At 62.6% G+C, this 115,343-nt stretch carries 104 protein-coding genes, 1 tRNA gene and 1 riboswitch (1 of these 106 running past the window's edge); of the genes, 43 read left to right on the plus strand and 62 right to left on the minus strand.

Annotated elements, in window-relative coordinates; translation table 11 throughout:
• Positions 1-799: Synerg-CTERM sorting domain-containing protein (locus tag ACO41U_RS00005; RefSeq protein ID WP_485940965.1), on the plus strand; the 799-nt coding region annotated here is incomplete at its 5' end.
• Between the two features lie 325 nt (positions 800-1,124).
• On the opposite strand, the gene ACO41U_RS00010 is transcribed toward ACO41U_RS00005, so the two are convergent.
• The 11 genes from ACO41U_RS00010 to aroF all read right to left on the minus strand — a co-directional run bounded on the left by ACO41U_RS00010 (position 1,125) and on the right by aroF (position 11,347).
• Positions 1,125-1,994, minus strand: a complete 870-nt coding sequence (locus ACO41U_RS00010) for an Rpn family recombination-promoting nuclease/putative transposase (RefSeq protein WP_485940966.1) — start codon at positions 1,992-1,994, stop codon at positions 1,125-1,127.
• 216 nt (positions 1,995-2,210) lie between these two features.
• Positions 2,211-2,474 (minus strand): Txe/YoeB family addiction module toxin, encoded by a 264-nt coding sequence (locus ACO41U_RS00015; RefSeq protein WP_485940967.1) that lies wholly within the window; start codon positions 2,472-2,474, stop codon positions 2,211-2,213.
• On the minus strand, positions 2,474-2,722 hold the full coding sequence (locus ACO41U_RS00020; protein WP_298781678.1) for a type II toxin-antitoxin system Phd/YefM family antitoxin: 249 nt from the start codon (positions 2,720-2,722) through the stop codon (positions 2,474-2,476). The genes ACO41U_RS00015 and ACO41U_RS00020 overlap by 1 nt, the downstream gene beginning before the upstream one ends.
• A 463-nt stretch (positions 2,723-3,185) precedes the next feature.
• The gene (gene aroQ, locus ACO41U_RS00025; RefSeq protein WP_485940968.1) at positions 3,186-3,629 is read right to left on the minus strand and encodes a type II 3-dehydroquinate dehydratase; all 444 of its coding nucleotides are present in this window, start codon (positions 3,627-3,629) and stop codon (positions 3,186-3,188) included.
• Positions 3,610-4,848 (minus strand): shikimate kinase, encoded by a 1,239-nt coding sequence (locus tag ACO41U_RS00030; protein ID WP_485940969.1) that lies wholly within the window; start codon positions 4,846-4,848, stop codon positions 3,610-3,612. Before ACO41U_RS00030 ends, aroQ begins: the two co-directional genes overlap by 20 nt.
• A gap of 2 nt (positions 4,849-4,850) precedes the next feature.
• A complete protein-coding gene (locus tag ACO41U_RS00035) occupies positions 4,851-5,987 on the minus strand; it encodes a bifunctional chorismate mutase/prephenate dehydratase (protein ID WP_485940970.1) in 1,137 nt (378 codons plus the stop codon).
• A 27-nt stretch (positions 5,988-6,014) separates the two neighbouring features.
• Positions 6,015-7,142: a chorismate synthase gene (aroC, locus tag ACO41U_RS00040; RefSeq protein ID WP_485940971.1), complete on the minus strand. Its 1,128-nt coding sequence runs from the start codon at positions 7,140-7,142 to the stop codon at positions 6,015-6,017.
• The gene (gene aroA, locus ACO41U_RS00045; RefSeq protein ID WP_485940972.1) at positions 7,132-8,418 is read right to left on the minus strand and encodes a 3-phosphoshikimate 1-carboxyvinyltransferase; all 1,287 of its coding nucleotides are present in this window, start codon (positions 8,416-8,418) and stop codon (positions 7,132-7,134) included. The genes aroC and aroA overlap by 11 nt, the downstream gene beginning before the upstream one ends.
• Positions 8,415-9,494, minus strand: a complete 1,080-nt coding sequence (gene aroB / locus ACO41U_RS00050) for a 3-dehydroquinate synthase (protein ID WP_485940973.1) — start codon at positions 9,492-9,494, stop codon at positions 8,415-8,417. Before aroB ends, aroA begins: the two co-directional genes overlap by 4 nt.
• The gene (locus ACO41U_RS00055; protein ID WP_485940974.1) at positions 9,495-10,331 is read right to left on the minus strand and encodes a prephenate dehydrogenase; all 837 of its coding nucleotides are present in this window, start codon (positions 10,329-10,331) and stop codon (positions 9,495-9,497) included. It abuts the gene before it with no gap.
• Positions 10,328-11,347, minus strand: a complete 1,020-nt coding sequence (aroF, locus tag ACO41U_RS00060; RefSeq protein ID WP_298781656.1) for a 3-deoxy-7-phosphoheptulonate synthase — start codon at positions 11,345-11,347, stop codon at positions 10,328-10,330. Before aroF ends, ACO41U_RS00055 begins: the two co-directional genes overlap by 4 nt.
• A 528-nt stretch (positions 11,348-11,875) precedes the next feature.
• Between aroF and ACO41U_RS00065 the strand changes: the two genes are divergently transcribed.
• The 5 genes from ACO41U_RS00065 (at position 11,876) to fusA (ending at position 18,505) form a co-directional block, all read left to right on the plus strand.
• On the plus strand, positions 11,876-12,787 hold the full coding sequence (locus ACO41U_RS00065) for a DUF4198 domain-containing protein (RefSeq protein ID WP_485940975.1): 912 nt from the start codon (positions 11,876-11,878) through the stop codon (positions 12,785-12,787).
• 285 nt (positions 12,788-13,072) lie between these two features.
• Complete coding sequence (gene gatC / locus ACO41U_RS00070) at positions 13,073-13,363, plus strand: Asp-tRNA(Asn)/Glu-tRNA(Gln) amidotransferase subunit GatC (protein ID WP_485940976.1); 291 nt, start codon at positions 13,073-13,075, stop codon at positions 13,361-13,363.
• 2 nt (positions 13,364-13,365) lie between these two features.
• The gene (gatA, locus tag ACO41U_RS00075) at positions 13,366-14,829 is read left to right on the plus strand and encodes an Asp-tRNA(Asn)/Glu-tRNA(Gln) amidotransferase subunit GatA (protein WP_485940977.1); all 1,464 of its coding nucleotides are present in this window, start codon (positions 13,366-13,368) and stop codon (positions 14,827-14,829) included.
• Position 14,830: 1 nt separating this feature from the next.
• Complete coding sequence (gene gatB, locus ACO41U_RS00080) at positions 14,831-16,321, plus strand: Asp-tRNA(Asn)/Glu-tRNA(Gln) amidotransferase subunit GatB (RefSeq protein WP_485940978.1); 1,491 nt, start codon at positions 14,831-14,833, stop codon at positions 16,319-16,321.
• An 87-nt stretch (positions 16,322-16,408) separates the two neighbouring features.
• A complete protein-coding gene (gene fusA, locus ACO41U_RS00085; protein WP_485940979.1) occupies positions 16,409-18,505 on the plus strand; it encodes an elongation factor G in 2,097 nt (698 codons plus the stop codon).
• 91 nt (positions 18,506-18,596) lie between these two features.
• Here fusA and ACO41U_RS00090 read toward each other — a convergent pair whose 3' ends face one another.
• From ACO41U_RS00090 to cobS, 3 genes are all read right to left on the minus strand, one after another.
• Positions 18,597-19,385, minus strand: coding sequence for an HAD hydrolase family protein (locus ACO41U_RS00090; RefSeq protein WP_485940980.1), 789 nt, complete (start codon positions 19,383-19,385; stop codon positions 18,597-18,599).
• Between the two features lie 184 nt (positions 19,386-19,569).
• Positions 19,570-19,965 (minus strand): bifunctional adenosylcobinamide kinase/adenosylcobinamide-phosphate guanylyltransferase, encoded by a 396-nt coding sequence (locus ACO41U_RS00095; protein WP_298781644.1) that lies wholly within the window; start codon positions 19,963-19,965, stop codon positions 19,570-19,572.
• The gene (gene cobS, locus ACO41U_RS00100; protein WP_485940981.1) at positions 19,962-20,726 is read right to left on the minus strand and encodes an adenosylcobinamide-GDP ribazoletransferase; all 765 of its coding nucleotides are present in this window, start codon (positions 20,724-20,726) and stop codon (positions 19,962-19,964) included. Before cobS ends, ACO41U_RS00095 begins: the two co-directional genes overlap by 4 nt.
• A 117-nt stretch (positions 20,727-20,843) precedes the next feature.
• Here cobS and ACO41U_RS00105 point away from each other — a divergent pair, with 117 nt between their 5' ends.
• The 5 genes from ACO41U_RS00105 (at position 20,844) to ACO41U_RS00125 (ending at position 25,704) form a co-directional block, all read left to right on the plus strand.
• Complete coding sequence (locus ACO41U_RS00105) at positions 20,844-21,440, plus strand: bifunctional adenosylcobinamide kinase/adenosylcobinamide-phosphate guanylyltransferase (protein ID WP_485940982.1); 597 nt, start codon at positions 20,844-20,846, stop codon at positions 21,438-21,440.
• A 246-nt stretch (positions 21,441-21,686) separates the two neighbouring features.
• Positions 21,687-22,379, plus strand: a complete 693-nt coding sequence (locus ACO41U_RS00110; protein WP_485940983.1) for a ComEA family DNA-binding protein — start codon at positions 21,687-21,689, stop codon at positions 22,377-22,379.
• Between the two features lie 11 nt (positions 22,380-22,390).
• Complete coding sequence (locus ACO41U_RS00115) at positions 22,391-23,809, plus strand: ComEC/Rec2 family competence protein (protein WP_485940984.1); 1,419 nt, start codon at positions 22,391-22,393, stop codon at positions 23,807-23,809.
• An 87-nt stretch (positions 23,810-23,896) separates the two neighbouring features.
• Positions 23,897-24,670, plus strand: a complete 774-nt coding sequence (locus tag ACO41U_RS00120) for a type III pantothenate kinase (protein WP_485940985.1) — start codon at positions 23,897-23,899, stop codon at positions 24,668-24,670.
• The gene (locus ACO41U_RS00125; protein WP_485940986.1) at positions 24,670-25,704 is read left to right on the plus strand and encodes a tRNA dihydrouridine synthase; all 1,035 of its coding nucleotides are present in this window, start codon (positions 24,670-24,672) and stop codon (positions 25,702-25,704) included. Before ACO41U_RS00120 ends, ACO41U_RS00125 begins: the two co-directional genes overlap by 1 nt.
• Before the next feature lie 57 nt (positions 25,705-25,761).
• Here the strand turns inward: ACO41U_RS00125 and ACO41U_RS00130 are convergent, their stop codons facing one another.
• Together ACO41U_RS00130 and ACO41U_RS00135 are read right to left on the minus strand one after the other, a co-directional pair.
• On the minus strand, positions 25,762-28,008 hold the full coding sequence (locus ACO41U_RS00130; RefSeq protein ID WP_485940987.1) for an FAD-dependent oxidoreductase: 2,247 nt from the start codon (positions 28,006-28,008) through the stop codon (positions 25,762-25,764).
• A 38-nt stretch (positions 28,009-28,046) separates the two neighbouring features.
• Positions 28,047-28,577 carry a hypothetical protein gene (locus ACO41U_RS00135; protein WP_485940988.1) on the minus strand — a complete coding sequence of 177 codons (531 nt, stop codon included), beginning with the start codon at positions 28,575-28,577 and terminating at the stop codon, positions 28,047-28,049.
• Positions 28,578-28,782: 205 nt separating this feature from the next.
• Here ACO41U_RS00135 and ribD point away from each other — a divergent pair, with 205 nt between their 5' ends.
• From ribD to ACO41U_RS00170, 7 genes are all read left to right on the plus strand, one after another.
• Positions 28,783-29,898: a bifunctional diaminohydroxyphosphoribosylaminopyrimidine deaminase/5-amino-6-(5-phosphoribosylamino)uracil reductase RibD gene (ribD, locus tag ACO41U_RS00140; RefSeq protein ID WP_485940989.1), complete on the plus strand. Its 1,116-nt coding sequence runs from the start codon at positions 28,783-28,785 to the stop codon at positions 29,896-29,898.
• The gene (locus tag ACO41U_RS00145; protein ID WP_485940990.1) at positions 29,880-30,518 is read left to right on the plus strand and encodes a riboflavin synthase; all 639 of its coding nucleotides are present in this window, start codon (positions 29,880-29,882) and stop codon (positions 30,516-30,518) included. Before ribD ends, ACO41U_RS00145 begins: the two co-directional genes overlap by 19 nt.
• A complete protein-coding gene (gene ribA, locus ACO41U_RS00150) occupies positions 30,508-31,758 on the plus strand; it encodes a GTP cyclohydrolase II (RefSeq protein ID WP_485940991.1) in 1,251 nt (416 codons plus the stop codon). The genes ACO41U_RS00145 and ribA overlap by 11 nt, the downstream gene beginning before the upstream one ends.
• Before the next feature lie 66 nt (positions 31,759-31,824).
• Positions 31,825-32,325: a 6,7-dimethyl-8-ribityllumazine synthase gene (ribH, locus tag ACO41U_RS00155; protein WP_298781511.1), complete on the plus strand. Its 501-nt coding sequence runs from the start codon at positions 31,825-31,827 to the stop codon at positions 32,323-32,325.
• A complete protein-coding gene (gene serS, locus ACO41U_RS00160; RefSeq protein WP_485940992.1) occupies positions 32,318-33,595 on the plus strand; it encodes a serine--tRNA ligase in 1,278 nt (425 codons plus the stop codon). The genes ribH and serS overlap by 8 nt, the downstream gene beginning before the upstream one ends.
• 10 nt (positions 33,596-33,605) lie before the next feature.
• Entirely contained in the window at positions 33,606-35,342 is a 1,737-nt protein-coding gene (locus ACO41U_RS00165; protein ID WP_485940993.1) for a WecB/TagA/CpsF family glycosyltransferase, read from the plus strand.
• A gap of 8 nt (positions 35,343-35,350) precedes the next feature.
• A complete protein-coding gene (locus ACO41U_RS00170; RefSeq protein WP_485940994.1) occupies positions 35,351-35,812 on the plus strand; it encodes a 23S rRNA (pseudouridine(1915)-N(3))-methyltransferase RlmH in 462 nt (153 codons plus the stop codon).
• 25 nt (positions 35,813-35,837) lie between these two features.
• On the opposite strand, the gene ACO41U_RS00175 is transcribed toward ACO41U_RS00170, so the two are convergent.
• Both ACO41U_RS00175 and ACO41U_RS00180 read right to left on the minus strand, forming a co-directional pair.
• Positions 35,838-37,934 (minus strand): CDC48 family AAA ATPase, encoded by a 2,097-nt coding sequence (locus ACO41U_RS00175; RefSeq protein WP_485940995.1) that lies wholly within the window; start codon positions 37,932-37,934, stop codon positions 35,838-35,840.
• 37 nt (positions 37,935-37,971) lie between these two features.
• A complete protein-coding gene (locus ACO41U_RS00180; protein WP_485940996.1) occupies positions 37,972-38,652 on the minus strand; it encodes a polysaccharide deacetylase family protein in 681 nt (226 codons plus the stop codon).
• A gap of 239 nt (positions 38,653-38,891) precedes the next feature.
• Here ACO41U_RS00180 and ACO41U_RS00185 point away from each other — a divergent pair, with 239 nt between their 5' ends.
• The 16 genes from ACO41U_RS00185 to ACO41U_RS00260 all read left to right on the plus strand — a co-directional run bounded on the left by ACO41U_RS00185 (position 38,892) and on the right by ACO41U_RS00260 (position 54,625).
• Positions 38,892-39,458 carry an HDIG domain-containing metalloprotein gene (locus tag ACO41U_RS00185; RefSeq protein WP_485940997.1) on the plus strand — a complete coding sequence of 189 codons (567 nt, stop codon included), beginning with the start codon at positions 38,892-38,894 and terminating at the stop codon, positions 39,456-39,458.
• A gap of 78 nt (positions 39,459-39,536) precedes the next feature.
• On the plus strand, positions 39,537-40,184 hold the full coding sequence (locus ACO41U_RS00190; RefSeq protein ID WP_298781498.1) for a response regulator: 648 nt from the start codon (positions 39,537-39,539) through the stop codon (positions 40,182-40,184).
• Positions 40,185-40,202: 18 nt separating this feature from the next.
• The gene (locus tag ACO41U_RS00195; protein ID WP_485940998.1) at positions 40,203-41,675 is read left to right on the plus strand and encodes a sensor histidine kinase; all 1,473 of its coding nucleotides are present in this window, start codon (positions 40,203-40,205) and stop codon (positions 41,673-41,675) included.
• Positions 41,672-43,261: an MBL fold metallo-hydrolase RNA specificity domain-containing protein gene (locus ACO41U_RS00200; RefSeq protein ID WP_485940999.1), complete on the plus strand. Its 1,590-nt coding sequence runs from the start codon at positions 41,672-41,674 to the stop codon at positions 43,259-43,261. Before ACO41U_RS00195 ends, ACO41U_RS00200 begins: the two co-directional genes overlap by 4 nt.
• A 182-nt stretch (positions 43,262-43,443) precedes the next feature.
• A complete protein-coding gene (gene tyrS / locus ACO41U_RS00205; protein ID WP_485941000.1) occupies positions 43,444-44,727 on the plus strand; it encodes a tyrosine--tRNA ligase in 1,284 nt (427 codons plus the stop codon).
• Between the two features lie 142 nt (positions 44,728-44,869).
• A complete protein-coding gene (locus ACO41U_RS00210; RefSeq protein ID WP_298781488.1) occupies positions 44,870-45,715 on the plus strand; it encodes a hypothetical protein in 846 nt (281 codons plus the stop codon).
• Entirely contained in the window at positions 45,712-46,578 is an 867-nt protein-coding gene (locus ACO41U_RS00215; protein ID WP_298781486.1) for a lysophospholipid acyltransferase family protein, read from the plus strand. The genes ACO41U_RS00210 and ACO41U_RS00215 overlap by 4 nt, the downstream gene beginning before the upstream one ends.
• A gap of 172 nt (positions 46,579-46,750) precedes the next feature.
• Positions 46,751-47,149 (plus strand): 6-carboxytetrahydropterin synthase QueD, encoded by a 399-nt coding sequence (gene queD / locus ACO41U_RS00220; RefSeq protein ID WP_298781483.1) that lies wholly within the window; start codon positions 46,751-46,753, stop codon positions 47,147-47,149.
• Positions 47,146-47,955, plus strand: a complete 810-nt coding sequence (gene folE2 / locus ACO41U_RS00225; RefSeq protein ID WP_485941001.1) for a GTP cyclohydrolase FolE2 — start codon at positions 47,146-47,148, stop codon at positions 47,953-47,955. Before queD ends, folE2 begins: the two co-directional genes overlap by 4 nt.
• Positions 47,952-48,875 (plus strand): efflux RND transporter periplasmic adaptor subunit, encoded by a 924-nt coding sequence (locus tag ACO41U_RS00230; protein ID WP_298778735.1) that lies wholly within the window; start codon positions 47,952-47,954, stop codon positions 48,873-48,875. Before folE2 ends, ACO41U_RS00230 begins: the two co-directional genes overlap by 4 nt.
• 14 nt (positions 48,876-48,889) lie before the next feature.
• Positions 48,890-49,585, plus strand: a complete 696-nt coding sequence (locus ACO41U_RS00235) for a YggS family pyridoxal phosphate-dependent enzyme (RefSeq protein ID WP_485941002.1) — start codon at positions 48,890-48,892, stop codon at positions 49,583-49,585.
• Between the two features lie 56 nt (positions 49,586-49,641).
• Complete coding sequence (gene sepF, locus ACO41U_RS00240; RefSeq protein WP_485941003.1) at positions 49,642-50,085, plus strand: cell division protein SepF; 444 nt, start codon at positions 49,642-49,644, stop codon at positions 50,083-50,085.
• Positions 50,054-51,025: a DivIVA domain-containing protein gene (locus ACO41U_RS00245; RefSeq protein ID WP_298778729.1), complete on the plus strand. Its 972-nt coding sequence runs from the start codon at positions 50,054-50,056 to the stop codon at positions 51,023-51,025. Before sepF ends, ACO41U_RS00245 begins: the two co-directional genes overlap by 32 nt.
• A 156-nt stretch (positions 51,026-51,181) precedes the next feature.
• Positions 51,182-53,260 (plus strand): ATP-dependent DNA helicase RecG, encoded by a 2,079-nt coding sequence (recG, locus tag ACO41U_RS00250; RefSeq protein ID WP_485941004.1) that lies wholly within the window; start codon positions 51,182-51,184, stop codon positions 53,258-53,260.
• A gap of 26 nt (positions 53,261-53,286) precedes the next feature.
• A complete protein-coding gene (locus ACO41U_RS00255; protein ID WP_485941005.1) occupies positions 53,287-53,733 on the plus strand; it encodes a regulatory protein RecX in 447 nt (148 codons plus the stop codon).
• 43 nt (positions 53,734-53,776) lie between these two features.
• Entirely contained in the window at positions 53,777-54,625 is an 849-nt protein-coding gene (locus ACO41U_RS00260; RefSeq protein WP_485941006.1) for an amidohydrolase family protein, read from the plus strand.
• Between the two features lie 103 nt (positions 54,626-54,728).
• On the opposite strand, the gene ACO41U_RS00265 is transcribed toward ACO41U_RS00260, so the two are convergent.
• The 10 genes from ACO41U_RS00265 to rapZ all read right to left on the minus strand — a co-directional run bounded on the left by ACO41U_RS00265 (position 54,729) and on the right by rapZ (position 67,327).
• Positions 54,729-55,574: a methyl-accepting chemotaxis protein gene (locus ACO41U_RS00265; protein ID WP_485941007.1), complete on the minus strand. Its 846-nt coding sequence runs from the start codon at positions 55,572-55,574 to the stop codon at positions 54,729-54,731.
• A 21-nt stretch (positions 55,575-55,595) separates the two neighbouring features.
• Positions 55,596-56,369 (minus strand): oxygen-binding di-iron domain-containing protein, encoded by a 774-nt coding sequence (locus ACO41U_RS00270; RefSeq protein ID WP_485941008.1) that lies wholly within the window; start codon positions 56,367-56,369, stop codon positions 55,596-55,598.
• A 72-nt stretch (positions 56,370-56,441) separates the two neighbouring features.
• The gene (locus ACO41U_RS00275) at positions 56,442-57,524 is read right to left on the minus strand and encodes an NAD(P)H-dependent flavin oxidoreductase (protein ID WP_485941009.1); all 1,083 of its coding nucleotides are present in this window, start codon (positions 57,522-57,524) and stop codon (positions 56,442-56,444) included.
• Positions 57,525-57,633: 109 nt separating this feature from the next.
• A complete protein-coding gene (locus ACO41U_RS00280; protein WP_485941010.1) occupies positions 57,634-60,219 on the minus strand; it encodes an adenosylcobalamin-dependent ribonucleoside-diphosphate reductase in 2,586 nt (861 codons plus the stop codon).
• A 142-nt stretch (positions 60,220-60,361) separates the two neighbouring features.
• A complete protein-coding gene (locus ACO41U_RS00285) occupies positions 60,362-62,332 on the minus strand; it encodes a hypothetical protein (RefSeq protein ID WP_298777484.1) in 1,971 nt (656 codons plus the stop codon).
• Positions 62,333-62,375: 43 nt separating this feature from the next.
• Complete coding sequence (gene tpiA / locus ACO41U_RS00290; protein ID WP_485941011.1) at positions 62,376-63,155, minus strand: triose-phosphate isomerase; 780 nt, start codon at positions 63,153-63,155, stop codon at positions 62,376-62,378.
• 36 nt (positions 63,156-63,191) lie between these two features.
• Positions 63,192-64,376, minus strand: a complete 1,185-nt coding sequence (locus ACO41U_RS00295; protein ID WP_298777488.1) for a phosphoglycerate kinase — start codon at positions 64,374-64,376, stop codon at positions 63,192-63,194.
• A gap of 8 nt (positions 64,377-64,384) precedes the next feature.
• Complete coding sequence (gene whiA / locus ACO41U_RS00300) at positions 64,385-65,326, minus strand: DNA-binding protein WhiA (RefSeq protein WP_485941056.1); 942 nt, start codon at positions 65,324-65,326, stop codon at positions 64,385-64,387.
• 13 nt (positions 65,327-65,339) lie between these two features.
• Positions 65,340-66,443: a gluconeogenesis factor YvcK family protein gene (locus ACO41U_RS00305; RefSeq protein WP_485941012.1), complete on the minus strand. Its 1,104-nt coding sequence runs from the start codon at positions 66,441-66,443 to the stop codon at positions 65,340-65,342.
• Entirely contained in the window at positions 66,440-67,327 is an 888-nt protein-coding gene (gene rapZ / locus ACO41U_RS00310) for an RNase adapter RapZ (RefSeq protein WP_485941013.1), read from the minus strand. Before rapZ ends, ACO41U_RS00305 begins: the two co-directional genes overlap by 4 nt.
• Positions 67,328-67,595: 268 nt before the next feature.
• Between rapZ and ACO41U_RS00315 the strand changes: the two genes are divergently transcribed.
• A complete protein-coding gene (locus tag ACO41U_RS00315; protein WP_485941014.1) occupies positions 67,596-72,935 on the plus strand; it encodes an alpha-2-macroglobulin family protein in 5,340 nt (1,779 codons plus the stop codon).
• A 296-nt stretch (positions 72,936-73,231) separates the two neighbouring features.
• Here ACO41U_RS00315 and ACO41U_RS00320 read toward each other — a convergent pair whose 3' ends face one another.
• From ACO41U_RS00320 to ACO41U_RS00435, 24 genes are all read right to left on the minus strand, one after another.
• On the minus strand, positions 73,232-74,179 hold the full coding sequence (locus ACO41U_RS00320; RefSeq protein WP_485941015.1) for a GDP-L-fucose synthase family protein: 948 nt from the start codon (positions 74,177-74,179) through the stop codon (positions 73,232-73,234).
• Positions 74,179-75,270: a GDP-mannose 4,6-dehydratase gene (gene gmd / locus ACO41U_RS00325; protein ID WP_298781684.1), complete on the minus strand. Its 1,092-nt coding sequence runs from the start codon at positions 75,268-75,270 to the stop codon at positions 74,179-74,181. The genes ACO41U_RS00320 and gmd overlap by 1 nt, the downstream gene beginning before the upstream one ends.
• Before the next feature lie 17 nt (positions 75,271-75,287).
• Positions 75,288-76,253, minus strand: coding sequence for a glycosyltransferase family 2 protein (locus ACO41U_RS00330; protein ID WP_485941016.1), 966 nt, complete (start codon positions 76,251-76,253; stop codon positions 75,288-75,290).
• A gap of 35 nt (positions 76,254-76,288) precedes the next feature.
• The gene (locus ACO41U_RS00335; protein WP_485941017.1) at positions 76,289-77,017 is read right to left on the minus strand and encodes an FkbM family methyltransferase; all 729 of its coding nucleotides are present in this window, start codon (positions 77,015-77,017) and stop codon (positions 76,289-76,291) included.
• Positions 77,018-77,180: 163 nt separating this feature from the next.
• Positions 77,181-78,140: an alpha-1,2-fucosyltransferase gene (locus ACO41U_RS00340; RefSeq protein WP_485941018.1), complete on the minus strand. Its 960-nt coding sequence runs from the start codon at positions 78,138-78,140 to the stop codon at positions 77,181-77,183.
• Positions 78,137-79,243: a glycosyltransferase family protein gene (locus ACO41U_RS00345; RefSeq protein WP_485941019.1), complete on the minus strand. Its 1,107-nt coding sequence runs from the start codon at positions 79,241-79,243 to the stop codon at positions 78,137-78,139. Before ACO41U_RS00345 ends, ACO41U_RS00340 begins: the two co-directional genes overlap by 4 nt.
• Positions 79,240-79,989, minus strand: coding sequence for a class I SAM-dependent DNA methyltransferase (locus ACO41U_RS00350; protein WP_485941020.1), 750 nt, complete (start codon positions 79,987-79,989; stop codon positions 79,240-79,242). The genes ACO41U_RS00345 and ACO41U_RS00350 overlap by 4 nt, the downstream gene beginning before the upstream one ends.
• Positions 79,990-79,991: 2 nt before the next feature.
• Positions 79,992-81,116 (minus strand): DegT/DnrJ/EryC1/StrS family aminotransferase, encoded by a 1,125-nt coding sequence (locus ACO41U_RS00355; protein ID WP_485941021.1) that lies wholly within the window; start codon positions 81,114-81,116, stop codon positions 79,992-79,994.
• A complete protein-coding gene (locus ACO41U_RS00360; protein WP_485941022.1) occupies positions 81,116-81,574 on the minus strand; it encodes a cupin domain-containing protein in 459 nt (152 codons plus the stop codon). Before ACO41U_RS00360 ends, ACO41U_RS00355 begins: the two co-directional genes overlap by 1 nt.
• Before the next feature lie 28 nt (positions 81,575-81,602).
• On the minus strand, positions 81,603-82,556 hold the full coding sequence (locus ACO41U_RS00365; protein ID WP_485941057.1) for a glycosyltransferase: 954 nt from the start codon (positions 82,554-82,556) through the stop codon (positions 81,603-81,605).
• A 15-nt stretch (positions 82,557-82,571) separates the two neighbouring features.
• Positions 82,572-83,435, minus strand: coding sequence for an SDR family oxidoreductase (locus ACO41U_RS00370; RefSeq protein WP_485941023.1), 864 nt, complete (start codon positions 83,433-83,435; stop codon positions 82,572-82,574).
• Positions 83,428-84,828, minus strand: a complete 1,401-nt coding sequence (locus tag ACO41U_RS00375) for a B12-binding domain-containing radical SAM protein (RefSeq protein ID WP_485941024.1) — start codon at positions 84,826-84,828, stop codon at positions 83,428-83,430. Before ACO41U_RS00375 ends, ACO41U_RS00370 begins: the two co-directional genes overlap by 8 nt.
• Entirely contained in the window at positions 84,815-85,801 is a 987-nt protein-coding gene (locus ACO41U_RS00380) for a CgeB family protein (RefSeq protein WP_485941025.1), read from the minus strand. The genes ACO41U_RS00375 and ACO41U_RS00380 overlap by 14 nt, the downstream gene beginning before the upstream one ends.
• A 20-nt stretch (positions 85,802-85,821) precedes the next feature.
• Complete coding sequence (locus ACO41U_RS00385) at positions 85,822-86,745, minus strand: class I SAM-dependent methyltransferase (RefSeq protein ID WP_485941026.1); 924 nt, start codon at positions 86,743-86,745, stop codon at positions 85,822-85,824.
• A gap of 48 nt (positions 86,746-86,793) precedes the next feature.
• A complete protein-coding gene (locus ACO41U_RS00390; RefSeq protein ID WP_485941027.1) occupies positions 86,794-88,101 on the minus strand; it encodes an ABC transporter ATP-binding protein in 1,308 nt (435 codons plus the stop codon).
• Positions 88,102-88,194: 93 nt separating this feature from the next.
• Complete coding sequence (locus ACO41U_RS00395) at positions 88,195-89,049, minus strand: ABC transporter permease (RefSeq protein WP_485941028.1); 855 nt, start codon at positions 89,047-89,049, stop codon at positions 88,195-88,197.
• A complete protein-coding gene (locus ACO41U_RS00400; protein ID WP_485941029.1) occupies positions 89,039-89,566 on the minus strand; it encodes an ArsR family transcriptional regulator in 528 nt (175 codons plus the stop codon). The genes ACO41U_RS00395 and ACO41U_RS00400 overlap by 11 nt, the downstream gene beginning before the upstream one ends.
• 156 nt (positions 89,567-89,722) lie before the next feature.
• Complete coding sequence (gene metK / locus ACO41U_RS00405; RefSeq protein WP_485941030.1) at positions 89,723-90,925, minus strand: methionine adenosyltransferase; 1,203 nt, start codon at positions 90,923-90,925, stop codon at positions 89,723-89,725.
• Between the two features lie 100 nt (positions 90,926-91,025).
• Positions 91,026-91,123, minus strand: a riboswitch (SAM riboswitch).
• A 121-nt stretch (positions 91,124-91,244) separates the two neighbouring features.
• Complete coding sequence (gene rpsD, locus ACO41U_RS00410) at positions 91,245-91,841, minus strand: 30S ribosomal protein S4 (RefSeq protein ID WP_015557023.1); 597 nt, start codon at positions 91,839-91,841, stop codon at positions 91,245-91,247.
• A 176-nt stretch (positions 91,842-92,017) separates the two neighbouring features.
• Complete coding sequence (locus tag ACO41U_RS00415) at positions 92,018-92,209, minus strand: hypothetical protein (protein ID WP_485941031.1); 192 nt, start codon at positions 92,207-92,209, stop codon at positions 92,018-92,020.
• Between the two features lie 42 nt (positions 92,210-92,251).
• Positions 92,252-93,631 (minus strand): glutamate--tRNA ligase, encoded by a 1,380-nt coding sequence (gene gltX / locus ACO41U_RS00420; RefSeq protein ID WP_485941032.1) that lies wholly within the window; start codon positions 93,629-93,631, stop codon positions 92,252-92,254.
• Positions 93,628-94,785, minus strand: coding sequence for a 2-C-methyl-D-erythritol 2,4-cyclodiphosphate synthase (gene ispF / locus ACO41U_RS00425; protein WP_298779156.1), 1,158 nt, complete (start codon positions 94,783-94,785; stop codon positions 93,628-93,630). The genes gltX and ispF overlap by 4 nt, the downstream gene beginning before the upstream one ends.
• On the minus strand, positions 94,782-95,414 hold the full coding sequence (gene recR, locus ACO41U_RS00430) for a recombination mediator RecR (RefSeq protein WP_298779153.1): 633 nt from the start codon (positions 95,412-95,414) through the stop codon (positions 94,782-94,784). The genes ispF and recR overlap by 4 nt, the downstream gene beginning before the upstream one ends.
• Before the next feature lie 9 nt (positions 95,415-95,423).
• Entirely contained in the window at positions 95,424-95,735 is a 312-nt protein-coding gene (locus tag ACO41U_RS00435) for a YbaB/EbfC family nucleoid-associated protein (RefSeq protein WP_015557021.1), read from the minus strand.
• Between the two features lie 195 nt (positions 95,736-95,930).
• Between ACO41U_RS00435 and nagA the strand changes: the two genes are divergently transcribed.
• On the plus strand, positions 95,931-97,067 hold the full coding sequence (nagA, locus tag ACO41U_RS00440; RefSeq protein WP_485941033.1) for an N-acetylglucosamine-6-phosphate deacetylase: 1,137 nt from the start codon (positions 95,931-95,933) through the stop codon (positions 97,065-97,067).
• Between the two features lie 63 nt (positions 97,068-97,130).
• Here nagA and ACO41U_RS00445 read toward each other — a convergent pair whose 3' ends face one another.
• The 4 genes from ACO41U_RS00445 to ACO41U_RS00460 form a co-directional block, all read right to left on the minus strand.
• Positions 97,131-97,493: a VOC family protein gene (locus ACO41U_RS00445; protein ID WP_485941034.1), complete on the minus strand. Its 363-nt coding sequence runs from the start codon at positions 97,491-97,493 to the stop codon at positions 97,131-97,133.
• 39 nt (positions 97,494-97,532) lie between these two features.
• On the minus strand, positions 97,533-99,359 hold the full coding sequence (gene aspS, locus ACO41U_RS00450) for an aspartate--tRNA ligase (protein WP_485941035.1): 1,827 nt from the start codon (positions 99,357-99,359) through the stop codon (positions 97,533-97,535).
• A gap of 84 nt (positions 99,360-99,443) precedes the next feature.
• Entirely contained in the window at positions 99,444-100,439 is a 996-nt protein-coding gene (locus ACO41U_RS00455; RefSeq protein WP_485941036.1) for an AIR synthase family protein, read from the minus strand.
• A 226-nt stretch (positions 100,440-100,665) separates the two neighbouring features.
• Positions 100,666-101,859 (minus strand): sodium ion-translocating decarboxylase subunit beta, encoded by a 1,194-nt coding sequence (locus ACO41U_RS00460; protein ID WP_485941037.1) that lies wholly within the window; start codon positions 101,857-101,859, stop codon positions 100,666-100,668.
• Between the two features lie 340 nt (positions 101,860-102,199).
• On the opposite strand from ACO41U_RS00460, the gene ACO41U_RS00465 reads away from it, so the two are divergent.
• Positions 102,200-104,851: a valine--tRNA ligase gene (locus tag ACO41U_RS00465; protein WP_485941038.1), complete on the plus strand. Its 2,652-nt coding sequence runs from the start codon at positions 102,200-102,202 to the stop codon at positions 104,849-104,851.
• A gap of 64 nt (positions 104,852-104,915) precedes the next feature.
• Here the strand turns inward: ACO41U_RS00465 and ACO41U_RS00470 are convergent, their stop codons facing one another.
• Positions 104,916-105,605, minus strand: coding sequence for a response regulator (locus ACO41U_RS00470; RefSeq protein WP_485941039.1), 690 nt, complete (start codon positions 105,603-105,605; stop codon positions 104,916-104,918).
• A 156-nt stretch (positions 105,606-105,761) separates the two neighbouring features.
• Here ACO41U_RS00470 and ACO41U_RS00475 point away from each other — a divergent pair.
• The 4 genes from ACO41U_RS00475 (at position 105,762) to ACO41U_RS00490 (ending at position 106,947) form a co-directional block, all read left to right on the plus strand.
• Positions 105,762-105,837, plus strand: a tRNA-Arg gene (locus ACO41U_RS00475).
• Between the two features lie 355 nt (positions 105,838-106,192).
• Positions 106,193-106,405, plus strand: coding sequence for a hypothetical protein (locus ACO41U_RS00480; protein ID WP_298780336.1), 213 nt, complete (start codon positions 106,193-106,195; stop codon positions 106,403-106,405).
• Positions 106,406-106,469: 64 nt separating this feature from the next.
• A complete protein-coding gene (relB, locus tag ACO41U_RS00485) occupies positions 106,470-106,700 on the plus strand; it encodes a type II toxin-antitoxin system RelB family antitoxin (RefSeq protein ID WP_298780339.1) in 231 nt (76 codons plus the stop codon).
• Entirely contained in the window at positions 106,684-106,947 is a 264-nt protein-coding gene (locus ACO41U_RS00490; protein WP_298780341.1) for a type II toxin-antitoxin system RelE family toxin, read from the plus strand. Before relB ends, ACO41U_RS00490 begins: the two co-directional genes overlap by 17 nt.
• 132 nt (positions 106,948-107,079) lie before the next feature.
• Here ACO41U_RS00490 and yihA read toward each other — a convergent pair whose 3' ends face one another.
• The 5 genes from yihA to tig all read right to left on the minus strand — a co-directional run bounded on the left by yihA (position 107,080) and on the right by tig (position 113,551).
• Positions 107,080-107,664 carry a ribosome biogenesis GTP-binding protein YihA/YsxC gene (gene yihA / locus ACO41U_RS00495; protein WP_485941040.1) on the minus strand — a complete coding sequence of 195 codons (585 nt, stop codon included), beginning with the start codon at positions 107,662-107,664 and terminating at the stop codon, positions 107,080-107,082.
• On the minus strand, positions 107,664-110,036 hold the full coding sequence (lon, locus tag ACO41U_RS00500) for an endopeptidase La (RefSeq protein ID WP_485941041.1): 2,373 nt from the start codon (positions 110,034-110,036) through the stop codon (positions 107,664-107,666). The genes yihA and lon overlap by 1 nt, the downstream gene beginning before the upstream one ends.
• A gap of 1 nt (position 110,037) precedes the next feature.
• Complete coding sequence (gene clpX / locus ACO41U_RS00505) at positions 110,038-111,336, minus strand: ATP-dependent Clp protease ATP-binding subunit ClpX (RefSeq protein ID WP_485941058.1); 1,299 nt, start codon at positions 111,334-111,336, stop codon at positions 110,038-110,040.
• 243 nt (positions 111,337-111,579) lie between these two features.
• Positions 111,580-112,167: an ATP-dependent Clp endopeptidase proteolytic subunit ClpP gene (clpP, locus tag ACO41U_RS00510; RefSeq protein ID WP_485941042.1), complete on the minus strand. Its 588-nt coding sequence runs from the start codon at positions 112,165-112,167 to the stop codon at positions 111,580-111,582.
• 10 nt (positions 112,168-112,177) lie between these two features.
• Positions 112,178-113,551, minus strand: a complete 1,374-nt coding sequence (gene tig / locus ACO41U_RS00515) for a trigger factor (protein ID WP_298780353.1) — start codon at positions 113,549-113,551, stop codon at positions 112,178-112,180.
• Positions 113,552-113,751: 200 nt separating this feature from the next.
• On the opposite strand from tig, the gene ACO41U_RS00520 reads away from it, so the two are divergent.
• The gene (locus ACO41U_RS00520; RefSeq protein ID WP_298780356.1) at positions 113,752-114,186 is read left to right on the plus strand and encodes a hypothetical protein; all 435 of its coding nucleotides are present in this window, start codon (positions 113,752-113,754) and stop codon (positions 114,184-114,186) included.
• A gap of 17 nt (positions 114,187-114,203) precedes the next feature.
• Positions 114,204-115,343, plus strand: partial view of a polysaccharide biosynthesis protein gene (locus ACO41U_RS00525; protein ID WP_485941043.1) — the 5' portion only. It continues 711 nt past the right edge of the window; only the first 1,140 of its 1,851 coding nucleotides appear in the window; its start codon is at positions 114,204-114,206; the stop codon falls past the right edge of the window.

The raw sequence follows: 115,343 nt of genomic DNA on the forward strand, positions 1-115,343 counted from the left end.
CTGGAACGCCGATATGATCCTGGGAGATAGGCCGGAGAATGATCCCGATTATAAGGACCCTAGGAATGGCTCTGAGAAGGGCGCGGTTTTTGAGGTCATGCTGCCGTCCGGCTTCACGACCGGGACCCTGAGGGTGAAAGCCACAAACAAAGAAGGAGGAAATTTCCTGGGCTTTGTCGACGTCCCGCTGGAGCGCACCACGCCGGGTGGCGGCGGCAGTGGCGGTGGTGGTGGTGGCGGTACGCCTGGTACGCCCGGTACGCCCGCGGCCCCGAGCATCGATCCGAACAGCTGGGAGACAACGGCCATCGGCGAGCCGGACGCTCAGGGGAATGTGACCGTCCAGCTCGCGGCGACGCTGAGGCTCGAGGGGACGCCGAAGTCCATGGATGTGGTCGCCTCCGGGATGAAGGAGAAGCCGAAGGCCGAGCTGCTGGATGGCAGCGGCAAGGTCGTCGTGACGTCCTCCGTCCCCACGGTCAGCGCGACCGCCAGAACCTACAGGCTGAGGCTGACGTGCAGGACCACGAAGGCCGACATCGACTCGGGCAGGGCGGCGATCGAGAAAGTGCTTTTGACGACGGACGACGGCAAGGTCCATACGATCACGGTGAACAAGAAGCTGAAGGATATCGCCAAGCCGGGCGGTAACCCCGGACAGCCCGGTAACCCCGGAACCCCCGGGCAGCCCGATAACCCCGGGGGGACCAAGAGCAGCTCCGGCGGCGGGTGCGACGCGGGCCTGGACTCGGTGGCGTTGCTGGCTCTCCTTCCCCTCTGCATCCGGCGTCGGCGCTGAGCCGCTGCGCAGGATAGACGCGACAAACGCGCGGCCCCGTATCGGGGGCCGCGCGTTTACTGCATCCTACCAATAACTATGTCGCGCTTAACATGGTCTTGCCTCCCCTGATGAAGCCCCTAAGCTCGAAAACGCAAATCAAAGATTTGCTTTCTCGCTTATGAAAGGGGAGGTGCCGAACGGAGTGAGGCGGAGGGGTTCAGCCAGACGACACGACTTACGGACGCCGATAGGCGGTCGGCGTCGTGTCGGTCGGCTGTGCCGAAAGAGGACAATTTATTGTCGTCTTTCGGCGTTGGCGGGAGATGTCAGACAGCGGCCAACCTCACGGTTGCCCGCCCCGCAGCGCCTCAACTTCGTCAGGGGAGAGGCCGGTGAAGTCGACGACCTGTTCCAGCGGGACGCCCCGCACCAGCATCCGCCGCGCCGTGGAGGCAATGCCCTTTGCTTCGCCCAATGCAACACCCTTGGCCTCACCCAATGCAATGCCCCTGGCCTCCACCTTATCCAAAACGCTCAACATCGTGACGTCCTCCCCCTTCCTGAACTCGTTCTGCGTATCCTCAAACCGACGGTCCCGCGTCAGCGCGGACATGAGCTTCAGCACCGCGTCCACGTGCTCGATCGTCTGACGCGGGGGCTCGTACTCCTCGTCCCGCCCCATCTGCACAAAGTAGTCCGCTACGATCCTGAAGTCGCTCCGAAACTGCCCCACCTGCTCCGCCGTCAGACGCGGAACCTCAAAGACGTTGACCCGGTAGTCGTTCACAAACGGCCTCAGCCCCTCGGCCACGGAAACCCGCTCGAACAGCGTCCGCGGCCCCGTCCACGGCGCCTCCCCAAAGTAGAGGACCAGCGTCACCACCGGGTACAGCCCCTTGTCCGCCGACAACTGGCCCCGGTAGTCCGCCCCCTCGTAACCCAGCACCCGAAGCGGCATGTCCCGGTCCACCGCGGTCTGGTTCTCGAACCCGATCAGGGAGATCACGGCCCCCGCGGAAACCCACAGCTTGGAAACGTCCCGCTCCTGCTCGTGGAGCTTTCCGTCCGCCTTGTAGAGCGTGCGGGCCCGTGCGTCCTGAAGGTCCTCCGGCTTCACACGCCGTTCGCCATTGAAGAGCAGAACATTCACGATGTCCGCAAAGACGTCGTTGTACCCCTCCAGATGCTTCTCCGTCATGTCCCGCTCGTGCATTTTGCGTTCCCTCCCAAGCCTGACCTCATTATAACAAACAAGCCCCTGCCCTCAAAACCGGAAGAAACAGGGGGATGCTCCGTGCTTGCCTTGCCTCCCCTGTAAGGGGAGGTGCCGAACGGAGTGAGGCGGAGGGGTTGTTCTTCACGCTCAGCAGCCCCCACGGGGCAGCCACCCTCTCGTAGACCTGCCCATTGCTCAGGAGTGTCCTTTTTCTCAAAATTCATAATGCGTCCATAGGCTGATAATCTTTACCGTCTGTTCTTCTTCCAAAACCTCATACACGAGGCGGTGCTTAATATTAATCCGCCGGGAACAGGCTCCTTGCAGATCACCTTGCAGCTTTTCATACGGCGGCGGTGTCTGATATGGATTTTCCCGGATCAGCTCTATCAAAGCCTTTGCCTTGTTCTCCAATTTCGCCGCCTTGATATTTCTTATATCATTGGTTGCTTTCTTTGTGTAAACGATTGAATACATTACCACTGCACTTCATCTTCCGGTAAGCACTCATCCAGTGGAGTTTTCAATCCTTCAATGATTTTTTCTTTCATAGCTGGAATAGACGAAAGGTACAGCGTTTCCATCAGACCGTTGTAATCCTCCTCGCTGATAACAATGGCGTTGCCGTCCTTGGTACTGATATTCACAGGCTCATTAAACTTGATCGTCTGCTCCAACATTCCAAAAATATTTTTTCTGAAATTCGTGATGTTCGTACTAAGCATACTGCTCACCTCCAGTCATGTACATTATAGCGTACATTTTTCGTTTTGTCAGTATTCCGTACACTATTGTGTACATACTTACCTGCCGCACCTCGGAACCCATGCGGTTGACAAAAAGCCGGAGAGGCTTTGCCTTTCAGTCCTGATGGTTCTCGCTGTCGTGCGACGGGGCGTTTTCTGCCCTCTTGAGGGCCTCCAACCGAAAGCAGGTACGCAACAAGACGGTGGCTGTAAAAAGCACGTTTAACAACGTGCCCTGCCTCCCCTGATGAAGCCCCTAAGCTCGATACCACCCTCTTTATTCAAACACAGAGGTGCGCAAACGTAAAGAAACGGGTAGGAAAAGCCGGGCCCTTTGTCATCGGGCCCGGGGCTTTTGTCCTGAATGGAATAGTTGATGGGTTATCTTGAAAGGCGCTTTATTATAGCACATAAAATCAAAATGCAAGGACTCTATGCGGAATTAGTCGGGTTTCCGCATAAATACTGATTGTAGGATATCGACCGCCTCGACGTAGCCTCGCAGCCCCTTGCCCTTGACCGTGGCGATGCAGGCAGCGCGGACGTAGGATATCCTCCTGAAGTCCTCCCGGAGGTCGGGGTCGGAGACGTGGACCTCGACGGCGGGGAGCCCGACGGCCTTCAAGGCGTCCAGTATGGCGACGCTCGTGTGGGTGTAGGCCGCGGGGTTGATGACGATACCGTCAAATCGGCCGGCGGCGTCCTGGATGGCATCGACGATGGCTCCCTCGTGGTTGGATTGGAAGAACTGCGTTTCGATGCCGCGCCGTGCCGCCTCCTCCTCGATCATCGCCGTCAGCTCCCCGTAGGTCGTCCGGCCGTAGATCTCAGGCTCGCGCAGGCCCAGCAGGTTCATGTTGGGACCGTTAACGATCAATATTCTCAAGGAAATCCCTCCAGACCGCCTCCGCGGCGTCACGCGGGGAGGCGTCGTTGACGACGGCTGCGTCCCGAAATCGCCGGTACATCGGCAGGCGCTCCCGGTACATGGAATCGAGGTCCGCGGAGAGCGACAGGGGGCGTCCCCGGCGCTCCAGCAGGGAAGTGTCCCGCTCCAGATGGCAGATGCGCCCGTTCTGATGCAGGGACGGGTAGTTGTTCTCAAAGTCCTTGACGACGCCGCCTCCCGTGACGATGATCCGCCCGCTCTCGCGCCCGGCCTTCGCCGCCGCCTCGCGCTCAAGGCGGCGAAATTCCCCCTCGCCTCCCTCCCTGAAGATGACCTCGATGGACCGGCCCGCCGCCCTGGCGACCTCCTCGTCGAGGTCAACCAGAGGGCGTCCCGTCAAGCGCGCCAGCTCCTGGCCCACGGTCGTCTTGCCGCAGCCCGGCATCCCGATCAGGACGACGTTCATCATCTCGCGCCTCAGCCGGGCTGTGATGCGCTGGACCTCTGCCTCATCATCCCCGCGCCCCGTAAAGAGTTCCTCCGCTGCGGCCGCCTGAGCCACGAGCATCGGCAGGCCGTCCGTAGAGGGGATTCCCAGCTCCTCCGCCCGCATCAGAAGGGCGGTTCGCCGCGGGTTGTAGATCAGGTCGATGACGCCCCGGCACCGGGGGAAGAGGGCGGGGTCCGCGACCCTGTCGCCCGTCCGGGGGTACATGCCGACGGGCGTCGCGTTGATGAGCACCTCCGCGTCCGCGTGACGGCTCAGGTTCCGATAGCTGTCCGGTCCCCTGCGGGAGATGACGGCGACCGACCGGGCGCCCTGTGCCTCCGCCGCGGCCCGTGCCGCGAGGGAGGCCCCGCCGGAGCCGAAGATCACGACCTTGCGCCCCGCCATGGAGATGCCCGCGCGCTCCGCAGCCCAGAGCAGCCCGTAGAGGTCGGTGTTGTGTCCCACCAGTCCCTTGGGGCCCCGCACGATCGTGTTCACGCTGCCGACGCGGCGGGCGCTCTCCGCCAGCTCGTCGCAGAGGGGCATCACGTCGCGCTTGTAGGGGATCGTCACGTTGAGCCCCCCCACGTCCTCCCGCCGAAGGAAGCCCTCAAGCTCCTCCGGCTCAAGCTCGAACAGCCGATACTCCTCGCAGCCAAGCGCCCTGTGGATGGGGACGGACCAGCTATGCCCCAGCGTTCGTCCGATGAGTCCAAAGGCGGGCATGCTCAGACGATCGCGTAGTTTCCCAGGAGGTCGAAGCTGGGGCAGGAGCGCTCCAGGTCCTCCAGCATCGAGAGGACGCCCGCGTCCTGCACGGAGCCGTCCATCTCCAGAAAGAAGATGAACTCGTAATTGCGCCCCACGACGGGGCAGCTCTCCAGCTTGTTCATGTTGACCCCGTGGGCGGCCAGCCTGGAGAGGACGTCGTTCAGCGCGCCGGGGGTGTTCGCACAGGCCAGGATGACGCTCAGGTGGTTCGAACCGGCGTAGATGACGGGCTCCTTCGCGATGCAGATGAAGCGGGTCTGGTTGTTGTCGTTGTCCTGAATGTCCTCCTTCAATGGGGTGAGCCCGTAGAGGGCGGCGCAGTCGGGCGCCGCGATGGCCGCGGCCGTCCGATCCCCGGACTCCGCCACCATCCTGGCTGCGGACGCCGTGTTGGGGTAGGGGATGGCCTCGACGCCCTTGAGGGAGTCCAGGAAGTCCGAGCACTGCCCCAGCGCCTGGGGGTGGGAGTAGACGTTCCTGATCTCGCTGAGCCTGACGCCGGGCTTCGCCATCAGCACGTGGCGTATGAAGAGGCGGGTGCTGCGGACGATGAAGAACTTGCGCTCCCTGAGCAGCTCGTACACCGCTCGCACGGAGCCGTTCAGGCTGTTGTCGATGGGCAGAACGCCGTACTGGCACAGCCCGGACCCCACGGCGTCGAAGACGGCCTTGAACGTCTTCATGTAGAGGATGCGACCCCGCGGCAGCAGCTTGTCGCAGGCGGCCTGGGCGTTGGAGCCCTCCACCCCCTGGCAGGCCACGCTCCCCGTCTTGGGGAACAGGTCCTCGACGCGGGCAACCGCGCGCTCCACAAGGGCGCGTACCTTGGTCGGGCTGGAGAGGAGCTCGTTCTGTCTGGCCTTGGCGAGGCTCATCAGCTTGGAGAAGAAGTAGAAGGAGTACTCCTCCATGTCGCCCGCCCTGTCCATCACCCTTGCCAGCACCTCGCGCTCCCTGGCCCGGTCCTCGATGGGCAGGTGGTGCTCCTCCTTGTACTTCGCCACCTCTCCCATCAGGCTCATGCGCTCCAGAAAGAGGTCCAGCATCCTTTGGTCAAGGTCGTCGATCTTGGTACGAACTTCAGCGATGTCCATGATTTTTCCTCCTATGGCTGTGTTTCATCAATTATGTGTCATTGTCTCGTCCGCAGCCCCCGGCCTCAGGACGGGGGGCTTGTCGTGCAGCAGGTCCAGGAGCACGCAGGCGGTTACGGCCTCGATCACCGGGACGGCTCGATGGGCGATGCAGGGGTCGTGCCGGCCCGTGATGCGGAGCTCCGCCGCCTCGCGCCGCGACAGGCTGATGGTGCGCTGCGGCTGGAAGATCGAGGGCGTGGGCTTGACGGCGACCCGGAGGATCAGGGGCATCCCCGTGGTGATGCCCCCCAGGATGCCGCCCGCGTTGTTGGAGGCGGTCCGAATCGCGCCTCTCTCGTCCACCTCAAAGGGGTCGTTGTCCTGAGAACCTCTCATGCGCGCCGCTGCGAAGCCCGCGCCGAACTCCACGCCCTTGACGGCCGGAACCCCGAACAGGGCGGCCGCCAACCGGTTCTCCACGCCCCCGAACATCGGCTCGCCCAGCCCGGCGGGCAGGCCGATGGCTGCGCACTCCACGACACCCCCTGCGGAGTCCCCCTCGTCCGCGGCCTTCAGGATGGCCTCCTTCATGCGCGCACCGGCCTCCTCGTCGAGGACAGGCATCTCCCGTCCGGCGACGACCGCAAGGAGCTCGGCCGATGGACGGAGGGGGAGGGGAGCATCCGTCTGCCCCGCGGCCTCCGCCAGGTGTGCGCCCACCCAGACGCCCCGTCGCGACAGGATCTGTTTTGCAATGCCGCCCGCGACGCACAGGGGCGCGGTGAGCCGTCCCGAAAAGTGCCCGCCGCCCCGCATGTCCGCCGCGCCGCCCCACTTCGCCCACGCCGTGTAATCGGCGTGCCCGGGGCGGGGCGTGTCCGACAACTTTCCGTAGTCCTCCGAGCGCGCGTCCGCGTTCTCGATCATGGCGCAGAGCGGGGAGCCGCAGGTCCTGCCCTCCCGAACGCCCGACAGGATGAGGGGCCGGTCCGCCTCGCTTCGCGCCGTCGACAGGCGAGACTTCCCCGGGCGCCGGCGCTCCATGAAGGCCGCCAGCTCCTCCATGTCGATGGGTTCGCCCGCCGGCAGCCCGTCGATCAGGATCCCAATGGCCCGCCCATGGGACTGTCCAAAGACGCTGAAGCGGATGTTGACGCCGAACTCAGAGGACATGGACATCGCCTCCCAACCGTGCGTAGTCTTCAAAGAAGGCCGGGTAGGACTTGGAACAGGCCTCCGCGTCCGTGACGGTCACGCCCTGAGGGCAGCGCGAGGCCGCGACGGCCGCAGCCATGACGATGCGGTGGTCGTGAAAGCCCTCCGCGGTCCCTCCGACCAGCCCGCCGCCGTGGACGATGAGCCCGTCGCCCTCCGGCGTCTCTTCCGCGCGGCCGCCAAGGGAGCGAATGAGCGAGAGCGTCGAGGCGATGCGGTCGCTCTCCTTGAGCCGGAGCCGCCCGCCGTTGACGAAGGCCGTCCTGCCGCTGGCCCACGCCGCCGTCGCAGCGAGGACCGGCAGGAGGTCGGGGGTCGCATCGACATCGAGGGGATGGTCCTCCAGTCCCCGAAGGGAGCCGGGGCCCACCGTGACCGCGCCTTTCCGCAGGCTCACCTCCGCTCCGAACGCCTTGAGGAAGTCCAGCATCCTCCGATCCCCTTGGGGGGAGGCGGGGTCGAGGCCCCGAACGGTTATGGGGCCGGTCAAGGCCCCGGCCGCCAACAAGAACGCCGCGCCGGACCAGTCGCCTTCGACCTCCAGATCACCGGGGGAGCGGAACGGCTGAGGCCCCGAAAGCTGAAAGCGCCGGGGGAGCCCCGTGCCTCCGCCCTCCTCGCTGGGCCGGACTCCGAAGCGGCGCAGCGCCGTCAGCGTGATGTCCAGGTAGGCGGCGGAGCGTAGGGGCGGGTGGACGGTTAGGAGGTTGTCGCCGTCGAGCAGAGGAAGGGTCAGGAGGAGCCCCGTGACGTACTGGGAGCTGACGTCGCCCGGCAGGTCGAAGGCGCCGCCCTGAAGGCGGCCAGAGGTCTTGAACGGCAGGTGGTCTGCGTTGAAGGACACGCCGTGCTGGGCCATGGCGGCCTGGAGCGCGCCGATGGGGCGCTCCGGCAGGCGTCCGCTGCCGGTGAAGCGCACTTCCCCGGCCAGGGCCGTCGCCACGGGCAGCAGGAACCGCAGCGTCGATCCGCTCTCCCGGCAGTCCAGTAGGGGGCTGTCGGGAACGTGCCGGATGGGAGTGACGACGAGGGCGCCCTCCTCTTGGAGGACTTCGGCGCCGAGGCTCTGCAGACAGTCCGCCGTGGCCTCGATGTCCTCTGAGGTGCCGTTGAGCCTCAGGCGCGTCGGCCGGTCGGAGAGGGCAGCGCAGATCAGGAGGCGATGGGCCTCCGACTTGGACGCCGGAGCGGTGATGGTCCCGGCTAGAGGACGCGGGCGGATGAGGACCCTCATTCCGATTCACCCGATTCGGCGAGGCCGTCGGCGATGACGCCGGGGAGCTCGTCGATCCCCACCCGGCGCAGCTCGCAGACGCCGACCTCCTTCGGGGTGATCAGAGTGATGTCACCGCCGGAGCGCTTCTTGTCGGAGAGCGCCGCGCGGGCCAGGGCCTCGGCCGAGAAGTCCGTGGTCGCGGGCAGGCGGTTCCTGATGAGCGTCCTCTCGATGCGGTGGGCCACCTGCTGAGCGCACCAGCCCCGCCTTGCCGAGGCGCGTGCGATGATCGCGAGGCCTGCGGCCACGGCCAGTCCATGAGGGATGGAAAAGTCGGAGCACCGCTCGATGGCGTGTCCCACCGTGTGCCCCAGATTCAGCAGCCTGCGCTCGCCCTGCTCGCGCTCGTCGCGCTCCACCACGGCCGCCTTGTACCGAACGCAGTGCAGAATGACGTCCGTAAGGCGGTCCCGCGGCGTGGCCTCCTCCTCGAAGAGCCGGAAAAGGGGCTCGTCGCCCAGGACCCCGACCTTGATGGCCTCGGCGGCCCCGCACCGATACTCCCGGTCCGGCAGGGAGGTCAGGCAGTCCGTGTCGCACAGCACGAGGGAAGGTTGATGAAACACCCCCGCCAGGTTCTTACCGGCGCTCAGGTCCACGGCGGTCTTGCCCCCGACGGAGGAGTCCACGGCGGCGAGCAGCGTCGTGGGGACCTGGACGAGGGGGATGCCCCGCATGTAGCACCCCGCGGCGAAGCCTGCCAGGTCGCCGATGACGCCCCCGCCCAACGCGATGACGACGTCCGTGCGGCTCATGCCCTCACGGGCCATCGCCTCGAGCAGCTCGCCGAAGGAGGAGAGGTTCTTGACGGCCTCCCCGGCGGGGAGGGCAAGGGAGGCGTGCGTGAATCCGGCGTTGGCCAGGCTGTCGAGGCAGGCTCTCAGGTAGAGGGGGCCGACGTTGGCGTCCGTCGCAACGAAGGCCCTGCGGGGTCCCAGCGCCCGCGCGATCCTCTCCCCGCAGCGCCGCAGGAGCCCCGCCCCGACCTCGACGTCGTACCCTGACCCCACGTTGACCCTGACGACGGCGGGCATTCAGTTCCCTCCCGCCTGGGCCTTTTTCTCCCGACCTTCCTTCAAGAGAGCTCTGAGGCGTGTGGCGTCGTCCGACTTCAGAGCGTCGAGGTATCCGTTTAAGTTGTCGATCAGGGTTTCGATCTGGCCGACGAGAAAGTCCCGATTGTCCATGAGGAGCTCCGTCCAGAGGGTTTCGTCGAGGCGCGCCACGCGGGTCATGTCCCGGAAGCTGCCGGCGGAGAACCCCCGGCGTTCGAGGGCCTCCGGAGAGCGGATGTAGGCGCTCGACACCACGTGGGCCAGTTGGGAGGTGTAGGCGATGATCCGGTCGTGCTCCTCCGGGGTCGTGAAGGTGAGGGAGGCGAAGCCGACGTCCGTGAAGAAGGCCTTGAGTCGGTCGAGGAGCTGGATGTCCGTGTCCGATCCCTTCATGAGGATCATCGAGCTGCCGGCGAAGAGGTCCGGCTGAGCGTTGACGAACCCGCTGCGCTCCAGGCCCGCCATGGGATGCCCTCCGACGTAGGTGAAGCCGTGCTGGCGCGCCAGTGGCGCGAGCTCCCGGCAGACGGCCCGCTTGATCCCGCACAGGTCGATCACGACGGTCTTGCGGGCGATCCCTTTCGCGTGCTCCTGCACCCAGCCGACGACGGACCGGGGCGCCAGGGCCAGCAGGAGGAGGTCGCAGTCGGCGAGGTTTTCATCCGTCAGAGGCCCGTCAATGGCCCCGCACAGGCGGGCCAGCGTCATGGTTTCACTGTCGATGTCCGCCCCCCATACGGCGTGGAGCGTGCGCGTCTTGACGCTTTTCGCCATGGAGCCGCCGATGAGCCCCAGGCCGACGATCCCGACGTTCATGCCGTCCTCTCCATGTCCTGTACGGCGGTGTGAAGGGCCTTGAGCTGTTTCGCCAGCCGGTCGAAGACCTCGGGGCGCAGGGACTGGCTTCCGTCGCAGAGGGCGTGCTGCGGGTCGTTGTGGACCTCGATGATGAGGCCGTCGGCTCCGGCTGCCACGGCGGCGAGGGCCATCGGGGGGACGAGGTTGGCCTTGCCCGTGGCGTGGCTTGGGTCCACGATGATGGGGAGGTGGCTCTGCTGCCGCAGGACGGGAATGGCGGAGAGGTCCAGCGTGTTGCGCGTTGCGGTCTCGAAGGTTCGGATGCCACGCTCGCAGAGGATCACTTTCTCGTTGCCCTCGCTCATGACGTACTCCGCACTCATCAGGAGCTCCTCGATGGTGCCGGACATGCCGCGCTTCAGCAGGATGGGCTTGTCCTGCTTGCCCAGTTCCTTCAGAAGGTTGAAGTTCTGCATGTTGCGCGCTCCGACCTGGATGACGTCCACGTCGTCGAAGTACTCGAGCTGGTGGACCTCCATCAGCTCGGTGACGATAGGCAGCCCCGTGGCCTTTTTGGCGAGGCTCAAAAGGCGAAGGCCCTCGACGCCCTTGCCCTGAAAGGAGTAGGGCGAGGTGCGCGGCTTGAAGGCGCCGCCGCGGAGCATCGTCGCGCCGCTCTCCTTCACGGCCTGGGCCACGGCCAGAATCTGCTCCTCGCTCTCGACGGAGCAGGGCCCCGCCATGATGGTTAGGGTCCCGCCGCCGATCTGGCGGCCTGCGACCTCGATGATGGTGTCCTTGGGGTGGAATTTGCGGTTAGCCTTCTTGTAGGGCTCCTGAACGCGCCGCACGCTCTCGACGATGTCGAGCGCAGCGATGAGGTCGATGTCCATCGAGGCCGTGTCGCCCACAAGCCCCAGCACGATGTGGGACTCGCCCGTGCTGGTGTGAACCTGAAGCCCCTTCTCCCGAAGCCACGCGACGAGGCTCTCAAGCTGTGCCGGATCCGGATCTTTTTTCAGAATGATGATCATGACGACTACCTCCATAGTTTGATATAAGAAACGAAAACGCCCCCGCAGCGTTTCATGGCTGCCGGGAGCGTTCTTGATGCCGCAACGAAGAGGGTGCGTTAGAGAGCTTCACTCCCAGCCAAGCGCAAATTGGGCCTGCCGTAATAATAGGCAAAGCCGAAAAAGCAATAGCTAAAGCGCTTGACCGCGGTAAGACGCATCTCAAAAGACCTCGATTCCAGGTTCCAAAAGCCCGCACGGCCTGTCGGCCGCAAACTCAGACCCTCCTCTTTAAGTAAAAGAGGCTCGCCAAACGATGCTGCAAATCATTACACAAGCATAACAGAAAGTCAAGCTAAAATTTGGGAAAAATTCCGCCGCTTGACGCAGAAATTTTTTGTTGTAAACTTTTGTACATAAATATTAACTTAGGTTACTTCGAATAAACTTTTGGAAGGGTATAATGTAATTATTGGGAAGAAAAAGGTCGTTGAATTCCCTGTGAAAAGGGGATTCTTTAATATCCAAATTGAAGGAGCAGTGAGTATCTTGAGGCGTAACTGGTTTTTAGCAGCGGTATTTTCTGTGGTTTTTTCCCTGTACGGGGCCGTGTCGGCCGAGGCGCATTTCTTCTCCATAATCCCCGACACGAGCGTTCATTCTGTAGCGGTCGGAAGATCTTATACGGCCAAGCTCTCCTTTACGGAAGAGTTTTTGAAGGTGCAGGCCGGAGCGGCGCATCTGCACTTGGGGTCCGATATCTTTTCAGCCCGGTTCCTTTACGCGGATGGGACCTCTGAGTCCTTTCCGGAGTTCAAGGACTACGACGACCCGGGGGCTGTCATTGAGAAAGGGACGGATTCTCACGTTTCGCAGGCAACGTTGAAGAAAGAGGGAACGGTGATCCTGGACGCGAGGGTGAACGACGTCACTTACGCGCCTTCTCCCCAAATGAAGATGCACTACTGGGGTTATTCGAAGCAGATTCTGAACGCAAAGGCCGATGGCCTCTCCACCCGGGCGGCAGGCGGCAATGAAGTGCTAGAGATCGTTCCCGTGAGCGAGGTGGCCGAGTTCGCGGCGGGAAAGACGGTGACCTTCAAGGCCCTGTTCAAAGGTCAGCCCCTGAGCGGAGCTAAGGTGGAGTGGGCCGACCAGGCGTCGAAGGTGGTCATCGGCGATGAAGGCCCGACGAACACCACCGAGATTGCGACGACCAGGGCGGACGGAACCTTTGATTTCACTCTGAAGAACGCTGGGTACAACTGTTTTGGGATCATGCGTGGCATGCCCCCTGCGGGAACGGATCGGAAGGCCGATTATTACGCCTCGACCCTGATCGTGGACGTCCCCGGAGCTTCGACTGACTCCGAGAATAAACGGAACAGCGGCTGCAACGCAGGGCTGGGCGGTTTTTCGCTGGTTCTGGGAGCGGCATTGTTGCTGAAGCGAAGGGCTTGAGTTTTCATCGCTCCACCACGCCCCTTATTTGACATAGGGTAAAGAGAGCCGACTGAAAGGCCTGAAGCGTAACGACGCGTAGAAAATGGGGTTGCCGATTTCGGGCAGCCCCTTTGTTTTCCCGAAGGGGGTTTGCCCTTGCCGGGGCTTGGGCCCGGTGATGTTTGTCTTGAAAGAAAGCCCCTAACTGCTATAATTTCATAATGTGTGCATAATTCGGCGGCCGAAGCGAGGGCACGGCCGCGGATTTTGAATCTTTCAGAAAGAGTGAGAGGAAGTGCGGCGATGAAGTTGAGCAGTGACGAAGTGCGCGATATCGCCCTGGAGGCCCGCCTGATTCTGACGGAGGGTGAGCTGGCCGCAGCCGTGGGCTACATCAACGACTTTCTGGACATGTTGGATCGCTTTAAGGAGCTGGACCTCAAGGACGTGGAGCCCTTCTGCTTCGCTGAAACGATGGAGTGTCCGCTGCGGGACGACGTCCTGAAGCCCTTTGGGGACCGGGATGTGATCCTGCGCGAGAGCGCGCACGTGGAGCGGGACTACTTCAAGGTCCCCCGCATTATGGAGGATTGATCATGGAGCTCTTTGAGTTGAACCTGCGGGACGCCGCCGAGGGCGTCCGCACGAAGAAGTTTTCCGCGCTGGAGCTCTTTGACGCCTGTTTTGCCCGTGCCGTTTCCTGCGAGCCGAAGCTTGCGGCCCTCATCACGTTGACGGAGGAGGAGGGCCGCAGGAGGGCAGCGGAGATCGACGCCCGGATCGCGCGCGGGGAGGACGTCGGCCCATTGGGCGGCGTTCCCTTCGTGCTGAAGGACAACCTCTGCACGAAGGGCGTGCGGACCACGGCCGCCAGCAAGATTCTGGGCGATTGGCGCCCGCCGTACGACGCGACGGTCTGGTCCCTCCTGCAGGGGGCGGGAGCGGTCCTGCTGGGCAAGGCCAACATGGACGAGTTCGCCATGGGGAACACCTGCGGCAATTCCGCCTTCGGCCCCTCGAAGAACCCCTGGGACGTGACGCACGTTCCGGGGGGCAGTTCGGGCGGCAGCGCAGCGGCCGTCGCGGCGGCCTACGTCCCCTGCGCGCTGGGCAGCGACACGGGCGGTTCCATCCGTCAACCGGCTTCCTACTGCGGCGTCTACGGGCTCAAGCCGACCTACGGCATGGTGAGCCGCTACGGCGTCATCTCCTACGGCTCCTCGTTGGACCAGGTGGGGCCCCTCGCCCGGACGGTGTCGGACCTGCAGCTCGCGATGGCGGTCCTGGCGCACTACGACCCCATGGACTCCAGCAGCGTCCCCGGAAAGTCCTTTGACTTCACGCCCCACAAAATGGACCTGAAAGGGAAGCGGGTGGCGTTGGTGAAGGAGTTTCAGGCCTTCACCCTGGAGGCCCCCATCGCGGACGCCATGGCGCGCGTTCGCAGGCTCCTGGAGAACGCCGGGGCCGATATCCTGGAGGTGGGGCTCCCCACCGTCGCCCGCTATGCGGTGTCCTGCTACTACGCACTGGCCATGTCCGAGGCCCACACGAACCTCGAACGCTACGACGGCATCCGTTACGGCTACACGGTGGACGACGCGGTCGGCAGCAAGGAGATGTTCGAGGCCGTGCGCTCCGCGGGATTCGGCAGCGAGGTGAAGTCGCGCATCATCGCCGGCACCTGCCTTACGGAGCCCACACGCTGCAATGAGTACTACGTCGCGGCGACGAAGGTGCGCACGCTGATCGCACGGGAGTTCGCAAAGGCTTTCGAGAGCGCCGATTTCATCCTTCAGCCCGTCACGCCGCTGCTTGCGCCGAAGATCGGGGAAACGGACCGGGACAAGATGAAGGGCTACGAGTCGGACCTCTACACCCTGCCCGTGAACCTGGCGGGGCTGCCGGGGCTCTCCTTCTTCGTGGAGCACGCGGCTTCAGGACTGCCCGTCGGGCTGCAGCTGATCGGCGCCCGCTGGAGCGACCCCGACCTGCTGAACGCGGGGCTGACGCTGGAGGAGTGCCTTGGCTCTCCCTCCATCGCGCGGGGAGGGCTCTGATATGTCCGGGAAGGATGAGAACATGAACAGCGAACTGACGTTTACGCCCGTTATCGGCATCGAAATCCACATTCAGCTCAAGACGGACACCAAGATCTTCTGCGGCTGCTCCACGGACACCGGCGCGGACCCCAACACGAACATCTGTCCCATCTGCATGGGGCTTCCCGGCGCGCTGCCGCGCCTGAACGCCAGGGTGGTGCAGCAGGGCATGCTGGCGGGCCTGGCGCTGCACTGCACGATCCAGCCCCAGTCGCTCTTCTTCCGCAAGTCCTACTTCTATCCCGACCTGCCGAAAGGCTACCAGACGAGCCAGTGCGACCTCCCCATCGTGACCACGGGATACATCGAGGTCCACGACGACGAGGGGAAGCTCAAGAAAATCCGGGTCCACCACCTTCACCTTGAGGAGGACGTGGGCCGCCTCCACCACAGCGCGGCCGACGGGCGTCTGGAAGGCGCGGCGACGTCCTACGTGGACTACAACCGTTCCGGGCTACCGCTGGCTGAGATCGTGTCCGAGCCGGACGTTTCCTCGGCGCGGGAGGCGGTGGAATACGTGACGACGCTTCGCCGCCGCGTGCGCTACTCCGGGGCCTCGGACGTGGACTTGGAGAAGGGCATGATGCGCTTTGACGCGAACGTTTCCATGAAGTGCTCCGACGGACGTTGGGGGAAGAAGGTCGAGGTCAAGAACATGAACTCCTTCCACGCGCTGGAGCGCGCCATCGAGTACGAGATCAAGCGCCAGAAGAAGGTCATGCTCCAGGGCGGACAGGTGCTTCAGGAAACGCGCCACTGGAACGACGCCAAGGGCGTGACCACGGCGTCGCGCTCCAAGGAGTTCTACCGCAAGTTCATCGTCGATCCGGACCTGCCCCCCCTCGTCGTTTCGAAGGAGTGGGCGGACGAGGTCATCGCGATGATGCCTGAGATGCCCGACGTGAAGGCGGAGCGTTACGTAGAGGAGATGCATATCCCTCCTGAGATCGCGGACGTTCTGACGGATTCCAGGGACCTCGCGGAGTACTTCGAGGCCTGCGTCGCGGCCGGCGCAGCGCCGGTCCGTGCGGCCAACTGGGTTCGGACGGAGGTCCTGCGGACCTTGAACGAGCGGCAGATCGGGCTGGAGGACCTCAAGATCGCCCCCAGGGCACTGGCGGAGCTCGTTCAGCGCGTTGAGGACGGCCGGTTCTCCACGACCCAGGCCAAGGCCGTTTTTGACCGCATGGCGGAAACGGGCACGGCCGTCGACGACGCGGCAAAGGCCTGTGGCGTCACCGAGGGCGGCGTCACGGACGACGCGCTGACGGAGATGATCCGCGCGGTGCTGGAGGCGAACCGTGACGTCGTGGACGTGATCCGGTCGGGCAAGGACACGAAGGGCAAGAAGATGAAGTTCCTCCAGGGCCTGGTCATGAAGGAAGCGAAGGGACAGGCAAATCCGGCTGAGCTGCCCGACAGGATTGCGAAACTGCTTGAGGGACTTTAAGGGATTGACGTCCTGCAAGGGGCGATAGGATAAAGGCCAGCAAGGCTTTATTTTTTAGAAAAACTAAATCGAGGAAGGTGTTGGAGGATGGGAGTACGTAAACCTGAGGACACGAGGAGTTTCGCGCTGGTAGCCCATGGCGGCGCAGGAAAGACCTCATTGGCCGAGGCGATGCTTTTCGACAATGGGCAGGTCACACGCATGGGCTCTGTACAGACGGGCAACACGGTCAGTGACTTCCAGCCTGAGGAGCAGAAACGCCAAATCTCAATCAGCACCTCCCTCCTGACGATGGAGCGGAACGGAAAGACGTTCTTCGTCTTGGACGCACCGGGCTATGCCGACTTCGCGGGGGAGATGAGCGCCGCCATTCGCGTCGCCGACACCGCCGTGATCCTGGTCAGCTCGGTGGGCGGCATCGAGGTCCAGACGGGGCGCGCCTGGGAGTACGCCGGGAATCAGGGCGTGCCCGTCGCCTTCTACATCTCGAAGATGGACCGGGAGAACGCGGATTTCGAGAAGGTCCTCGCGGACATCCATGAGCAGTTCTCGCCGAACGCCCTGCCGGTCTTCCTGCCCATCGGTTCGGCGGACAAACTCAGCGGCATCGTTGACGTCCTGAAGGGGAAGGCCTACAAGTACCCGTTGGACGGCAGCGGAAAGTTTACCGAAGAACCCATCCCCGCCGACATGGCCGACGCCGCAAAGGCGGCAAGGGAGGCGCTGTTGGAGGCCGCCGTCGAGATGGACGACGCCTTGATGGAGAAGTACCTGGACGAGGGGGAGGGGGCCGTGTCCGAGGCGGACCTGGCCCGAACGCTGAAGATGGCCATCGTTTCGCGCCGCGTGATGCCCGTCCTGACGGGGTCTGCGACGGCAAACGTCGGGGTGCCGCAGATGCTGGACTTCGTCGCGGATTACTTCCCCTCCCCGGTGGACGTCGGCAGCGTCGAGGCGTATGAGGGCGAGAAGGCGGTCGAGGTGAAGCCGAACCTGGACGACCCGTTTTCGGCCCTCTGCTTCAAGGTCATGGTGGACCCCTACGTCGGCAAACTGTCCTTTATCCGCGTCTACGCCGGCAGGCTTTCCTCCGACGGCAACAACATCTACAACGTCAAGAAGGGCGAGGACGAGCGGATCAGCTCCTTCAAGATGATGTGCGGCAAGGACGGCAGCGACGTCAAGGAGGTCATCGCCGGCGACATCGTGGCCATCCCGAAACTGCAGAGCACGAAGGTGGGGCACACGCTGGGCACGAAGGGCGGAGCGCCGTACCAGTACGCTAAAATCGAGTATCCGGCCCCCGTTTACAGCGTGGCGATCGTGGCCAAGACGAGGGCGGACGAGGATAAGCTGGGGACGGCCATCTCCAAGACGCTGGACGAGGACCGGGGCCTGACGTTCGAGAAGAACCCGGAAACACACGACAACGTCCTCTCCGGGATGGGCGACCTGCACATCGACATCGTCCTGTCCCGCATGAAGGAGCGCTACGGCATCGACCTCGAGACCCAAACGCCCCAGGTGCCCTACCGCGAGACCATTCGCAAGACGGCCGAGGCCCAGGGCAAGCACAAGAAACAGAGCGGCGGCCACGGCCAGTACGGCGACGTCTACATCCGCTACAGCCCGCTGGAGCGCGGCGCGGGCTTCGAGTTCGTGGACAGCGTGGTTGGAGGCGCGGTGCCGCGCAACTTCATCCCGGCGGTGGAGAAGGGGCTCCACGAGTACATGTCGGAGGGACCGCTGGCGGGCTTCCCGGTTGTGGATTTCCGCGCCGAACTCTACGACGGCTCCTATCACGACGTGGACAGCTCCGAGATGTCCTTCAAGCTGGCCACGCGCCTGTCGTTCCGCAAGGGCATCATGGACGCCTCGCCCGTGCTCCTGGAGCCGATCATGAACGTGGAGGTCACGGTCCCCGAACAGTTCATGGGCGACGTCATGGGTGACTTCAACAGCCGCCGCGGTCGCATCATGGGCACGGAGGGCCACGGCAAGTTGCAGGTCGTCAAGGCGCAGGCCCCCATGGCAGAGATGTTCCGTTACGCGATCGTCCTCCGCTCCATGACGTCGGGCGAGGGCAGCTTCGTCATGCAGTACTCCCACTACGAGGAGGTCCCTGCCGACATCGCCAAGAAGGTCATCGCCGCCCACAAGAAGGAAGACGCGGAGGAGAACTGATCCCGCCCGCGGCCTCTGCACCGCAGAGGAGGCCCCGCCGGTTATGCGGCGGGGCCTCCTGTCCTTGACGAAGGGGGGATCGTGCCGTCGGTCAATCCCCGTCCGGAATCAGTTTCAGGTGGCGGCATGCCTTGAGTATGCCGCCGTCGTCGATGTCCTCGGCGACGAAGGAGGCCGCGTCCCTGGCCGCCCGACTAGCCCTCGCGACCGCCACGCCGATCGAGGCGCGGCGCAGCATCTCCACGTCGTTGAGCCCATCCCCAAAGGTGATGACGTCGGAGGCGTCCGTCCTGAAGTGCTCCATGACGCGCTCGATGCCGTTCCACTTCGAAACGCCCGCGGCCCGCATCTCGACGAAGTCGTGCATGGCATCGAGCAGGACGCCTGCAGGCGGCGTGGTGAAGGGGCCGTAATCCCCTCGTAGGGGCGGCCGCACCATCAGGCAGCCCAGGAACGCCCGATCCATCTCCCGCAGGGGACGGACGCAGGCGTACCCCGCCTGAGCCTCAAAGTACGTCCGCCAGTCCTCGCTTTTGTTGTCCGTGTAGATGAAGCAATCGTCCATCGCGGCGACCTCTTCCGGGCGCAGCGCGGCCAGACTGCGGAGGTCGTCGAGGGCAACCGCCGGTAGACAGGTTCGGTGCAGGGTCCTTCCGCCGTTGAGGATGTGGGCGCCGTCCGCGCAGACGAGCAGCTCGATGCCGAGGTCCTTCGCAATGGGGTGGGCGAGGAAGGCCCCGCGCCCCGTCGCGAGGGCGGGAACGTGCCCGTTCGCCTTCAGGAGCCGAAGGGCTTCACGCGTCTCGGGCGGGATGTGGCTCGTCCCCACGTGGCTGAGCAGCGTGTGGTCGATGTCAAAGAAAACGTATTTGCGTTTCATGGGCTCTCCTTCCATGCTCAAAGGGAGCGCGGGGTCATCCGTAAAGCAGTCAAGGCGGCGCCTGACCGTCCCGTGGAGAGGTTCGGCAGCGCTTTCTTGAAAATTGGCGGCTTGCAAAGTTCAAGCCTTCACCGGCTCGCGATGCGGTTGGCGGTCGCAGGCGGCTTGCTCCGCGTCATCGCCGTCACCCCTTAAGGCGAAGGGCCAGCCCGCACCAGACCCTGTCCACGATCGCGGCCTCGTGCGCCAGCATCTGGTAGAGGAACCCCGTTTCGTCGCGCCAGCGCCGCTCCATGGGGTCCGTGGGGACGACGCCGCAGCCGACCTCCGTCCCAATGAGGACGCAGGTCCTGAGGTCCTCCAGGTGAGCCCTGAAGAACTCGCCGGCGTCGGCTCCGGCCGACAGGAGGCGCCGAACCCCCTCCTGCAGGTTGAGGACCCTGTCGGCGGAGGTGAGGAGGGCGAGGTCCGCCGAGGCGAGGTCGCACGGCACGAGGGCGGGGCCGTAGAGGGAGTCTGCGTAGGCGCGTTTTCCCATGTGCCGGCCGCCCAGGATCAGGTGCATCGGCTGTGCGCTCACAGCATCCCCCTCAGGACTAGGAGCATTGCCGTTTCCGAGAGCAGGTTGAGAGCCCCCAGGAGGTCCCCTGCGACGCCCCCGAAGGCCATCAGACAGCAGCGCCGCCACAGGAGGAAGACGGCACACTCCGTCAGGGGGAGGTAGAGCGCCGGCGCACCCGCCGTCCGGAAGTTCCACGCGGCCAGCAGGGCCGCCCCCGCGATCAGATAGATCGAGTGCCGCCTCGTGCGCAGCGCCCCCAGGGTTCTGGCGAGCCCGTCCTCCCGCGCAAAGGGCGTGGCGTTCAGCAGGAGTCCCATGCCGAGCCGCGACCACAGAGGGATGGTACTAAGGAGGAGCAGAAAAGCCCTGGAGGGGAGAGCGGAGAGCAGCTCCGCGAAGGTCGCGGACTGCAGCAACAGGACGGCGGCACAGCCCATGACGGCGAACGACCCCGCGTGGGGGTCGGAGAGGATGTTGAGCCGCGCCTCGCGGTCGCGCCGCGATAGGAGCGCGTCGCACGTGTCCATGAGGCCGTCCATGTGGATGCCTCCCGTCAGAGCCAGCGCGCAGAGCGTCATGACGACCCCGCGCAGCGCAGGGGAGGCGCCCCAGCTTGAAAGGGCGAACGCCAGAAGTCCCCACAGGACTCCCAGAGGAACCCCCACCAGAGGGAACGCGAGGCAGAAAGGCCGCAGGTTGTCCTCCGTCCACTCCGTTGCCGGCACGGGCAGGATGGTGAGGAAGGAGCACGCGAGCAGAAAGGAGCGAAGGATGTCCACGACACACGTCACCTCGATTCAAGGCGTCTTGTCACGGTCGGTCCGCTTCCGCGGCGGACCGCGATACGTCCCCCTATTCTACATGAATTTGACGAAAAACGCTCCGGCGAGGGCCTGATGTTCCTCTTCATCTCGGGCGGCGTGCGCAGCGGAAAGAGCGAGTGGGCGGAGCGGGCCGCGCTGGCGCTGTCGCCGGATGTCCCGCGCGTCTACCTGGCGACGGCCCGCGTGAGCGATGAGGACATGCGACGGCGCGTGGAGCGCCACAGGAGGGCTCGGAGCGGGCGCGGCTTTCTGACGGTCGAACGGGAGCGGGACCTGACGGGCGTCCTGCACTCCATCCCCAGGGGCGCCCTCGTGCTGCTGGAATGCCTCCCCAACTGGGCCGCCAACGAGATGTTCCTGGAGGACGGAAGCGTTCGCGGCGCCCACGAGGTGCGAGGCGAGATCCTGCGCTCCACCCTGGCCCTGAAGGATCGCGTGCGGGACCTCATCGTCGTTTCGGACGACATTTTCTCGGATGGGGTCCGCTACGACGCGGCCGTAGAGGGCTACGTTCGCCTGTTGGGGGAGCTGCACGTGCTGTTGGCAGCCAGGGCGGACGCTGCGGTGGAGTGCGCCTTCGGCATCGCCCGATTCTGGAAGGGGGACGCCTCCCGAATCTTCGACGGCTACGGAATGAAACCTGCCCCAGACGAGCACAATCCTCGATAAACCGCCGCAGCCTGTGATTTGCGAGGCATCACGCTCTGTCATTTTCAACTGGAGGGGCCTGTGAGTTTTCGCGGGTTTGCCCATAGGCTCTTTCGCCGCACCGTGCTCTGGACCTGCGCCGGGTTCCGTGGTATCTTTTATCCTGATTGCTTCAAAGAAGATCGCGGCGAGCGCAAGACGATGACCGCTTTGCTCCACGGTGGGGCACGGGCGGAGAGCCGGACGAATTGGGGAGGAGGGGCGGCAATGTGGCGCGAGCTTTGGAACAGGTACCGCGTCCAGACGATCTCCGTGTTGGGGTTCGCCCTCTTCGCGGTCGTGGGGGCGACGGCTATGCTGTTGCCGTCCGTGAGGGAGCGGCTTGAGCGGCAGGGAGCAGAGGCGCAGCCGGCGCAGGTCCAGCCGCGGGCACCCTCCGGGGGAGAGCCGGAGGCGGGGCGGCAGAGCTCTCAGGAGGCCGTGCCCCAGGCAGAGTGGTACCTCTACATCACGGGGAGCGTGCGAAAGCCCGGAGTCTATAAACTGCCGGCCAACTCGCGGCTCTTTCACTTGGTCGACGCCGCGGGCGGCCTCGACGGCTTCGCGGACCGCGTGGCGGTCAACCTGGCGGAACCCCTTACGGACGGACTTCACGTCCACGTGCCCCGCAAGGGGGAGCGCGTCGCCGAACCCACGCCCCCCATCGTGCCGGTGATACGGCCCAACGTCGTCCTGCACGCTTCGCCCGCCCCCAAGAGGGATGGTCGGATCAACATCAACCGGGCCAGCGCTGCGGAGCTGGAAGCGCTGCGCGGCATCGGGCCCACCCTGGCGCGCCGCATCGTGGAATACCGTCAGGAGCATGGGCCGTTCGCGGCGGTGGAGGACCTCGTCCGGGTGCGGGGCATCGGGGCCGCAAAGCTCAAAGGGCTGATGGAGCAGGCCTCGGTGAACCCTTAACCTCCCCTGAGATGGCCGTCCTCCTTCGCGCGCCCCTCCTTGCGGTCCTGGGTGCCCTCGTCACGGCGACGGCGCTGTTCAGCGCGACGGGCGCCGCAGGCCTCATCCTGCTTTCTCCCCTGTTGGCCGTCGGCCTTGCTCTGTGCACCTACGAGCGGAAGATCGCTTCTCAATGGCCCGCGCTCCTGGTCCTCGCAGGGCTGACGTTCCTCTGCGCCCTGAGGATGTACCTCGTCCTCACGTGCCCGCCCATGCCCTCCCGCTCCGTCAAAACCGTCGGGACCGTTTCGCTGGTCCGGCCATGGGGACGGAGCTTCGCCGCCGTGATCGACACGGCAGAGGGCAGTTTTTTGTTGCGGCTTCACTTTGCCGAGTTGGTGGAGGGAGATCAGGTGAAGGTCGAAGGGGTCACGCGCCGGCTGAAGTCCGCCGGAGTGCGGGACGGCTTCGACGAGGAGCGCTACTGGCGCGCCCGCGGCGTCGTCGCGCGCCTCTCGCCCTCGCGGCTGGAGCCCCTTCCTGCCAAAGGGTGGAGCCTTCACCGCCTGAGGCATCGCCTCTCCCGCGCGCTCGTCATCCACATGCCATCCCTGACGGGGGCGTACCTCAGAGCCGCCTGGCTGGGGGAGCGGGACGAGGCGCTGGGCAGACAGCACCGGGCGTGGGGCACCAGTCACCTTCTGGCCGTGTCGGGTTTCCACGTGGGGATCGTCGTCCTCTGTGCAGCCCTTCTCCTGCCCGGAGGGAAGGGGAACGTGCTCGCCCTGTCCGCGATCCTTTGGGGGTACGTCCTCCTGACCGGCGCCGCGCCCAGCGCGCTGCGGGCGGCTCTGATGCTTCAGGCGGCGTTTCTCGCCCGCGTCCTGGGGCGGCCGGTCAACCCCGTCAACAGCGTGAGCCTTGCGGCGGTGCTCCTGCTGGTGCACTCCCCCTTCCTGTTCTGGGACGTGGGCTGGCGCCTGTCCGTGCTGGCCGCCATGACCATCACGGCGATGGCAGGGTGGGGGCATTTTGCCAAGGTCCGGACGTGGCTGCTCCTGAGCCCGTTGATCGCCCTGGTCACCTTCCCTCAGACCGCCTACACCTTCAAGGGGGTTCCGCTGGTGGGGATTCTGCTGAACTTCGTCGCGCCGACGTTCTTCTCGGCGGGCTTCGTCCTGGCCTCCGCAGGCGCCGCCCTTTGTCTGTTGGGCCTTCCCCTTGCGTCCTGGCTCCTGATGGCGTCGGAGGGCGCCTTTCTCCTCTGGGGTGCCGGAGCGAGCGGGCTGGCGCACCTCGTGCCGGCGTTCGTCCCATGGGGGCCTCTCATCGCCTGGCTGGGGGCCGGAGCGCTCCTCCTTCTGCTGTGCCGCTTCATGCGCCTCACGGCCCTTCGGACGGCGCTCCTCACGACGGGGGGCACGATCGCGTCCTTCCTCATCTTTTTATAACGGTTGTAACTCTTTTTGTGATCTCTTTGGTGTGCGGTTCCGGTTTTATCCGCCGCTTTTTTGGCACGTTGCCTTGGAGGTGCTTTCATGCTGCTCGTCATGGACGTCGGGAACACCACGACGGTCGTTGGCGTCTTTGATCGTGAACAACTCGTGGCGCATTGGCGCCTTTCGTCCATCCTCCACACGTCGGACGAGTGGGGCGTCTACATCCTGACGCTTTTGGGGACGAAGGACATCGCCTCGACGAGGATCGACGGGGCCGTGTTCTGCAGTGTGGTCCCCACGCTGGACGCCCCGCTGGCCGAGGCCATGCACAACTTCTTCCGTGTCGAGCCCCTGAGGGTGGACGCCTCCACGGACACAGGCATGGAGGTCCGCTACGACGCCCCGCGGGAGGTCGGGGCCGACCGCATCGTGAACGCCGTCGGAGGGTGCAGCAAGTACGGCGCGCCCCTCATCGTCGCAGACTACGGCACGGCGATCACCTTCGACGTCATCGCGCCGGACGGCGCCTACCTCGGCGGCGCGATCGCGCCGGGCCTTCAGTCCGGCATCTCCGCCCTGTTCGCAAAGGCGGCGAAGTTGCCCCAGGTGGCCCTGGCCCTGCCCCGTTCCGTGATCGGGCGCAACACGAACGAGTCCATCCAGTCGGGCATCCTGTTCGGGAACGCGGGGTTGACGGATCGCATCGTGGGGATGATCCGCGCGGAGATGGGGACCGAGGTCAAGGTGGCCGCCACCGGCGGGCACGCGGAGGTCATGGCGAAGCTGTCGCAGACGATAGAGTACGTGGACCCCTGGCTGACCCTGGACGGCCTCAGGCTCATTCACGACCGCGTCAGGGGCGGGGCGGACTGATGGCGCCCTGCGAGGTGGCGGGAGGGCCGATTCTTGCGGGGGGCCTCTCCCTGCAGAACCCCCTCTGCCTTGCGCCGCTGGCGGGGGTGACCAGCCTTCCCATCCGGGAGTTCTTCACGCGCCTGGGGGCGTCGCTGACCCATACCGAAATGGTGAGTTGCGCGGGATTGGTGCGACGCAACCGGAAGACCCTGTCCATGCTTCACACCTCGCCGTTCGAGGCCCCCGTCATTCTGCAGCTCTTCGCGCCTGCCGCAGACGTGATGGTCCGGGGCGCCGAAACGGCACTCAATCTCGTCCGTCAAAATGGCGACCCTCCCTTCGCCGGCCTGGGGATCAACATGGCCTGTCCCATGCCGAAGGTGACGAAGCGCGGGGCGGGCGCTGCGCTCCTGAAGAACCCCTCGGAGGCCTTCGCCATGGTCCGCGGCCTGAAGGGGCTGGGGCTCCCCGTCTGGGTCAAGATACGCCGCATCGAGGCCGGAGAGGCGGGGATCGAGGCGACGGTCCGCTTTATCGAGGGGTTGCTGAATTCCGGAGCGGATAACGTCTGCATCCACGGCCGAACCGCCGCTCAGCGTTATGAGGGGGTCGCGGATCGCACGGTCCACGCGGCGGCGGCCCGTCGCTTTCCGGGCTTCATCAGCGCCAGCGGCGACGTGCGGGAGGCCCGTGACGTGCGCGAATACCTTGAGATGGGGTGCGTCCTCGTCATGGCGGCGCGGGGTGCCCTGGGAAATCCGTGGCTCTTCGCCGAGGCGCTCGACGCGCTTGGGTATGCGGTTCCGGAGATGGCACGGGACACGACGTCTACGGGGAGGATGGCGGCCCTTCGCTGGCTCGGCGAGCGCGCGGTGGGGACCTCTGGCGAGGCGCAGGCAGTGATCCTGCTTAAGCGTCTGATGGGCGGGGTGCTGCGGGGGACCAGCGGGGCGGCGGAGCTGCGGCGCCAGGCCGGGTGCAGCAGCAGCATCGAAGAAATTCTTGCGGTCTTTCGGAAGGGGACGGAGGGCGGCGACCCCGCCGTGGAATGAAAAAAGGGCAGGGAAGCCCTGCCCCAAGTTCATCCCTACTAATACAAAATAGGAGCCTTATTTTCCTGGCAGTCCCGCCGCGGCCATGGCCCGCACCAGCACGTCGATGGCCTCGCTGCGCGTGACGGGATGCCCGAAGCGAAACTCCCCGTCGCCCCGATAGATGTCCAGCACCCCCAGGGCGGCCAGGGCGTTCACGGCCGGGGCGTTGGGGTGTTCCGAGGCCCGGAACGCCGTCCGTCCCTTCTGCGGCCGAGGTGCTTCCTGAAATCCAAAGGCGGCGCACAACTCCCTGGCTAGGACCCCCCGCGTCACGAAGGCGTCGGGCTTCCCCTCCGGCGCGGCCGGGACGCTGCGCTTCGCGCCGCAGGCGGCGAGCCCCCTCGCGATCATGGAGGCCATCTCCTTCCGCGTGATCATCTCGTCCGTGCCGAACAGTCCCTTGTCGTCCCCCTTGATGAGCGCCATGGCCAGGACCGGATCGTCCAGGTCCTGGATGTTGTAAGAGGAGGCGTGGGGGTACTCCGACGGCTCCGTCAGCCCGTAGAGGTTGGAGATCTGGATGCTCCTGTAGCAGGGGTGCTCCGGCGGCACGTCGGAGTAGCGGCACAGGGAGAGCTCGACCCCGGCGTTCAGGAGCGCCCACTGCACGTGGAAGGCGGGGAGGTCGCGGAGCCTGACGCCCTCCCTGGTGGAGAGCGCGGCCAGGGCCCCCGCCGCCTGGCCCGTCATCATGCAGATGGGCTGGAGCCGGAGGGCGCCGGCGGAGAGGCGGGACATGGACAGGTTCTTCTCGGCGACGAGGAAGCCCTCGACGTCCGACGGAATGAGGACGTCCATGGGCACCTGAAAGGGACCTCGAGGACGGTTGAGCTCGCTCGACAGAGCCCTCTCGCCAAGCTCCCACTCCATGTCGGAGTCCGTGTCCGCGCCGTGGAGGTCCAGGATGTAGCCGCCAATGGCGATCGCGTTGGGGAACTCGTGGCTGGTCTGACCGTCGCGATAGCTCAGGGAGTTCTGCAGGAGCTCCGCCGACGTCAGCGTGTGCTGTCCCACCGCACGGCGCGACTCGCGGACGTAGGGGATCGGCGGCATCCGGCGGACGACCTCCTGCCACTCCGCCGGGAGCTCCCGCGCCGCCGGCGGCAGCGGGTCGTTCCAGTACTCGTCGTCGGCCACGGACCAGTTCTCCTGCAGCTCGTTCTGGACGTAGTAGATGAAGTGAAGCGTCTTGATCAGCGCCTGGCGCTCGACCTCCTCCCTCAGGGCGGGGTCCTCGAGGTAAGCGGCAGGCAGGCCGCGCCTTCCCTCCCATCCGTACTTTCCCGGAAAGTCGTTGCCCCAGTTGACGCCGCACTTGGTGATGTAGGGCCAGTTCGCCGCGTTGCCGTCATAGGTCCAGGGGGTCGAGGAGTCGGGGAGGCCGCGGTAGGCGTTGTGCGAAACGAAGTTGACGGGCAGGACGACGGGGTATGTCCCCTTGAAGTTTGCGCCTCCGGCGATGACGTAGCTCTCGTAGTTGCGCCGCGCCAGGTCGTAGCCGGGCAGTGGGGCGACGGGCCTCAGCTCCTCCGGAACGCCCCCTGGGTACTTCTTGATGACGGCGGTCCACGTGATGTCCTGAATCATGGCGTCCGGGTTCACGAAGGGGGCGACGGAGTTCCCGACGCGGTAGGGCAGGCCCGTAAGCGGCAGGAGGTCGCCGTACTCCGTCGCGTCGATGAGGACCCTGCAGGCGACGTCCCGTGCCCCTCGCGCCGTCTCGAGGGCCACGCCGCGGACGGTGTTCCCCTCCTTCCTGACGGCAGTGACGGAGGCGTTCGTGAGGACGTCCAGGACGTTCTTTCCGCGGCCGCGCGCTGCGTCCGCCATCTCCATCAGGACGTCGTGGCCGACGTGGGGCTCGAACGCCAGGCTCCTGGCGTCCCAGTAGCAGGTCCCCATGGCCTTTCCTCTCGCGTCGTAATAGTCCTTCAGCTTCGAAACGAACTCAAGGTACAGCCCGCTGCGCGTCCGGCTGAGGTCGTCCATCGTGGAAACGCCCGCCGCTATGGCCTGACCGCCTATCCACGCGCTCGGCTCCACGACGAGCACCGAGGCCCCAAGCCGTGCGGCCTGAATGGCGGCTGCAATGCCGCCCATGCCGCCGCCGGCCACCACCACGTCGTAATCCCTGCGGGCCCCGCGCGACGCCGAATCCGCAGGGCCCGCTGCGAAGGCCGTGCCGACGAAGGCGAGGGCCGCAAGCCACACGGCGGCCCTGAAAGAATGCCACATGCCCATGAACTTCCGATCCGATCTCACGAAAGAAAACCTCCCTAAACCCTTACGATGCCGCAAGGTCAGCGCGCCGCTCTCCGGCTGAGGCGCATCTCCCTGGGTCCTGCCTTGCAGAAGGAGAGCCTGTAGGCTCCCGCGATCCAGTAGTACTCGTTGAGCTTGGGGTCAAAGCGCGGGGCGCTGCCGTACCGTTTCTGTCCCAGCCTCAGGACCTCGTCAAGCGCTTTGGATACGTCCAGCTCCCGCGCGAAGTAGGAGAGGACGTCGATGCGGTAGGCCCGTTCCTCCAGAAAGTAGATCTCGACCCCAAACTCACCGTGAAGCCACGCGCGGCGCAGCAGCTTCTTGTCGCCTCCCACGACGTTGGCCTCCGCCGCTGCATCCAACAGGGCGGAGGCCTGCGCGTAGGTCATACCTGGAGTAAATTTTTCGAGCAGTGCCAGGGCTCGCTCCACACTCCCCGACGCCCAGAGGGGCTGGCCGAGGACCATGCACAGGGCGGCGCACAGCACAAAGCCTATTCCGGTTCTCAACACTGCGCGGAGGGCGGTGTGCGGGGGATGAGGGCACGTTTCGTCTTCTCTCTTCGTCATGACTTCTCCTTACGTTGTCAACGTTGTCCAATAGGGTTCGTCCCGCAAAGGCGACGGCGCGTTCGCATTGGAGTATGATACACCATCCAACGGCATGAGGGGCTGGAAAACTCGGACGTCGTTCTCTTTTTTATCGGGTATAATGTATCTCAAACCGAAAAAGAGCGGCGAAGGGCACCCGCTCTTCCCGGTTGTCTGTGAGGAGATGGACGAGATCGTTGTCAATCGCAGGGTAGACGAATACTATATGCGCCGGGCCCTGTCCCTGGCCCTGCGCGGCACGGGGCGAACCTCCCCCAACCCGATGGTCGGGTGCGTCCTTGTGCGCGATGGACGCGTCCTGGGAGAGGGATGGCACCGCCGATGCGGCGAGGACCACGCCGAGGTTGCGGCCCTGAAGGACGCCGAAGGGCGAGGCGAAACGGCGCGCGGAGCCGAAGTTTACGTGACCCTTGAGCCGTGCTGCCACTTCGGCCGGACGCCCCCCTGCGCCCAGAGGCTGATTCGTGAGGGGGTGTCCCGCGTGGTGGCGGGCACTACGGACCCCAACCCCAAGGTGAACGCCGGGGGGCTGACCGCGTTGCGGGAGGCGGGGGTGGAGGTCACCGCGCCCTGCCTCGAGAAGGAGGCGCGCTGGCTCAACAGGGGGTTCATCCGCGTCCAGACCCTTGGCCGCCCCTGGGTGACCCTCAAGGCGGCGTCCGGACTCGACGGGCGCATGGCGCTGACGGACGGCGACAGCCGATGGATCACGGGCCCTGAAGCCCGCCAATGGGCGCATCGGATGCGAGCCACCCACGACGCGATTCTGGTGGGGGTAGGCACGGTGCTGAAGGACGATCCCGAACTGACCGTGCGGCACACGGAGGGCCAGAGCCCCCTGCGGGTCATCCTGGATTCGCACCTGCGCACCCCGCCGAGCGCCAGGGCCCTTCGCGGTGGGTGCCTGATCCTCACGATCTCCCAGGAGGTGGAGAGGGGGCGGCCCCTGCAGGATGCCGGGGCCCGCGTCGTGCCGCTGCCGTCCCGCGGAGGCCGCGTGGACCTTGAGGCGGCTCTTTCCTTTCTGGCGCGGGAGGGCGTGCTGATGCTGATGGTGGAGGGAGGACCGCGCGTGCTGACCGCCCTGATGGAACGGCATCTTGCGGACTCCCTCTCGCTGTTCGTGGCGCCCAGGGTCCTGGGCGAGGGGATCGGGATGGGGGAGGGGTTCTCGCCGGCCTCCGTCGCTGACTCCCTCAACCTGAGGGACGTCACGTCGCGGCCCGTGGGGGACAACCTCCTGCTGGAGGGGCGTTTTTCATGTTCACCGGACTTGTAGAGGCCGTGGGGAGGGTTCGGGCGTTCGCCAGAGGGGGGAGGGCCTACACCCTCTCGATCGAGTGCCCGAAGATTGCGCCTCAGCTAACTCTAGGGCAGTCCGTGGCGGTCAGCGGCGCGTGCCTCTCCGTCACGGCGCTGCGGGGCGATGCCTTTGACGTGGAGATGATGCCGGAAACGGCAGAGCGCACGTGGTTTCGGGCCCTGCGGCCAGGGACGGAGGTCAACCTGGAGCGCGCCATGAGGCTGGGGGACCGCCTGGACGGACACCTGGTGCTGGGGCACGTGGACGGCACGGCGGTCCTGCGCGAGGTGACCGGGGAGGGCGAGGCCCGAAGGGCCGTCTTTCGAGCCGATCGAGAGCTCTTGCGCGGCATCGTGCCCAAGGGCTCCGTGGCCCTCGACGGCGTCAGCCTGACGGTGATCGACGCGCTGGAAACGGAGTTCTCGGTGGGGTTGATCCCCACGACGCTCAGGTCCTGCACGTTGGGGGCAGCCAGGGTGGGAAGCGTCGTCAACCTCGAAACGGATATACTGGGTAAATATACGGAGCGCCTGCTGAGGGGTTCGCTGGACGGAAAAGGGCTCACAATGGAGGAGCTGAGGGGACTTGGCTATTGAAAAGGGTGCGGTGAAGGACGAACGGCCCCCGTTCGACAAGGTCGAGGCGGCGATCGAGGCAATCCGCAGAGGGGACCTGGTCCTCGTGGCCGACGACGCGGGGCCGGAGGACAAGGGCTACCTCGTGGGGGCGGCCTCCTGCACGACGGCGGAGAACGTGAACTTTATGATGCGGTACGCGCGGGGACTGATCTGCCTTCCCGTCGCCGGCGAGGTGGCCCGCAGGCTTCAGCTGACTCCCGTCGCAGCCCCGCAGCAGAGCAGCGGCAGGGCGGAATCCTTCCTCGTGCCGGTGGACGCACGCGAAGGAGTGCTCACCGGCGTTTCCGCAGCGGACCGGGCCCTGACTGCGCGCCTGGTAGCGTCCCCGGAGGCCCATGCGGAGGACTTCGTGCGACCAGGACACCTCTTTCCTCTGGAGGCGCGCGATGGAGGCGTCCTCGTACGGGCGTCCCACGCTGAGGTGTCCGTGGACCTGGCGCGCCTGGCGGGGCTGCCGCCCGCGGGGCTCTCCTGCGACGTGATGAACGAGGACGGTGCCATCGCCCAGCTTCCGGACCTGCTGGCCCTGGCCGATCAGCATCGTCTGACGTTCATCGTCCTCAAGGACTTGATCGCGTGGCGCTGCCGCCGGGAGAAACTGGTGGAGCGGAGGGTGGAGGTCAACCTACCGACGGAGTACGGCACGTTTCGCGTCCACGCATACCGCAGCAAACTGCAGGACGACGACGCCCACACCCACTTGGCCGTGACCATGGGGGACGTCGCGGGTGGCGAGCCCGTCCTCGTCAGGGTGCACAGCGAGTGCTTTACGGGGGACGTCTTGGGGTCCCTGCGCTGCGACTGCGGGCCTCAGCTCCACGCGGCGCTCTCGATGATCGAGAGGGAAGGGCGGGGCGTGCTGCTCTACATGCGCCAAGAGGGGCGCGGCATCGGACTCCTCAACAAGCTCAAGGCGTACGAGCTTCAGGACGCGGGCATGGACACCGTGGAGGCGAACGTCGCCCTGGGCTTTCCGCCCGACCTGCGCGAGTACGGGACGGGGGCTCAGATCCTGATGGACCTGGGGCTGAAGCGCATCCGCCTGATGACGAACAACCCCAAGAAGGTGGTCGGGCTGGAGGGGTACGGGCTTGAGATCGTGGACCGCGTCCCCATCGTCATCGAGCCGAATCCGTACAACGAGAGGTACATGAAGACGAAGGAGCACCGCATGGGGCACCTGCTCCACCTGCTATAGGGCCGCTTCTCGGAAAACCCGCGCTTCAAGAGATAAAAATAACGATAGACAAACGAGGTGTGTCTAATGCGAGTCATGGAGGGAAAACTGCTGGGGACGGGGCTGTCCGTCGGAATCGTCGCCTCGCGCTTCAACGAGTTGATCACGAGCCGGTTGCTCGACGGGGCAAAGGACGTGCTCCTGCGTCACGACGTTTCCCACAACGCCATCGACGTCTTCTGGGTTCCCGGAGCCTGGGAGCTGCCCCTCACGGTGAAGGAGATCGCGCTGATGGGCAAGTACGACGCCATTATCGCCCTTGGGGCGGTGATCCGGGGGGACACGCCGCACTTCGATTACGTTTCGGCGGAGATGTCGAAGGGACTTGCCCAGGTCGGACTGGAACAGAGGGTCCCCGTGATCTTCGGCGTCCTGACCTGCGACACGCTGGATCAGGCGCTGCTGCGGGCCGGAAGCAAGGCGGGGAATAAGGGAGCGGACTGCGCTTACGGTGCCATTGAGATGGCGAATTTGATGAGGACGATCCGCACGGCGGACGGGACGAGGGGAGGGACGCGCAATGCTTGACCTTCGTTGGATGCTCGCGCACCGCGAAGAGGTGGAGTCGTGTCTGAAGAACCGCGGACACAACTTCGACATGGGCGTGCTGGAGGCGCTCGACGAGGAGCGCCGCCGCATCATCATGGAAACGGAGGACCTGAAAGCCAGGCGCAACGAGGGGTCCCGCAAAGTGGGAGCGGCTAAGGGGACGGGAGAGAACGTTGACGCCCTCATGCAGGAGATCCGCCTCATGGGCGACCGGATCAAGGAGCTGGACGAGAGGCTGCACAGGACGGAGTCGGAGCTGAACGATTGCCTGATGCGGCTCCCCAACCGTCTGAGCGAAACGACGCCCGTGGGGGCGGACGAGGGCGACAACCCCGTCGTCCGGACCTGGGGGACGCCGCGGGAGTTCTCCTTCGAGCCCAAGCCCCACTGGGACGTAGCCGAGGCGCTTGGCATCATGGACTTTGAACGGGGTGTCCTCCTCGCTCAGAGCCGTTTCACCGTCCTGAAGGGGATGGGCGCCCGCATGGAGCGCGCCCTGATCGCCTTCATGCTGGACCTGCACACGCAGAAGCAGGGGTACCTTGAAGTGGAGCCGCCCTTTATGGTGCGGTCCGCGGTCCTCGAGGGGACGGGACAGCTGCCGAAGTTCGCGGAGGACCTGTATCACATCGCGGACGAGGACCTCTGGCTGATCCCCACGGCGGAGGTGCCGCTCACCAACCTTCACCGCGAGAGCATCCTGGAAGAGTCGGCTCTGCCCCTCTACTACACCGCCTACACGCCCTGCTTCCGAAGGGAGGCCGGGGCCGCGGGACGTGACGTTCGAGGAATGTTGCGTCAGCACCAGTTCGACAAGGTGGAGATGGTGAAGCTCTGCACGCCGGAGACGAGCTACGACGAGCTCGAGAAGCTGACGGCAGACGCGGAATCGGTGCTGCAGGCCCTGGAGCTGCCCTATCGCGTGGTGTCCCTCTGCTCCGGGGACATCGGCTTCGGCTCGACCAAGACGTACGACCTCGAGGTCTGGCTCCCCTCGCAGAATAAATACCGCGAGATCAGCTCGTGCAGCAACTGCGAGGACTTCCAGGCCCGCAGGATGAACTGCCGCTACCGTCCGGCAAGCGGCGGCAAGCCGCGGTTCGTCCACACGCTGAACGGGTCCGGCATCGCCGTGGGGCGCACGCTCATCGCGATCATCGAAAACTGCCAGCAGGAGAACGGCAGCGTCGTCGTCCCCAAGGCACTCGTGCCCTACATGAACGGCACGAGCATCATCAAGAAGGACTGAGGGGGTCCGCGTGCCTGACTACGCGACGATCGCCGTCGGCTGTTCCCTGGCGGCGATCCTCTGCATTGTGGTCCAGTTCTGGATCAAGCGGACCCTGCCGATCCGTCAATACAACTACTTTCGCGACCTGCTTCTTCTGGGGATATGGATGCTCCTGGCCATCTGGTTCGGTTCGCCCTACTCCAGGGCGGTGGCCGCCGCCGCCGCCGTTGCGGGGGTCGTCGGGCTTGCCGGAACCCTCTATCACAGGCGCAGGTGGGACCTCTGCTTTTTCCTGATCGGCGTGCTCTGCGCCCTCTGGGGGCCCTCGATTCACTACATACGCTTTTCGGATGGGGACTACATCTACCTGGAGCCCTCCGCCTCCTTTGTTCTGACGACGCTCTGGTTTTCGGCCTTTCCCATCGTCTTTCGCCACCTGGACGAGATCCCCGGCCTGGTGGGGAACGTCCTGGCCGCGACGTACCCCCTGATGCTCCTGGCGGTCCTCCTGATGGAGGGCCCCGCCTCGGAGGCGTTCTTCATGACCTTTGCCGGCCTCGCCCTCCTTGGGGCCTTCTGGAGCCGCTTCGGCAACGTCTACCGCCAGGCGGGAGGAGCCATGTCCTCCATGTGGAGCATCCTGGTGGCGGGCACGGCCATCCTGGGGAGCAGCAAGGGCATCGTCTTCAGCTCCATGTTCTTCCTCTCCATGGGGCTCTACGCCATCCCCGCTATAGAGGTCCTGCTCCTCTGGTGTGGCCGCGCGTTCTCCGAGCGCCCCAGCGGCGGGGGACACCTCTACAGGGCCATGATCGCGCGGGGGCTGGAGCACCCGGACGCCGTTCGCCTCATCGCAGGGCTCTGCGCCCTCGCCAGCATCGCGGCGGCGCTGATCCAGTCCCCGCCGCACACCATGATGCGGGGGTGTTGGGGTGTCGTGGGGCTGTGCGTCTTTGCCGTGGCCTTCTCGCTGTTCCGCCGCCGGGTGAAGGGGAACGCTATCGCCCGCGAGGCCCCCGAACTGTGGGGGGTCCCCTTGGACAACGTCTCCATGAATTACGCGATCTCCCGATCCCGTGGGCTGATCTCCAATCCGCAGGGCACGGGTGCCCAGCTCGTTGCCACCGTCAACGCCCTGGGGATGGTCGAGGCCCTCAAGGACGTGGAGTACCGCAGCATCCTGCGGCGTTCCGCGCTGGTCCTGGCCGACGGTACCGGCCTTCTGTGGGGGATGCGCTTCCTCGGAATGCCGCTTCAGGAACGGGTGGCAGGGATCGACTTCGCCGAACAGCTCTGCCGCACGGCCGCCGTCGAGGGGTGGCCCGTCTACTTCCTGGGGGCGAGCGGCGACACGGCATCCCGGTGCGCAGCGACCCTGTCCGCTCGATATCCGGGCCTGATCGTCGCGGGGACGCGGGACGGGTACTTCGAGATGAGGGACCCGAACGTTCCCGCCGCCGTCGCGGCGAGCGGAGCCAGGGTCCTCCTGGTGGCCATGGGGATTCCTCGGCAGGAGAAGTGGGTCGCGCTGCACGAAAAACGCCTGGGAAAGGTCCTGGCCGTGGGGGTGGGAGGCGCCTTTGACGTCTTTGCCGGGGAGCTCTGTCGGGCTCCGGCATGGGTGCAGAGGATCGGGATGGAGTGGCTCTATCGGCTGTTCCAGGAGCCCGCTCGATGGAGGAAGGACCTTGGGCTGTTCTCCTTCGTGGCGCGGGTGCTGGCGGCGAAGGTGAGGCTCTACCCCACGCGCAGCGCCCCACGCTGACGACGGGGATGAAGGTCCTGATCCTCGCCGTCGGCCGGCCCAGGGAGAAGGCGCTGGCGTCGCTGGCGGAGGACTACCTGGCGCGCATTCGCCCGGCGGGACTGGTGGGGGTGGAGCGCACCCCAGACGTTCCGGCGCGCTCGCCGGAGGAGGCGATGGCGAGGGAGGGGCAAGAGATCCTGCGCCGCATCAGGCCTAGGGACCGGACGATCCTCCTGCGCGAGGATGGCGCCGAGTACGACAGCCCGGACTTCGCCTCGTTTCTTTCCGCTGAAATGGAACGGGCCAGAGGGCGCCTCCTGATGGTGATCGGCGGCCCCTGGGGGACGAGCGACGCGGTGAAGGAGCGCGCGGACAAGGGGCTTTCGCTCTCCCGAATGACCTTCACCCACGAGATGAGCTTTCTCTTCCTGGCAGAGCAGTTGTATCGAGCCTTCTCGATTTTGCAGGGGACTGGATACCACCACTAGGGGTGTGCGCTCAGTGGCGGGCGCGTCAGCGCCTGCCCAGGTCCTCCAGCGCCGCCTCGAAGTGGGAAGCCGCGAGGAGGATCGACTCCGCGCCCTGAGTGATGCTGCTCCTCAGGGCCGCCAGGGCCGCCTTCCGGCAGACGAAGGCGATGTCCGCGCCCGTCATGCCGTCGGTGCGATCCGCGAGGGCCCTCAGGTCCACGTCCGGCGCCACGGGCTTCCTGCGAAGCTCGATCTGAAAGATCGCCTGCCGCGCCTCCGCGTCCGGCAGGGGGAGCTCCAGGATCAGGTCAAACCTTCCGGGCGTAAGACACGACGGGTTCACCAAGTCCAGCCGGTTGGTCGTGGCCAGGACGACGACGCCCTGAAGGTCCTCGATGCCGTTCATCTCGGCCATAAACTGTCCGATGACCCGCTTCTCGGTGACGCCGTCCCCCGCGTTCGCGGGGAGGAGCGACTCGACCTCGTCGAAGTAGAGGATGGAGGGCGCTGCCTGGCGCGCCACGCGGAAGACCTCGCGAAGGGCCTTTTCGGATTCCCCGATATAGCGCGACATGATGGAGGGCCCCTTGACCGGGATGAAGTTGATCCCGCTCTCCCGTGCCAGAGCGCGCGCCAGAAGGGTCTTCCCCGTCCCTGAGGGCCCGTGAAGCAGGATTCCGCGGATCGGTCGGATCCCGCACCTCTCGAAGAGGTCCGCGTGCTCAAGCGGCCACAGGACGGCGTTGTAGAGCTCCGCCTTGACGTCCTCCAGCCCCCCGATGTCCCGCCAGGAAACGTCCGGTATCTCGACGAAGACCTCCCGGATCGCCGAGGGTTCGATCTCCATCAGGGCGGACAGGAAGTGGTGCATTCCCACCTCAAGGGCGGCGACCCTCTCGTAGGGGATCGTCTGGGTCCTGAGGTCAACGTAGGGCAGGACGTCGCGCACGCAGGCCATCGCGGCCTCCTTCGCCAGGGCCTCGAGGTCGGCGCCTACAAAGCCGTGGGAGAGTGCAGCCACCCTCTTCAGGTTCACGTCCTTCGCCAGGGGCATGCCGCGCGTGTGGATTTGAAGGATCTCCAATCGTCCTGCGCTGTTGGGGATCGGGATCGATATCTCCCGATCGAAGCGCCCCGGGCGCCGAAGGGCGGGGTCCAGCGCGTTCGGGATGTTGGTCGCCGCGATCACGACGACCTGCCCGCGCGACTCAAGGCCGTCCATCAGCGCGAGGAGCTGGGCCACGACCCGGCGCTCCACCTGCTTCTCGCTGCCCATGTCCTCGCGCTTCGGAGCGATGGCGTCGATCTCGTCGATGAAGATGATGGAAGGAGCCCGTTCCTGCGCCTCCTCAAAGATGTTGCGGAGCCGTTCCTCGCTCTCCCCGTAGAACTTCCCGATGATCTCAGGCCCGGAGATGTGGGTGAACCAGGCGTCCGTTTCCCCGGCCACCGCTCTGGCGATGACGGTCTTCCCCGTCCCCGGAGGCCCGTAGAGCAGAACCCCCTTGGGGGGTTGGATGCCGAGGCGCTCGAAGACCTGCGGGAAGCGCAGGGGGAGCTCGATCATCTCCCGCACCTTGCGGATCTGCGCCCCGAGGCCGCCGATGTCCTCGTAGGAGACCCTGTGCGGTCGGGCCGTCTTCGCGGGCTTCAGCAGGTTCAGGCAGGTGGACTTGTTGAGCACCACCGTCCCCGCGGGCGTCGTCGCCGTGACGCGAAAGTCGCAGACGCGGGTTCCGAAGAGGTTGACCCGCACGCGGTCCCCCGTGCGGACGGCCGTGTCCTCGAGGGACGACAGCAGGTACTCCTGGTCCTGCTCCTTGTCCGACAACTTCGTTTCCGTCAGGGGCTCCAGGGTGGCGTTGCTCGCAAAGCGCCAGTCCACGGCCCTCTCGACACTGACCGTTTCGTCCAGGGAGGTCGTGGCGTTCTCGCGGAGCAGGCCGTCAATTTGAAGGATGCCGCGGCCCGCCTCCGGGTCCCCGGCCCTGGCGCGGGCCGCTGTTGTCCGCTTCCCCGTGATTTCGATGAGCGCACCTTCCGAGAGCCCCAGCTGCTTCATGTCCTCCGGGTGCATTCTGGCGATGCCCTTCAAGGCATCGCCTGGGTACGACTCCTGCACCTTTAAATCCTTTCGCATCTCCTCACCGCTTCCCGGGGTCAGGCCCCGACGTCCCTCAAACAAGTCCTCCGTCCCATAGCTCGCTCAGGCGGACGAAACGATAACCCTTCAGGCGGAGCGCCTCAACGATCTGCGGAAGCGCCGCCACCGTGTTGGGGACCCCCGAGTGCATCAGGACGATCGCTCCGGGCCTTGCGTTCTCCGTCACCAGCCTCACGATGTCCTGGGATGGCTTTCCCGTGTAGTCCGCAGTGTTCACGTTCCAGAGGCCAAGCTTCAGGTTCATGCGCCGCATGGCGTTGAACACCTTGAGGTTGAAGGCGCCGCCGGGAGGCCGCAAAAAGCGCGACCTCGGCAGGCTCAGGTTCTCAAGGACCTCGTCGCAGCGCTCCGCCTCCCGCATGATCTTTTCGATCCAAAGGGTGTAGAGCCGCGGATGGGTGTAGCTGTGGTTTTCCAGCTCGTGCCCTGCGCGGCTCAGGGAAAGCGTTATCTCGCTGTAGCGCTCCGCGAACTTCCCCACGAGGAAGAAGGTGGCGTGAACGTCCTGCTCCTTCAGCACGGCCATCAGTTCCTGCATTCCGTGTTCTCTTGGGCCGTCGTCGAAGGTCAGCGCGACCTCCTTGACGAAGGGGTCCCCCGAGGCGATGCCCCACCGTCGCCGCTCCATCGACAGGGGGCCCCACTCGATGCAGAGGAACAGCGCCAGGGCACACAGCATAAGCTTTCGACACAAAGGGCCTCATTCCTTTATTTTAGTAGGATTCCTTCCAAAACATCGCTCAAGGCACCGCGCCGGCGCCTGAACCACGACATTTCCCCAATCTCAATATCAGCCTAACATGAGAGGGAAGTCGGAGAAAGACACTATATAATACAAGGGATTCATTTTAGATGAAAGCATACCCTTTTTCGTCCGCAATTTTGTTGAGGCGTTTAGGCCCCGGATTCGGTCGAGCTTAGGAGGAGAGATACTTGAAACCTGACAGGGATGCAGCCCTGGCGCTCCTGAAGAAGTACAACACCGAGGAGTCCCACCTGCGCCACGCACTGGCCGTCGAGGGCGCCATGCGCCACTTTGCGAGGCTGGCGGGGGAGGACGAGGACCTTTGGGGCGTCGTGGGCATCCTGCACGACATCGACTGGGAGCGCACCATGCAGACGCCGGAAAGGCACTGCCACCTGGCGCGGGAGTTCCTGAGCGAGGCTGGCGTCGACGAGGAGATCATCCATGCCGTCGAATCCCACGGCTACGGGATCTGCATCGACGTGGAGCCATCGAACGCCATGGAGCGCACGCTCTTTACCATCGACGAGCTGACGGGGATCGTCATCACCGCAGGCCTCGTGCGCCCGTCGCGCTCTCTGGCCAACCTGGAGCTGAAGTCGGTGAAGAAGAAGTGGAAGGACAAGGCCTTCGCCCGCGGGGTGAACCGGGAGCTCATCAAGGAGGGGGCGGAGAGGATGGAGATGCCCCTGGATCGGGTCATCGAGGAGACCATCATCGCGCTCCGCCCCATCGAAAAGCAGATCGGCTTCTAGGCCTGAGGCTGCTTTATATCATTTTTCAACTCAAAACGCGCCCACAACCAGGCGCAGACCGGGAGAGAAGAATCCATTATGACGATCAAAATTTTGCTGGCAGACGATCACCCCCTGACCCGTGCGGGGATTGCGGAGTTCCTTCGACGGGAGAGCTCCTTTTCACTCGTGGCGGAGGCGGAGGACGGCGTGAAGGCCTGGGACCTGATTCAGGAGCTGAAGCCCGACGTCGCGCTCCTCGACATCCGGATGCCGGGGCTGGACGGCGTTTCCGTCGCCCAGAGGGTGAAGACTGCGGGGCTGGCCACCGCGACAATCATGCTGACCTCCTACGACGCTCAGCAGTACGTCATGGCCTCGCTTCGCGCCGGCGCCCGCGGCTTCGTGCTGAAGACGGTGAGCCCGCGGGAGCTCACCGCCGCGATCAACACCGTGTCCAAGGGCGGCCTCTACCTCGACCCAGAGGTGGCCTCGGTGATGGGGGAGCGCGACTTCATTCCGGAACAGCTCTCCGCGCGCGAGAGGGAGGTCCTGCTCCTTGCGGCAAAGGGGCTCTCCAGCAAGGAGGTGGCCAAGCGCCTCTTCATCAGCGAACGCACCGTGCAGACGCACCTGGCCTCGATCTACGACAAGCTGGGGTCCAAGAACAAGACGGAGGCGCTGCTCCTGGCCCTGAAGTACGGGGTGGTCACCCTGGAGGAGCTTTTAGCGGATGACGAGGAATAGCGGCGTACGGGTTCTGCCATGCTGAGGGAGAGGTTCGCCCGATTCCGCGGGACGAAGCACCACTTCCTCGCCTTTCTCCTGTGCGCGCTGCTCCTTCCCTCCATCGCGGTGGTCCTCGTGGCCGTGCTGGGGATGGTGAGCCAGGAGAGGGCCATGGAGGCCGCGGTCCGCTCCTACGTTCAGGACCTGGCCGAGAACATGGCCTACCATCTGAGTTCGGACGCGCGGACATGGTCCTTTCCCTACAGCCTGATGGGCGACGCCTCGCGCTATCCCTTCTTCTCCTGGGGCCCCTCGATCCCCGGATGGGTGGCGCTCCTCAGCCTGGACGGAAAGGTCATCACAGCCTCTCCAGGGGCAATGAACATTGCAGCCATCTGGCGCAATGACCTCCCCATCGGGACGGCGACGCGGGTAACGGACAAACAGGGGGCCCAGTACACCCTTGCGATCTACCCCCTCAGCAAGGGAGACGGGCTAGTCGTTGCCGCCGTCTCATGGGATCAGCTCCTGGGCGGTCTGGTGAGGGTCGTGCGCATGTGGCCTGCGCTCATCGTCCTGATGACGCTGGGGAGCTTCTGGGCTATCCGCCTCCTCTGGAGCCGGCTGGTGTTGCCCCTCAAGTCTCTGGTGGCGGAGATCGACAGCCTGAGCTTGGGAAAGGGCATCTCCCCGGAGCTGGAGCGCGGCGCCGTCAGGGAGATCGAGAGCGTTCACCGCGCCCTGATGCGCTTCTCCAAGGCGGCGGTGGAGAGGGATAACCTCCGCAATCGCTACGTTCGCGACATCGTCAGAGTGCAGGAGAAGGAGCGGCTGGACATGGCCCGGGAGATCCATGACGGTCCGCTCCAGGACATCACCGCCCTCCTTCAGCAGATCCACATGCTGTTGGAGGACGACTCCCCGCAGCCCCGCATCAAGAGGACGGAATCCCTGGCCAAGACGGTCGTACGGGAACTGCGCAGCCTCTGCGATGAGCTGGCCCCGCCCTGGATGGACCTGGGGTTGGCGAGGACCCTCACGGAGCTTGCGGAGCGCCAGTCGCAGAACTACGACGTTCAGGTGGGGGTGGACATCGAAGACGACCTGGACGTGGGGCCGGAGACGACCCTCTCCTTTATGCGCATTTTCCAGGAGGCGATCTCCAACGCCGTTCGGCACGGGGGCGCTACGGAGGTCCACGCGCAGGTCCACGCCGAGAGCGGAAAACTCTTCCTCGATATCCGGGACAACGGAGAGGGGTTTAACGCCCGCGTCGATCACGAGACTCTGCGCCTTCAGGGACATCGCGGCCTGGCCAACATGACGGAGCGGATGTCCCTGATGGGGGGCAGCCTTCAGGTGACCTCGGAGCCGGGGAAGGGGACTCGAATCCTCGCCGCTCTGCCCCTGAGCGTAGCCCTGAACGCGGAGGGGGCGGAGGGCGGAAACGAGGAGAAGATTGGGGCAGCCCCATCAGGGGGGCGGGCGATTAAGGGGGAATCCCATTGAACATCAACTTTTGGGGTGCGGCCGGCGAGGTGACGGGATCGTGCTATTGCCTTGAGGTGGAGGGCCGTCGCATCCTTGTGGATTGCGGCATCTATCAGGGGGAGGATGAGGACCTCAAGAACGCGGAGCCCCTACCCGTCGCACCGGGGGAGGTCGAGGCGATCCTCCTGACTCACGCGCACATGGATCACTCCGGACGCATCCCCTGGTTGGTGAAGAACGGCTTCAAGGGGCCGATTTACACCACCGGCGCTACGGCTCAACTGGTGGATATCCTGTGGCACGACTCGGCGCGCCTGATGGCGGAGGAGGCGGAGTGGAAGACCCGCAAGGCCCTGCGCCGCGGACTGCCCGCCGTCCTTCCTCTCTACGGGGACGGCGAGGCGGAGGCCGCTCTGAAGTGCCTGCGGCCGCTGGAGTGGGAAGAAACGCTGGAGGTGCTCCCCGGAGTTTCCGCCACCTTCAGGGACGCGGGGCACATTTTGGGCAGTTCGTCCATCCTGCTGGACCTGAGCGAGGAGGGGAAGTCCGCTCGCGTCGTCTTCAGCGGGGACTTGGGACAGCAGCAGGCGGCCATCGACGGTACGCCCTCCGTCTTCAAAGAGGCGGATTATGTCCTGATCGAATCGACCTACGGCGACCGCCTCCACAAAGACGACCAGGCGTCTCGGGCGGAGTTCCGCGAGGCCGTTCTGACGGCGCTCAGGGACAGGGGCAAGGTGCTGATCCCCAGCTTTGTCGTCGATCGCGCGCAGCGGATCCTCTTCGAGCTCTCCCTGATGCAGATCGAGGGCTTGTTGCCCGAGGTCCCCATATTTCTGGATTCCCCCATGGGCGTACGGGCGACGGACCTTTACCGTTCCTACGTCGGGACCCTGTCCGACGAGGTGCAACGGTACGCGGCCTCCGGAGTGGACGTCTTCGCCCCCAAGGGTTTTCATAGCGTCTCTACGCCGGACGAGTCCCGGAGCATCAACAACGTCCCATTTTGCATCGTGATCGCAGGCAGCGGGATGTGTTCGGGCGGGCGCATCATCCACCACATCAAGCACAGCGCATGGAACCCTAAAAACCACATTGTCTTCGTCGGGTATCAGGCCTACGGCACGCTGGGCCGCCGCATCGTGGATGGTGAGCCCCAGGTGCGCATCGGCGGAGAGGACGTCGCCGTGCGGGCCAAGGTCCACACCATTGGAGGCTTCTCCGCGCACGCGGACCGCGACGACCTCCTGGCCTGGGCCGGCAACTTCAGGACGAACCCGCTCTTTTTCGTGACCCACGGCGAGGCGAAGTCCTCCCGGGCCCTTTCCGTCTCCCTTCAGGAGGCGGGGCGACGCGCCATCGTCCCCGGCCTGGGACAGGAATTTGCCCTTGAGCCGAACGCCCTGGCGCGGAAGGTGGCGCAGCCCTCGGCCAAGCCTGCGGCCGAGAGGATGCTGCACGCCATCGACGACCTTGCGCTTCTCGTGGAACAGCTGCGGCGCAGCCCCGGCACCCTCAGCGACTCGGAGGAGGCGATGCACTACCTGGCCGCGTCCCGCGCCCTGCTTGAGATGGCGGCTAACAGGATGAAGGGCGCTTCCTGAAGGGGACTTAGCAGCGATCGATCCGGTTCGGCGCAGCATAGGGCGGCGTTCCCCCGAACGCCGCCACTTTTTTCGTTTATGTTTTATAATAAAAAGGAGCATATGCCTGAGGGTTCCGCGCGCATTTCGTCGCGGCGCGGTCCTTGTTGGCTTTACGTCTTGAGGATGAGAGGGCGGGTTTGATGTCATGCAACGCTTTTGACGTGTTGAAGGCGCGCGGGTACTTCGAGTGGTGCACCGCGGAGGATCGCCTGCGGGAGGTCATGGAGTCCGAGATGGTCACGGCGTACGTAGGGTTTGACCCGACGGCGGACAGCCTGCACGTGGGGCACCTCATCCCTCTGATGGCTCTGGGATGGCTTCAGCAGGCGGGACATCGGCCCATTGCCCTCGCTGGAGGCGGGACTGGCCTGATCGGCGACCCGTCGGGCAAGAGCAAGGAGCGCAACCTGATCACGTTGGAGGCCGTCCAGAGGAACGTAGAGGGGGTGCGCAAGCAGCTGGCGCACTTTCTTGACTTCGACTGCGGGAAGAACTCTGCCCTCCTGCTGAACAACTACGACTGGCTCTCCAAAATGACGTTCCTCGACGTCCTGCATGACGTGGGGAAGTACTTCTCCGTCAACAACCTCATCGCCCGGGAGTACATCAGGAGTCGACTTGAGGACCCGGAAAAGGGGATATCCTACACGGAGTTCTCCTACGTGCTCCTGCAGGCCATCGACTTCAAGCACCTCCACGATCACTACGGCTGCAAGCTGCAGATGGGGGGAAACGACCAGCAGGGGAACCTGCTGGCGGGGACGGAGTACATCCGAAAGACGAGCGGCGGCGAGGCCTTCGGCCTGACGCAGCCCCTCTTGCTCACGTCGGCGGGCACGAAGTTCGGCAAGACGGAGGCAGGAGCGGTGTGGCTCGACGCGGAGCGCACGTCGCCTTACCAGTTCTATCAGTTCTGGGTGAACGCGGACGACCGGGACGTGGAACGGCTGCTGAAGCTCTACACGTTCCTGCCCCTGGAGGAGGTTCGTCTGCTGATGGAGGAGCACGCCGCCCACCCCGAGCGCCGTACGGCCCAGCATCGCCTGGCAGCGGAGGTCACTCAGAGGGTGCACGGCGCTGCAGCCGCGGAGAGCGTCGCGAAGGTCAGCGCCATTTTGTTCGACCCGGACGTGGACCTCTCGAACCTGTCCGAGGAAACCTGCCTGGCGCTGCAGCGCGAGGCGCCCTGCACTGAGGCGAAGCTCTCCATGCCCGCCGGGGTCCTGGACATCCTCACAACCTGCACCGCCTGCGCCAGCAGGGGAGAGGCCAAACGCGCCGTGCGACAGGGCGGCGTTTCGATCAACGGTGTGCGCGTAGCGGACGAGGGAGCCTCCATCGACGCCGACCAGCTGCACTTAGGGCGCTACCTCTTCGTGCGCGTCGGACGCAAGAAGTTCTACGTGCTCTCGGTCGTCCGCTGACGCGGCAGGGTGCTATTCGCCTTATGAGTTTTGTTTTCAGGAAGCGCTGTCGGATCCCTCCGTTTGATGGTCGTTAGGCTGTTCAACGGGTTCCGTGAATGAGTCGGCGTTTCCTGAATCGTTTTGTCCGGAGGAGATGCGGATGATCCCCTGTGTCTGGTACGTTTCAAAAACGGTGGATGCCTGGCGGCGAGCGCTGATCGGCCGCATGGCGGAGTCGCTGAGGTCGCGGGGGCTCCCCCTCTCCCTTTACGTCGATGGGAGCGTCGCCGGGATCGACGCGCGGGATGTCTTCGCCTGGAGCGCCCTGACCGGCCTTGAACGCGCCAGCCGCATCGCCTTCTCCGGACGGGCGCTCTGGCACCTCTGGGGGGACGCCCCAGCGTGGTGGCGGATCGTCCGGCTGCGCTCGCGCGCGGTCCACACGTCCTTCGAGGAGAAAGCGTCCTGGTGCGGATATCCCTCGCGCGTCTTCCCGGACCGGGCAAGGGACGGTGAAGCGCTGATCCTGCCCGCCTTCGATTTTCGCATCTCCGGCGTGGACGAGGAGGGTCCTCTGCCCGTCGTGTGCCTGGGAGGTGCCGCTTTCCAGGGCCTCAAGGGGGCTTTGAGCGGCAACGAGCTCCCGGTGCTCAACGCGGACGACCTCGCCCCGGATGCCCTCACGGCGCAAAGCGGCGTCTTCATCGCAGGGCCTGAGGGGTTTGACGCGCTGAGAGCGGCCTTCCTCACCATGCAGGGACTGGTCGCCGCGGCGATCGAGTCCCCGTACCTGAACGCCCTTCTGGGAAACGAGGGGTATATCCGCGCGGCAGAGGACACGGAGGAGGCTTGGAGATTCACGTTGGAAGCGGCCCTCTCGGAGCGGGGGAGGGCTGCAGCCGTTTCCGCGCGGCACTTCATCAAGGCGCGCTGTTCCCCTGAGCGGTGTGCGGATTCCCTGGTCGCCCTTTACTCCAGCGCCATGGGAGGGCCGGTTCTCCCATGAGCGCTGCGGCGTGCGCGGTCAGAGCCTTTCAGTCCTTCACCGACGTCGGATGGCGCGGACGGATGGTTCAGCGGTTCCTCTACGGACTCCTGAAGCTCGCTCAGCCGCGCCGTGAGAGGATCGACGCCAACCTGCGCCTCGTCTGGCCCGATAGGGACGCGGCTTGGCGCAGGGCCTTCAGGGATCGGGTCTATCAAAACCTGGCTTGGACCGTCACCGAGGTCCTGGCCCTGCAGCGAGACCCAGCTCAGGCGTCCTCGTGGATATCCGGCGTCGAAGGGCGCTCCTTTCTGGACGAAGTGACCGACGGGAGACAGGGCGCTATTTTCCTGGCGGGGCACTTTGGAAACTGGGAGCTCCTGGGGGCGTGGTGTGCTCAGGTCCTCCGGGCGAAAGGGCGGCCGCTTTATGCGGTCTTTCAGGAGCTCCACGACCGCGACCTGTCCGGGGTTCTGAGGGAGTTTCGGGAGAAGGTCGGCATCTCCGTCCTGCCGAAGGCGATGTCCGTCCTTGAGATGGCGCACAGGTTGAGGTCCGGTGACCACATCGCGATCCTGGCGGACGTCTCGTGGCTTGAGGGTGCCCTGACGCTGCCCTTCATGGGACACGAATGCACCAACTCTCCGGGACCTGCGATCCTCGCCATGCTGGCGTCGGTCCCTATCCTCCCCCTCAGCATCTACCGTCAGGGACCCTTTGAGCACAGCGTGCGTTTCTTCCCCCCCCTCTCGATACCCGGCCAGGGGAGCCGGTCGGAGCGGATCGAGGGAGGAACTCTCGCAATCAACCGCGCCCTCGAAGCGATCATTGCCCCACAGCCCGAACTGTGGTTTTGGTTGCACGACCGGTGGAAAAGGCGTTGACGTTCGGCCTCTTTGCGGCCGGTCGGCGTGAAGGCCAGCGACTGCTGCGAAGGTCCTGTATAATGATGCACAAGGAGAGCAGGCCCTTCAAGCTCTCCCTGGTTTTGTCCTTGTAACGGCTTTATGGCGAAAGACAGGTCGGCAGGGACCTGGGGCGGAGGAGAATAGGATCATGTTGCTTCGCAAGGAGTTTAAATTCGAGGCGGCTCACAATCTTGTGCGGTATCATGGGAAGTGCGAACGGCTGCACGGCCACACGTATCGCCTTGCCGTGCTCCTTGAGGGGACGCCGGACGACGAGGGGATGATCATGGATTTCTGCGAGCTCTCCTCCATCGTCAAGGAGCGGGTGATCGAGGTTCTGGACCACAGTTACCTCAACGACACCATCCCTCAGCCGACGGCCGAGAACATCGCCCTGTGGACCTGGAAGCGGGTCGAGGCCCTCCTTAGGCGCCCGAACTGCCGCCTCTTTGAAGTGCGGGTCTGGGAGACCGCGTCAAACGGCGTCGTCCTGAGGGCCTCCGACCCCGTTCTGACGGAGGAAAGGGGAGGGGAGGGACGCTCATGAAGGACGTCCAGATGGAAGCCGACCTACGGGAGATCCAGATCGACCGGGTGGGAGTGAGCAGCGTCCGCTACCCCATCGTCGTCATGTCCCGGCAGGATAAGACGCAGCCCACGGTGGCCTCCGTTTCCATGAGCGTTCTCCTGCCCCATCAGTACCGGGGGACGCACATGAGCCGCTTTATCGAGGCCCTTGAGGACTGTTGCGGCAGGATATCCCCCACCACGCTGGAGGCCGTCACGAAGCGCTTGTGCGACAGGCTGGACGCCCCCGAGGCCTCGATTCGTTTTGAGTTCCCCTACTTCATCCGGCGCCGGGCCCCCGTTTCGGGCATCGAGAGTTTTATGCGCTACGAAGCCAATTTGGAGGGGATTTTCAGCGTCGGAAAGTTTGACATGGTCACGGGCGTGGGCGTCCACGTGCAGACGCTCTGCCCCTGTTCCCGTGCGATCTCAAAGTATGGAGCCCACAACCAGCGCGCCTTCGTCGCGATCAAGGTCCGCTGCACACACCTCATATGGTTCGAGGAACTGATCGCGATGGCGGAGGAAGCGGCCTCCAGCCCGCTCTACACGCTCCTGAAGCGGGAGGACGAGAAGCACGTTACGGAGCGGGCCTATGAGAACCCGCGTTTCGTGGAGGATGTCGTGCGGGACCTCGCCGTTGCGCTGAACCGGGAGCCTCGGGTGTCGTGGTATTCCGTTTCCATCACGAGCGCTGAGAGCATCCACAACCACGACGCCTTTGCGGAGGTCACGCGGGACAAGAGGAAGTCCGCTCCATCCGACGAGGAACGCGGGCAGCGATGACCCGGAGGGGAGATGAGTTCCTCAGCCGACTGGTCTACTACGTCCTCTTTCTGCTGATCCTGCTGGCGGCGATCCGGATATACTTCTCCTGGCTCGACAGCTATAGGTTGTCCCACCCTCAGATCATCGAGGCCTTTGCCGCAGGCTACGTCGAGGAACAGCCCCTCGAGGGGATTCTGCTGTGGGATGAGCAGCCGGTCCTGGCGCCGCAGGACGGGGTGTTCACCTACCCCTCGCCGTTGCCACGCCGGGTCGCGAAGGGCGAGATGCTGGCGGCCCTGGACGGGGTTGCGGTTCGTGCGCCGTACCCTGCCTACTTCTATCCGGCCCTGGACGGCCAGGAGGGGCATTGGTTCTATGCAAAGCTGTGGCCGGACTTCGCTCCTTTCCCGTTCTTCAGGCCCGCCGTCCTTCTGGAGAACGGCATTCAGCTTCGCAAGGGGGCGCCCATCGGCAAGCTAATCCCTCAGCCACAGACGCTGCGCTGCATCGCCTACCTGGACGGCACGCCGTCCCTCCTGCGCAGCCTGCGTATGCGGAGGGCCGCCATCCGCATCAAGATGGAGCCGGAGGGCAAGGAAAGGAAGGCGGAGGTGGTGTCCTTCAAGACGATGGGCCAGAAGGTCAAGGTGTGCTTGAGGTTGCCGTTCTTTCCTCCGGAGGCGCTGCGTTCCCGATCCTTCTCCGCCCGCGTGGTCGCGGGAGATCAGCAGGGAGTCATGGTTCCCGACAGCACCGTGATCACGAAGGACGGTCGGAACGTGGTCTTCCTCCTTCAAGGAAACCGGATCCTCTCGCGTGACGTCGAGGGTTTTCCGGCCGATGCGGGACATTTCTTCATCGTGCGGGGCGTGATGCCGGGGAACAAGCTGATCCTGGATGCCGACACCATTCAGGAGAGCATCGTGAGGATTTGGTAGGAGGGGATTTGCTGATGGATCTTAAGGGGCATGTGGCAGCCATCCGGGAGCGCATGGCGCACGCGGCGGCCCTTGCGGGACGAAAGCCCTCGGACGTTCTTCTGGTGGGAGTGACGAAGACCAGGAGCGTTCAGGAGATGCAGGAGGTTGCCCCCCTCGTTGACGCGATCGGCGAGAACAAGGTCCAGGAGGCGCAGGGGAAGCGAGAGGCGTGGGGGGATCATCCAACGCCCCCCTGGCGTCTGATCGGGCACCTGCAGAACAACAAGGCGCGTCGTGCCGTGGAACTGTTTGACGCCGTCGATTCCCTGGATTCGATCCCCCTGGCGGAGCGCCTGGACCGCATCGCGGGGGAGCTGTCCCGCCGTCTGTCGGTGCTGATCGAGGTGAACACGGCGAAGGAGGCCAGCAAGACGGGGACGGCACCTGAGGCTTTCCCCGCCCTCCTGGATCGCGTTCTGACCCTGCCCAACCTCAAGCTGGAGGGACTGATGACCATCGGTCCGTTGACGGACGACGAGGTGCGCGTCCGGCAGGCCTTCGCCGAGCTGAGGGGGATGGCGGAGGACGCGAGAGGACGATCCGGCCTCCCCCTGCCCGTGCTCTCAATGGGGATGAGCGGCGACTTTGAGTGGGGTATTCTGGAGGGGAGCACCATGGTGAGGATTGGCACGGCCCTTTTTGGCCCTCGCGAGTACAAGACGCTGTAGTCCATGGTATATTAAAAGGCGGGGTTTTTATCCTGTTCTTAAGGAGGAACGGACGGGTGCTTAGGAGGTTAATGCAGGTCCTTGGGTTTTATGGTGACGATGACTATGTGGATGAGTCCGAGGACTACGAGGTCGAGGAACAGAGGACGGCAGCCAAGAGGCTGAAGGCAAGGCGACGGGACGAGCCTCATCCCGTATCCGCTCCAAGGCTCGTCTTCTTTAAGGGCGTGCCCTCGGAGAGCATCAAGCTGAGGCTCCGGGATGCCCTCCTGAATGGGATCATGGTCCTGCTGGACCTTCATGAGCTGGACCCCAGAGAGTTTGAGGAGGAGGGGCGTCCCTTCATCAACTTTATGGGGGGGGTCGCGTTTGCCCATAAAGGCCGTATGGAGTACATCGAACCCGCTTTGTACCTGGTGACGCCGCACGAGGGAATGTTCGAGGAATGGGTTGAGGAGGAGCCGCTAAATGATGGAACTTTTGACCGCCAAGGACGTTGAGGTCAAGGCCTTTAAGAAGGTTTCCTTCGGAGGGTATGCGGTACAGGAGGTCGAGGACTTCCTGAACCAGGTCGCGGACGACTTTGAAACCTACGCGATGCGTCTGAACGAGCGCGAAACCCGGATACGTGAGCTTGAGGAGTACGTCAAAAAGCAGGAGTCCATGACGGACATGATCAAGGACGCCCTCATTCAAGCGCGCAAGGGCGCTAAGGAGATGGAGGAGGAGGCTCGCGCTCAGACGGAGCAGATACTGGCGGACGCACGGGTTGAGGCGGAGAAGTGCCTCTCGGAAGCCAACTCCAAGGTCGAGGAGATCACCTCGCAGGCGGATACGACGATCTCGAACGCGGAAAAGACGGCCGCCGAGATCGTCGCGGAGGCGAACGCCAAATCCAGGGAAATCGACTCCCAGAGCCACATGCAGCTGGACGAGGCGGAAAAGGCGGCTGCTGAGATCATCGCGAAGGCGAAGGCTTCCGCAGCCGGCATCCTGCAGGAGGCTCAGGACATGCGCCTTGAAACCGAGAGGCGTTGGGCTGATTTGGAACAGGACCTCTCCCATCGAAAGAAGGAGGCCTCGGAGCAGATCGAACAGACCCTGGCCTCAGCCCGCTCCGAGGCAAAGCGCCTTCTGGAGGAAGCCTCAAAAGAGGTGGAGAACTACAACAACCGTCTGCGCTTCCTAAACCTGAGGAAACAGCAGTTCCTCAAAGATACCGTGGCCCTCCTCCTCGATTTCGGTAAGACGATCGACAAGGCCCAGCAGGAATTTGAAGTGGAGATGATGAACGAGGAGGAGAAGGCCTCCGATAAAACCGAAGCGGAGCCTCCCGCTGAGTCGGGGCGTCAGGACGCTTCCTCGTCCCGGTTGCTCGACCACTTCCGCAGAAACTTCCTGGAGGGGAAGTCCGACGACTCCGAGAAGGGGGAGTTTTGATCCCAATTCCCCATCTATAGAAAGGGAATAAGGCCCTTTTTTCGGCGAATGGCCCCTGCGGACGGACACCAGCGATCCCGGCTCCAGGGGCCAGCCTTTTTTGAGGGGCGTGCAGTTCCGCAAGCACACAAGCACAGAGGGGGGCAGGTGACGCTCATGAGCGCGGTACGAGGTTCCCCTGGGGGGCTGACGTCCCCCATTCGCTACCTCAAGGGGGTGGGGGCAAGGGTTGCGGAGCTGCTTGCCCAGTTTGGCGTTCACACCGTCGAGGACATCCTCTATTTCTTTCCACGGCGCTACGAGGACCGAAGGGACCTCGTGCCGCTCCGTGAACTTCGCATCGGCACGACGGCTTCCGCGCTCGCAGAGGTCCGCGCCGTGTCGTCCTCCGCCAGTCGTTTCGGGGGCCCTGCCTCCGCAGTCCTGGACGACGGCTCCGCCTCAATTCGGGCCGTCTGGTTCAACCCTCACGCCACAAGAACTCTCAGGCCGGGAATGCGATTGGCCCTTTATGGAAGGGTGGAGTACTACAACGGCGTGCAGCTCACCAATCCGGAGTTTGAGGTGCTTGAGGCAGGGCAGCCCCCTGAGCTGGTGGGGCACATCGTCCCCATCTATCCTACCGCCGCCTTTCTAACGCAAAAGCGCCTGCGCCGCCTGGTGGATACGGCCCTTGAGGAGTACGGCAGCGGCCTTGACGACTTTCTGCCCCAGAGGATTCGCGAGCGCCACGGGATGAAGGGCCTGGCAGCTGCCCTCCGAGAGCTGCACCACCCGTCGGCCCCGGAGAGCTGGCTGAGGGCGCGCAACCGTCTAGCCTTTGACGAGCTCTTTCTCCTGCAGACGGGCCTCGCGATGCGGCACGCAGCAGACGCAGCGCTTCCGGAGCGCTCTTTGAGCCTCGCCCCCGGGCAGAGGTTCCGCACGTTTGAACGCTCCCTTCCCTTTCCGTTGACCCCTGCTCAACGACGGGTGATCGGCGAGATATTCCGTGACATGGGAAGCCCGGTCCCCATGAATCGCCTCCTTCAGGGGGACGTGGGCTCTGGAAAGACGCTGGTCGCGGTGGCTGCGGTCCTGGCGGCCGCGGATTCGGGCGCACAGGCCGTCCTGATGGCTCCAACCGAGGTGCTGGCGCAGCAGCACTACATCCGGATCGGAAGGATGCTGAAGCCTTTGGGCGTCCGAACAGCCCTCCTGACGGGAACCCTGCGCGCTCCGGAACGCCGTGCCCTGCTCCAGGCGCTTGAAACGGGGGAGGTTCAGCTCCTGATCGGGACCCACGCCGTCTTTACGGACGAGGTGAACTTCCTGAAGCTGGGCTTGACCGTGGTTGACGAGCAGCACCGCTTTGGCGTGCGGCAGAAGAATGCCCTGATCGCCAAGGGCGTTTCGCCTCACGTCCTGGTGATGACCGCCACGCCCATTCCGCGGACTCTGGTCCTCTCCGTCTATGGTGACCTTGCCGTTTCCACCCTGGATGAACTGCCTCCGGGACGTCAGCCCGTGCAGACCCTGCACATGAAGTCAACGGATGAAGCGAGCCTCCTCAAGCTCATCGAAGGTCGAATTCAGGCAGGGCAACAGGTCTACTGGGTGTGTCCGTTGATCGACGAGGAGGAGTGGAGGCAGGGCCTCGACAGCGTGGCGTCCCGCCATCAGCGCCTCGCGCGCGCCCTCCCCGATGCGCGCATCGGCGTGCTGCACGGGCGGCTGCCCATTGAGGAAAAGACGTCGGTTATGCAGGACTTCGCCCAACAAAGGCTCGACCTCCTGGTGGCGACCGTCATCATCGAGGTGGGGCTGGACATCCCCGAAGCCTCAATGATGGTGATCTCGGACGCCGGGCAGTTTGGGCTGGCTCAGCTTCACCAACTGCGGGGCCGCATCGGGCGGGGGACGGCGAAGGGCCTGTGCGTCCTCCTCGAAGGGGAAGCGACGACACCGGAGGGACGAGAACGCATTGAAACCATGGTTTCCACGTCGGACGGCTTTGCCGTTGCGGAGGCGGACCTGCAACAGAGGGGGCCGGGCGAGGTGTGCGGTGTGCACCAGCACGGCGTCACGGACTTTCGCGTGGCAAACCTCTTGAAGGACCAGAAGCTCCTGGAGCTGGCCAGGCTGGAATCCCGCCAGCTTCTGGCCGAGGACCCAACGCTGACGGGGGAGCCCCTGCTTCGCAGCGAATTGCGGAGGCGGCTGGGCGAGAGTTTGGATTTGGCCGGAACGGCGTAGGACATCCCAAAGGAGGGGGCATGAGGATGAAGGCGGGAGGAAGCTTGTCCATGAACCAAGAGCGGGAACGCTTCCTCAGTTTCCTGCTGAAACATCCCAGCACCGTGGCCGGCGCGCGGGATCGGCTGAGGCGGAAGGGACTGGACGAGGATACGGCAGAGGCGCTCGTGAAGGAAGCCCTGGACGCGGCGCTTTTGGACGACGCCTTGTACGCGCGGCTCTTCGCGGAGGGACACGACTCGTGGGGGAAGAACCGCATCGCCCTTGAGCTTCGCCGTCGCGGCGTTTCCGCGGAGGACGTTGAAGCGACGCTCGCGGACATCGACGAGCTGGCCCGCGCCAAGGCGCTTCTCGACTCGTGGACGCGGAGCGGACTGGAGGAGCGCAAGGTCCTGGCACGGTTGTACCGCAGAGGGTTCAGCTCCGCCACGGTGAGCGCCCTTTCAAGAGGCGAAAAAGATATCCCTTGGTGATCGTTAAAATATTATAGGACATTATGAGCAAGGAGAAGAAGAAGTGCGCACCGTAGACTTTCACGTACACGTCTATCCACCTGAGGTCATCCGCGACGCCGAATCGATCTCGAAACACGAGCCCTACTTCGACCGTCTGATCCACAGCAGGGTTCACCGGTGGGGGACCATCGACGATCTGCTCCTGCGCATGGAGGAGGAGGGGGTCGAGCGCGCTGTGATCGGAGGGTTTGCCTTCAAGGACCTGACGCTCTGCAAACTCTGTAACGATTACGTCCTGAGCGGCATCCGGCGGCACCCGGACAGGTTGAGCGGCCTTTGCCTCGTGCCGCCTCTGGCCCGCGGCGCCTCGGAGGAGATCTTGCGCTGTGCGGAGGCCGGCGTGGTTGGGGTAGGGGAGTTGTTCCCTGAGGGGCAGAACATCGATATCTCCGACCAGGAACAGACATGGCGTCTGGCGGGGGTCCTGCACGAGGCGAACCTGTGTGTGTTGTGGCACACGGCAGAGCCTGTCGGACACGGGTATGTGGGCAAGGGAAACGTCGGCCCGAAGGAGGCCGCAGCGTTCTGCATCCACCATCCGGAGGTGAAGACGATCTTCGCCCACCTTGGAGGTGGGCTGTGGCTCTACGAGCTGATGCCCGAGATGCGGCTTTACCTGTCCAATGCGTGGTACGACCTGGCCGCTCTGCCATGGCTCTACGAGGGCACGGTTTTGAAGGCGATCCAGAGCGCGGGAGTCCTCGACAAGTTCCTGTTCGGCACGGACTTTCCCATCCTGCGCTCGCAGCGCTATGAGAAGAGCTTTGTCGCGTCCGGCCTCACCGAGGCGGAACGGGAGCGACTTGTCCGGTCCAACGCTCTGAGGTTGCTTCAGTCCCTGAAGAAGTAGCTAAAAAGCCTCCCGAAGAGCGGGAGGCCCGTAGAGGTTCTTTTTCGTTTTCAATAATGTCCTATAATGTATCTTATGTTACAAAGAATGATGGGCCCCGGACTCACAGCCGTATCTTTTTCAGGTTCTGCTGTGCCTGGACGATGGCGGAGATCGTAGAGGCCATGGCGCCGACCTTGCTCGACGCTTCGTGCATGGTTTCAATCGCTCCTTCCATTTCGGCGGAAGTCCGGTTCAGTTTCTCGCCGGCGTCTTCAATCATCGTTTCCATGGATTCCATCGTCGTCTTGTTGTTGGAAAGACAGTCCGAGAATGAGGACAACGTCCGCTGAATGGTCTCGAACAGCTCGTTGATGCTGCGCATATTTTCCATCGTTCCCTGGACGGCCCCGGATATCTCGCCGACCTTGGCGTCGATGGACTCGGAGGCCGTCCTGGTCTCGGCAGCCAGCTCCTGAACGTTATGGGCCACGACCGCAAATCCCCTGCCGTGCTCCCCTGCCCGGGCCGCCTCGATGGAGGCATTGAGGGCCAGAAGATGCGTCTGCCTCGCGATGCGCTGAATGTTGTGGGATATCTTGCCGATCTCGAGGAACAGTTCCAGGGTCTTGATGGTTGCATTCAGCGTGTTGGCGACGGTCTCGCTCATGCCCTCCAGGCTGGTGCCCGACTTCGCCATCTCCTCCATCAGGTTCGCATTGATCGTGTTGATGGCCTCGACGCCCTGTTTCGCATCCCGGCTCCCGGACGCGAAGTCCTCCCTCAAAGCCTGCAAAACGCCATAGAGGGTGGTAAACTGGTTCGAGGTGTCCTGAACCCGCTCCTCCACCTTGAGGACCCGGGAAACGAGCACCTCGTCCAGCTGCGACATGAAGGAGTCCATCTGAACGCCCGCGAAATACGCCCCTGAGAGAACGTGGATCAGCTCCAGGCTCTTTTGTTCCGTCATGGAAGGCCCCTCCTTTTTGCCTCAGCGTCCGTAAATCTGGTCGATGATATCCGTTCCGCACCGAAGCCCCTCGAACCAGGAGAGGAATTTTTTGACGTTCTCCCGGCCTTGGATTACGGCTCCGTGCTGGGGGGCGATCGTTTCGACGTCCAGGGTGGACACGCGACGCACCCAGCTGCGGCACGCCGCGTTGGAGGCCATGTAGCGCTTGTGGAAGCCCTCCATGAGCGGCAGGTGGGCCTCGAAGTCCGTCACGATGGGATAGCGCTTCCCCTCGGGAAAGAGCGCCGCACCGATATCTCCCGTAAAGAGGATCTTCGAAAGCAAGTCGTAAAGTGAAAAACACCCCGTGGAATGGAGAAAGTGCGAGGGGACCATCACCAGCTTCGCCCCGTTCGACAGGCTCAGGGACTTCCCCCCGTCGGGAATGGGGACGATACGCCGCCCGTCGTAGATGCCGAAGTGCGGAAGAAAACGCACCCACAGCTCCGAGATGTGGACCACGGCCCTCTCCGCCATGGAGAGCCACAGGGTGATACCCGAGGAAACGTCGGGATCCTGATGAGAATAAAAGATATGGCTGATGGCCTTGAGGTCCACGAGTTCTGCAACGTTCGCCAAGACCCGGGGAAACACGTGGGCCCCGCCCGGGTCGAGAAGCACGATTTCTTTTCCGGAGGTTATGACGTACTGGTTGGTCTGGACGGCCATCCCGTCCTCCTTCTCCTCCCAACCCAGCATGATGAAGCGGTGATCCTTTTGCTCGAAAAGAGGGAACGACTCCAGTTGCTGCATTTCAATCTGCCTCCATCCTCCGCATAGCCGTTCTCGGCGTGGCCTTCCCCCGCCTTCGCGCGGGTGGTCCGGTCAGTCCGGGAAGAGCTCGGAGATAATGTCCTGGACCTTCTCCACTTTATGGACTTTCGTCACGTTGCTGCCGCAGAAGAAGAGCCCGTTTTCCCAATCGCCGTTGAAGGCGTCCACCAAAGCCGCCGCGATGCAGAAGGTTTCCCTCGTCTTACGGTAGCGGCAGTGCGTCAGACAGTTGGCCATGCAGGGCTTGCTCTCCACGTGCCCTTCAAGGTAGCCGGCCACGAACGGGTTCTTGATGGCACGCCCAGGAAGTCCCGCAGGGCTGTGAATCAGGACGACGTCATCGGCCGTCGCGTCGATGTAGGCCTGTTTGAACCTTGGCGAGGCGTCCCCCTCCTCCGTGCAGGCGAAGCGCGTCCCCATCTGAACGCCCTTTGCTCCCAGCGCGAAGACCCGCTCCAGGTCGGAGCGGTCCCAGATTCCGCCTGCAGCGATGACGGGAACGTCGGAGTGCATCTCCTCCGCGACGTACTTGACTACCTCCGGCACGGCGACGCCAAGGGAAAGCGCAGGGTCGTAGACCTGCTCCATGGTCGTGGCGCCGAGGTGGCCCCCTGCCGTGGCAGGCTCTTCCACGACGAAGGCGTCAGGAGTCCTGCCGTACTTCTTCTCCCAGTGCCTCACGATCAGGCTCGCAGCCTTAGCGGAGCTGACGATGGGGACGAGGGCGACGTCCGGAAAGTCCTTCGTGTAATCCGGCAGACGGAGGGGCAGTCCTGCGCCGGAGATGATGATGTTCGCCCCTCCTTCGGCCGCTGCGCGCACCTGCGTGTCGTAGTCGGTCAGAGCGACCATGCAGTTGACCGCCAACACGCCGTCCGCGCCCGCCAGCTCTCGGGCCTTGGCCAACGTTTCCTTGATGACGATCGCGTTTGCCTCAAAGTAATTGTGTTTCGCGACGCTGAAAAGGGGGGAGTTATGGCACAGCCCGACGCTCGCGATCGTGCCCACGGCGCCGCATTTTGCAACGCTGCCCGCAAGACCCGCGCCGGAGATGCCGACGCCCATCCCCCCCTGAATGAGCGGATAGCGCGGTCGATACTTTCCTATTTTCAAAACGGGCACATCGGTATGCACCTGAGAAAACACTCCTCTGCGAATAAATTAAGAGAAACCTGGCCGCCAAGGCGCCCGATCAGTATAGCATAAAGCGTTCGCCGCTCCGGTCGCTGCACGGTGGATTCCGTCATTTGCACGGACTGTAGCCGCAGCTGAAGCAGTAGGCGCAGCCGGAGATCATCTCCATGGGCGCCCCGCACTCGGGGCAGACCGCCCCTCCCTCGTGGACCGCCCGGCCGCCCGCTGCGGGCTCGCTCCGCTCGATCAGCTTCTCCAGAAGCAGCGCGATGGCGTCCGGGATGGACCGGGCCACGTGCTCCTCGTCGAAGCCGAACATCCAATACTCCTTTCCCGATAGACCCCTCAAGGTGTCGATGAAGTCCTCGAGGCGGCATCCGGATCGCAGGCCAATCGAGATGACGCGCGAAAGCGCCTCCGTCATGGCCTTCAGTTCGGACCCGCTCTTGCCCACGTTGATGAATATCTCAAAGGGCGCGCTGCCGTCGAAGTTCAGCGTTATGTAAATGCTCCCCCACGGCGTGCTCTCCTTGATCGTCTTGCCGAAGACGACCAGGCCCGGACGCTCCTTCACCTTTTGGGGGGGCGCGCCGTCCTCCGCCGTCTTGATCTCGATGGGCTGATAGGAACGGGAGCCGTCGCGGTAGATGGTGATCCCCTTGCAGCCCATGGCGTAGCAGTCCCGATAGACGCGCCGCACGTCCTCCACCTGGGCCGCGTTGGGCAGGTTCACCGTCTTGCTGATGCCGCTGTCGACGACGTGCGCAAAGATGCCCGTGACATTCACGTGCTGCTGCGTGGAGATGTCATAGGCCGTGACGAAGGCCGGGTTGGACAGCTTCCCCGTCGATCGGTACTCCTCGCGCTGCTCGGCCGTCAGGAGTTTGTGCCAGAAGTCGCGGTCCTCGGTGCCCGACCCGTCGACCTTTGCGATGCGTCGATTCCACGACCAGGCGAAGTTGGGCTCGATCCCGGAGCTCGCGTCCAGGATCATGGAGATCGACCCCGTCGGCGCAATGGAAAGACGGCGGCTGTTGCGCATCTCGCCGCGGACCAGCCCCTTCAGGACGGCCTTGACGTCATCAAAGGAAAGTGGCTCGATGGGGTTCAGCAGTTCCTCAAGCGTGTTGATCAGCGTCAGAGGAATGAGGTCTGAGCCTCGCATGTGCGAGAGGAGTTCGCGGTACTCGTCCCTGGAGAGGCGCTCGAACCACGCATCGCTGAAGAGCGTGCCGTCACTGAAGAGCCTCCCTTCCCCCTCGATCTCCTCGCGAAAAGCATCGAACAGGTCCTTAACCAGGCCCCGTTCCGGGAAGGGGTCCTTGCCGGCGTCGGAGACCATCTGGACGGTAGCGACCAGGGCGGAACGCGCCAGAATGCCGCTCAGGTTCCGGCAGTAGTCGTCGAACTCCCTTCCGCCGTAGACGATCCCCTGCAGGATCGAGGCGTCGGCCAGCCCCATGATGCCCAGCCCCACCGGGCGGATCTTTCGGGTCCTCTCTCCTATCTTCGGCAACGGATAGCTGCAGGCGTCGATGACGAGGTCCAGGTAGTACATGGACCGGAACACCTGATCCTCGAAGGCGCGCCAGTCGAATTCGCCGTCGCGCACGAAGGCCTCCACGTTGATGGACCCCAGGTTGCAGCTGGTGTAGTTCGGCAGCGGCTGCTCCCCGCAGGGGTTCGTGGACTCGATCTCCCAGTCGGGGTCCATCTTCAGCAGGTTGTCCTGGCGCGCCCGGTCGATGAAGAAGACGCCGGGGTCACCCCGCTTCCAGGCGCTCTCGGAGATGTGGTCCATCAGCTCACGCGCGCGAACGGTCCGGACGACGCTGCCGTCCGTTCGGGAGTGCAGGTCAAAGGTCCCGTCCTCCTCGGCGGCGCGCATCAGCTTGTCGGAGATCGCCACGGAGATGTTGAAGTAGGAGAGCTTGCCGTCCTCCGTCTTGCAGTCCACGAACTGATAGATATCGGGGTGATCGTCAAAGAGCATCCCCATCAGCGCCGCGCGGCGCTTTCCGCCCTGGACGACGACGGCTCCCATGGTGTTCCAGGTTTCCATAAAGGAAACGGGTCCGGAGGCCTGTCCGCCGGTTCCGGAGCCGATAACGGCACCGTGCTCCCGGAGGTGGCCGAAGTTGCTGCCGACGCCGCCGCCGAACTTGCTGATGACGCTGGCGTCCTTGACGGACTCAAAGATGCCCTCGATGCTGTCCGGGATGCTGATGACAAAACAAGCGAACAGCTGTTGGTTCTTGGTCCGGGACTTGAACAGGCGGTCGTAGTCCTCAAAGGACATCTGATCCGCCGGTTTATAGACGAGCTCGGCGAACTCAGGTTTTGCGGTCAGGCCGGCGGCCGAGCTGAAAAGGCAGGGGGAGTTAAAGAGGAATCGGCGCGACAGGATGTCGTTTGCGATGTTCTTCTCAAGCGTCCTGAGCCACTCCAGGGACTCCGAAGCTGCGGCGTCCAGATACTGCGTTTCCGCGCTTGCGATGGTCCGCGAGATGCGGCGCGCGAACTCCTCAAAGCTGGCCTCCTTGCGAAGCCCCTTCGCCAACGCATCGTAGCGCTGGACGAAATAGCGTTGAGCTAAGAGCCACATGGCGTTCTCGGAGAGGCGGGGCACGGAGGGCGTCTCCAGGCACTCCGCGGCGATGCGGCCGTCAAAATGCTCCTTGATGAACTGCTCCAAAACACAACTCCCCTTCTTCAAGCAAAGGACATGGCCCGACCTTCAGAGGCCTTCGGGCCTTCGTCAAAACGGCATCCCCCGATCAGGGGGACCGGAGGATGCCGTCGTGCGTATCCGAGTCTGTTTCGTTATCGGGGTCGAACTATTTTTGAGCGCTTCCCTGCGGGATATCGAGCACGATCCAGACGGCCTCCTGTCCCGCGTAGGGCTTGTCGTCGGGGAGGATCTCCAGGCTGGGCGAGCCCAGAAGCCCCTGCTCTTCGGCGGCCTGTTGCAGCTCCTCTCGCGAGTTGCCTGCCAGCGTGCCGACGTAGATTTTGTTCCCCTGCTGCACGACGGCGGCGTCCTCCAGCTTCTGCTTCAGGGTTTCCGCGGCGTTCGTGTCGGCGTTAGGCTCCTGGAACGCCTGACTCGCGACCTCCCGCGCCATCGACAGCTGCTCCAGCGGAGAGAGCCCCTGGCTGGAACGATAGAACTCCACCGCCTTGGCCCACAGGCCCTTTGCCGGATCAATATCCGCAAGCCTGAACTCCAGGAAGCTGGTGTCGACGGTTGGCGCCCACAGCGCAATGGAGGGGACGGAGAGCTGCACGTCCAGCGCGTCCTTGAAACGCTTTGCCAGGCCCGCATCGTACAGGGAGAGCGCAGCGGCAATGCCGTTCTTCTCGTCCGCCAGGAAGGCGCGAATCCCCTCGAAGTCGATGAAGAACGCCCCCACCGAATCCTTTTTCAGGAGCTCCGAAAGGGCCGCCCCTGGAGCGGGCGCCTTGGCTAGGGACGTGGGGTCGCAGAGCCCCAGCGTCAACGCCTCACCCTTGACGCCCATGAAGAGCGGGAGCGGGATGCTGGTAGCGTCAGCCTGAAGCATCTGATCCCAGCCATCCGCCTTCGCCGGGTTCACGGGCACCGCTTCGCTCGTCTCCAGCTTTTTAAGGAAGGCCGAAGCCGCCCCGTTGCTACGGGTCAGGGTCACGAAGACACCCGGAAGCTTCGCGTCCACTCCAATAAGGCACTTCAGCGAGATGTTCCCCCCAACCGAGAGGGAGAAGTCCCCGTTGATGAGCGCCTTCGCCTCAGCCTCCGTGATGCCTATCCCTTTGAGCTCGTTGACGGCGCCGTCCCACAACACCTTCAGGCGAGGATTGGAATCCAGCGCTTGGGACGATAGATAGCCGCCGCCGGCGATCAGCGGACTGCCCTCCCCCAGCGGGAGGATGCGCCCCCCCGACACGGGGTCGACGCCCTCCCAACTCGCAAGGTACTCCTTCGTCATGGCTTCCTCGACGTTGGCTCCCATGGAAACGAGGAATCGGTCCTTAAAGCCCTCAAAGGCCACCTCAAGGTCCAGGGGGGCGCGGAAGGTTTCCCGCAGCGCTTTCGAGTCCTCCTCCGTCCAGGTCACGTCGCCGTCCTCGGACGCTCTGGCCTTGCCGATGGCGTCAGCCAGGTCAGGGTCCAGGTGGAAGAAGGCGAAGTCCCCTGCTTTAAAGCGGCGCTTCATCGACAGCCTCTTGCCGCTGTCGCCGAGGGCTGCCAGGGCGCTCTTCAGGTCCTCCGGGGTGAGAGCCGCCAGGAGCAGGTTGTCCTTCGCTCCGAGGAACACCGCGCCGTTGACCTTGATCATGCCGTCCATGGGCTCGACCTGCGAAAAGGCCCCGCCCAAGGGGGACTCATCAGACTTGCTCCCCAGCAGGAGCAGCGACAGGTCGTCAGGCGACGCCTTACCGCTCGCGACGAGGTCCAGCTGCGGCTGAAGCTCCGGAGGAAAGGCTGCCGCAACCTGAATGGAACCGGTTTTGGCCTTCGGATCGTCCGTCCCCACAAGGATGGCGACGCCCTTCGCCGGGACCTTTTTCAGAGCGTCGGCAAAGACGTTGATGGAGGCTGCGTCCATTTCCCCTCCGAGAGGGGCGAGGACCGCCAGGTTCTCCGGGGAGAGCGCCCAGCGCACGAGCTCCCCCACGTCCTGCAGGTTCAGCACCGCGTAGACGGACTTCTCCGGCCTCGTGCTCAGCGCGTCGAAGGGCTGAGCGGCCCAGGACGACGAGGCAACCCCCAACGTCAGACAGAGGACGAGCGCAGCCTTGAAAAGCGTCTTCTTCAGGTTTGACATGAAAACTTTCCTCCTCACTGAAATTCTTTGTAGAGCCCCGATATTACCCCTTTGTGTACGCGTCGTAGATTTCCAGGAACGTTTCCGGCTTCAAGGAGGCGCCGCCGACCAGCGCGCCATCGATGTCCTCCATAGAGAGGAGCTCCTTGGCGTTGGCGCCCTTGACGCTCCCTCCGTAGAGCACGACGCAGCCAAGCTCTCCCTTTTTAGCGATCTCCCGAACGAGCTTGCGGCTCCAGGCGCAGACCTCCTGGGCCTGGACCGAGGTTGCGGACCTCCCGGTGCCGATGGCCCAGACGGGCTCATAGGCGTAGACGATCCTCCCGCACTCCTCCGCGGAGAGCCCGGTCAGGGCGGAGCGAAGCTGGTGCTCCATAACGGAGAACGCCTCCCCTCCCTCGCGCTCCTCCAGGGTCTCGCCGTAGCAGAGCACCGGGGTCAACCCCGCGTCCAGGCTGGCCTTCACCTTTTTTGCGATCAGCTCGTTGCCCTCCCCCAGGATGTGACGCCGCTCGCTGTGGCCCAAGATGACGTGGGTCACCCCTGCCTCCTTCAGCATGGGGATGGACACCTCGCCCGTAAAGGCCCCCTGTGGCTCAAAGTAGACGTTTTGAGCGCCGATGATGGGCGGGGTCTTCAAGTGCGCCGCCGCCTCGCGGGCCGCCCAGATGGAGGTGAACGGCGGAAAGACGGCAACCTCGAGCTCCTTTCCCAGCCTTGAAGCCCAGGGCTCGGCAGCGTCCCAAAAGGCCTTGAAGAAGGCCTCCGTCTCCGCCCTCGTCATGTTCATCTTCCAGTTGCCGTAGAGGTAAATTTTCTTCATCGTTCGTCCTCCCCTGCAAAAGTGTATAAGGATATCTTAAAGCTCGAAGGGGGCCATGCCCGGAAGTTTTTTGCCCTCGCAGTACTCGAGGCTTGCTCCGCCCCCCGTCGAAACGTGGGAAACCTTATCGGCAAAGCCGAACTGGCGGACGGCCGAAGCGGTGTCCCCGCCCCCGATGACCGTGACCGCGCCCGATGCTGTGCAGTCTGCAACGGCCCGGCAGATCGCCCTGGTCCCTTCGGCGAAGAGCGCGTTCTCAAAGACCCCCATGGGGCCGTTCCAGAGGACGGACCGCGCGCCCTTGAGGGCGGCGGAGAACTCCGCGATCGTCCTGGGCCCGATGTCGAGCCCCATCATGTCGGCGGGCATGGCGTCGCTGGCGACCGTCCGCGTCTCCGTCGCGTCCAGCCCCGAGGCGACGACGCTGTCCACGGGCAGAAGCACCTTCACGCCCATGGATCTCGCTTTACTCAGCGTTTCTCGCGCGAAGTCCAGCCGGTCCTCCTCGCAGAGGGACCTTCCGATCTCCTTCCCCTCCGCCTTGAGGAACGTGTAGGCCATGCCGCCGCCGATCAGGATGACCGTGGCCTTGTCCAACAGGTTGCCGACCACGGCGATCTTGTCGGAAACCTTGGCGCCGCCCAGGATGAGCACGTAGGGCTTCGCCGGGTTCTCGCTGACGGCGCCCAGCATTTCGCCCTCGCGCACCAAGAGGTCCCCCGCGAAGGAGCTGAGGTGCGGGATGACGCCGGCCGTCGAGGCGTTGGCACGGTGAGCGGCGCTGAACGCATCCATCACGAACACGTCGAAGGGCTTCGCCATCAGCTCCGCGAAGGCGGGGTCGTCCTTCTCCTCCTCCGGGTGGAAGCGGGAGTTCTCCAGCAGGACCACCTCGCCCTTGCCGAGGTCCCGCATGGCGGCCTCGACCTTGGGCCCCACACAGTCGTCCACAAACCGCACCTTCAGTCCATAGGCCTTCTCCACGTCGGGGACGATCTGCGCGAGGGAAAACGCGGGGTTCACCTGTCCCTTGGGACGCCCGAAGTGGGACACGAGGGCGACCTTCGCGCCCGCGTCCATGAGCTTTTTCAGGGTGCCGGCATGGGCGCGGATCCTCGCGTCGTCCGTCACCTTCCCGTCCTTGAAGGGGACGTTGAAGTCCACCCGCATCAAAACCTTCTTGCCCCGGACGTCCCCCTGGTCAAACGTCTTCAGTTTCATCGCGAACATCAGCTCCCTATCGATGAAGTCTTTATGCCGCCATCCCCCGGAGGCCCCCATGTCCGGGACGGCAGAGAGGTCACATAATCGTGCAGACGATTCCAGTGATATTTTACAGTACTTTTTGTAACTGGGGGGGATAATTTTTCCCCCAGCTCCGAGAGCGATGCCTCCGGGTTGGCGAGACGAACCTCGACGATCCGGCGCATGAGAGGCGGCAGGCCGGGCAACAGTCCCGCGCCGGACACCGCAAGCGCCAGCTCCATCTGTTCCGCCGCGACGCGCAGGTGCCTTTTGATGTTCACCGTGTCGCAGTTGCGCTCCCGGTTGGCCTGGTTCCGCATGGAGCGTATGATCGCCTTGTTTTCGAGCTGCAGCGAAACGGCGGACAACCCCAGGTTGCACAGGAACGTGACGATGCCCTCCTGGTTTCGCAGGAGCATCTCCCGCGCGCCGCGAAAGGGCCTCTCCCGCCAGGGGAGATCCGTCCTCCCGAGCAGCGTCCGCAGCGCCTCCGCGACGGGGTCCAAGGCGACGCGCAGGACGAGGTAGTACCCCGTCCGCGGGAGGTAGAGCCCGCCGCAACTCCCCCACAGGCCCCGCAGCCAGGCCCAGTGCCGGGACGAGAGGGGAAGCCCGTCGTTGGACAGCCCGGCGGCCAGGGCCAGGAGCTCCCCGCGAAACTCGATCGGTATGCGTATCCGGACCCGCCCCCCGCTCTCTGCGGGCAGGGTCACGGCGTCCGCGATGTTCCAGCCCGCGTCGAACCAGGACGTCCGGCGCCACAGCTTCAGGAGGCGGCGAGCCAGCCACAGCCGGGCGGTCCCCAGGACAAGCTGGTCGCCCCGCGCCGTGAGGAGCCCCGACAAGAGCCCGCCACACTCCGCCTCCACGAGGGGCGCCTCATCGCCGGGGCACGCGCTCCACTCGTCCCACAGCTCCTCGATCATGGAGTGCACGGCGCTATTCCTCCATGTGGCGGCAGATGCGGAAGACGATGGCGGCCAGCTTCTGCGGGTCGTGTCGCACCAGCTGCGCGTCCATGATGAGGGCGGTGGGGGCCTCGATGCAGATGCAGCCCATCCTGCGTATCCTCTCGCGCTGGTGGTGGTCCAGGTAGAGCGGGTCCGCTCCCCTCTCGTGATACGCGGAGAGGACGTCGTCGGGGAAGGGGTCGCTGTTGACGATGACGCACTCCGGGACCGTGCCCAGGGCCGCAGCCACCCATTCGAGGTGCTGCAGGACGTTCATCCCCTCCGTTTCCTCGGGCTGCGTCATCAGGTTGCAGATGTAGACCTTGGGGGCAGGGGCCTCCCGGAGCTTCCGCGCGAACGCCGGCAATAGCAGGTTGGGGATCACGCTGGTGAACAGGCTGCCCGGTCCCAGAAGGATGATGTCTGCGCCGTCAACCGCGCTCATGACGTCGGGCAGCGGGCCCGCGTTCTGGGGCTCCAGCCATATCTCCTGCAGGTCCCGCCCGCGCTCCGATATCTCAAGCTCTCCCCTCACCCGCGTTCCGTCCCTCGTCCGGCCCACCAGCGTGATGTCCTCCGTCGTCACGGGAAGCACCTTCCCCCGTATGGCCAGGAGGTGGTTCATCTGCTCCACGGCCACGCGGAAATCCCCGCACATCTCGGTGACGGCCAGCAGGAGCAGGTTGCCGAGGCTGTGTCCGGCCAGGTCGCCGCGGTCGAAGCGGAAGTCCAGGATGCGCTTCAGCGCGTTGTCGTTCTCCGCCAGGGCCACCATGCAGTTGCGGACATCGCCCGGCGGCAGCACCCCCCACTCGGTGCGGAGCCGTCCGGAGCTTCCCCCCTCGTCCGTCACCGCCACCACCGCCGTGATATTCCTCGTGAAGGCCTTGAGGCCCTTCAGGAGGGTGGAGAGTCCCGTCCCTCCGCCGACGGCGACCACGGAAGGGCCCGTCGCCAACCTGCGGGCGATGGCGCCTCGAAACGGGTCCTCCTCCCGCGCCCTCCGGCTGAAGATCCGCACGTCGAAGGCCACGATGAGGAACAGGGTCGTGAATATCCCCAGAGCAAACCCCAGGGCCCAGTCGAGCATCATGTCGTCCCCTGCCCCCTGTCCCGATGGAGGAGGCTGACGCCCCTGGAGGGCTGCGCATAGCGTTCGTAAAGCCACTCCGTCACGGCAACGGAACGGTGGCGCCCTCCCGTGCAGCCCACGGCGATGTGCAGCTGCCCCCGCACCGCGTTCAGGTACTGCGGGATGATGAAGTCCAGAAATTCCCCGGTGCGCTCCAGAAACTCGTTCGTTTCCGGGAAGGACCGCAGGTAGTCCTGAACCACGCGGTCGGACCCCGTGAGGGGCCTGAGCTCCGGGACGTAGTAGGGGTTGGGGAGGCAGCGTGCGTCCAGGACGAAGTCCGCGTCCTGGGGGACGCCATACTTGAAGCCGAAGGAGCTGAAGAGCAGGGACACCTCCTCCTCCGCCTCGTTCAAGAACTCGAGGAGCAGCCGCTCCCTGTGTTGGGGGAGGTCCATCCGTGACGTGTCGATCACGATGTCCGCCCGTTCGAGGACGGGGGCTAGAAAGTCGCGCTCTCGCGCTATGCCGTCGCTGGTGGACAGGTGCTTACCCAGGGGATGGATGCGCCGGGTCCTCTCGTAGCGCCTCAGAAGCTCCTCGTCGGAGGCCGTAAGGAAGAGAATGCGCACCCTCGTTCCGACCGCGTTGAGGTCATCAACGATCTTGGTGAAGTCCGCCGCGTTCTCCACGTTGCGGACGTCGAGGGTCACGGCGACCCCCCGTTCGACGGCGGAGGGCCGATGGGCGAAGAGCTGAAAGAGCTGGGGCAGCAGTTCGGACGGAAGCCCGTCTATCGTGATGAACCCGAAGTCCTCCAGGACCTTCATCGTCATGGTCTTCCCCGCCCCGGACATGCCCGTCACGATGATGAACTGCCTGATGCCCTTGCGCTGTTCGTTCACGTCGTCCTCACCTCCGTTGCAGCGGGTACAGCATCGAGGGGCGGCGGGTCCGTCGCTCTCCCCTGCCCGTTCCCTCTCGTTCCCGTTTATTCTACACTAGAACCCCCTGAGCGGGAGGGGCATTCGGCCCTTTCGCGGGGCCTGCAGGGGCTGGAAAAACCACCCATGGATTAAACCCCGTGAACGCCTATAATAGTTACGGTGTAGCGCCCTATTTTGTTTCGTCATTCGGTTATTATCACTCTATCTTAATTTAAGGAGGACTGTCATGCGATTCCAAAAGTGGTTGTTTCCAACGATCCTTGCGGTGCTCTGCCTCTGCCTTGGGGCGGCGCCGGGCCGGGCTGCCCTTCCGGCCGGGGTGCAGAGTTTTGCCCCGACGGGGAGGGTTTCGGACAACGTCTCCTTCCGTCTGGTCTTTAAGAACGCCGTCGCCACGAAGAAGGACGTGGGGAGGGCGATGGGGGTTGAGGAGTTCCCCTTCGAGGTGACGCCGGCGATTCAGGCCGAGGGGAAGTGGCAGAACGAAACCACCTTCACCGCGCGCCTCCTGGCGCCGCTCCGCATGGGAACGTCCTACACGGCGCGCCTTCGGGAGGGCCTGACGGACCGAAAGGGCAAGCAGATCCCGTCCGGATCTTTCTCCTTCCAGACGGACCCCCTGACGCCGACCGCGGTCAAGGCTGTCATGGGACGCGACGGCGCGCGCCTCACCCTCGCGTTCAACATGCCCGTGGCGCCGGCGGTCCTGCAGGGCTTCCTCCAGATCGTGAACGAGAAAGGAGAAAAGCTCCACTTCTCCCTTCAGGGCGCCGCTCCAAACCGATCGGTTCAGATCCTCGTGCCGTTGGGGCAAAGCCTGTCTCGCCAGACGCTGACCGTTCGTATCGCGGCGGGCCTGACCTCCGGCGAGGGGAACCTGGGCCTTGCGCAGGACTTCTCGTCCCGGGTGGTCCTTGAACCCCAACTGACCGTCGAGGGTATCCAGGGAGATGAGGGCCTGATCCAGGCATCCTTCAACTTCCCCATCGATCCGGAGAGCGTCCGGGACTTCGTCGCCATTGAGCCACCAGTAGAGTTTCGTCTGGACTCCAACTGGAGCGGGAACGCCCTTCAGATTCGCGGGGACTTCGAGCCGCGCAGCCGCTTCGTCGTGACGCTGCGACGGGGGCTGCCCTCCAAGGAGGGCGGGCTTGCCCTGAAGGAGGACTTCAAGCAGGCCGTCATCATGCCGGACCTGGAGCCCAGCGTTTCCATCCCCACGTCGGGGACCTACCTCACCGCCATGGGCGGCGGCCTCATCCCCCTGGAGCTGGTGAACGTCAAAAAGCTGCAGGTGAACCTGTGGCGCCTCTATGAAAACAACATCCCCTACGTTATCCGCGGGGATTACAACAGCTTCTCGAAGGACCTGGCGCGACGGGTGTACAGCCGCGAGTTCAAGCTCGACCTGCCCCTGAACGAGCACGTGCGGCGCAGCCTGGCCGTGGACGAGCTCGCCAGCGGCGACCGGGGGCTGTTCCTGCTCTCCGTGCGCGATTTGGATGCGGAGTACTGGGACGAGGAGAACCAGATCCTCAACCTCAGCGACCTGGGAGCCGTCGCCCGCGTGTGGGAGGACGGACTGATGCTCTGGGTCAACACCCTCTCGGGCACGCAGCCCGTGTCCGACGCGGAGGTCCGCATCTACTCCGGAGCCAACCAGGTGATCGCCCAGGGCAAGACGGACGCGGAGGGCATCTTTGCCTTCGATCGACCGGAACCATGGGGCACGGACGCGGGGGAACAGCCTCGCCTTGCCGTCATCTCAAGCGGCAGAGACCTGACCTACGTGCAGCTCACGCGGAGCCTGCTCTCGCAGGAAACGTTCGACACGGCGGGGCGCCCCTGGCTCCGGGAGGGGTATGACGCCATCCTCTTCGCGCCGCGCGATATCTACCGCACAGGCGAAGAGGTCCCCTTCAAGGCCATCGTCCGCGGCACGGACCTCTCCACGCCCGCTCCGTTCCCGGTCCTCTTCACGGTGCGCGACCCCATGGGGCGCCGCACGGAACAGCAGACGATGACGCTGAGCGATATGGGCAGCGCCCTCTTTACGCTGAAACTCCCCGCAAACGCGCTGACGGGGCTCTGGTCGGCTGTGATCTCCGTCCCCGGACGCGAGGAGAGCCCCATGGCGTCCATGAACTTCCACGTGGAGGACTTCGCGCCGCCACGCATTGAAGTGAAGATGAGCACGAACTCGAAAGCCCTCACCCACGGGGACGACTTCAAGGCTGCCATCACCGCGCGCTGGCTCTTCGGCGCCGACGGGGCGGGACTGCGCTACAAGACGTTCTGGAGCGCCAAGGACTCCCCCTTCGAGCCGACGCAGGATCGGTGGAAGGGCTACACCTTCGGCGACAGCTCAAGGAAGTTTGAGGGCGCACGAAACGACATGGATGAGGGGCAGCTCGACGCCTCGGGGCGGGCCACCTCAACGCTGACCCTCGACGCCGAATGGGAGGCGGCCTCCACCATCGCCGTGACCCTACGGACGGAGGTTATGGAGGACGGCGGGCGGTGGGTCAGCGATTCCATCACCCTCCCCTACTTCCCCACCTCTTGGCTTTTGGGCATTGCGGCAACGGAGGAGCAGATGGCGGTGAACCACGACCTCACCTTCCGGATCGCTGCCATCGATCCCCAGGAAGAGCCCGCCGACCCCGGCGACCTCACCGCCTCGCTCTACCGCGTCAGGTGGAACTACAACATCGTGGAGGTGGATGGCTATCGGCGCTGGCAGAGCTCTGAGGAGCTGACCCTTGTCGAGGAAAAGCCGGTGACGTTGAAGGACGGCCTTGGCTCCGTCTCCTTCCGTCCCGAGGAGTGGGGGACCTATCTGGTACGGGTGTCCGACATTGACGACAACGCGCGGGCTGCGATGCGCTTCTACGCCAGCGACGCGAGGTATGCCGAGCGCGGCGGCTCCCCCATCCTGGACCGCGTGGGCGTCTCCATGGATCGGGAGTTCTACAGGGTCGGCGACACGGCAAAGGTGACGCTCACCACTCCTTTTGAAGGTCTTTTGCTGTTCAGCGTCGAAGGGGCCCGCCCGATCTCCCGCCAGGTCCGCAAGGTGGACGACCCCGAGATCACGGTCGAGGTCCCCGTCACGCAGGACATGGTCCCCAACGGCTGGATCACGGCGTGGCTCGTCCGCCCCGTCAGCGAGGAGGACGCCTCCGCCTGGGGGACGCACCGCGCCGTCGGCGCCGCGCGCCTCAAGGCGGACCTGACGCCGTACAAACTGGACGTGGCCATGGAAGCGGTGGACAAGGTGGAGCCAGCCTCGACCCTGCCGGTCAGCCTGACGCTCAAGGACGCAGAGGGCAAGCCAGTTCAGGGAGATGTGGCGCTGGCGCTGGTGGACGACGCCGTCCTCGGCTTGACCGGGTACAAGACGCCGGACCTGTTGAACCACTTCTGGGGGTTGAAGAAGCTCAATTCCGAGGGGTATGACCTCTACGACCTCCTGATCCCCGTGGAGTCCCGCGCGACGGAACCGCTGCACCCCGCCGGCGGCGCGGGGATGGCGGCCCTTGCGGGAGCAGGCTCAAACGTGCAGCGCTTCAAGATACTCTCGCTCTTCCAGGGACTGCTCTCCGCCGACGCGGAGGGACGGGTGAAAGCGGACCTCGACGTGCCCGAGTTCAGCGGGCGCGGTCGTCTTTTCGCCGTCGTCGCCTCGCAGAATCGCTTCGGGATGGCTGAACAGCCGGTGCAAATCGCCCGCAGCGTCGTCACCGAGGTGAACCTTCCGCGCTTTGCCGCGCCGGGAGACGTCTTCGTCGCGCCTCTGTCGATCTTCAACGCCTCCACCGAGGCGCGGGACGTCACGCTCTCCATCTCCGCGGAGGGCGGCCTGAAGGTTGCGGAGAGTCAGAAGACCCTTCGCGTCGAGCCTGGCGCTCAAGCCCGCTGGGAGACCGAGGTCAGCGTGCTGGAGCCGGGGGACGTAAGCTGGGACGTCGTGACCTCATGGACCGAGGAAGGCGGACAAAAGGAGTACCGGCAGACGATCGACCTGCCCATTCGTTCCCCCTGGCCCGTCGTGTCCCGATCGGGCTCCGGAGTCTTTGAGTCCGGAACGACCCCCATCGACATCCCGGTGTCGGACTTCTCAGGAACTATCTCCGGAACGCTTAGCCTCGCGGACACGCCCATGGTGGACCTGACGCGGGCAGTGACCTACCTGCTGAACTACCCCTACGGCTGTCTGGAGCAGACGCTTTCCGCGTCCTGGCCCTTCCTGGTGCTGCCGGACGCCGTGTCGGCACTGGACCCGCTCTTGGTCAACGACCAGCTGGTGCGCGACCGGATGGAGACCGCCATGGCGAAGCTGCAGTCGATGCAGCTCTACGACGGTTCCTTTGAGACGTGGCCCGGGACGGGACACCCCTACGTGTGGGGAAGCGTCTATGCGGCGCACTTCCTGGTGGAGGCGCAGCAGGCGGGAGTGGACTGCCCGAAGGACATGCTGGCAGGGGCTATGAACTGGCTGCACCAGTTCCTCGCCTCCATGCCTGGCGACGACTATCCCACGGCGGAAAAGGACGACTTCACGGCGAAGGCGTATGCCACCTACGTGCTCGCGCGAAATGGCGAGAAGCCGTTGGGTTGGATCGAGTACCTGCGCGAGAATCGGGAGAACATGTGGCCGTCGGGCCGAATCTGGCTAGCCGGCGCCCAGGCCGTGATCGGCGGACGGGGCGACGCACTTCGTGAGCTGGCTCCCGTTGACTCGAAGCTTCCCCAGGCGGCGCGTTGGCGGACGCTCGAATCCGACGTCCGAAACGCGGCGCAGCTCCTCTCGCTCTGGATGGAGGTCGAGCCACAAGCCACCGAGGCTGTCGCGCTGGCGGCGTCCCTCGTGAAGTGGGGACAGGAAAATCGGTGGTACAGCACTCAGGACAACGCAGCGGCCCTGATGGCGCTTGCGCGCTACAACCTGAAGGTCGGCGCCGAGAAGGCGAACCTCCAGGGGACTCTGACCGATGGAACGAAGGACCTGCTGACCTACAAGAGCGGAAGCGCTTCCTCCATCGCCGCGTCCGAACTGCCCGCCCGCGTCACGTTGAACGTGCAGGGTACGGGCAGAGGGTACTACACCTGGAACGTCATGGGGACGCCCAAGTCCCAGCCCAAGGCCGAGAAGCGAGGAATCGACGTCGAGTGCGCGTGGTACGACGAGAAGGGCGGGGCTCTGGACCTCACGCAGCCCATCCCACAGGGCACGCGGATGCAGGCGGTCCTCACCCTGAAGCCCTCTCTGCCCGTCAGCGGACTGGCGGTTTCCTGCTTGCTCCCGGCGGGCCTTGAGCTGGAGAATCCGCGGCTGGATCCGGGCCTGGACGATGCCGCCGGGTCCTACGGCGTCGTCGGAGACGTCCGGGACGACCGCCTCCTGCTCTTCTTCGATCGCCTTGGGGGGGAGCGGACCTACAGCTTCAAGGTACGGGCCGTCACCCGCGGGACCTTCGTCGTTCCGCCGATCTCAGCGACCGGAATGTACGATCCGGCCGTACACTTTACGGGCCGGGGGCAGCCCGACCTGACCATCAAATAAGTGCAGGCTGACGGGATCAAGCGAAGGTAAAACGGGGGCGGACGCCTTTAAGGTGTCCGCCCCTTTTGCTTCAGATGCCGGCCGCTCGACCTATTTTAGGGAAGCGCTGATTAATCTTAAAAAGTTGTTAAAAGCAATCAAGGAGCATCAAACGAAGGGTATCCTTCAGTGCTTCCCTAAATTTTAAAATGGGGCTACGCCCCAATCCCCACGCGCTTCGCGCGGCCTGATGAAGTTTCAGACACTGAAGGGAGACGATACGGGTGACAGTTCCTAACGACTTAATCAGTGTTTCCTTAGATGTCCCGCACTTTGCCCTCAAGGAAGGATCGGTACGTCCGGCGTATGCCCTCGTCCAGGTCGATAGTGTGGCGCCATCCCATCTCCCTGAGGAAGGTGACGTCCAGCAGCTTGCGGGGGGTGCCGTCCGGCCTGCCCTCGTCCCACAGGACACGCCCGGCATACCCGACGACGGCGCACACCTTCTCCGCCAGCTCGCGGATCGTCAGGTCCTCCCCCGTCCCGACGTTCACGATGCGCGAACCGTCATGGTGCTCCATGAGAAAGAGGCAGGCATCAGCCAGGTCATCGACGTGGAGAAATTCCCGCCGCGGCGTTCCCGTCCCCCACAGGGTCACCGATTCCGCACCCCTCGCCTTCGCCTCGTGGACCTTTCGGATCATGGCCGGCAGGACGTGAGAGTTCTCCAGGCCGAAGTTATCTCCCGGCCCGTAGAGGTTCGTGGGCATGACGGAGATGAAGTTCGTCCCGTACTGCTGGTTGTACGCCTGACACATCCGGATCCCCGCGATCTTGGCCAGGGCGTAGCAGTCGTTGGTCGGCTCAAGAGGGCCGGTCAGGAGGGCGTCCTCCGGGATAGGCTGCGGCGCGAACTTGGGGTAGATGCAGGAGCTCCCCAGGAAGAGGAGCTTTTTCACCCCCGTGCGCCAGCTCTCGCGGATGACGTTCGTTTCCATCATGAGGTTCTCGCAGATGAAGTCCGCCGGATAGGCAGCGTTCGCGTGGATCCCGCCGACCCTTGCCGCGGCCATAAAGACGTACTCCGGCCTCTCGCCTTCAAAGAAGTCCTGCACTCCCTGCTGTGACAGCAGGTCCAGCTCCCCGTGCGAGCGGAGCAGGAGGTTACAAAATCCCGCAGACGTCAGGCGCCGGACGAGGGCGGAGCCCACCAGGCCTCCGTGGCCTGCGACGTAGATGCGGGCGTTTTGCTCCATTCCATCCATCACAGTTCCTCCAGTGCGCTGCGCACCTCGTAGCCTGCATCCCGGATCAGGATGTCCTTCTTGAAGAGGTCCAGGTCATAGCGGACCATGCGCCGCACCAGGTCCGAAAACGACACCTTGCGCTTCCAGCCCAGCTCCCGCTCCGCCTTCGCGGGGTCCCCCAGGAGCAGGTCCACCTCCGTGGGACGGAAGTAGCGCGGGTCCACCTCGATGAGGACACGGCCAGTCCCGGCATCGACGCCCACCTCGTCAAGTCCGCTTCCCCGCCACTCGAGTTCCATCCCCGCCTCCTTGAAGGCCAGCGTGGCAAACTCCCTCACTGAATGGGTTTCACCCGTCGCGATGACGAAGTTGTCCGGCCGGTCGTGCTGCAGGATGCGCCACATGGCCTCGACGTAGTCCTCGGCGTGCCCCCAGTCCCGCTTCGCGTCCAGGTTCCCCAGCCACGTCTTGTCCTGAAGCCCCAGGGCGATGCGGGCGGCCGCGCGCGTGATCTTGCGCGTCACGAACGTTTCGCCGCGCAGTTCCGACTCGTGGTTGAACAGGATGCCGTTTGAGGCAAACAGGCCATAGGACTCGCGGTAGTTTACCGTGATCCAGTAGGCATAAAGTTTTGCAGCCGCGTAGGGACTGCGTGGATAAAAGGGCGTCGTTTCCCTCTGGGGCGTTTCCTGAACCTTGCCGAAGAGCTCGCTGGTGGAGGCCTGATAAAACCGCGTGCGCTTTTCCATGCCCAGGATGCGTATGGCCTCCAGCAGGCGAAGCGTTCCGATTCCGTCGGAGTCCGCCGTGTACTCCGGCGTTTCAAAGGAAACCTTCACGTGGCTCTGAGCGGCCAGGTTATAGATTTCGTCCGGCTGGACCTGCTGAATGATGCGGATCAAGTTCGAGGCGTCCGTCAGGTCGCCGTAGTGAAGGAAGAAATGAGGGGCCTCCTCGTGCAGGTCCCTGTACAGCCCGTCGATACGGGCGGTGTTGAAGATCGAGCTGCGCCGTTTGATGCCGTGGACGCTGTAGCCCTTCTTCAGCAGAAGCGAAGCCAGGTAGGCGCCATCCTGCCCGGTGATGCCCGTGATCAATGCCGTCTTCATCTGCCTGCCTCCATCGTTCAATTCTCCCGGAACAACCCTTGAACGTTTCCGTTCCTGCGGTACTCTGCAAGCGCTCCCCTGGCCGCCCGGATACCCCGCAACATCGCAGCTAAATCGGGCTTCCTCGCGCGCAAGAGGACCTTCAGAGCAGCGGCATAAGAGAAAAGGCTGAAATTCAGCCGATAAACGTTCAGTTGCGGGCCGCTGACGCCGTCATAAATCGCGTCGAACAACAGGTGGAAATTATACCATTTTGAGGCGGTCATGCCCGCAACGTCGAGCCGCGCAGCGCCGGAAACGTGGTGACACAGCGCGCCGCAGGGTGCGTTCACCAGCGTTTTGCCAAGCTTTTTCTTCAAGTAAAAGGAAAATCCCGAGTCCTCCCCCAGAGAGTACCCGCCGAAGCGCTGAAAGGCCTCAGGGAAGCGCAACCCCAGTTGGGTGAAGGTTTCGCTGCGAAAGGCCATCCCGCACCCGCTGAGCCAGTCGACGGGAATGCCATGTTGTTCAGGGCAACAGCTTCGGTTGTGCAGGTAGGGCGTCATCCGCCGTGGCGTAGGGCGTTCCGGCTCTGGGCCGTGATAGGTCCCATCTGCGTCCAGCTGCGGGACGTGAGGGATGTTGACTCCCCAAACGTTCGGAACTCCAAACGCTGCCGTTACCCCGGTCAGTGCGTCGCGCGACAGCTCGCTGTCGTCGTCGATAAACAGGACGTAGCGTATGGAACGTTCGTGCATGAGGATCTGCTTCACTGCGTCATTGCGTTGGGATGCCAACCCGGACCGTGGTGCCCTGAAGTACTTCAGGGGAAACGTCCACGCTCCATCCTCCACGGCTCTTCGGGTTTCCTCGTCCTGGCTGGCGTCCCAGACCACGCATAGAAAATCTCGAAAGGTCGAACGCTCCAGGCTTGCAAGCGCATGTTTTTTGATCTCGCCGCTACGGTTCTTGGTGGCGATGATGATGCTCATTGTTTCAGACATGTTTTATCACCCTTTCCTAGCGTTAAAACAAGGTTTTAACGCTCTGCCCAGCAACGCTCCAAAACAAAAATCGTGTTTATGTACGTGTCCGCAAAAAGCATGTACCCCAATGGTTTTAACATTTCATACAGTTCTATACTATTGCTGTTTTGTAGTCCCGATACGCCATATTCTCTGGATTCAACGCAAATTACCTTAGGCAGACTGGAAAGCATTTTAAGTTCGCTCAGGATCAGCTCGTCAAACCCTTCCGTATCCAGAGACAGAAAATCAGGGAAAACTCCGTCGCAATATTTATCAAGAACATATTTCAAAGGTTCTACTCTAACTTCAATGACATCACGAATCAAGTATCCATGCTGATCGCGAAGAAGTTTTGCCTCCTTTTCTGAGAATGTACTTAAGGTCTTGGCACTCATAACATAAAAGGGCATGGTGCCACTAAGATTTCCAATGCCCATTTGAAGATTGATATCTTTTTTGCGTTTACGGGCAATTCTTTTGAACAGCAGTGGATCCGGTTCTATGTTTATGCCTCTGGACCCTTGCGCATAGAACATCGCCGTGTTGCTATACAAAAAGGGGTCATGGGCACCGATATCGATATAAGAAGGATTCTTTATCCCCAAGACATCAAATATCCACCTTACAATGCAATCTTCCCCTGTTTGAGAGTAACTTTTACGCAGCGTACGGAAGTAAACATAAAGGTACGTTTGCCTAAGGATATCTTTGATTCGGGTCATCTTATCTATCTTTTCCAAAACCATCTCTTCCCTTCTTAGCCTAAAAAACGATTTTATAACTTCGTTCAAGACGATATCTATAATATCCGTATCACAGAAATTCTCCAACAGGAGGATCTTTTTAGAGGTGTCCCCTTTCTTCAAAAAGGCGGAATATCGACTTAGTTTTTAGCCCTCTAGCTCAATCCACCGCTAAGTTTATCCAACCGTCGACGCGGAATGCCGTCTCACTGCCACGTCGTATATAACTTGGTGCCTTCCTGTTAAACCAGGTCTCCGGCATGATCACAGTCTTTAAGGGGTTATCGCAAAGCCATGCACCAAGCCAACTTAAGGTGGAGTTTGCGATAATGTGATGCCGACATTGTGTCATGAGATACAGATCATCCGCCGGCGAGCGCCCCATATCGTCACAAAGAAAATGGATATTTTCTCCAGGCTCCGGGAAAAAGTTCCTGCATAACACCGGGTCGTTAGAAAAAATATAAAATGTAACATCCTGGCGTCCCAGGGATTTTTGCAGGATATCTATGGCTTTTCGATAATAATTTATTGTAATGACGTCATGCATTGACCCAATATAATCCCCTCCTCGGACGTGTACTGCTGTTGAAATAGTCCCTGCTATCCTTTGTGCCAAGGCTTCGTTTCTGCGGACAACATCGTCAGCAAACGAAAACTGATTCCAAAATTCGGCAGGAAGTACGCTGAGATATTGACTGTTGGCACAAAACCCGCCGATGTAGCGCGCTTTAAGGCTATTGTACACTACGCTGTCGAAGACGGAGAAGTACTTGGGCTCGTAGTAATAATAACGTCGAAAAAAAGCCTCCTCGTTCGCATCGGCCAGTTCCATCCACAACGTTGGGAACGTCTGCAGGAGCTCGAAATCACGTTTTTCTTTGCCCTGAATATCCAGCCCAAACTTCTTGTACCAATCCATGCCAAACTTCACAGGTAGCCCCGATGCGAGTTGTGCGCCCATTCCAACGGAGTATTGCCATATCTGGTTCCCAAGTCCGCCGCTCAGGGGAACGATCACGAGCGGCGAAGCCTTTGTCATCATCTCGGCCCAGCAATGCAGCGCGGAACGGTAAAGGCGCTTCAGGCCCTTGAGCAGTTGGGTGGACCTGTTATTCATTGCCGACCGCCCTCTGAATTCACATCCTCCAATAGCTCCGCCAAGATGTTTTTGAAATGTGGAGTAAAGCACAGAGCCCTGCCTGCGCGCATTGCCCCTTCGGCGAACTGCGCGTAATCGTCGAACAGCTCTCTAAGCCCTTCAGCCATTCCATCAGGCGACAGATTTTTGATCAGAACTCCTGCTCCATAATGCAGGACCTCCTGCAGTCCGGGCACGTCCTGACCCAGCATGGGGATGCCCGCTGCAAAGTAAGAGTACATCTTCCCGGAGGGACAGGAGATGTAATTAAAGTCGCCCCTTAACTTACCTTCAATGTCGTAAAAGCAAAGGCCTGCGTCAAAGGCCCTCAGATACTCTGCGACCTCTTCCTGAGGCGTATAGGAACTGTCGATCTTCAGCCGTCCCGAGGCCAGCAGCGCTCCGTATTTTTTTGTCAGGACGCTCCGGTAGCGTTCGCTGAGGACGCCCTTCAGCGTCAAGGTGAAGGGTTCCGGAAGGACGGACAGGGCGTCAATACAGAACTCAACTCCGTGGACCGGATAGATTGCCCCCATGTAGATCAGGTGAAAGCCCTTCTGCGCCCTTGGCTTGGATGGAGGCATCTGCCTGTTCGAATTCGGCAGGATCTTAAATGGGATCGAAGCGTCTCCAAAGAGAAATCTCTTCCGCAACTCGGACTGTATCAGAAGCATTTTCACCCCAGTTTTTTTCGTCAAGGCCAGCCAGACGTCGTCGTAAATCTCAAGGGACACGTAGACGACATTTTCTGAATAAATCCTGCGCGTCACGTAATATCCCAGCGAGTCCACAGCGAAGATCAGGTCATAACGCCCCTTGTGCTGTCTCAACTTCAGGAGGAGCAAAAGGGCCTTGAGCCACCCATAGAACCTGAGGAAGTGCTGCAGGATGCGTCGCGCCAGGGAGGGGATGCGGACGTAAAAAAAACGGCATTTTAAATTCTCTGCTGCGCTTCGGTTGCGCGCATCCCAAAGCGTGATCATATCGACGTCTCCGATATCAGCCAACATCTCCGCTATATTTAAGGTGGTTGGAGAATAGGCCAGGGTATCACACGGAAAGACGATGAGAAACCTGCTCATCGCCGTTGCCCTACAGTTACCGCTGCCCATGATTCCTCGCTTGGCGTTGCCTCCGTCATCCAGGCGTTGATGGTGAGGAACGCTATCCCCGCCTCCTGGATAAAACGCTTGATTTCGGCATCGAAAAAATACCGCATCCGATGACACTCCCGCAGTTCATCGATCCGACCGGAGCTTTTTTCTTTGATAAAGGTCCGGTAGTTGACGTCCACTACGTTGATATCATCATGCAACACGGGGAGAGCGATGCGGGACACCTCAATCGAAGCGTCAGAGACCTCCTTAAAACGAACCTCCGGTTTCTGGCTGAGAACCGCGGGACCATACCAGAAGTCTAGAACGGCAACGCCCCTGGGGTTCAAATGTTCCTCAACCGTAGTCAACGCACTACGAACGTCCTCATCCATCGTCTGATAGCTCAGGACGTGAAAGAGCGCGACAACCGCATCAAATTTTTTCCCCAACCGCAAGGACCGCATGTCCCCGCAGGAGAACGACACGCCGTCGCAGGGCGTTTTACGGGCCTCGTCAATCATCTCCGCGCTGAGGTCCACGCCATGCACCACGTACCCAAGGCGTGCGAACTCCCGCGTGTAGCGGCCCGTTCCACAGCCCAATTCCAGCATTGAAGAAGGTGCAGGAACGTATTTCTTGATCAGGCCGTCAACGTAACGGGCTTCGGAAGGATAGTCCTTGTCCCGATACAGCAGGTCGTAGTAGCGGCTATAGCTTCCAAAGACGCTCATCGTCAGCGCTCCATTGTCCCAAGCACGGCGTGTACCTGTTCCGACACGTAACACATCGCCTCATCCGTCAAGGCCAGGCCCGTCGGAACGTAAAGGCCACGCCGCGCGATGCGCTCGGCCACGGGATAGCGTTCTCCGCTAAAGAGCCCCTGCTCAAGGAAGACCGGCTGTTCGTGCATGGGCCAGAAGAAGGGGCGCGTTCCTACGCCAAGGGCCTGAAGGCGCCTCTCGCACTCCTGTTCCTCAAAGGGGACGTCGTCGTCCAGGACCAGGCCAAACACCCAATAGAGGTTCTCGGCGTAGAGGGTCTGTTCCAGGGGCAGTTGAATTCCCCGAACGTCCTTCAGAAGTTCCTGATATCGGGCCCCAATGGCGCGCTTTTTCTTCAGCGACTCCGGCAGCTTTTCCATCTGCGCTACGCCGATGGCCGCCTGGATGTTGGACATCCTGAAGTTATGCCCCAATTCGCGATGGACGAACCGCCGCTCCGGCATAAAAGAGAGGTTGCGCAGCGAGCGGCACCGCGCGGCCAGCGCGTCGTCGTCGCAGAGCACCATGCCCCCTTCCCCTGTCGTGACGTGCTTGTTGGGGTAGAAGCTGAAACAGCTGATATCGCCAAAGGCTCCGCATGGCGTGCCGTAAGCCGCCTGCCCAATAGCCTCCGCCGCATCCTCGATGACGGCAAGACGGTGTTTCTGTGCCAGGGCCATAAGCGGCTTCATGTCCACGGGCAGGCCGTAAAGGTGCACCGCCATGATCGCAGCCGTCCTGGGAGTGATCCTGGCCTCGACCTGCGAGAGGTCCATGTTCCAAGTCTGAGAGTCGCTGTCAACCAGCACCGGGATGCAGCCTGCGCGCACGATCGCGGATGCGCAGGAGATGATGGTGAAGGTGGGCATGATGACCTCACTGCCCGGCGTCAGGTTCAGCGCCTGAAGTGCCAGTTCAAGGGCCACGGTTCCGTTACACACCGCCGCGCCGTGCCTGCGGCCCGTCAGATGGCACATCCCCTCCTCAAGGCGTGTGACGAAGGGTCCCTCAGAGGATATCCACCCCGTATCGATGCACTCGTCAAGGTACTTTTTCTCGTTGCCGTTCAAAAGCGGCTCATTGACGGGAACGTTCATTAGTTATCCTCCCCTGCCCTTGAATAAACGACCTGCGCGGACGAGATGCCCGAAAATCGTGTTTTGTCGCCCTCGCCCACATAGGGCCCTTGTTTGACCTCGATCATCTCCAGGTCTTCGATAACTTTGAAGCCATGACCTCCTGCTATGAGGAGGATAACATCTCCAGCATAAAGCGTTCGGCTTTCCAGATACTCCTGCCCCTCGTTGTAAAAATCTACCCGAAGCTGTCCCTTACGGATAAAGAGGACCTCCTGCGTGTAATGGACCTGACGAGGCACGGGGTTGTGGACGTGCGGCTCAATGAGGTGCCCGGCAGGATGATGCATGTAGGCCAACTGCTGTGAAAAATCCGGCTGGGTGAAAAAATGAATCCCAGAGCCGCTGAAATTTGCCCTCACGATAATCGCAAGGGCCTCTCCGTCATAAATAATCCTCTCCAAACTGCGTTCGTCCATTTTCGATACCTTTCTTCCCTAACGCAGGCTAACCGAACAGGCATATCTTTAATTTTTGCCATCGAGAAAAGTTCCTGAGCAAAAATTTTTGAAGGCAACACAACAGCTTATGCCGCATCAAAACAACGGACAGCTTGACGGAAAAAGCGCCGACCTGAGATTTTTCAAGACACGCCAAGGCCAAATCTTGCCTGCCTGCTGCCAAAAACTGCAAAGCCACCAGGAAAAGATGGCGAAGATAAAGTCGCTTCCCCCCTTGTCGGACCATATCCATCCCATGTTTCTCAATAATGTACTGATATCCAGCCAATCCCCTCAACTCGTTGCCGGAAATGGTCTCTCCGCCATGACGGATCCAGATGAAAAGCGGCCTGGAAACGTGTATAAAACGACAGATCGAGGCCAGACGAATCGTCGTCTCCCACTCCTGGTAGGCAGGGACCTTCTCATCCAGGTACCCAATTTGTTCCAGGGCCGTTTTGGAGACAAGTATCGTCTGAAAGAGCGCACCATACCCCATGAGGACCTTTTTGAAGGCCCCAGGTTCTTCAAAGGAGGGAAGAGGCACATATCGCAATTGGCCATCTTCTCCATCCTGGCGGTACATATCCGAATGAATTACGACCATAGGGTCGGTTTTCAAACGTTGCAGCGCTTCAATTTGGGTTTCCAACTTGTCCTTCACCCAAATATCATCCGAATCGTTAAACGCTATCCAAGGGAAGTGAGCGGCTTTGACTCCCACGTTACGAGCGTGTTGCGCTCCCAGATTTTCAGACACGTGAATTGGCCGCACAACGGGAAGGGCCAAAGCTATCCTCTTCAGCTCCTGCCACGTTCCATCCGTAGAGCAATCATCCACCACAATCACTTCTCGTGGCGGATAAGTCTGTGCAACAACGGAGCGAATGCTGGCTTCAATTCGGTGCACTCTGTTGTATGCAGGTATTACAACGGATACGTCAATCTCATGCCCGTTCATTTTTAAAGACACAGGTCAATAATCCGCCAGTTCAAGCGATATTCTGTCCTTCATGCACACACCATCATATCGGTTCATGTACGATGACGGGATCAAAGACAGGTCTTTCTGAAAGAGCGTACGATTCAGGTCAACCTGAATTGGCAAGAGCATCGTTTGGCTGTTCAGAAGCGAAGCCACCATCATGCCAAAAGAGTAGCGGCTCATGGGGACATTCCCAACCACATGCATAATGTTGTCCGTAATGGAATCATACTCCTCAATGACGTCCGTCAGAGTCTGGGTTAAGAGTTTCAAGGGCGTCGGAGAAAAGACAACGTTTTCAAAAAGAGACAGTTTTTCTTCAGTCTTTAGGGCCTTTACTAACCAATCAAAAAAAACGCCCCCGCGTCCCATCACAGCTGCGGTCCTGATGATTTTAAAATCCATGTCCGACTGGAGCAGGATATCCTCGGCCTCTGCATTGGAACGCCCATATTCCGTAACAGGACAAACTGCCTCATTTGCCTTATATCCTCCTGTTTGACCGTCAAAAACATAATCCGTAGAGATAAAAAGAATTTTAAGATGTTTTCCACTCCGATGAATAGCCTTTAGAAGATTCTTAACAGGAAGAAAATTGATACTTTCAGCCCACCCTTGATCTTCTTCACAGTGCCGGACGTCTTTGCAGCCGGCAATCCAAACCAGGAATTCCTCAGCGCCTTCTACAAGCCGTTCGATGTCTTCATAGGATGTAATATCGACATGCAAAAGCTCATCGCTGACCTGGGAATGGCAATAGGTTCCACACACCCTTAAAAAAGGGCGGGATTTCAAAGAATGATAAAGAGCCTTGCCTATAAAGCTGGAGGCTCCGACAACCATCACGTCAGTCATAGAGTTTCTCCAACAATCCTCTGAATTTTTCCTGATTACCATCATACATCTCCATCCCTCGCAAGCTGTCCAAGCCATATTTTCTGACAAAATCTTCGTAGAGAGAGGTCCCAGGGAAAGGTACGCAACTCGCTACCCTGTAGCTCCTCAAAATATCGATCCCACGTTTTTCCACGAAGCCCAAGTCGTCTAGAATTTCCATGTCATGCTGTACGATTTCTTTCGTCTGCCCCGGCAGGTTTTTCATCATCATAACATCCAACCTGAGTTTAGGATAGGTTGAAGATAGATATTTCAATGTGTCGTGGACATTCTCAACTTCCAGGCCCTTTTTGATATTTTTAGAAACGCTGGGATCAAAGGTTTCCACTCCAAATCGCATACCAACACAGCCGCAATGTACCATTTTATCGAAAAGCCAAAGGGGAGAGCAATCCAAACGTCCCATCATGGTCCAAGGCAAGCCAATTTCTTTCAGATGGTCACATAACGAGCTGATGCGTTCGTCCCCTATGTTAAAGGTATCATCGTCAAATAAGATGCTCTTATACCCATATCGGGCCACACATTGGCGAATCTCTTCGGCAACCTTTTCAGGCCGACGCAATGCGACCTGTCCTTTGTACATCGTTTGAGGCCAGAGACAATAAGAGCACTTGAAGGGGCATCCCTTGCTGGCATAAATCTGTAATTGGGGTTGTGGAGTAGGCATTGTATGTTCAAAGTAGAATGTGCTCTCCGGATAATCCCGAAACGGGAATGGCACAGAATCCAAATCTTTAAGTATTTCAGAATCATAAATACCGGGTTTTCGCTCAGAAACCATTCGGACGGAGCTAAGGATATATTCTCCCCTCAGCCAATAATGGACATAGGGGTGTTTTTCCATCAACTCTTCGGCATTTTGGACTACATGGGAACCGGCTATTGCCACTTCGGCAAACTCCGATACTCTCTTGGCAAACCAGAGATCGATGTCCAAGGTTGAAGCTGAACACTCCATCAAAACAATATCGGGATTGGAGCGTCGTATCCTACTTAAAAATTTGTCATAGCTGTTTTCACCACAGATGACGGCATCCATCATCTCCACGGCATGACCGTTATGACGAAGCAGGGCCGCAGCATATCCCATCAAGAAAGGGTATGGAGCAAGTTTGTACAGAGGGCGCTCTGTCGTCCAGGGCCACCGCGAACCAGCCCGCACTCCATAACGCACACCTTTTCCCAAACCCCAATGCCGATAGCAAAAATTCAATACATTCCTAAAAAAACCAATGCGCCACAAATTGGATGGAATCACAAACTCCTTACATTTGAAATCGTTCTCCAACGTCCCCGTGGTAGAATATACAACAGGAGGATTTGCCAGAACCACTTTAGTCGTTTTCATAAAAAAGGCCCTCCAAATAACTCAGCAATTTTTTTGCCCGCGTTGCGACAGTCTCTGAACCAAGGACGTAATCATAGCCCCTTTGAGCGATATCCAAACGTTCCTCTTCATGAACAAGATAATACCTTATCTTTTCCTCCAGGTCACGGCCCCCGCCCGAAAAGACGACCTTGCCCTGCAAGCGTTTTTCTGCCGCAGGGATAGGGTCTGATATCACAAATCCTTTACATGCAAGGATCTGATAAACCCTCAGAGAAACGACCCCCCACTCCGCCGCTCTTTGCATGGAACAATTCAGATTGACCTTTGCATTACTGTAAAGCAATGGAACGTCCTCTTCAGGAATGCGCCCTCTCGAAATCTCCTCAAAAACTTTTTTGTAGGGAGGCAAATTCAGCTCAAACTCACGATTTTTCCAGAAACGAAAGCGATGCCTCTGAATTTTCCAATTGCCAAATAAGGCAAAGTCAAATTTAGCTGCAGGATAAAGATAGCGTATCGTCCGTTCCGTTCCTTTGATGTCATTGCCAATATAAGACACCTCGCATGCGAAACGGATATCATCTCCTCGCGGGGAAAATACAGATGGGTCAACTCCAAAGGGGAGGAAAAGGCCCCTGTGTCCATGATCCATATGATAGGCAAGCAAACTCTCGGAAAAGAAAATATAACCATCGTAGCCATAGGAATAAAAGCGTTTGAAAAGCTCGTCCAGAGACTCCCCATAGCTTGCGGACTGCCAATAGAAAACATGTTTTTTTGCCCAAGACTTGACAGGTGGCATGTCCACGGTTAGATAGATCATCACGTCCAGCGATTCACTGACCGGAAAATTCGGGGCGTAAAGATCAACAGACGTTACGGCGTCATCCTTCCGTAATTCCCTGCACAAAGTTTCGGCCAGCAACTCTTCTCCGATAACGTCACCTTTGGAGTTTTGTTTATCCCACTCCATATAAAAACCGATCCTCATGGCGGCTCACTCCTTGTCGCTCACTTCTTTTCAAAAGGCAAATACCTCCGCAACAGGCGCTGTAACGTCGCTCCGTCGCTGTGGCACAGGTGCCATATAAGACGCTGCGCATAATAAGAAAGTCGGTAAGGCAGGTGCTTCATTCCTTCCTGGTGCGCCGTCTCCGCCTTAAAGGCCGCGACATGCTCCGGACTTTCGCAAAAAACGGTCAATACGTCCGCGACCTTCTCCCTGGCCTCATCCGAGTAAATCATACCCATTCCACTGGGGGTCCTCTGTAGCAACACCGCATTCCAATGTGAGCGGGAGGAGGCATTTATGGAGGGGGTGGGTACGTCAGACAAAAGACGCTTGAAGCCCTTCTCCATCTCCCAATTGATAACGTCATGGAAGACGAAGACGCTTTCCGGCGCCGCATAGGGGAATATGGCCTCAAAATCGAGCGCTTGCTGAGCTTCCGTGTGCAGTCCATCGATAAAGGCAAAATCTACGGACCCGTTCAGATGTTTTTCGACAACCGACGGCACAGCCTGAGGAGAAAAGCCTTTGATCACCTTCAGGTTCAATTTTTCTTTGACGGCAATTTTGTTAGTGAGGGCAATTCCATCTATATAGGGATGCTGAGGGACATCCAGCTCCACCGCAGCATCCAAAACGACGACCTGCGCCTGAGGATTCAAAAGCGACAGGAGTAATGAGGACCACCCGAACCCATTGCCTATTATCAATATCGTTCGAGGCGACCACGAGGCAAACAGCTGTTCAAAAAAATATACCTCCTGCAGGGAGATTCCCCATCCCGTCGTTGCGACATGGGTGCCATCAAACAATACCGTAAAGGGGGCATGAACAACTCCTGAAAAATGACACGGGTTCAATCCCGTCCGTATTGTATAGCCCTCTTCCTCATAGAGCCGTATCATCTTCGCTACAGGAGAATTCATTATAAACCCCTCGCTTCATCGCATTCTCAAATGTTTTAAAACATCAGCTTATAAAAATTTGATGCCCCACACTTCTTCCAGGGCCAGCACCCCAGGCCGCCCCTCAAAGCGATAGGGAGACGAGTAAACCAAGCCGCCTATCGTAAAGCTGAGGGACATTTCCCTAATTCCCGGGGAGATGATCCACTCCCTCTCCCGCAGACTGGAGAGCAGCTCCAGGCGATACCCCCCGGTATTTAAAAACTCGATGGGGAAAAAGACCCTCAGGACAAAATGGCCTTTCAAAGGGGGCAGTTCCCTCTCTCCTCCCGATTGGTCCGTGGGCTCCGAACCATAAAGCATCACCTGATCCTCGGTATATACATTAAACCCAACAAGGAGCGCCGGGTCAGGGACCTCGACAAAGCCCTCGATCTCGACCCAAACCCTGTCCTTGCGCTCCACGGGGCCTGAAATCGCCTTTCCGTCCTCTCCATAGAGGCCGAAGCGCAGCGGCTTGAACCAGGGGTTCTCGAAGAGGTTGCCGGGGTTCCTCCACTCAGCGACCGCGGTAGCTTCCTTGGAGACGTTCAGGTACTCCCGTACCCCGGCGGAGACGTCCGGCGTATCGAGCGCCACTCGCCCCCGGTCCAGGCAGACCACCCGGTTGCAAAGCTGTGAGATGGCCCCCATGTTGTGGCTGACGAACAGGATCGTCCGGGCCTGCTTGTGGCTCACTTCGTCCATCTTGCCCATGCATTTCTTTTGAAACTCCGCGTCACCCACCGCCAGGACCTCGTCGATCATCAGGATCTCCGTGTCCAGGTGCGCAGCCACGGCGAAGGCCAAGCGCACGTACATGCCGCTCGAGTAGCGCTTCACCGGCGTGTCCAAAAACTTCTCAACCCCAGCGAAGTCAACGATGGCGTCGAAGTTCCGCCGAATCTCTGCCTTGCTCATCCCCAGGATGGCGCCGTTCAGGTAGATGTTCTCCCGCCCCGTCAGCTCGGGGTGAAAGCCCGTCCCGACCTCCAGCAGGCTGGCGATGCGCCCCCTGAGGGACACGCGCCCCGTCGTGGGCTCCGTGATGCGGCTCAGCACCTTCAGCAGTGTGGACTTACCCGCGCCGTTGCGTCCGATGACCCCAACGCGCTCCCCCTCCTCAACCTCGAAGGAGAGGTCCGACAGCGCCCAGAAGTCCTCAACGACCGGATTTTTCTCCCCCGAGCTCTTCGCTAAAGGATGGCACAGTCTGTGCCCCAGGCGTTTTGCGCGATCCACCAACACGTCCCGCAGCGCAATGTAGCGCTGCGGCGACTTGTGCGCCAGCAGGTACTTCTTGCCCAATCCTTCGATCTTGATAACGGTGTTCGTCATTTACAGCTCCTTACAGGCAGGATCAGGTGAACGATATACGATCCTCTGCAGCATGGGGGAAGCGTCCGATTCTCCTCCATGGAACTCGCCCCCTTAGATGAAGTCCGCAAAGAAGCGCTCGGTGCGGCGGAAAAACCAAATCCCGCTGACAAAGGCCAGGACGGAAACCACCGCAGAGATCAAAAAGCCCGGCAGGTAGAGCGAACTGGCCGTTCCCTGAATGCACCAGCGAAAGCCGTCGATCACCCCAACCATGGGATTGAGGCTGTAGAGCAGGCGCCAGCGGCCCGGTACCACGGAGCTGGAGAACCCCACGGGCGAAACGTAGAGGCCGAACTGAACCAGGAACGGGACGATGTAGCGAAAGTCCCGATACTTCACGTTCAGGGCCGAGAGCCAATAGCCCACGCCAAGCGCTGAGAGCGTTGCCAGCAGAAAGAAGAACGGCATCAGCAGGATGCCGGGGGAGGGAGCGAAGCCGTACCACAACATCAGAAGGCCCAGAAGGGCCAGCGAGATCAGGAAGTCCACCGCACTCACGATGACCGAGCTGGTCGGCACGATCAGTCGCGGGAAGTACACCTTGCTGATCAGGCGGGACTCCGCTATCAGGGAGTTTGAGCTCTCCTGCATCGCGTTGGCGAAGTACTGCCACGGCAGCATCGCCGAGAACACCAGGATAGGATAGGGAACGCCCTCGCTGGGCAGTTTGGCCAGCCTGCCGAACACCACGGTGAACACCAGCATGGTCAGGAGGGGCCGGATCACACTCCAGGCGACGCCGATGACCGTCTGCTTGTAGCGCACCAGGATGTCGCGCCAGGCCAGAAAATAGAACAACTCCCGATAGCGCAGAAGCTCCCGGAAAAAGGCTCCCGTCGTTCGATTGGGCTCGATGATCAGGTCGAAACCGGCATCCGTGGACTTGTCCATCATGTTACCCCGCATCCCTCACTTGCTTCTGCAGAACTTCATCCTGCTCGCCCCAGACGAACAGGGACTCCTCCGGACGCAGGGTCCCGCGCAGGGTATCGTACTCCTCCGGGGTCAGGACGAGTGCCCGAACCTTCCGCGCAATCAGGCCCTCCACCTTCTCCACAAGCTCGCCCAGATACGCTCGATCGACCGTCCCCACCAGGATCAGGTCGATGATCCCGCTGTCGATCCCATGGGCGTAGTCGCCCGTGATCAACGCTGCGCGCACGGAGCCCATGCGCTGGACGATCCCCTCCACCACCTGATCGATCCCCAGCACCTTGCGCACAATCCGGTGCAACTCCGGAAAGAGCGGGTGACTCCGGCAGGCGCGATAGGTGCGCTTGCGTCCCTCGGCAGGCCCCTCCTCCAGGAAGCCCGCAGAGCACAGCCGGTTCAGCTCCACCCGCACGGCGTTGGTGGACTCCCCAAACTCCTCAGCCAGCCCACGCAGGTAGGACGTGACGTCCGGGTTCAGGAAGAACTTCACGAGGAGCTTTATTCTCGTCTTGGATGGAATCAAAGAGTCAATCATCATACGAGTAATTCTATTACTCAAGAATAGTCCTTGTAAATAGGTCTTAAGACTTAACTAAAGGGACGCCTTGCGGCGTCCCCCCATGTCTGCTATTCCTTTGTCGGTGCGTTAAAGTCCGGCGGCCTTGCGCAGCTCCTCTGCCCTGTCCGTCTTCTCCCAGCCGGGCAGGTGCGGCAGGTCGATGCGCCCCATGTGCCCATAAGCAGCGAGGGCCCGATACTGTGGCTTGCGAAGGTCGAGGTCCCGGATGATCGCGGCGGGGCGGAAGTCGAAGTGCTCTCGGAGGAGCTCGACGATCTTCTCGTGGCTGATCTTGCTCGTGCCGAAGGTTTCCACGTTCAACGAAACGGGCTCCGCCACACCGATGGCGTAGGCTACCTGGATCTGGCACTTGTCCGCAATGCCGGCGGCCACGATGTTCTTCGCCGCATAGCGCGTCATGTACGCGGCGCTGCGGTCAACCTTCGTGGGGTCCTTGCCCGAAAAGGCGCCGCCGCCGTGGGGAATCCATCCGCCGTAGGTGTCCACGATGATCTTGCGCCCCGTCAACCCCGTGTCGGCCATCGGTCCGCCCTTTACGAAGCGCCCCGTCGGGTTGACGAAGATGCGGGTGTCCGCGTCGAGAAGGGCATCGGGGACGATGGGGTTGATGACGTGCTCGATGATGTCCGCGCGAATCTCTTTGAGGCCGGCTTCGGGGTGATGCTGTGCGGAAACGACGATCGTGTCCGCGTGAACGGCCTTATGTCCCTCGTAACGGAGGGAAACCTGGGTCTTGCCGTCCGGGCGGAGGTAGGGGATCGTCCCGTCGCGCCGAACCTTGGTCAGCTGACGCGCCAAGTTGTGGGCCAGGGCGATGGGCATGGGCATGAACTCCTTCGTTTCATTGCACGCATAGCCGAACATCATCCCCTGATCGCCCGCTCCGATCTTGGAGATGTCCTCGTTGGAGAGCTTGTCGCGGACCTCGATCGCGTTGTCCACGCCCTGGGCGATGTCGCCGGACTGCTCGTCGATGGCGGTCAGCACCGCGCAGGTTTCGCCGTCAAAGCCGTACTTGGCCCGGGTATAGCCGATCTCCTTGACGATCTCGCGGGCCAGCTTCGGAATGTCCACGTACGTGGAGGTTGTAATCTCGCCGGAAACCATCACCAGTCCCGTGGTGCAGAGCGTTTCGCAGGCGACGCGGCCGTTGGGGTCATCCTTCAGGATCGCGTCCAGAACACCGTCCGATATCTGATCCGCCACCTTGTCGGGATGCCCCTCCGTCACGGACTCCGAAGAAAAAATGAAACTGTCCTTATCTGTCATGTTTTTGCCTCCCTATCGAAATCAGGACCGCCTCGCGGCACAAAAAAAGCGCCCTTCCCTAAGCGAAACAAGGAAGAGCGCGTTGAAAACTATTCTCTTCCTCTCATCATCCAGCCCTGCGGGCTGCTGGTATTGGCACCTGATTCGACAGGTTGCCGGGCTTCATCGGGCCAGTCCCTCCACCTCTCTTGATAAGAGTGTTCTTAGTAAAGTTAAAACCTGACAACTGAGCGTATTATACCGTCTCTCGCTGCCATGTCAAGAAACCCCATAGATCAACCGCAAAACCGGGGACGCAGCCCCCTTCCCGATCGACGGGCTACTTCGAGTACAACTCCACCGCCAGGATCTCGTTGACCTCAATGGGGAGCTCCTCGCGCATCGGCTCCCGGATCAACTTGGCGCTGAACTGGTTCTTGTCCTTCTCAAGGTAGGGCACGCTGAAGGAGGCCAGTCCCTGAAAGTTGTTCTGGAAGGTTTCGTTCGTCCGGGACTTCTCCTTCAGGCTGATCACGTCGTTCACCTTGACGTTGCAGGACGGGATGTCCACCTTGACGCCGTTCAGGAGGATATGGCCATGGCTCACCATCTGGCGCGCCTGACGGATGGAACGGGCAAAGCCGATGCGGTAGACCAGGTTGTCCAAGCGGCACTCCAAGTTCTTCAGGAGGGCCACGCCGGTCATCTCCGTGCTCTTCTTCGCGATCTTAAAGTAACGGGCAAACTGACGCTCCAAGATGCCGTAGTAGGCCTTGATCTTCTGCTTCTCCATCAACTGAAGGGCGTACTGCGACACCTTCTGACCGCCCCGGGCGGGCTTCTTGGTGTCCACCCTCTTCATCGCCTTGGGGTGGCCGCAGACGTTGACGCCCAAGTGGCGCGACAGCTTGAAACGGGGTTCTCTCCGAGTTGCCATAAAGACACTCCTTCACTCAAATTTTATCTAAAACTTCAGCGGGCCCCAGAGGCCCTGTTCACACCCAAAGCCAAGTTGTTAGCCCATCAACAACTTTTTGAGTTTATCACCTGTCCATGAAAATGTAAAGGTCAAAAACATCTCCGCTTCGCGATTCCTGCTTCGTCGGCGCTTCCCTAGATGCTGCTGTCCTCGATGAACGCAGGCCAGAAGTTCTCTATCGCCTCTTCGTAGGCCTCGAAGGAGGGCAACTCGACGACCTCGTCGATGAGGACGTACTGCTCAAAGCTGCCCAGCTCCAGCTCTCCAACCCAGTTCTCCACGTCACACACCTTGTTGTGCGAGTAGACGCCCGCCACGCCGTTCACCGCCCTTCAGGTCCTCTGCATTCTATCATTATACCAGAATGCTCAAGAACCTCCGTTCAGGCGCGCACAGCACGCCTCCTTCCCCATGGCGAACAGCACCAGCGGCAGTGGCGGCCCCTTGTCGGCACCCGTCAGGAAAAGGCGCAGCGGGTGGAAGAACTCGCGCCCCTTAAGGCCCTGTCCCTTCATGAAGGCGCCCAGGGCCGACTTCAGGGCCTCCGGGCTCCAGTCCTCCGCCCCCGCAAGGGCTGCGGCGAGGGCCGGCATCCAGGGAGAGCGCTCCCCTTCGGGAGGTTGGGTCAAAAAGGCAAGGGCGTCGCGCAGGTCGGGCAGGAAGGGCGTCTCCTCAAGCATGTCCTCGATCAGCGGCGCGAGGCGATCGACGCAGGGGCAGAGACTCGGCGTCGCGGCGGCGAGGTCCAGGGCCAGCCGGGCTCCGCCCCGCCGCTCCATGGCCTGCCTCTGCCAGTAGAGCAGGTGCCCTTCGTCGTGGACCGGCGAGGACCGGACGATCGCCGAGAGGGAGAAGGACGCCGGCAGACGGCTCAGGTCCAGCAGCGGCGTACCCTCTGGAGGCGTCCAGCTCAGCGTCGCCAGGTAGGCGATCAAGGCATCGGGCAGGAACCCCCGTTCGCGGTACTCGCGAATGGGCGTAGAGCCCGTCCGCTTGCTCAGCTTCTGCCGGTCCGGCGAGAGGACCATGGGGATATGGGCAAAGGCCGGACGCGGCCACCCCATCCGGTCCAGGATCGCGAGCTGGCGCGCCGTGTTGGGGACGTGTTCATCCCCGCGGATAACGTGGGTGACGTCCATCAGATGATCGTCCACGGCGGAGGCGAACAGGTAGGTCACGGTGCCGTCGTTCCGCTCAAGGACGAAGTCGCCGATCGACCCAGCGGGGAAGGACTGTTGCCCGCGGACGAGGTCGTCAAAGGCGATGTCCTGGTCCGGCAGCGCCAGGCGCCAGCAGGGCCGCTCTCCGTCGGCGATGCGGCGAGCGGCCTCCTCAGGGGTGAGTCCGCGGCACCGCCCGTCGTACCGCGGCGGTTCTCCCCGCGCCAGTTGGTCCCGGCGCAGGGCGGCCAATCGCTCCTCCGAGCAGAAACAGGGGTAGACCGCCCCGATCGCCCTCAGATGATCCATCTCGTGGCGATAGAGGGCTCTGCGTTCGCTCTGCCGGAAACTCGCGCTTGAGGGCATGCCCGGCCCCTCGTCCCAATCGAGCCCCAGCCAGCGCAGGTCGTCGATCAGCGCGGCCTCGAACTCCGGCCGAGAGCGCTCCGCGTCCGTGTCGTCGATGCGCAGGATAAAGCGCCCCTCCTCCCCCGCTGAGTGGGCGCACAGAAAGTTAAAGAGAGCGGTGCGCGCACCGCCGATATGCAACTCCCCCGTCGGCGAGGGGGCAAAGCGCGTGCGGATCATCTTGTCCCGTCCCCGTACAGGGTGGCGGAGGCCCAGCAGGTCATGGAGCCCCCAAGGCCGGGGTCGCCCGTCCCCTCGGCGGACTTCGCCTTGAGGCTGACGCAGTTGGGCAGATCCGGGTTCAAAATTGCCGAGAGCCGCTTTCGCATCTCAGCAAGGTGAGGGCCGAGGCGCGGGACCTGCGCCTGGACCACGGCATCCACCCAGGCAATCGTCCACCCCGCCTCGACGACGAGGTCCACGGCCGTCTTGAGAAGTTCCATGCTGTCCGCATCCCGGTACTCCTCGCTGCTGGCGGGAAAGAGCGTCCCGATGTCGGGCAGGCCCGCCGCCCCCAGGATCGCGTCGGCGACGGTGTGGGCCAGCAGGTCGGCATCGGAATGTCCCAGGAGCCCCAGGGGGGAGTCCTCGATCAGGACGCCGCCAAGGATCAGCGGGCGTTCCGGGACCAGACGATGGACGTCGTACCCCAGCCCCGTCCGGACGGTTGGGGCTCGCCGCCCCTCTGCGATCCTCTCCGCGATGTGCAGGTCGTCGGGCCAGGTCACCTTGAAGTTCAGGCGCTCCCCCTCCACGCAGTGCAGTTCCAGGCCTGAGGCCAGCCACGCCTCGGCCTCGTCCTTCACGGCGGAGCCGCGATCCCGCAAAGCGGCCATCAGGGTCGGCCTGTAGAAGGACTGAGGGGTCTGGGTCATGTAGAGGCCGTCACGATCGACCGCCTCCACCCGCTCTCCGTCAATGCGTTTGATGGCGTCCGATGCCGGAAGGACGGGGACGGCCCCTACGCCCTCGCTGGTTTCCTCCATAAGACGGCGCATCAGGGAGATGCTGATGAAGGGACGGGCCGCGTCGTGAACCATGACGTAGTCGAAGGACGCCGCGTTGAGGCCGCTGAGGACGGACTCAGCCCGCGAGGCGCCGCCGCCCGCCAGGCGCAGCGGGATGCGGGCGCTCTGGCGCCAGGGCGGCGGGGTCACCTCGCCCTTGGGAAGGACCAGGACGATCTCCCCGATGCCCTCCTCCGCCATGGAGGCCGCCATCTCCGCGCTCCATCGCCACATCGGACGACCGCCCAGGAGACGGAACTGCTTTCGCTCCCCCCCCATGCGGCTGCCGCTGCCCCCCGCGACGATGACGAACGAAAACTTCTTCATTTTTCTTCCCCGCCCCCATTTCCTGCGGACACGGCCGTGCGCGATTCAAGCGCCGTGTGCAGCGTCATCTTGTCGGCGAACTCGATGGAGCCGCCGACCGGCAGGCCAAAGGCCAGACGCGAGATCTTCATCCCCTCGCGCATCCCCGGAGCCTCCCTCAACGCGTCGAGGAGGGTGTAGTACGTCAGGTCCCCCTCCATGCGGGGGTTGGTGGCGATGATGACCTCCTTCGCGTCGAGCTCCCGAATGTGCGACAGGAGGGAATCCACGCTCTCCGGGCTCAGGTCCTCGTCGTCGAAGGGGGAAACGCGGTTGTCCAGAACGTGGTAGAGGCCGTTGTAGATCCCCGCCTGCTCAAAGGAAACCAGGTCGTCGATGTCCTCCACGACGCAGAGCGTTTGCCGGTCCCGCAACGCGTCGCTGCAGATCGGACAGGGGTCCCCGCTCGATACGTTGCCGCACCTGCTGCAGACGCAAAGCTCATCCTTCAGGGTGGCGATGCGCCTCCCCAGGTCCTGAAGCTCTGCAGAATCCCTCTTTAAAAGGTAAAAGACCATCCGCCTCGCGCTCTTGTTCCCGACGCCAGGGAACTTCGTAAAGGACAGGATCAGGTCCGCGATAGGGTCCAAGGCCGCCGCCTACATTCCGAGCCCCATGGCGCCAAGGGCGCCGGTCACGCTGCCCATCCTCTGGGCAGCCAGCTCCTTGCTCTGCTTCAGCCCCTCGTTGACCGCAGCCGTGACGAGGTCCTCCAGCATCTCCCGGTCGTCGGGCTTGATGACCTCAGGGTCGATGTGGATTCCCACCAGGTCCCCGCTCCCGGTGAACACGGCCTTCACCATGCCGCCGCCCACGCTGGCCTCCACGGTTTCCTCCGCCAGCTTTTCCTGTATCTGCATCATCTGCGCCTGCATCTTCTGGGCCTGCTTCATGATATTGTTCAGCTTCATCGAACCAACCTCCAAGGCAAAATGTCGAGCCGGAAAACCTGAAAGCCCTAAAAGCATTTTGAAAGTATAGCGTCTTTTTCCGTTCCACGCACCATAAAATACAACGAGTCCTGAAAAGTCGCCCTGCTCCCGCTATAATACGATCAAACGACGCCCGCACGTGAAGGGCGCGGGCGTTCGAGGGGAGAGGGGTCCATGAAGCTCTTGTCAGGGGAAAGGATCTTGTGGGGCGGCGCGATGCTGGAGGGGCACGCCCTGCTCTTCGAGGGCAGGGTCCTCGCGTGCCTTCCTGTGGAGCGGACCGACGGGATCGAGGCGGAGCGCGTCGAAGCCAGCGGGCGGTACATCTTGCCGGGCTTCGTCAACGTACACGTCCACGGGGCCATGGGCTACGACGCCATGGATGCGACGGACAAGGCCCTCGACGCCCTGAGCCTGGCCATGGCCAAGGACGGCGTCACGGCCTTCCTGCCCACCTCCGTCACCGCTCCGATGGGAGAGATCGACGCTGCGGTCCGCGCCGTGCGCCGGGGCATGGCACGCCCCCTGCCCGGCGCGGCCATCCTGGGGATGCACCTTGAGGGGCCGTGGATCGACGAGGCCATGCGGGGCGCACACCCGGCGGCCTTCATCAGCCGCTCCCCGGATGTCTCCTGGGTGGCGGAGCGCGCAGACGTCCTGCGCATCGTCACGTTCTCGCCGACGCTGGACCCACAGCACTCCTTCACGCGCCGTCTCAGGGAACTGGGCATCGTGCCCTCCCTGGGGCACACCACGGCGGACTTCGACCTGGCGCTCTCCGCCGTGCGGGCGGGGGCACGCTCCATCACGCACCTGTTCAACGCGCAGCGCGGCCTCCACCACCGAAGCCCAGGGATGGTCGGGGCCGCGGCGGTCTCCGACGTCATGTGCGAGTTCATCGCAGACGGACGGCACGTCGTGCCGGAGCTCTTTGAGCCCGTCTGTCGGCTCATCGGGGCGGACCGCCTCGTCCTGATCACAGACTCCATGCGCGCAGCGGGCCTGCCCGAGGGGGACTATCGCTTCGCAGGCGGCGTCGTGACGGTCCGGGATGGCCTGCCCGTCAGTGGGGATGGGACGATTGCGGGGAGTGCCCTCACGATGAACCGCGCCCTCAGAAACTTCCACCAAGCCACTCGTCGCCCCCTGTCCGAGCTCTCGGCGACGGCCTCGCGAAACCCGGCCCGCCTCCTAGGCCTGACGCGCAAAGGGGAGCTTGCAGCCGGAATGGACGCGGACATCGTCTGCCTCGACGACGATTTCAACGTCAGGGCGACCTTCGTCGGAGGCCGTCAGGTCTTTGGCGCATAAAAAAGGCCCCCGTCCGCCCCGGAGCGTCGAGCGCCGGAGGAACGGGAGGCCTGAGGACCGTCATCAGCGGGGTGGGAGGACCTCCAGCCAGTACCCGTCCGGGTCCTTGATGAAGTAGATTCCCATGGCCTCGTTCTCAAAACAGACCCAGCCCTTTTCGCGGTGAAAGGCGAGGGCCTTGTCGTAGTCCTCCACCCGAAAGGCCAGGTGAAACTCCTCCTCGCCCAGGTCGTAGGGCTCCTTGCGCTCCCTCATCCATGTGAGCTCCAGCGTGAAGTCGGTCGTCCCGTCGCCCATATAGACGAGAATGAAGTCCTGCCCCTCCTTGCGCCGGACCTCGTGCAGGCCAAGGGCCTCCTCGTAGAAGGCCAGGCTCCGTTCCAGGTCCAGGACGTTGAAGTTGACGTGACAAAATTCAGCCCTCAATGCCGTTTCCTCCCTCGGTTCACGATTCGCCAAACACCCTTATTCCGCCTCAGGGGGCACGACGGCGATCCGGAGCTCGTCGAGCCGGGATTGCTCCACGACGTCCGGGGCCTGCGAGAGCAGGCACTGAGCCCGCTGGGTCTTGGGGAACGTCATGACGTCCCGGATGGACTGCCCGCCGCAGAGGAGCATCACCAGACGGTCCACGCCAAGGGCGATGCCGCCGTGGGGGGGCGTCCCGTAGGAGAGCGCGTTCAGGAAGAACCCAAATCGACGCTTGGCCTCCTCTGGCGAGATGCCGAGGCACTTGAAGAGCCGAGCCTGCACCTCCGGATCGTGGATTCGGATGGAGCCTCCTCCCACCTCGTTGCCGTTCAGGACGCAGTCATAGGCGCGGGCGAGGGCCTTCGACGGGTCGCGCTCCATCAGGTCCCCCTCCTCAAGGACGGGGGAGGTGAAGGGATGGTGCATCGCCACCCAGCGCTTCTCCTCGTCGCTCCACTCAAAGAGCGGGAACTTCGTCACCCAGAGGAAGCGCCATTCCTTTTCGTTCATGAAGCCGCGGGCTCGGCCCAGGTCAAGGCGCAGAACGCCCAGGATGGTGCAGGCCTTGGCGCGGGAGGCGTCCGCCAGCACGAACAGCGCGTCCCCGTCCTTCAGGTCGGCGATCCGGCAGAGTTCCTCCAACTCCCCTTCGGTGAGGAACTTAACCAGAGGGCCCTTAAGAGCTCCCTCCTTCATCTGAAACGCCGCAAGCCCCGACGCGCCGAACTTCTTGGCGCGGTCCTCAAGGTCCATCAGCTCCTTGCGCGAAAGCGCCGCTCCGCCCGGCAGCGCCAACGCCCTCACCACGCCACCGCCGTTCAGCACCTGCTTGAAGGGCTCGAAGGAGGCCTTTGCAAAGACGGAGGCCACGTCGCAGAGCTCAAGGGTGACGCGCAGGTCCGGCTTGTCGCTCCCGTAGCGGTCCATGGCGTCCCAGTAGAGCATACGCTCAAAGGGCGTCGGAACGTCCACGCCCAGGACCTCCTTAAAGAGCCCCTTCATGTACCCTTCGATGAGCTCCATGACGTCGTCCTCGACGACGTAGCTCATCTCGATGTCCACCTGCGTGAACTCTGGCTGACGGTCCGCCCGGAGGTCCTCGTCCCGGAAGCAGCGCGCGATCTGGTAATAGCGGTCGAAGCCGCTGACCATCAGAATCTGTTTGAAGAGCTGGGGGGACTGGGGCAGCGCGTAGAACGTCCCGGGGTTGACGCGGCTGGGGACGAGGTAGTCCCTGGCCCCTTCGGGGGTGGCCTTCGTCAGGATGGGCGTTTCCAGCTCGATGAAGCCCCGCCCCTCCAGGTAGCGCCGCGTGAAGGCGTTGATTCGGCTGCGGGTGCGCAGGTTGTTCTGCATCCTCTCGCGCCTCAGGTCCAGGTAGCGGTAGGTCAGGCGCAGGTTCTCATCCACGTCGTCCGTCGCCTCCCCCACCTCAAAGGGGATGGGCGACGCCTTGGACAGGACCAGGAGGTCCTGGGCGACGATCTCCACCGAGCCCGTCTTCAGCGTCGGGTTCTCCGTGCCCTCGGGCCGTATCCGGAGCTTGCCCCGCACCGCAACGCAGTACTCGCTCCTCAGTCCACCCGCGGCTTCGTGAGTATCTCCCGCCTCAGGGTTGAACACCACCTGAACGGACCCCGTGTGATCCCACAGCTCAATGAAGATGATGCCGCCCAGGTCGCGCCGCCGACGCACCCATCCGTTGGCCCGGACCTCTTTGCCCGCATCCTCTGTGGAGAAATCGCCGCACAGCTTCGTCCGCTGCCACGATTTGTCAAAAAAATCCCCTCTTGCCATCTCGCTCCCGCTGGAACTCGCCATCGCATAAGCTCTCCTCTATGACAAAACTATAACCACTGCAAAAGAACAATCCAGTTGGTTCCCTATTATACTATATCCGCTGCGCTACGCCCTTCCCCTGGCCAGGAGGTCCCACAGCTCTTCGTGCATGTCCAGCCGTTCTTCCGCGGCCTCACCCTCCGCCGTGCCAAATTGTCCTATAACGCTTGAAGGGATACGATTCTGAAGGAGGGCGGCCTGGGCAGCCTCCACTCTCTCCTCCGGGACAGCGGCGATCAGCATCCCCGACGAGATCAGGCGCAGGGGATCGAAGCCCAGGGACGCCGCGGCCTTCCGCGTGATGGGAGAGATGGGGACGGCGTCGCGGTCGAGCGTCAACGGAAGCCCGGCAGCCTTGCAGACCTCCAGGAGCGCGCCCTCCAGGCCGCCCTCCGTGGGGTCGTGCATGTAGTGCGAAAAGTCCCGAAGGGCCCGAGCCGGTGGAACGACGGAGAGGTCCTTTCTCCAGGCGCGGACCGTCGTCAGTTCCTCCGCGCTGAGGCCGTCCAGGAGGTCCGGCCTGTCGTGCGCCAGGATGGACATCCCCTCAAGCCCGGCGTGACCGGTCACGAGGAGCCTGTCGCCCGGCCGTATCCGGTTGATCCCCAGCTGGCAGTTGGTTGGCCCCATCATCGTCCCCACGATGACGGGCCAGTCGTAGCGGTCCGACAGTTCCGTGTGTCCGCCCACCACGGCGATCCCCATGGCCGCACAGGCCTCGTGCACCTCCTGCATGATCCGGCTGACCATGGCGACCCCCTCCCCCGCCGGTATGATTAGCGTCACGATGAGCCAGGACGGCTCGCCGCCCTTGCAGACGACGTCGTTGGCGTTCACGTGGACCAGGAGCTCCCCCGCGCCCTCCGAGGCCCCCACAATGGGATCGGACGCCACGGCGAGGAAGCGCTCGGCGTCCGGCCATCGAATCAGCGCAGCGTCCTCGCCGAGTCCGCCTCCGACGATCAAGTCCTTCCGGGGCGCTCCCGCGTAGCGCAGCACGTTCCGGCGGAGCGCGTCCGGCGACAGCTTCCCCAGCACGACGTCTCCTTCAAACTGACCCATGGAACCATCCCTCCCAATCCTGAAACCCTTAGGGGTCGCTCGACCCCCGCTCTCACACCTTTTTGGCAACGCAGGCTCCGGGGCCTGCGGTAGGTTAACGTGGGTTGATTATTGTAGCAAACGAGCGCCAGCCCGTACAGTCGCACAGGGCGCTGGCCATGAGCAAAGCCGCCCCTCAGGGGGCGGCTCGTTCGCTACCTCGACAAATATTTGGATGGCAGATTCCCTACTTGGAGAGGAGCGTCAACATGACGCCCGCCGCAACCGCGGTGCCGATGACGCCCGCCACGTTGGGCCCCATAGCGTGCATCAGCAGGAAGTGGCCGGGGTACTCCTCCTGGACGACCCGCTGCACGACGCGCGCTGCCATGGGGACGGCCGAAACGCCTGCGGAGCCGATCATCGGGTTGATCTTGCCGCCCGAGAGGACCTTCATGAGCTGACCGAAGAGGACCCCACCAACCGTGCTGAAGATGAAGGCGATCAGACCGAGCAGGACGATGATGAGCGTCCGGGCCTGCAGGAACTTGTCGGCCTCCATCGTGGAGCCGACAGCGAGGCCCAGGAAGATCGTGGTGATGTTCAGGAGCTCGTTCTGGGCCGTCTGGCTCAGGCGTTCCGTGGCTCCGCACTCGCGCAGCAGGTTGCCGAACATCAACGTACCAACCAGAGGCACGCAGGCCGGAAGCACCAGACCGGCCACGATGGTGCAGATGATGGGGAACAGGACCTTTTCGCGCTTGCTGACGGGGCGGAGCTCGCTCATCACGATGCCGCGGTCCTTCTTCGACGTGAGCATCCGAATGAACGGGGGCTGGATCAGCGGGACGAGGGACATGTAGCTGTAGGCCGCAACGGCGATGGCGCCCAGTATCTCCTCCTGTCCCAGCTTCATGGTCAGGTAGATGCTCGTGGGGCCGTCCGCGCCGCCGATGATGCCGATGCTCGCGGCCTGCTTGATGTTGAAGGCCACGTCGAGGCCGAAGCTTTTGGCGATGGGGCCGACCCAGTTGGCCCCGATGAAGGAGACGAACACGCCGAACTGCGCGGCAGCGCCCAGCAGGAACGTGATCGGGTTCGCGATGAGGGGTCCGAAGTCCGTCAGGGCCCCTATCCCAAGGAAGATGATGATGGGATAGATTTCGTACTGCGCGCCAAAGTAAACGGCCCGCAGGAACCCAAGCGAGGGGTTCTCCGCCGTGGGCATATCCATGATGCCGGACAGGGGCAGGTTGACCAGCAGGCAGCTGAAGGCGATGGGGACGAGGAGCAGGGGCTCAAACCCCTTGCCGATAGCCAGGTAGAGCAGGACGAAGGCGACGATGATCATGACGAGGTTGCCCGTCCCCGCAGGGGAGAACAAGACCGCGAACCCTGATGCCTCAAAGAGCTCGCGCAGCGCTGTGACGTACATTTCCATGCTCCGCATTCCCTCCTAAAGTGCCCTCAGACGCTTTGCCCGAAGGTCCCGTTCGACAAAGAACCACGTTGGAATCCGTTTCTTGAAGCAGTATGAACTAAAATAGCATAAAAGGACAAAAAATGCACGCAGAAACGGAGCCGGACATCGAAAAAGACGAAACTCCGGCGTGCCCTACGGAGCGCATCAATCGGGGACTTATCTTCCCCTGCCTTATCTGCTAAAATGTTTAATTTAGTTATTGTCCTGGCTTCTTTTGAGATCAGCGTTGCGGTCCTGGACTGCCGTTTTACACGACAGCGCGAAGCAGGAATTTTTTGGGGACGGAGTGTCGATTGTGATGAAGAGGAACCGAGAGCTCGCCAAGGGCTATTCGCCCGATGCCATTGAGGAGAAGTGGTATGCGTTCTGGCTGGAGAAGGGGCTGTTCAATGCGGAGCCCGACGCCTCCAAAGAGGCCTTTTCCATTGTGATCCCTCCCCCGAACGTCACGGGGTCGCTCCACATGGGGCACGCCTTCAACAACACCTTTCAGGACATCCTGTGCCGGACGAAACGCATGCAGGGATACAGCGTCCTCTGGCTCCCTGGGACGGACCACGCGGGCATCGCGACGCAGAACGTCGTGGAGAAGGACTTGGCAAAGAAAGGCCTGACCCGCCACGACCTCGGGCGTGAGGCCTTCGTGAAGAAGGTCTGGGAGTGGAAGGAGGTCTACGGCGACCGCATCATCAAGCAGATGAAGCGGCTGGGAAACTCCTGCGACTGGCGGCGCGAGCGCTTTACGTTCGACGAGGGGCTGTCCCGTGCCGTTCGGGCGGTGTTCGTGCGCCTCTACAAGAAGGACCTGATCTACAAGGGCAAGTACATCATCAACTGGTGCTCCCGCTGCCACACCGCCCTCTCCGACCTGGAGGTGGAGTACCGGGAGATGCCCGGAAAGTTCTATTACGTGCGCTATCCCTTCGTCGGTGAGGAGGGATCGCTCCTCGTGGCGACGACGCGCCCGGAAACGATCCTCGGTGACGTGGCCATCGCGGTGCACCCACGGTCGGAGCAGTATCGCGGCATGATCGGGAAAAGGGTCCGCGTTCCCCTGACGGATCGCGAGATTCCCATCATCGAGGACAACATGGTGGACCCGGAGTTCGGGACGGGCTGCGTCAAGATCACGCCGGCCCACGACCCCAACGACTTCCTGGTGGGACAGCGGCACGACCTGGAGCAGATTCAGGTCATCGATTCCGAGGGCGTCATGAACGAGAACGCCGGCAAGTATCGGGGCATGACCTTGGAGCAGGCGCGCGAGGCCGCGGCGAAGGACCTCGACGCGCTGGGGCTGCTGGAGAGGACCGAGGAGATCAAGCACTCCGTCGGCCACTGCCAGAGGTGCGGGACCACCGTGGAGCCCTACCTTTCCGAGCAGTGGTTCGTCCGGACGAAGCCCCTCGCAGAGCGCGGCGTTCAGGCCGTCAAAGAGGGGCGCATCACGTGGACGCCCGCGCAGTGGGAGAAGACGTACTTTCACTGGATGGAGAACATCCGGGACTGGTGCATCTCCCGTCAGCTGTGGTGGGGGCACCGCATCCCGGCCTGGACCTGCGCCGACTGCGGGCACGTCACCGTCGCCGAGGCGGACCCCGCAGAGTGCGAGAAGTGCGGCAGCAGGAACATCGCTCAGGATGAGGACGTCCTGGACACCTGGTTCAGCAGCGCGCTCTGGCCCTTCTCCACGATGGGCTGGCCCGAAAGGACCCCAACGCTCGAATACTTCTATCCCACGTCGCTCATGGTGACGGGGTTTGACATCATCTTCTTCTGGGTGGCCCGGATGATCATGATGGGGCTCGAATTCATGGACGAAGTCCCCTTCAAGGACGTCTACATCCACTCCCTGATCCGGGACGAGAAGGGCGACAAGATGAGCAAGTCAAAGGGCAACGTCATCGATCCCCTCGTCATGATCGACAAGTACGGTGCAGACGCGCTGCGCATGGCCCTGGCGGCGCTCTCCACTCAGGGACGGGACATCCTGCTCTCCTCCGACAAGATCGAAACCTACCGGTACTTCATGAACAAGCTGTGGAACGCGGCACGGTTTGCCCTGATGAACCTCGACGACGAGTCCCAGCCCATCGACCAAACTCATCTGCGCCTTCAGGACCGCTGGATACTCACCCGCTGCCAGGAGGTCACACAAAAGATCACGAAGTGCATCGACGGCTACGACATCGGCGAAGCTGCCCGGAGCCTCTACGATTTCACCTGGGGCGACGTCTGCGACTGGTACATCGAGATGTCGAAGCCCGCGCTGCGCGGCGACGAGGGGCCGGAGCGCAGGCGAACGGCACAGGGCGTGCTGGAGGAGGTCTTCAAAACGCTCCTTCCGCTGCTCCACCCTTTCATCCCCTTCGTGACGGAGGAGCTGTGGGCCGCGTTCGGCTGGGGCGACACCTCCATCATGAGGGCTCCGTGGCCCCGGCCTCAGGAGGCGCTTCGCTTTGCCGACGTCCAGCCCTCCATGCGTACGCTGCAGGATACGGTGTCTGCCCTGCGTAACCTGCGGGCGGAGGCTCACGTCGCTCCCCAGCAGTGGATGAGCCACGCGGTGATCCGGGTGGACGATCCCACCGTCGCGGAGATGCTGCGCGACAACCTGGGGCAGCTCTCAGGCCTCTGCCGCGTCCACGAGGTCGCAATCACCCCGTTGTCCGAGCCGCGGCCCACGGCCTCACTGACCTCCGTCGTGGGGGACGCCGAGATCAGTCTGCCCGTGGGGGACGTGCTCGACATCCCTTCGGAGATCGCGCGCTTGACCCAGGAGATCGCCTCCATCGAGAAAAACGTGGCGGCCAGTCAAGCCAGACTCGATAAGCCCAGCTTCGTTTCCCGTGCCCCTCAGGAAGTGGTGGAGAAGGAGCGCGCGCGGGTGGCTGAAGGCACGGCACAGATCGCCCGATTGAAGGAGAACCTCGACAGCATCAGCCACTAGGCGCTGGATGCAGTACGCCCCCCACGGTCTTGTGGGGGGCGCACGTTTTCGTCCGAGGCGTGAGTCAGCTCTCGATTCCCGCGCCGTCGCCGGTGATCTGCTCCATCGTTTCCGGGCTCATCTGGGCGAAACCCAGCTTCCAGGCGAGGATGGCCGCCTGGGTGCGGTCGCGCAGCTCCAGTTTCTTCAGCATGTGGCTGACGTGGTTCTTCACCGTCTTCTCGGAGAGGACGGTCTTCTGCGCCACCTCCTGGTTGCTCATCCCCTGGGAGAGCCAGTACAGGACCACCTTCTCACGGGGGGAGAGGTCGTCCAGAAGACTGTTCTCATTCTTCCTCCTGGAGAAGCTGGTCATCAGCTTCCCCGCCACCTTGGGGTCCACGTAGGGCTCGCCGCGGCAGGCTGCGCGAATGGCCGCGATCAACTCCGACCTTCCGGAGGACTTGAGGACGAACCCCTTCACCCCCTCGGCGGAAAGGGTGGCCAGGCAGTCCTCGTCGTCGTAGGCGCTGACGGCCACGGAGGCGGACTTGATGCCTCTGGCCTTGATCTCCCGCGCCAGCTGCACCCCGTCCATCTGCGGCATGTTGATGTCGAAAAGGATGACGTCGGGGTGGTGCTGGCGAAGCAGCTCCAGCGCCTCCTCGCCGTCGGCCCCCTCCCCCACGACCTTGATGTCCGGCTCCAGCTCCAGAATCTTGCGCAGACCATCCCTGAAGAGCTTGTGGTCGTCCGCTACGACTATTTTGATCATGATCCCCGCACCTCGTCTCAAACGTTTCTGGCCTTGATTCCAGCTCGGTCCTCTCGAAAGTCGAGTGAAAGTCCTTCAGGAATTTTACCGAGAATCTGGATTTGCACCTTCATTTTTTGCCAAACTATGCTATAGTTACTGGCGTTGACCTGACGCGCGCCTGTAGCTCAGTGGATAGAGTGACGGCCTCCGGAGCCGTAGGTCGGGCGTTCGAATCGCCCCAGGCGCGCCAATGTTCTCCACTGCAACCCATACCCAACACTCCCCCAGCCTCTTTCAAGCTGTTGTATGTCGTCACGAGCGACGGCCTTATCTCGTGATATCCCTTTTCCATAGTTGCAATTGGGAGGGTCCCTCCTTTTTCATGAAAGAGCTGCTGACCTTGGAGGGGCGGCCCTTTTTTGTGTTCCTCCGCTCATTATACAATGAAAAATAGGTATAATGAGCGGAGGAAAATCGCCCTTGTGTCCTCCTGCTCTGCTCTGAGCCAAGGTGACCATTGCAATCAGGGAGGCCATTGCGCGAGCCCAGAACGCTGTCGAATTTGAGGCGGCGATCTCGGCAGCCAAAGGGGGGGAGGGATAGGTATGATTCAAGCTGTGGCAGCAAAGAGGAAGAGCCTATATCGCCAACTCCAGAGCCTGACCGAGGAGGACTTGGACAGGGTGAGCCATTATGCAGCATTCTTGCAGTACCTAGAAACCCAGGAAGACGAGGAGGATATCGCATGGATTGAGGCCCACAAGGACGACCCGACGGTCCCCTTGGAGGACGTGCTAAAAGCCCTGGGGCTTGACTGATTAAAGACGTTTACCAAAACCTTTAGCGAAGTAGACCTTATTATGATCAGGGGAGGGATGAGGGATGGCTCAGCTCGTGCTGGAGTTGCCACAGGAGCTGCGGGAGCGTATTGAGGTCCGAAGTTGCGAGGTCAAACAGAAGCCGGAAAGGTTCGTGTTGATGGCCATCGAGCAGTACCTTGAGGACTTGGAGGACGCCGAGGAAGCGCAAAGGGTTGTGGCCGAGATCGATGCCGGAAGGATGGGTACTCGCCCCTGGGGTGAGGTGAGGGCACGCCTTGGCCTGGACGATTGAGCTTTCCGAGGAGGCGGAAGCCACACTTTGCAAGCTGGATAAGCCGATCCGGCAAAGGGTCGGAAGATTTATCGACCGTGTGGCGTCGCTCCCCAATCCTCGGATGCAAGGAGAGGCGTTGCAGGGGCCGCTTGCAGGTCTTTGGCGTTATCGTGTAGGGGACTATCGCCTGGTATGCCACCTGAGGGATGATACCCTTGTTGTCCTCGTCGTCTGGCTCGGCCACAGGAGAGAGGTCTACAGGTAGGCCAAGGAAGCGTAGGGGCAAGTTCTTTTTGTCCCAAGCCCCCCTATAGTCCTCCGTCCCCTTGGGGATGCGCGCTGAGAACGCCGCCAGGTGGGTGCGGTAGTCCTGGAAGAAGGCTGGCACTGCTCCCGTTCAGTCGTTTCGCTCAAGAAAAGACCGAATGAACGACCGCAACTCCTCGACGCCAACTCGTTTCTCCGCAGACGTCACGATGGGGAGGTCAACGGAGTACAATCCCTTGGCGACGTACTGCCTGACCATGTCCTTCCACCGTCCTCGCGCCAGCTTGTCCGCCTTCGTAAAGACCACCAGAATGTTCTTTCCACAACGGACGAGCCATTCCTGAAGCTCGAGGTCGTTGGCCAGGAGCCCATGCCTGAAGTCCACGAGGTGGCACACGAGGCGGAGGGCGGCCCGGCCCTCGACGTAGGCCGAAACCAGTCGGAGCCAGGCGTCCTTCTCAGCCTTGCTCCGCGAGGCATATCCGTACCCCGGCAGGTCCACGAGCCTGAAGGGACGCTCCTCCCCGACCCGATAAAAATTGATGCTGCGCGTCTTGCCGGGCGTGGCCCCGACGTGCGCCAGCCTGACGCCCAGAAACGCATTGATCAGGCTGGACTTGCCTACGTTGGATCGCCCGGCGATCACGACCTCCGGACACTCCTCCAAGGGCAGCTGCTGCGGGGTGAAGCACGTGGCCTCAAGCGAAACGCGCATTACTTCTCTAGGGCCCTTTCAAAGACCGACAGGACGTTCTCAACGTAGCTGAAGGTCATTCCCCTGGTGTACTCCTGAGGGACCTCCTCGACGTCGGCCCGGTTGGGAAGGGGAAGGAGGATGTGAGATACGCCGTGGCGGCGAGCGGCCAAGATCTTCTCCCGGATCCCGCCGACGGGCAGGACCTTGCCGCGGAGGGATATCTCCCCCGTCATGGCGATGCCCTGTCGGACCCTGCGCCCGCTCACCGCGGAGAGGATCGCCGTCGCCATCGTGACGCCTGCGGACGGCCCGTCCTTGGGGACGGCGCCTTCCGGCACGTGCAGGTGGATGTCGAGGGCCTTCCAGTCCACGTCGTCCAGGTTGAGGGCCGCGCTCTCGGACCTCAGGTAGCTGACGGCGGCCTTGGCGGACTCCTGCATCACGTCGCCCAGCTGCCCCGTCAGAAGCAACTCCCCCTTCCCCTTCATGATCACGGCCTCGATGATCAGGACGTCCCCACCCGCCTCGGTCCAGGCAAGTCCCACGACGCTGCCCCTCTCCGGGGCGGTGGGAACCGCCAGGTCGTAGAGCTTGGGGGACCCCAGGTACTCCTTCAGGTCCGCCACCTTGACGGAGGCCGGCAGGGAGAGAGGAGTGCCCTTGTCCTCCCCCTCCACGACCTGCCGCGTGATCTTCCGCACGATCGTCGAGAGGCACCGCTCCAGCCCGCGGACCCCTGCCTCCTGGGTGTAGGAGCCGATGATCTTCTTCAGGGCGGGGACAGGGACCTTGATATCCATCCTCTTGAAGCCGTGTTCCTTCAGGCTGCGGGGCAGGAGGTATCGCGAGGCGATCTGCACCTTCTCCTCGGAGATGTAGCCCGGAAGGGAGATGAGCTCCATTCGGTCGAGCAGGGGTTTGGGGATGGAATGGGTGACGTTCGCCGTCGTGATGAAGAGGACCTCGCTGAGGTCGAAGGGGACCTCGAGGTAGTGGTCGGTAAAGTGCGAGTTTTGACGGGGATCCAGGACCTCCAAGAGGGCGGAGGCCGGGTCGCCGCGAAAGTCGTTGCCCAACTTGTCGATCTCGTCCAGGAGCATGACGGGGTTGCAGCTCCCCGCCCGGACAAGCGTCTGAACGATGCGTCCCGGCAGGGAGCCGATGTACGTCCTCCGGTGTCCGCGTATCTCCGCCTCGTCCCGAACGCCGCCCAGCGATACGTTGATGAACTTTCGGTTCAGCGCGTCGGCGATTGACCGGCCCAGGGAGGTCTTGCCGACTCCGGGAGGTCCCACGAAGCAGATGATCTGTCCCTTCATGTCCGCGCCCGCATGGCGACGCACGGCCAGGAACTCCAATATCCTGTCCTTCACCTTGCGCAGGCCGTAATGATCGCGGTCCAACACCTTCTCCGCCTGCGAGATGTTGGCGTTCTCCTCCGTCCGTACCTCCCAGGGGAGGTCCAAGAGCCAATCCAGATAGCTTCGGATGACTGCTGCCTCCGGGGAGATAAAGGGCATCTTGCGGAGGCGGGAGAGCTCCTTCTGAGCCTTTGTCTTGGCCTCCTCGCTCATCTTGGACCCCTCGATCCTCTCCGTGTAGGCGCCCCACTCCTCCTCCTCGCTTTCGCCCTGCCCCAGCTCGTTCTGAATGACGCGCAGCTGTTCCCGAAGGTAGTACTCCTTCTGGTTCTTGTCCACAGCGGAGCGTACCCGCTCCTGAATGTCGCGCTCAAGCTCCAGGATGTCGTTCTCCTCGGTCAGGAGGCGCAGGAGGAACACGAAGGCCTCCCGCATGTCCTGGATCTCCAGCAGCGCCTGCCGGTCCTCCAGCTTGATGGAGATGTGGGAGCCGATCAGATTGATCAGCTGTTCCAGGTCGTCCAGGGCCGCAATGGAGGCCATAACCTCGCCCGGAATCCTGGGCTGAAGGGCGTTGTAGCGCTCAAAGCACTCCAGCACCCGCCGTCGCCAGGGCTCAAGGGCCTTGCGGTTCGCGTTCTTCCACGGGACCGGAGCAATGTGGGCGACGAACATCTCGTTGTCCAGCCGGTACTCCTCCGTCTGCATCCTGGCCGTCCCCTCGATCAGGAGCTTGGTCGTCCCGTCGGGCAGGCGGAGCATCTGCATGAGGCTGCACAGGGTCCCCACCTTATACAGGTCCGACGCTTCAGGGTCCTCCACGGCGTTGGTGGACTGAGCGACGACGAAGAGCTTCTTGTCCTGCAGGAAGGCGGACTCCACCGCCCGCAGAGAGCGGGGCCGTCCCACGAAGAGGGGCATGATGACCCCCGGAAAGACCACGGTGTCCCGCACGGGAAGCGTGGGGCAGTCCCTCGCCTCCACGTCGGCAGGGTCCTTCTCCCCTGTTATCAGAATCTTCGTCGGCACTTCAGGCGACCTCCCTGGCCTCGGCCAGGAGCCTTTCAAGAGACGTCTTGTGGTTCACGAAATCCTCCGTGATCACCAGTTTCTTAAAGTTCTTCTCCATGGAGGGGAGCTCGTAGAGGAGGTCCAGCATCAGGTTCTCCATGATGGCCCGAAGCCCGCGCGCGCCCGTCTTCTTCTGCACCGCGAGCTCCGCGATGCGCTTCAGGGCGTCCTGGGTGAACTCCAGGTCCACGCCCTCCATGGCGAGGATCTTCCTGTACTGCTTGACCAGCGCGTTACGCGGCTCCTGAAGGATGCGGACGAAGGCGGCGGTGTCCAGCTCCTCGAGGGCCACCAGCACGGGGATGCGCCCCACGAGCTCCGGGATGAAGCCGAAGGTTATCAGGTCCTCCGGCTGAATCTTGCTCAGGACGCTGTAGCGGTCGTCCGCGCTGCGCGCAGCCAACTCTCCGCCAAAGCCCAGGGAGCGCTGAAACTCGCGCCGTGCCACGATGTGTTCGATCCCCTCAAAGGCGCCGCCGCAGATGAAGAGGATGTTCTCCGTGTTCATCTGAATAAAGTCCTGGTGCGGGTGTTTGCGCCCGCCCTTGGGGGGGATGTTGGCGATGGTCCCCTCCAGTATCTTGAGCAGCGCCTGCTGAACGCCCTCGCCGGAAACGTCCCGCGTGATGGACACGGACTCGGACTTGCGCGCTATCTTGTCGATCTCGTCCAGGTAGATGATTCCCCGCTCTGCGGCCGGCAGGTCGTAGTCGGCGGCCTGGAGGAGGCGAAGCAGGATGTTCTCGACGTCCTCCCCCACATATCCCGCCTCCGTGAGCGTCGTGGCGTCCGCGATGGCAAAGGGCACGTTCAACCTGTGGGCCAGCGTCTGGGCGATCAGCGTCTTGCCCGACCCGGTGGGCCCGACCAGAAGGACGTTGCTCTTCTGGAGCTCGATGTCGGAGTTCTTCAGCTCAAGGTTGTTGCGGACCCTCTGATAGTGGTTGTAAACCGCGACGGAGACGACGCGCTTCGCCCTGGACTGCCCGATGACGTACTGGTCCAGGAACGCGTTGAGCTCGCGCGGCTTCACGGCCTCGAGCGCGGCAAGCGGCAGGGGGCCTTCCTGTGGGACCACGATGCCCTTCGCGCCCTCCGGCCGGCCGGTCCCCTCCTCGGCCAGGATCATGTTGCAGAGCTCGACGCACTCGTCGCAGATCCATACCCCCGACCCGGCCATCAGGCGGTGAACCTCATCCGGGGACTTCCCGCAGAACGAGCAATGAACGTCATTGGAACCGATATCGTTTCTTCTCATTTTTTTCAACTGTAAAAAAACCTCCGGGGAGCGTCCCCTGCGACAGACAGGACGAGTGATCGCCCTCTGCCAGCCATGCGGTCCTTGTAATTTGGGACCGCCAAGCGCCGTGAGCTCACCTGCACTAGAGCGGCCTCGGCGCGCCATTACCATGATCTTCATTTCAGAAACATGACAAAGGGGACGGAAAGGTCTCCTATCCCCTTAAGCGAACATCCCCACTTGTGCAGGCCCGTACAGGCGTCAGCGCGATTCGATGATGCGGTCGATCAGGCCGTAGTCCAGCGCTTCCTGAGCCGTCATGAAGTTGTCCCGGTCGGTGTCCTGGGCCACCTTCTCCACGTCCTGTCCCGTGTGTCGGGCCAGGATCGCGTTCATTCGCTTCCTGGTGTTCAGGATGTTGCGCGCGTGGATCTCGATGTCGCTCGCCTGTCCGCTCGTACCGCCCAGGGGCTGATGGATCATGACCTCCGCGTTGGGGAGCGCCAGACGCTTCCCCTTGGCTCCTCCGGCCAGGAGGATGGCTGCCATGCTGGCGGCCATCCCAACGCAGATCGTCGACACCGGACTCTTGATGTACTGCATCGTGTCGTAGATGGCCATCCCCGCCGTGACGCTCCCGCCAGGGCTGTTGATGTAGAGGTGGATGTCCTTATCCGGGTCCTCGCTCTCCAGGAACAGGAGCTGCGCGACGATGGAGTTCGCCACGTCGTCCATCACCTGGGTGCCCAGGAACACGATGCGGTCCTTGAGGAGCCGGCTGTAGATGTCGTAGCTGCGCTCGCCGCGCCCCGTCTGCTCGATAACGTAAGGGATGTAATAGGTGCTCATCGGAACCTCCTCACCGTTGATCCTGGGGCTGCTCTCCCTTGGGCTCCTCCTGTGGGGCGGAGAGCTCGTCGACTTCCTTGACCTTCGTCAGCGAGAGGACCTGCCTGCGCACCTTGTCGTAGTGTACCTCGTTCGTCAGCTGGTCCATCGCCTTCTCGTTCTTGTAGAAGTAGGCTGCCAGGGTGTTGCGGTCGATCCCATAGAGGGAGGCGCGCCGCTCTAGCTCCGCCTCCACGTCCTCCCGATCGACCTTGACGTCGTACTTCTTCGCCACGGCGTCCAGGATCAGGGTGTGGCGCACGATGTTCTCTGCCCTCGTGTCCAGGATCTTCAGGTAGTCCTGCTCCCAGTGGTCGTTCTTCGGCCCCAGGACCTGGTGCAGCTCCATGCCGTAGCGCTCCTTCGCCTCCTGTTCGTCCCTGCGGCGCAGCGCCGCGGCCTCCCGCCTGATCATGGTGGCCGGGACCTCCAGTTCGGAGCGCCGGACGAGTTCCTCCACCGCACGGAGGGCTGCGTCGTCGCCGTTCTCCCTCTCGAGGCTGGCCGCAAGGTCGCTCCGCATCTTGCTGCGGAACGCCTCCTCGGTGAGGACCTCCGTCTTGTCGCCGAACAGCTTTTTATAAAACTCCTCGCCAAGCTCCGGAAGGACGCGCTCCACCGCACTCTCCACGGTCATCGTGTAATGGATGCGCTTGCCCGCGACCTTTTTATCCTGATACTCGGGTTCAACGTCAAACTCCGTTTCGACGACGTCCCCCTTGGAATGTCCCAGAAGCGCCTCGCGGATTGCAGGGCGCACATTCTCGTCGGAGAGGTCGATCTCGTTCTTCCGCGGCGCGGTCTCCTCCGCGCCCTCCTCCAGGACCCGGACCCGAAAGGTGACGGTCACGACGTCGTTCGCCTCGGCAGGGCGCTCCACCGGGGTCAGGGTCGATCGGTCCCGGCGCAAACGGTCGATGAGCTTCTCCAGCATGTCGTCCGTGACGTTGGTCCTCACCCTTTCGACCTCGATGTCCCCGATCTCCGGCAGCTTGACCTCAGGCATCACCTCAAAGCTCAATTCGCAAGAGATGGGCTGGCCCTCACGGATCTCGCCCGCGTTCAGCAGGGAGGGCTGGTCGATCGTTTCCAAGTCGTAGTCCTCAAGGATCTGCGGCACCGCGTCTGAAAGGAGCTTCTCAAGGGTTTCATTGTAAAGTGCATCGCGCCCGACGCGCATCTCGATGACCTGACGGGGGGCGTGCCCCCGGCGGAATCCAGGGATGTTAAGATCGCGCGACAGCTCGTGCAGCGTCTTCTTGAGGGCGCCCGCGAACTCGTCCGCTTCAAAGTTTACCTTGATCTTGACGACGTTTTTATCCTGTCCCAGCAACTCTGTATTCATTCCTCAGGCTCCTTTCGACCTTGCAAACGCGCGTATTATACCATTAAAAACAGGCAAAAACGGTGAGCCCCGCGATCGCGCCATTTCTTTTTTGCCAACGCCGGCGCGCGCTCTGTAAGAGCCCCGTCTGTGCTAGAATGAAGGTTGTTGTGTTATCGGCGGCACGGTCGCCGCACTTTATTTTTTGGAGGAATTTTATCATGCCGATGCAGATAGGTCTTGACGAGTTGATCTCCATGCTGCTCGCCAGGGTGGACGGCCTGACGATGGACTCGGAAAACCAGAAGAGCCGCTTCAACATCATGTTCCGCATCCTGTACAGGAAGGGGCTCTTCGACGAGAACGACGTTCTGGACGCCGTTCGGGAGGAACACGGCATCCTCCACTCCCTCGGAATACTGAAGGAAATGCCGGACGAGAAGGCCCTGAAGGCCGTAGCGGACGGGCTGATGCTGTGGATCAAGGGGGACGTGGAGGCCATTAAAAAGTCCATCGAGGACTACGACAAGCGATTGAAAGAGGCCATGTCGCACCAGAAGTCGAAGATCGACGTCGCTCCGGCCGCCGTGCTGGACCAGCTGGATCGTCTGGGCGGCGGCGGCAGTCAGGGCGGCGGAAAGAAGCTCATCCTCTAGGGCGCCGCCAGGGTACCATGAGGCGTCTTTTGCTGGCGATGCTCCGCCTGTGGAACAGGGCGGCCAACAGCGGCCTGATCGTGGCGCTGCTGGACCTCCTGCTCCTCGCTCTCGCCTGCTACCTGGGGTACGCCATACGGCTCAGCCTCTTCATTCCCGCGCTCTACGCGAGGGACTGCATCGTCACGGCGATCGCCTTTCCGGCACTGGCGTCGGTCGTCTTCACGATCTTCGGCCAGTACAAAATTCTGTGGCCCCAAGCCAGCCTGGAGGACTACGTGCGCTTCAGCGAGCTCTACCTCCTCGCCGCCTTGCTCTTTATCCTCGTGAACGGCGTCTGGCGCCTTGTCCTCCTCCCGCGCACGTCCCTGGCTATCATGCTGTTCGCCGGAGTCCTCTTCAGCGGGGCACTCCGCGTGTCCTGGCGCCTCCACGCCCAGCCGGCGGCCAAGGAAGGAAAACGCCTGGAGGCTCTCATCGTCGGGGCCGGCGAGGCGGGCGCCCTTCTGGCCCGCGACCTCATGCGCAACGCCAGCAGCCTCGTTCCGAAAGCCTTCGTGGACGACGATCCTCAAAAGGTGGGCAAGCGGATCGCGGGGCTGCAGGTCGTCGGCGACACGTCGCGGCTGGCGGAGGTCGTCCGGGAGGAGGGGATCAGGATCGTCCTGATCGCCATTCCTTCGGCGCACGGGCGAAAGATTCGCTCCCTCTACAAGCAGCTCGCTCCCCTTGGGGTGGAGGTCCGCCTCCTCCCCAGCCTGAGGGAGCTTGCGGGCGGCGCGGTATCCGTCACGAGGCTGCGCAGCGTCAAGCTCGAGGACCTGCTGGGGCGCGATCCCATCAGGATCGACCTGGACGAGGACGCAAACTACATCCGGGGCCGGCGCGTCCTGGTGACCGGGGCGGGCGGTTCCATCGGCAGCGAGATCGTTCGGCAGGTCATCCAGAACAAACCCGCGGAGCTCCTCGTCCTGGGACACGGGGAACAGTCCATCTACCTCCTGACCGAGTCCCTGAGCAAGGCGAAGCCGGACGTCCCCATACGCCCCATCATCGCGGACGTCGCGGACGAGATCGCCATGGGGGACGTCTTCGACCGTTACCAACCCCAACTGGTCTTCCACGCCGCTGCGCACAAGCACGTCCCCCTGATGGAG

Source organism: Fretibacterium sp., assembly GCF_057312375.1.

Bases quoted from the DNA above. Each gene is read 5' to 3' on its own strand.
- ribH (WP_298781511.1), top strand. From the start codon at position 31,825: ATGCGAGTCATGGAGGGAAAACTGCTGGGGACGGGGCTGTCCGTCGGA.
- ACO41U_RS00375 (WP_485941024.1), bottom strand. From the start codon at position 84,828: ATGAAAACGACTAAAGTGGTTCTGGCAAATCCTCCTGTTGTATATTCT.
- ACO41U_RS00115 (WP_485940984.1), top strand. From the start codon at position 22,391: ATGGCCGTCCTCCTTCGCGCGCCCCTCCTTGCGGTCCTGGGTGCCCTC.
- ACO41U_RS00480 (WP_298780336.1), top strand. From the start codon at position 106,193: ATGATTCAAGCTGTGGCAGCAAAGAGGAAGAGCCTATATCGCCAACTC.
- ACO41U_RS00170 (WP_485940994.1), top strand. From the start codon at position 35,351: ATGAAGGTCCTGATCCTCGCCGTCGGCCGGCCCAGGGAGAAGGCGCTG.
- fusA (WP_485940979.1), top strand. From the start codon at position 16,409: ATGGGAGTACGTAAACCTGAGGACACGAGGAGTTTCGCGCTGGTAGCC.
- tig (WP_298780353.1), bottom strand. From the start codon at position 113,551: ATGAATACAGAGTTGCTGGGACAGGATAAAAACGTCGTCAAGATCAAG.
- aroC (WP_485940971.1), bottom strand. From the start codon at position 7,142: ATGTCCTCTGAGTTCGGCGTCAACATCCGCTTCAGCGTCTTTGGACAG.
- gatC (WP_485940976.1), top strand. From the start codon at position 13,073: ATGAAGTTGAGCAGTGACGAAGTGCGCGATATCGCCCTGGAGGCCCGC.
- clpP (WP_485941042.1), bottom strand. From the start codon at position 112,167: ATGAGCACCTATTACATCCCTTACGTTATCGAGCAGACGGGGCGCGGC.
- ACO41U_RS00245 (WP_298778729.1), top strand. From the start codon at position 50,054: ATGATGGAACTTTTGACCGCCAAGGACGTTGAGGTCAAGGCCTTTAAG.
- ACO41U_RS00175 (WP_485940995.1), bottom strand. From the start codon at position 37,934: ATGCGAAAGGATTTAAAGGTGCAGGAGTCGTACCCAGGCGATGCCTTG.
- ACO41U_RS00460 (WP_485941037.1), bottom strand. From the start codon at position 101,859: ATGGAAATGTACGTCACAGCGCTGCGCGAGCTCTTTGAGGCATCAGGG.
- gatB (WP_485940978.1), top strand. From the start codon at position 14,831: ATGTCCGGGAAGGATGAGAACATGAACAGCGAACTGACGTTTACGCCC.
- ACO41U_RS00055 (WP_485940974.1), bottom strand. From the start codon at position 10,331: ATGAACGTCGGGATCGTCGGCCTGGGGCTCATCGGCGGCTCCATGGCG.
- tpiA (WP_485941011.1), bottom strand. From the start codon at position 63,155: ATGAAGAAAATTTACCTCTACGGCAACTGGAAGATGAACATGACGAGG.
- ispF (WP_298779156.1), bottom strand. From the start codon at position 94,785: ATGAAGAAGTTTTCGTTCGTCATCGTCGCGGGGGGCAGCGGCAGCCGC.
- ACO41U_RS00190 (WP_298781498.1), top strand. From the start codon at position 39,537: ATGACGATCAAAATTTTGCTGGCAGACGATCACCCCCTGACCCGTGCG.
- ACO41U_RS00235 (WP_485941002.1), top strand. From the start codon at position 48,890: ATGGATCTTAAGGGGCATGTGGCAGCCATCCGGGAGCGCATGGCGCAC.
- ACO41U_RS00195 (WP_485940998.1), top strand. From the start codon at position 40,203: ATGCTGAGGGAGAGGTTCGCCCGATTCCGCGGGACGAAGCACCACTTC.
- ACO41U_RS00350 (WP_485941020.1), bottom strand. From the start codon at position 79,989: ATGAGCGTCTTTGGAAGCTATAGCCGCTACTACGACCTGCTGTATCGG.
- ACO41U_RS00105 (WP_485940982.1), top strand. From the start codon at position 20,844: ATGTTCCTCTTCATCTCGGGCGGCGTGCGCAGCGGAAAGAGCGAGTGG.
- ACO41U_RS00470 (WP_485941039.1), bottom strand. From the start codon at position 105,605: ATGATCAAAATAGTCGTAGCGGACGACCACAAGCTCTTCAGGGATGGT.
- aroB (WP_485940973.1), bottom strand. From the start codon at position 9,494: ATGCCCGCCGTCGTCAGGGTCAACGTGGGGTCAGGGTACGACGTCGAG.
- metK (WP_485941030.1), bottom strand. From the start codon at position 90,925: ATGACAGATAAGGACAGTTTCATTTTTTCTTCGGAGTCCGTGACGGAG.
- recG (WP_485941004.1), top strand. From the start codon at position 51,182: ATGAGCGCGGTACGAGGTTCCCCTGGGGGGCTGACGTCCCCCATTCGC.
- clpX (WP_485941058.1), bottom strand. From the start codon at position 111,336: ATGAGAAGAAACGATATCGGTTCCAATGACGTTCATTGCTCGTTCTGC.
- ACO41U_RS00270 (WP_485941008.1), bottom strand. From the start codon at position 56,369: ATGCAGCAACTGGAGTCGTTCCCTCTTTTCGAGCAAAAGGATCACCGC.
- ACO41U_RS00020 (WP_298781678.1), bottom strand. From the start codon at position 2,722: ATGCTTAGTACGAACATCACGAATTTCAGAAAAAATATTTTTGGAATG.
- ACO41U_RS00265 (WP_485941007.1), bottom strand. From the start codon at position 55,574: ATGACGGAACAAAAGAGCCTGGAGCTGATCCACGTTCTCTCAGGGGCG.
- ACO41U_RS00030 (WP_485940969.1), bottom strand. From the start codon at position 4,848: ATGCCCGCCTTTGGACTCATCGGACGAACGCTGGGGCATAGCTGGTCC.
- ACO41U_RS00090 (WP_485940980.1), bottom strand. From the start codon at position 19,385: ATGAAACGCAAATACGTTTTCTTTGACATCGACCACACGCTGCTCAGC.
- ACO41U_RS00015 (WP_485940967.1), bottom strand. From the start codon at position 2,474: ATGTATTCAATCGTTTACACAAAGAAAGCAACCAATGATATAAGAAAT.
- ACO41U_RS00210 (WP_298781488.1), top strand. From the start codon at position 44,870: ATGATCCCCTGTGTCTGGTACGTTTCAAAAACGGTGGATGCCTGGCGG.
- ACO41U_RS00125 (WP_485940986.1), top strand. From the start codon at position 24,670: ATGGCGCCCTGCGAGGTGGCGGGAGGGCCGATTCTTGCGGGGGGCCTC.
- nagA (WP_485941033.1), top strand. From the start codon at position 95,931: ATGAAGCTCTTGTCAGGGGAAAGGATCTTGTGGGGCGGCGCGATGCTG.
- gmd (WP_298781684.1), bottom strand. From the start codon at position 75,270: ATGAAGACGGCATTGATCACGGGCATCACCGGGCAGGATGGCGCCTAC.
- ACO41U_RS00520 (WP_298780356.1), top strand. From the start codon at position 113,752: ATGCCGATGCAGATAGGTCTTGACGAGTTGATCTCCATGCTGCTCGCC.
- ACO41U_RS00315 (WP_485941014.1), top strand. From the start codon at position 67,596: ATGCGATTCCAAAAGTGGTTGTTTCCAACGATCCTTGCGGTGCTCTGC.
- queD (WP_298781483.1), top strand. From the start codon at position 46,751: ATGTTGCTTCGCAAGGAGTTTAAATTCGAGGCGGCTCACAATCTTGTG.
- ACO41U_RS00355 (WP_485941021.1), bottom strand. From the start codon at position 81,116: ATGAACGTTCCCGTCAATGAGCCGCTTTTGAACGGCAACGAGAAAAAG.
- ACO41U_RS00380 (WP_485941025.1), bottom strand. From the start codon at position 85,801: ATGAGGATCGGTTTTTATATGGAGTGGGATAAACAAAACTCCAAAGGT.
- ACO41U_RS00295 (WP_298777488.1), bottom strand. From the start codon at position 64,376: ATGAAACTGAAGACGTTTGACCAGGGGGACGTCCGGGGCAAGAAGGTT.
- ACO41U_RS00230 (WP_298778735.1), top strand. From the start codon at position 47,952: ATGACCCGGAGGGGAGATGAGTTCCTCAGCCGACTGGTCTACTACGTC.
- ACO41U_RS00320 (WP_485941015.1), bottom strand. From the start codon at position 74,179: ATGGATGGAATGGAGCAAAACGCCCGCATCTACGTCGCAGGCCACGGA.
- ACO41U_RS00215 (WP_298781486.1), top strand. From the start codon at position 45,712: ATGAGCGCTGCGGCGTGCGCGGTCAGAGCCTTTCAGTCCTTCACCGAC.
- ribD (WP_485940989.1), top strand. From the start codon at position 28,783: ATGGACGAGATCGTTGTCAATCGCAGGGTAGACGAATACTATATGCGC.
- ACO41U_RS00255 (WP_485941005.1), top strand. From the start codon at position 53,287: ATGAAGGCGGGAGGAAGCTTGTCCATGAACCAAGAGCGGGAACGCTTC.
- ACO41U_RS00390 (WP_485941027.1), bottom strand. From the start codon at position 88,101: ATGACGAACACCGTTATCAAGATCGAAGGATTGGGCAAGAAGTACCTG.
- ACO41U_RS00305 (WP_485941012.1), bottom strand. From the start codon at position 66,443: ATGATGCTCGACTGGGCCCTGGGGTTTGCTCTGGGGATATTCACGACC.
- relB (WP_298780339.1), top strand. From the start codon at position 106,470: ATGGCTCAGCTCGTGCTGGAGTTGCCACAGGAGCTGCGGGAGCGTATT.
- ACO41U_RS00035 (WP_485940970.1), bottom strand. From the start codon at position 5,987: ATGGACATCGCTGAAGTTCGTACCAAGATCGACGACCTTGACCAAAGG.
- ACO41U_RS00365 (WP_485941057.1), bottom strand. From the start codon at position 82,556: ATGAACGGGCATGAGATTGACGTATCCGTTGTAATACCTGCATACAAC.
- gatA (WP_485940977.1), top strand. From the start codon at position 13,366: ATGGAGCTCTTTGAGTTGAACCTGCGGGACGCCGCCGAGGGCGTCCGC.
- tyrS (WP_485941000.1), top strand. From the start codon at position 43,444: ATGTCATGCAACGCTTTTGACGTGTTGAAGGCGCGCGGGTACTTCGAG.
- ACO41U_RS00395 (WP_485941028.1), bottom strand. From the start codon at position 89,049: ATGCGGGGTAACATGATGGACAAGTCCACGGATGCCGGTTTCGACCTG.
- serS (WP_485940992.1), top strand. From the start codon at position 32,318: ATGCTTGACCTTCGTTGGATGCTCGCGCACCGCGAAGAGGTGGAGTCG.
- ACO41U_RS00465 (WP_485941038.1), top strand. From the start codon at position 102,200: ATGAAGAGGAACCGAGAGCTCGCCAAGGGCTATTCGCCCGATGCCATT.
- ACO41U_RS00360 (WP_485941022.1), bottom strand. From the start codon at position 81,574: ATGGACGAACGCAGTTTGGAGAGGATTATTTATGACGGAGAGGCCCTT.
- ACO41U_RS00370 (WP_485941023.1), bottom strand. From the start codon at position 83,435: ATGACTGACGTGATGGTTGTCGGAGCCTCCAGCTTTATAGGCAAGGCT.
- yihA (WP_485941040.1), bottom strand. From the start codon at position 107,664: ATGCGCGTTTCGCTTGAGGCCACGTGCTTCACCCCGCAGCAGCTGCCC.
- aspS (WP_485941035.1), bottom strand. From the start codon at position 99,359: ATGGCGAGTTCCAGCGGGAGCGAGATGGCAAGAGGGGATTTTTTTGAC.
- ACO41U_RS00340 (WP_485941018.1), bottom strand. From the start codon at position 78,140: ATGAATAACAGGTCCACCCAACTGCTCAAGGGCCTGAAGCGCCTTTAC.
- ACO41U_RS00120 (WP_485940985.1), top strand. From the start codon at position 23,897: ATGCTGCTCGTCATGGACGTCGGGAACACCACGACGGTCGTTGGCGTC.
- aroF (WP_298781656.1), bottom strand. From the start codon at position 11,347: ATGATCATCATTCTGAAAAAAGATCCGGATCCGGCACAGCTTGAGAGC.
- ACO41U_RS00345 (WP_485941019.1), bottom strand. From the start codon at position 79,243: ATGAGCAGGTTTCTCATCGTCTTTCCGTGTGATACCCTGGCCTATTCT.
- ACO41U_RS00110 (WP_485940983.1), top strand. From the start codon at position 21,687: ATGTGGCGCGAGCTTTGGAACAGGTACCGCGTCCAGACGATCTCCGTG.
- folE2 (WP_485941001.1), top strand. From the start codon at position 47,146: ATGAAGGACGTCCAGATGGAAGCCGACCTACGGGAGATCCAGATCGAC.
- rpsD (WP_015557023.1), bottom strand. From the start codon at position 91,841: ATGGCAACTCGGAGAGAACCCCGTTTCAAGCTGTCGCGCCACTTGGGC.
- ACO41U_RS00435 (WP_015557021.1), bottom strand. From the start codon at position 95,735: ATGAAGCTGAACAATATCATGAAGCAGGCCCAGAAGATGCAGGCGCAG.
- ACO41U_RS00330 (WP_485941016.1), bottom strand. From the start codon at position 76,253: ATGTCTGAAACAATGAGCATCATCATCGCCACCAAGAACCGTAGCGGC.
- aroA (WP_485940972.1), bottom strand. From the start codon at position 8,418: ATGAGGGTCCTCATCCGCCCGCGTCCTCTAGCCGGGACCATCACCGCT.
- ACO41U_RS00010 (WP_485940966.1), bottom strand. From the start codon at position 1,994: ATGCACGAGCGGGACATGACGGAGAAGCATCTGGAGGGGTACAACGAC.
- ACO41U_RS00455 (WP_485941036.1), bottom strand. From the start codon at position 100,439: ATGGGTCAGTTTGAAGGAGACGTCGTGCTGGGGAAGCTGTCGCCGGAC.
- whiA (WP_485941056.1), bottom strand. From the start codon at position 65,326: ATGATCGAGGAGCTGTGGGACGAGTGGAGCGCGTGCCCCGGCGATGAG.
- ACO41U_RS00285 (WP_298777484.1), bottom strand. From the start codon at position 62,332: ATGTCAAACCTGAAGAAGACGCTTTTCAAGGCTGCGCTCGTCCTCTGT.
- ACO41U_RS00145 (WP_485940990.1), top strand. From the start codon at position 29,880: ATGTTCACCGGACTTGTAGAGGCCGTGGGGAGGGTTCGGGCGTTCGCC.
- ACO41U_RS00385 (WP_485941026.1), bottom strand. From the start codon at position 86,745: ATGAATTCTCCTGTAGCGAAGATGATACGGCTCTATGAGGAAGAGGGC.
- ACO41U_RS00135 (WP_485940988.1), bottom strand. From the start codon at position 28,577: ATGACGAAGAGAGAAGACGAAACGTGCCCTCATCCCCCGCACACCGCC.
- gltX (WP_485941032.1), bottom strand. From the start codon at position 93,631: ATGATCCGCACGCGCTTTGCCCCCTCGCCGACGGGGGAGTTGCATATC.